Origin of the sequence: Euzebyella saccharophila (assembly GCF_014855495.1) — a bacterium.
GTDB classification, from domain to species: Bacteria; Bacteroidota; Bacteroidia; order Flavobacteriales; family Flavobacteriaceae; genus Euzebyella; species Euzebyella saccharophila.
Genome location: NZ_JACYFJ010000003.1, coordinates 57,672 through 173,014 on the forward strand (window position 1 = coordinate 57,672; position 115,343 = coordinate 173,014).

Genomic DNA, 115,343 nt, shown 5'->3' on the forward strand with positions numbered 1-115,343 from the left:
TGAAGAAGTACTACCGTTCAGATGGTGCCAAGGATAACTTAGATCCGCTATTTCTTCATATGCTATTAATCTAGAACTATCTTTAGGTTTAACCCTATGCCCATAAATATGTGACCATCCATAGTAAATTCCTCTTTTCTTTAGCTTGTATTGAAAATAATCCATTTTCAAAAATTTCAAGCTATCGGGAATTGTGGAATGCCCCGGATGCGTAGCCTGCCAGGTAAATTTGTGAAAACGGACGCCATTTACACCCATAAACGCCAACATATCAACAAATTTATCGGCCTTGTCGTTATCAACGAACGGTTTATTGCTACAAATATTGACGCCCCAGAACTTAACCGGAACACCATTTTCAAAAGCCAGGTTCTCGCCATTCATTTGAACAAAACCATATTTGCCGGCGGGGGCATCCAACCATTTTTCCATATTGATCAAAGAGGGCTTGGAAAAATCGTTATCAGGAGAAAATACAAACCAATCTAGCGACTTTTTACCTCCGGAACAAGAAGAAATAAAACCTACGGCCAGAATAAAAAATAGATGAACTAGATTGTTTTTCATAGCTTTTTAAGCTCCGTTATATATAGAACTAGTTTTGGTCTTCTCCATTGAACTTTTTATAGAGATTGAACCGTTCTCCATTCAATACCCTTTTGATAAAATTGGAAACCGGTTTTTGATTTTGATAGAAATAGACCCCTGCGTAGGAGTGTTTTCCGCCCTCAAACGTTATTAGCTCGGTGGTTTCGTTTAAACTTTCAAGATGTTTCGCTATCGTATGGGATCCAAATAGCATTAGCCACCCTTTCGTGTTGGGAGCACAGTAATGATGGGAGGCGGTTTTGTAAGGGACTAGCGGATCCGCATCTCCATGAAATCCCATGAAGGGAATTGCACTGGATTTCGTTATCAGATTAAGGTCCATTAGGGCACCAGCTCCAGAAATCACTCCGGCATATTTAAATTCGGTTGGTAATCTGTTTTCATACAATTGCATCTGATTTCTGTTCCAATACGCAGCATGCATGACCGTTTCCGCACCGGCACTGCTACCTGCTATAAAAATTTTTGTTGAATCTAAATTAAGTTCGCTACTTTTCTCTCTTAAAAAAGCGGTAGCTTGCCATAACTGACTGGATGCTATTTGTATCGCCTTGACTTTTTCAGACAAATTTTCGTTACAACCAAAACCTCTTCCCTTCATATAAAGCGAATAACTTATAGTTGCACATGCTATATTATTTTCAACGAGATGTTTAGCCAAATTATGTCCATTTTCACGCTTGCCTGTTACGAAACCTCCGCCATGAACATAAATTACCAAAGGTACTTTTATTGAATCACTGGTTTTGGGCACAAATAAATCCAGCTTCAAGCTAATGGTGTCATTTTTAAAATAGGTCAGTGTTTCAAAATCTTGAGATGCACCGGATACCACAATTGTTAAGCCAGCTATTATGGATAAAATATACTTTTTACTCATGTAGTTCAATTTCTAGTTCAGTCTAGTTCTTTCATGTTTAAATAAAAGGGGCGGCAGAATTACTTTTGCGGCCCCCTTTTTGAAAACTAACTCAAAAAAATATTAATATCCGGGATTATTTTCTAGAATACCTTCATTACGATCAATTTCGGTTTGTGGTAATGGAAACAATAAATGCTTGTTTACATCAAATTGTGAACTAGAAGCTAAATTGGTACTGAAATGTTCATCACTGCCCGTCCAACCCGTTAAATCGAGGTCTCCAGCTTCATGCCATCTTTTCAAATCCCACCATCTTTGACCTTCACCGGCCAATTCAATATATCTTTCGTCCATAATCCATTGCATAATTGTTGCGTTGTTAGTCTCTCCGGTATTATAGTTTGCAGGCGATATGCCGTCTCCGGCGCCAGAAGTAAGTCCCCAATCTCTAGCTCTGGTTCTTATTTGATTAACATGTGCTATAGCGGCAGACGGATTTCCGGATTTTAATTCTGCTTCTGCAATCATGAGAACCAGGTCGCCATATCTAAGAACCCGTTCATTGTTTATAGAACTTTGAAACGGAGGCAGACGCTCATCCAGTTCGTCCGCCGTATATTTTTGAAATATCCGCCCTTCTTCATTGTCATCCGGCCTAAGGAAATAACTAATTCTTGGATCACTGCCAAAGGCGTTCAATAACTTATTGGTAATCAAAAATCTGGTGTTAGCAAGATTACTGACCTGCCCTTTACCGGTTGGGGTCATCATTCCCCTGAACACACTCATATCCTCAACTCCTCTCCAAGCTCCATCGTTATATAAGAATATATTGTTTATAGCTGTGGGAGCAGCCGCTTGTACTTCAAATAGCGACTCTTGATTGTTCTCAAACTGTGCATCAAAATTATCTAAATATCTTGTGTTCAATGTGGCTGTAATGGTATTGAATACAGAAATGGCCTGTGTATAGTCAGCCGTATTGTCGGTATAATTACCCCGAAAAACCAATGCCTTCGCCAACAGGCCCCGTGCCGAATTCTTAGTGGCCCTACCCCTATTACCAGAGTCCCAACTTTCGGGCAATATGCCTATCGCAGTTTGGGCGTCCATTATTACCTGATCCAAAACCTCCAACTTATCACTTTTGGGAGTGTTTGTATTGTTAGCTCCCAGACGTTCGGTAACCAGGGGAACATTCCCGAAAATATTAAACAAATTGTAGTAGCTATATGCCCTTAAAAAAAATGCTTCTCCCTCCATGAAAGCTATTTCATCGGACCCTTCATAATTGGAAAAATCAACGGTATTGACCTTATCCAAAATCACACTGGTCTTTTGAATCATTTCATAGATATTATCGAACATCCATTCCAATCTTGTATTGGAAGAGTTCATTGAGCCATCAAACAATTCTTCAGCTGTGCGGGTCGCATTGGTTTCGGTGATATCGTCACCCGGTAAAAGCCATAGACTATTGGGCCAATTTGTTCCTGGAACATTATAAAAGTAATAGTCATAAAGCTTGGCATAAGCACCTATCATTACATTTCTAAATTCTATTACATTAGAAAAATAGGATGCTTCCGTCGCCCCCAAAGGTGGGGAATCAACTCTATCGGTATCACAACTGAAACCTACCAACAAGAGAAGACAAACAAATATTTTATATCGATTTTTCATTATATATTTTTTTAAATTAAAAAGTTGCCTTTAAACCGATTACATAGGTTTTTGGGAGTGGAAATTCATCATTGGTCGGATCCAATCCTTTCCAACTATTAATATATATGTTATTCTGGCCTCCTATATATAAGCGAAATGAACCTACAGGATTATTGATTTTATCAAGAAAGGCACTTGGTACAGAATATCCGAATTGCCAGTTGTTCAAACGAAAAAAGGCCGCACTTTCTACAAAACGATCGGAAAACCTATTATTTCCGGCTGGGTCACCAACAACTGCTCTCGGTATGTCGGTATCTCGATTAGAAGGAGTCCACCGATCACTCACAGAAGCGCCAAAATTAACACCCGCACCACTCATATTTTCCAGTGACGCCCGTGCGTAATTATACTTATCTACATCTCCTTCACCATAAAAGTTCGCTGATATGTCGAACCCTTTATATCCTAAATTTAGGTTTATGCCATATGTATACCCGGGAACTGTATTGCCTATCTCGGTCTGATCATTAGTATTTATCTGTCCATCAGGCGTTTCTGTATAAAACCGATCTTCTTCAGTTGGATCACCGTGAACATCTTGAAAATAAATATCGCCAGGTGCTACAAAACTTACATCTTGTACATTGGCATCGGGTGTGGCGGCGTAGAAAGCATCAATCTCATCTTGCGATTGAAAAATGCCCCCTACCTTATATCCCCAGATATGACCCAAAGACCTTCCTTCTTCTACCCTATAGGTTCTTTGAAATTGATTGGTGGCTGAAAGTGGTTGATCATTATACAACTCGGTCACTTCATTTTCCAGAAAACTAATATTAGTAGATATTCCATAGCTGAAATCACCTTTACGATCATTAAACCCTACCTGCAGATCTACGCCTCTATTCTCCAATTTTCCAACATTGAACAAAGGGTCGGAGGTTCCCACGCTTAAGGGGAGATTGACGGTTTGTTGAATACCGTCCTGTTCCCTTTTATAAACCTCCAATGTCATATTCAACTTATAATCGAAAAGTGTGGCATCCAATCCCACATACGACGTTTTTGCCACTTCCCAAACCAAAGATTCATTGGGCAATGAACTTAAGCTCGCAGCTATATAGTAATCGCCAAGCGCATTGCCATCACCAGAGCCCAATCTATAGGACCCAGAACCACCGGCCCTTGACAAATAGGCAAATTGGCCTACTGCCGCCTCATCGTTCCCGGCCTCTCCATAACCACCTCTTAATTTAAGGTCGTTGATAAAACCTAAATTTTCCATGAATTTCTCGCTGCCGATTCTCCAGGCACCCGATACCGAGTAAAAATTTCCCCATCGATAGTCTTCAGCAAAACCCGAGCTAGCATCCCTTCTATAAGAGCCGTCTAGATAATACTTATCGGAATAACTATAACTTAATCTACCTACATAGCCCAGCCAAAAACGTTCGTTCCAACCTAAAAAAGAGTTATTGTTCGCTAAATCATTAGAATACCCTATCCTTTTTAGGTTGTCAATATTAATTAAATTACCACCGTTCAAATTTTTAACTTGAGTGCGTTGAAATTGGTCTTGAACAGCTCCCGTTAGAACAAATTTGTGATCTTCAAAAATCTTTTCATAGGTTGCACTAAAATCAAACTGATAATTATAGATATAATTATTTCTAGTTTCATGATCTCCCAAACTATTGGGTGCAGCAGGGGAGTCGGTAGCAGGATCTTGACCGTCAGGCCTGAAAATGTTGGATCTGTATGTTGTCGTTCTTATTCTGTCTTGTGACGTATAGTCCAAATTTACGCTGCTTCTAAGCGTCAATCCTTTGAAAGGTCGCAATTCAACGTAAGCTTGCCCAAGATGTCTAGTATTTTCAAACAGACTTCTGTTCAGGTCTATACGGGCCAAGTAATTAGACCTAGTTCCTTGTCCGTATATTTTTGCTTGTTGCCAGTCGGCCAACGAAGTGGCCAATACTTCGGCATATCCAAATTGATTCGAAGAATCATAAAGGGGCTGCCAAGGAGGTGCCTGTGCAATATTGGTCAACGATGCTAAGTCTTCGGTATCTTGGGTTTGATAGGCAAATTTGTAATTTACCCCTATTTTCAACCAATTGTTAATTCGAGAATTAATATTAATAGCACTTCGGTAAGTTTCCAATTCGTTACCTACCAAGTTGCTCTCTATATCGTCATAACCGGCAGATACATAATAATCTGTATTTTCCGTCCCTCCCGAAACCTTGAAATCATAGGACAGGGTGATAGCATTTTTTTTGACTAATTCGTCTTGCCAATCGTACGTTCTTGGAGAGCTGATATAAAAAGGGCTTTCGGGATCGAACTGTGGGGAAAACGAAATTCTTCTGGTAACATCATCAGCTGCATCCCTACCGTAAAGTTGATTTTCAATAGTTATGTCGGGGTTTAAATTGTTTGCGTACATCTCTTGTGCCAATGCCCTAAATTCGTTGGTATTCAGCACGTCAAAAGTATCTATGTTCTGAAACCCGGTTCTGCTAGTAAACTCGACCGTAGGTGCTCCTTTTTTTCCTTTTTTAGTGGTGATCAATACTACTCCATTAGCTCCCCTGCTTCCATATATGGCTGCGGAAGAGGCGTCTTTTAGTACCGTTATTGACTCAATATCGTCTGGATTGATCATGGTAAACAGATTAGGTGGCGGGGTATTGCCATTTCTACTTATCAAGTCTAAATTACCGCTGGCCGATGGTGGGGTTATTATTTGTCCATCTATAACGTATAAAGGCTGAGCATTACCCTGCCAGCTTCCAATTCCCCTAACATAAATTTCTGGAGGTGCGTTCGGATCGCCGCTGGAATTGATAACCCTAACTCCTGTCGTATTTCCCTGTAATGCGAATTGGGGCGAAGCAAACGAAGATTTTTCAATATCTGCAGTACCGACCACACTTACCGAGCCTGTCAAATCCTTTTTGCGTTTCTCTCCAAAACCGATAACGACTACTTCGTCTAGATTTGAAGCATTTTCCTTAAGAACAACGGTAATTTCAGATCTTCCGTCTAGGGCAACTTCTTGGCTTTCAAAACCAATGTAACTTATAATTACTTCCGAAGATGGGTCTTCTAATAAAAGTACGAACCTGCCGTCAAAATCGGTTTGTGTTCCATTAGTAGTTCCCTTTTCAAGGATATTGGCACCAGGCAAGGGCTGACCGCTTTCGTCTGTTATTTTACCCGAAAGCTGAAATTGAACCGTTGAACGAATTCTTGTGTCTTGCACCTTTATTTGACCAAGTTGCTTTCTTTTAATATGTATAGTTCTATCGTCGCTAAACTCGTAGGAGAGCCCAATGGGATCTAAAGCATTTATCAATAAATGACTGGTTTTAAGAGTGCCCTTTACCAAATTGACCGCAGGGGCTTCCCTGATGAGGTCGTTTTTATATATAAACTTATATTTCGATTGTTTATGAATAAGGTGCAACATGCCTTTAATGGAAATCGTTTGGTCTTCATCTATAACAATGTAAGCATCTTGCGAAAAACTGGTTTTAGGACTCAGACCTAGGGCAACGGTACAAAATAAAAAAATAAAGACTTTCATAATTATTTTGAGAAATATGCGTTGAAAAGGTTCTAAGGAGTACCTTAAGGAATTATTTTTCATAAATTTAATTTTGATTTAATTGGACATGTGGTTTAATTAATCATTAGTGGGGAAAATGGCAACTCATTTGGACGTGCGGAGCCTTTTCCCTTTTTTTATTATTTGATATTTTCTTGTATTAAAATGGTTCTATCGTCTATAACAAATTTTAATTTCCCTTCGCCTGAGGCTTCTATATGGTTAAGTATATCCTCAATAGAACTGGACCTTTCCAAAATTCCAGTAAAAATAAATTCCTTTAAGTTCGCTGATTCAAATATTACATCTACATTGTACCATCTCGCCAAGGTTTTCATTATAGTTTGCAGTGATTCCGTATCAAAAGCGAAGAGACCTTTTATCCATGAAATTTCTTGAGACACATCAATTTTCTGAACTTCAATCTCTTTAGATTCTGTATTATAGACCGACTGCTGATGCGGGTTTAAAACTGTAGCGTAATCATCGATTTGAATTGAAATACTTCCTTCGAGAAGGGTAGTCTTTACTAAATCTTCATCGGAATAAGACTTAAGGTTAAATTCGGTTCCGAGAACCTGAATAGATTGACCGGAGGATATTAAATTAAATTCTGCCCCGTTATGTTCATAACTAGGTGAAACCTGTAAGAATACCTCACCATAGAGCAATTCAATCTCCCTTGGCCCATTCTTCTTAAAATTTACCGGGTATTTTAATTTAGAATCAGAATTTAGCCAGATTTTCGTGCCATCTGGCAAGGTCAACTGAAATTGGCCACCTCTAGGAACAGTCAAAAAGTTGTACGAGATTTTGTCGACCGTGTCATTCTGATAATATTTTAGAGATTTACCATTACCCCTCACTCTGTCCGATTCGTATTCCCTTCCCTCTTCTAAAACAATACGATTTCCATTTTCCAATGTTAAGATGGCCCTATCCGTACCTGCCTGAATATTCTTTTTAGCCCCGTTAATTGTCGAAGTTTGAGTGTTCTTATGAGAAATAAAAATCGTGAGAGCTACAAGTAGTACTATTGAGGCTGCTATGCCTATTTTTTTTATACGTCTGAAAAAATGTTTCCTACCATTCTTTTTCACGCTTTCCTTAAAGGATTTTTTAGCGTTATCCACATCATATTTTTTCATGCTGAAAGAAAGTAAATAATGAATTTTAACGAAATGGTCGAATAATTTCTTGGTCTTATGTTCTTCGATAATTTCCCCTAGCCGCTCTAATTCAAATAAATTAGCCTCTTTACCGAGAAATTTGATTATCAATTTAGTGTTTTCCTTCATTGCATTTTAAGGATATTCGTATATAATACACATGAAATTTTCGAACCCCTAGGTTTTTGACCATTTATTTTTTTTTTTTCATAAAAATTTCCTTTTAATCCAATTATAGCATGGAAGATGATCCTATGGCTCTAACCAGAAAATTAAAATCTGGTAGAATAGAAGCCTACGAATTTTTGATGGATACTTACTATCAAAGACTATGCGCCTATGCTTTTACCTTGTGCCATGACCATTGCGAGTCGGAAGATATTGTTCAAAATGTATTTACACGGCTTTGGATAAAAAGAAAAAACATAAAACATGACTTATCCATAAAGAGTCTTCTGTACAAGTCAGTATATAACGAGTTTGTTAACGTATATCGAAAAGGGAAGCACGTCACTAGGTTAGAATTAAAATATCTTGAGACTTTGGATACCTACGTGGATATTGAGCCTGAAAATTTAGAGAAATTAGTAAAGAAAGTGTATTTGGTAATAGATAAATTACCCCCAAGGTGTAAAGAGGTATTTTTGCTGAATAAAAAAGAAGGATTAACCCATGTTGAAATATCCGATTACCTCGGCATCTCGATAAAGACCGTTGAATGGCACATCTCTAAAGCATTTAAGCAACTGCAAGAAAAATTTAACTCCAAAACCGAAACCTTGCTGTTTCTTTTATTTGGCCGGTCACGTCAATGTTAAGTTTGCCATAGGCTGTGGTTTTCTTATAGAGGCAAAATCATAATGGGAAATCTTTCCAAAATGTACCAAGTATTATTTACTTGAATTTCAAATTAATTTCAGTTTAGTAACCCGCCCTTTGTAGCCCTACCCTTTTTGTAGCCTTCCCTAAAAATTGACCTCCTCCCAAGATTAGGTACCGGTCATAACTAGACAATCGGGCCGTCCTATGAAAAATGAGGAAATTCTACATTAAGAAATATTAGAAATGTAATAAACCTAGGGATTCCCAATTAAATATTTATAATTAAAAATGTTCGAATCCGAGTTCCCCGAGGACCTAAACTTTAAAACTCTTTGTTTAAGGACCTTCCCAAGTTTATGGTTATAAAAAGGACACTTAATAGGACACGTCGGATGTGAAATTTGTACTGATTTGGACAGTTTTGTAGGGGCTTTTGAAAATTTAAAACCCTGATAATCAATTGATTATAAGGGTTTTAAATTATATTCGTCGGGGTGGCAGGATTACAACCTTACCACATAATCAATTATATATCAATTAGTTACGAATTCAAAAACTTAACTGTTGACCGATTTGTTGACGGTATTTTAAATGAACTTAGAGTAAGATGACTTACTTTCTGATTCAATAAAGATATTATTTATCATTTTCAAAATAATGGGGTTCAAGTTAAATTTTATTAAACTCATATTTTTTTAGGAAATAAAAGTGCTTTTATGGTTTGTTTGTGTATGGTTTAGATTGATTATTTTTCAATGTTAGTTTTATAGGATTAATTGGATGGTGTTAGTTTATCTCAATTTTCATTAAGTTTACATTTAGGAGAATATACTCATGAAATCGTTTTATCTAGCATTATGTTTTTTGCTTGCTTTGTTTTTTCTTTCTTGCACAGGGGAAAAAGACGAAGGTAAAATCCGCATCGGTTTTTCACAGGCCATGTCCAACGATAATTGGAGACGTTCCATGAATAACTCAATGAGGTTACAAGCCTCTTTGAATCCTAAAATCGATTTGATCATTAAAGACGCCAATTACGTCGTAGCAACTCAAATTGAGCAGATAGAAAGCCTTATTGCCGACAGCCTTGATGTGTTGATCGTTTCCCCGATCCAATCAAAGCCCGTTACTTCGGTAGTACAAAAGGCACTATATGCCGGTATACCAGTTTTGGTAGTCGACAGAAAAACAGAAAGCCAGCAATATACTGCCTATTTGGGTGCAGATAATATTGAGGTGGGAAGAAATGCTGCAAAGGAAATCATAGCATCCAATATTAAAGACTCCATAAGGATTATTGAAATAAAAGGTCTGGTCGGATCTTCTCCTGCCGAGGAAAGAAGCATGGGCTTTAATCAAATAATAGATCAGTTTAAGAAGGCACAGATCACAGCAACGATTGAAGGGAACTGGGAAAAAGAGTCTATTCAAAACAAGTTTAGACAACTATTAAATGATGATATTAAAGTGGATTATGTGTTTGCCCACAACGACAGAATGGCGGTAGGCGCATGGGAGGTCGCTCGCGAGTTGGGAATAGAAAATGAAATCAGTTTTATTGGAGTTGATGGTCTTGCCGGAACCAATGGGGGAATTCAGGCTGTAAAAGATGGAGTTTTGAAGGCAACGGTTCTCTACCCTACCGGGGGTGATGAAGCTATTAAATTGGCTTTGAAAATCTTTAACAAAGAAGCTATACCAAAGAATAACATCCTCTCAACGACTATTATCAATGAGTTGAACGCGGATATTATGAACAACCAATTTGAAAAGATAAATGAACAGCAAGATCAAATGGAAGAACAATTGGCAGCAATAAAAAAACAAGAAGAACTCTATTATTCGCAAAATAACCTTCTTAAAATTACAATGGCGTTGTTGGCAATTATCTTAAGCCTTGCTGTATATAGTGTATATTCCATTTTTGCAATTCGAAAGAAAAATAAGCAATTGGTATTGACGAACGATAAGGTTACCGTACAGCGGAATCAAATCGAGAAAATCGCGAAGGAAGTAAAAATAAGTAATGAGGCGAAACTTAATTTCTTTACAGGTCTTTCCCATGAATTTAAAACTCCCATTACTTTGATTTTAAGTTCTGTTGAATCCATGAGCGACTTTGTCAAGGAGAAAGGCTCAAAAATGCGTAACGAATTGGAGCTGATACACAACAACTCTAATCGACTGTTGAGATTGATCAATCAATTACTTGATTTTAGGAAAATTGAAGACCGTAAGTTCAATCTAAAAGCATCCAAAACCAATTTATACAGTTTTTCAAAAATCATTTTTAAAGATTTTGAACGAGAAGCGAAGAAAAGTAATATAGATTTCAAATTGACTTCCAATAATGAAGCGTTGGATGTTTTCATAGATAGGAATTTAATGGACAAAGTATATTTTAACCTACTTTCCAATGCCTTTAAGTTCACTCCTGATAATGGAAAGATTGGAATTCATATTGAGGACGATGATAAAAAAAACATGGTTGTCATCCGATTTAGAGATTCAGGCATTGGAATCCCTCCGAACGAAATTGATGGAGTATTTCAAGCATTTTTCAAAGGTTCGAACAACAGAAAGAACAGTTCTGGAATAGGTCTTCATTTAAGCAAGGAATTTGTGGAGATGCACAAAGGTACCATTCAAGTGAATTCCCTTCATGGCACAGAGTTCATTATATCCCTATACAAAGGTCAGGCACACTTTGATGAAACGGAGATTATTTCAGAACAAGATTTGGTCGATTCCAATATTATCGATTTTTCTTCGGACCATTTGATTGATGATAATTACTTAATACAAGATCCGGGCAAAAACCAAGAAAAATATTCTGTATTAATTATAGAGGATAACAAGGATTTATCAAAGTTTCTAAAAAACAAATTACAATTGGAGTATGATATCCATCTATCCGATGGCACGGATGCCCTTGAGAAAGCCTTTGAAACTGTCCCTGATATTATACTCTGCGATATCAATCTGCCGGATAAAGATGGTTTCGAAATCTGTGAAATTCTAAAAAGGGACTTACGAACCTCCCACATACCAACAATAATACTTACCGCTTTGGGCAATAAGGAATCTTACATCAAAGGACTTCAATCAGGAGCAGATTTGTATCTGACCAAACCCTTCAGCTATTCTATTTTGGTTCAGTCAATTAAGTCTTTACTTTATAATAGAGAGAAACTTCGGTATTACTATACCAGTAACATACATAAAATTGAAGAACTAAATTCCTTTGGTAATATAGAACAAAAATTTATCCATCAATTGAACTCCCTTATTAATGAAAATTTAGGGAATTCTGACTATTCGGTTGAAAACCTAGCTGAAAATCTTACTATTTCAAGGGTTCAGTTGTACAGAAAAGTAAAGGCGATGATGGGAATTAGTATAAGTGATTATATTGGTAACATCAGATTGGAAAAAGCCAAAGTGATGCTCGAGACTGGCTCATTAACGGTAGCCGAAATTGCATATACCAACGGATTTTCTTCTCCAAATTACTTCTCAACCGCCTTCAAAAACAAATACGGCACCTCTCCCATAGCGTTTCGGAAATCTATCTAGTTTACATTTCATACTATCCTTAGCTCGTAGTCCCTTTTGAATGTATCAATTTTAAACTTCATGTAACATGAGTGTAGTTAGTGCGTTTAAGCCCATGTTAAAATTCTATTTTTAAGTGCTGTTTATCAAGCACTTATCATTTTAAACATGCACCTTAACAAAAACATAACATATTGATACATCATCAAAATACCCTCTTGTTTTTTACGAATACTTTAGTAACCATACTAGAGAATTACGATTATGAAAAAAATATGGGTTTGGTCTATTACCGCAGCATTGGCAGGTTTCCTGTTCGGATTTGATACGGTAGTTATCTCTGGAGTAGATAAAAAGTTGCAGGCCTTGTGGGGTTCATCAGATGTTTTTCATGGTACTATAGTTATGGCGATGGCATTATGGGGTACTGTAGTAGGTGCAATTTTAGGCGGAATTCCCACGAACAAGATAGGCAGGAAGAAAACATTATTATGGATAGGTATACTTTATACTATATCCGCTCTTGGTTCTGCATTTGCCAATGATCCGATCACATTCGCCATTTTTAGATTTATAGGTGGGCTGGGGGTTGGTGCATCTACCATTGCTGCTCCTGCCTATATATCTGAAATAGCACCTGCCAAGGACAGGGGAAAATTAGTGGCCCTTTATCAATTTAATATCGTGTTCGGAATTTTGATTGCCTTCTTTTCCAATTATCTATTAAATGGTATAGGTGAAAACGCGTGGCGATGGATGGTGGGTGTTGAAGCCATACCTGCAATTATTTATACAGTCTTCGTATTGAGCGTTCCAAAAAGCCCTAGGTGGTTGTTGACCAAAATGAGAAACGAAGAGGCAAAAAAAGTGTTGCAATTAATCAATCCTGATCAGGATCCTGAGGTATTGATGTTAGAATTAAAGACTGAAAGTGAGAATACGGTTTCGGGAGAGAATATTTTTATTAAGAAATACCGGTTCCCTTTGTTATTGGCTTTTTTCATTGCCTTTTTCAATCAATTGTCAGGCATAAATGCCTTTTTGTACTATGCGCCAAGAATTTTCGTAGAAGCTGGCCTTGGTGAGAGCACTGCTCTTTTAAGCAGTATAGGAATAGGGGTGACCAATATGATTTTTACTCTTTTAGGGGTATTCCTCATTGACAGGCTAGGAAGAAAACAATTGATGTACGCAGGTTCTATTGGCTATATCATCTCTTTGACTTTGGTGGCCTGTGCATTCTTCCTGAATTGGGAAGGTATGGCCGTGCCCATTTTTCTTTTCCTTTTTATTGCTGCACATGCAATAGGCCAAGGCACCGTGATTTGGGTATTTATTTCAGAGATTTTCCCGAATCATTTAAGAGGGTCCGGTCAATCGTTCGGTAGTTCGGTGCATTGGATTTTAGCCGCTATCATACCCTCGTTAGTTCCCGTGTTGTTTACCTCGATCGGAGCGGGTACCGTATTTGCTTTTTTTGCCTTTATGATGTTCCTACAATTGCTCTTTGTGATTTTCGTAATGCCAGAAACCAAAGGTATCTCGCTAGAGGAACTTAGTAAAACACTAACAAAAGGAAGAAAGAATACAACCGATGATCTTATAGGTCTTGATGAACAAAAATTAAACTGAAGTATTGTAAAGAACCAACAAATATGAAAAATAAGATATACAAGTTCGTGATGACAATAGGAATTTTCGCAATGGTCTTTTCTTGCAAAAATACAACCGACAAGAAAGCTGATCAGGTTCAAAATGGACAAGATACTGTTGCCATTTCCAATGAAGACCTCTACCGCCCAAACTTTCATTTTTCGCCCGAGAAAGGATGGATGAACGACCCCAATGGTATGTTCTATTATAATGGATATTACCATCTCTATTTTCAACACTATCCAGATGGTACCACTTGGGGACCAATGCATTGGGGGCATGCCATTAGTACGGATTTGTTTAATTGGAAAGAGCAACCTATCGCTTTGTTCCCAGATGAACTAGGCTATATATTTTCTGGTAGTGCTGTGGTAGATATTGAAAATACGTCAAGTTTTGGTGTCGATGGCAAAACGCCTATAGTGGCAATCTATACCAGTCATGATCCCAAAAAGGAAAAGACGGGTGACATAGATGTGGAAAATCAAAGTATTGCCTATTCGTTGGACGAAGGTCTTACATGGACAAAATATGAGGGTAATCCGGTTTTGAAAAATCCAGGCGTTAGAGATTTTAGGGATCCAAAAGTTAGTTGGGATGATGAGAGGAAAAGATGGAACATGGTTGTAGCTGCGGGCCAAGAAATTCAATTCTACATTTCCAAAGACCTAAAATCTTGGGAGAAACTTACAAGTTTTGGGGAAGGAATAGGAAATCATAGCGGCGTTTGGGAATGTCCAGATCTATTTCAATTACCGGTTATTGGCAGTTCAGAAAAAAAATGGGTCTTGTTGGTAAGTATAAATCCTGGCGGCCCTAATACAGGCTCTGCAACCCAATATTTTGTGGGTGATTTTAATGGTTCAAATTTTATTGTTGATGAATCATTTAAAGAAGAAATGAAAAGGGAACATAGTTTTTGGGTAGACCATGGCCGAGATAATTACGCAGGCGTTACTTTTTCAAATATTGAGAACAAAGATGGCGGCAAGCTGTTTATGGGATGGATGTCTAATTGGCTATATGCCAATGAGGTGCCCACTGAAAAATGGCGTAGTGCCACAACTACGGCAAGAACATTAGAATTAGTTAAAGGTAAAAATACATACCGTCTTATAGCGAATCCTGTACCTGAATTACATGAGTTTAAAAGCAAAAAGCTTGAAAGTTTAGATGTTGTATTGGAAGGAAATACCCTGCTGACCACTTCTAAGGCAATCGATTTTACAAGTGCCCAAATTAATTTTAAGGTTGAAGATTTAGTTGATGGCGTTTATACTTTTGAACTTTCCAACAGTGAAGGGGATAGTTTACGTTTCGGTTATGATGCCACAAAGGGTAATTATTTTGTGGATAGAAATAAGGCAGGAATTACTGATTTTTCGAACAAATTTAGTGACAGAATAGCCTTGGCCCCAAGGATTTCTAATCACAAAAATTGGACAGGAACAATTATTCTGGATAAAACTTCTATTGAATTGTTTTTTGACAACGGTCAAACGGTTATGACGGAAATATTCTTTCCAAAAGCTCCATTTGATAGTTTCTATTTTAAAGCTCCTTCAGATGAATACAACCTTGAATACATTGATATACAGCAACTTAAATTTAACTTAAACTAGACAATTATGAAATTAAAACTCTTACTATTATTCATAGTATTTGTTCCAATAGGCCTGTCGGCCCAAGGACAAATTACAGGTACTGTCACTTCTTCTAATGATGGCAGTCCTTTACCAGGAACATCGGTAATTATTAAAGGAACAACAACTGGAACAACAACTGACTTTGATGGTAATTATTCATTGAACAATGTGGATAGTGATGCAACACTTGTATTTAGTTATATAGGATTCACCACCATGGAAATTAATGTGAATGGCCAATCACTAATAAATATTGCTTTACAAGAGGATGCCCAACAACTGGAAGAAGTAGTATTGACAGGCTATTCCACGGAGCGAAAGGTAGATTTAACCGGTGCAGTAACAGTTGTGGATATTGCTCCTATTGAAGGTCAAAGTTTGAGTTCAGGTAATGCTATGCAAGCCTTACAAGGACGAGTGGGAGGTCTATTTATAGAAAAATCCGGTGACCCTACAGGGCTTAGCAGCAGAATACTGATTAGAGGTCTTACAACATTAGGAAACAATGATCCGCTTTATATCATAGATGGTGTGCCAACAAAGAGGCAAGAGGTGTTCGCAAGTTTAAATCCAGCAACTATCGAATCCATTCAGGTTTTGAAAGATGCTTCGGCCTCTTCAATATATGGATCAAGAGCCGCAAATGGAGTTATTGTTGTAAGTACAAAAGGAGGTCTTAAAGGAGAACGTATTTCGGTAAGTATCAATTCTAACCTATCTGTACAATCTGAGCGAAAACAACGGTATGATATGCTAAGTTCCCAACAACGAGGAGAAGCTTTGTGGAGAGCATCCGTAAATGACGGCGCAGATCCTAATGCAGGCTATGGTGAAATATACAATTTTGATTGGAACAATGACTTCAACAATCCAATGCTCAACAGTATTGCTATACAGCCTTTTGTAGGTGGAGATACAAATGTTCCTTCAGGAAATACAGATTGGCAAGACGAGCTTTATGAAACGGGCTATGTTTTTAACAATGAGGTTACCGTTTCGGTGGGTACGGAAAAATCTTCTTTGCTTATAAACTTGGGATATTTAGAAAATACTGGTATGCTTAAATATACAGGTTATGACAGATACACAGGTAAAATTAACGGTAACACAAGTTTGTTTAATGATAGATTAAAATTTGGTGTGAATACCCAAATATCAACTTCTAATGAAACATTGGTAGCAAGTGACGTAGGTGGTGCGCCTACAACTGGCCTGTCAATAACCCTTGCACCTACCATTCCTGTTTATGATGCTAACGGAGAGTTTGCAGGTCCATTGGGAGCTGGTTATTCAGATAGAAATAATCCACTTTTGATGCAATATTTGAATAGATGGGATAATGCTATTAAAAACAATTTCTTTGGTAATGTTTATGCGGAATTGACCATTCTTGAAAATCTAAAATTTCGTTCCAGTTTAGGTATAGATTTTAGTGATTTTAAGCGTAAAAATATAGAACCAAAGGTTTTCAACGGTTTTATTACAAGAAGCAACAATAGATTGATTTTAGATACTAATAAGTTAAGGACTTTGACCTTTTCAAATACTTTGAACTATAATGTAACATTTGGAAAGCACAAGATAGGAGCTCTGTTAGGTATAGAGTCCATAAGAGAAGATTTTGACACTATATTAGCGCAAGCGGATGATTTTGCAGTAGAGCAAGAATCATATTTTGTTCTTTCTGCTGCAACTGGTGCGAGAACGAATAATGGAATATCAACCCAATATAGCTTATCTTCCCAATTCGGAAAATTAAATTATTCGTTTGCTGACAAATACCTCGCATCAGTTACGATACGTAGAGATGGTTCCTCGAGATTTGGGGCCAATAATAGATACGGTATATTTCCAGCAGCTACATTAGGTTGGAGAATAAGTCAGGAAGAATTTCTTAAAGACAGTGAGATACTGTCAAATTTAAAACTTAGGGCCGGTTATGGAGAAGTAGGTAACCAAGAAATTGGTAATACGGCTCGGTTTGGTTTATATGAATCTCGTTATGGGCAAAATCAAGCACAATTGACGGGAGGATTTTTTGAAATATACTACAATGTAGGTACGGCATACGATATAAATGGGAACAATACGGGGACCCTGCCTTCGGGATTTGTTTCTACACAGGCACCTAACCCCGACTTAAAATGGGAAACGACCAAAGAATGGAATTATGGTATAGATTTTGGAATTTTAAACAACAAAATTAGCGGATCATTTGATTATTTTACAAGGGAGACTACAGATATCTTGACTACCCCACCTATTGCGTCTGTAATAGGAGAGGGTCAACAAAGAGTACTGAATGGTGCTGCAACCTCGGCAACAGGGTGGGAATTTAACCTTGGTTATTCCAATTTATGGGAAAGCGGTTTCTCTTTAGGAGTTTCTACAAATTTTGGAGCGTTTAAGGATGAAATTACATTTCTGCCAGAGGAGGTTAGGGCAGCTTTTCCCGGAACTGCACAAAATTCAATTCTTGGACAATCACAAACGGCAATTTTTGGCTATCGCACCGACGGTCTTTTTCAAAGTCAGGCAGATGTTGATTCCCATCCCACTGGAGGCGTGCAAACAGGCAACGCTAGACCTGGGGGTATAAAAATTGTAGACATTGACAATAATGGAGTGATTGATAGCAACGACCGTGATTTTATTGGTAATACCTTACCTGATTTAGAATACGGTATACGTCTGGATTTGGGGTATAAAAATTTCGATTTCTCCGTTTTTGGGTCAGGAGTTGCAGGTCGGATTGGTGTTGACTCCTATATATTTTGGAACAACTTTGTACAGGGTAGAGATAATGCAGGTCTTGGCGTTTTAAATGCTTGGACACCTCAAAATACAGATTCTTCGATACCTTCACTTTCCTTGGTAAATAACTTTACGGATACTTCGGACTATATTTTTAGAAACAACTCCTACTTCAAAATTAGGAATATGCAAGTGGGATACTCATTACCAACTGATGTTATCGGTAAAATGGCAGGAATGACAGGTCTAAGAATTTACCTTCAAGGGGAGAATTTATTTTGGTTTACTCCTGATGGTTATATAGGAGCAGACCCAGAGAGAATAGATGTAAACAGAATACCTGTACCTACCACCTACTCTGTAGGGATGAACATAAACTTTTAACAAATAGAGATATCATGAAATATAATAAAATAATAGCAACGGTGATATGCGCAACCCTTGTGCTCACTGCCTGTTCAGATAATTATTTAGAGTACGAACCAGAAGGGGTGTTGTCCAGTGAAAATGTGGCAACCTCCGAGAATGCGGAATCTTTGGTCATTGCTGCATATGCAGGAATTGCCAATGATGAAATGATTGGACCGTTAACTCATCAATGGGTTTATGGTAGTGTACGTTCGGATGATGCTTATAAGGGCGGCGGAGGCCGTGGTGATGTTGATGTTGTTGATAAATACGAGCAATACAATCTTACTATTGCAGATATGGGAGACTGGATGGCGCCGAGAACGTGGACCGATTATTACAAAGCGATTTCTAGGGCAAACTTTGCACTATCTGTCATTAATGATATACCGGACAGTGAGTATGCACAAAAGACAACTAGACTAGCAGAGTTACGCTTTTTAAGAGCTCATTCACATTTTATGTTGAAGTTGATTTTTAAAAAAATACCATATATCACCGAAAATTTAACCCAAGAAGAAATTGCACAGACCTCAAATGACGTGGATAATGATGCATTATGGAATACAATCGCTGAGGATTTTCTTTATGCGTATGATAATCTACCCCAAGCTCAAGAGCAGGTAGGTAGGGCAGATCGAAATGCTGCTGCTGCATATTTGGCCAAATTGAGGTTGTTTCAAGCTTATGAGCAAAACGATCAACATCAAGTTACCGGCATAAATACATCACGTTTGCAAGAAGTAATTGATTATGCAGATCAAGTTACCGGTAGTCTTCAACCGGATTTTGGGGAAAATTTCTTGGATGGATTTGACAATGGACCGGAATCTATCTGGGCGGCCCAGTTTTCTATCAATGACGGTACAACCGTTGGTAGAGTTAGTTTCGTAACTGGTTTAAATTCGCCACACGGCACAGGCCTTTATGGGTGCTGTGGATTTCATTTGGCCAGTCAGAATATGGTGAATTCATTTAAGACTGATGCTGCGGGATTACCACTGCTAGATACCTTCAACGATACTGACATTTTCACCAATGTAGACGCCAATGGCACAACACCTCCCGACAGTGGTTTGAGTGTTGACCCAAGGATTGACCATACTGTGGGAATACCGGGAAGACCGTTTAAATACAGAAATACGGTAAGTGAATCAGGAGATATGGTTTATAATTTCAGTTGGGCCAGAGATCCTGGTGTTTATGGTTATTTTGGAAATATGAAAGAGCAACAAGCTCCTGATTGCTCGTGCTATGTAAAAGAAGGGCCATTTGTAGGTACATCAAAGAATGTGGATTTTATCAGGTATGCCGATGTTCTTCTTTGGAAGGCTGAAGCCTTGATTCAATTAGATCGATGGGACGAAGCTTTGCCCATCATAAATCAAGTCAGGAGTCGTGCTGCAGCAAGTACACAAAGACCAATAGATGCAGGAGCAACGGATATTTATGCAATTGCACCTTATGCTTCCTTCCCATCAAAAGATTATGCATGGAAAGCCTTAATGTTCGAAAGAAGGTTGGAGTTTGCCATGGAAGGGCATAGATGGTATGACCTTGTAAGATGGGGAATTGCGGAGGAAACACTAAATACATATTTGGCAGAAGAAAAGACTAAAAGAGATTTTCTTTCCAATGCCCAATTTACATCTGGGCGAGATGAATATTATCCAATACCGCAAAGAGAAATTGATTTTACTGGTGGGTTATATGTTCAAAATCCCGGATATTAAATTTTCAAAAAACTGAATAGTAAGTTGAGTTAGTTTGTTAGTTTGTAAAAGCACGGGGTTGTTTCCCGTGCTTTTTTTATTTTTAATAATACTATGGAAATATTAGGTTTGGATATCGGTGGTTCAGGAATTAAAGGGGCCATCGTTGAAACAGAAAATGGAAGATTAGTTTCAGAAAGGCTTCGACTTGCGACTCCGCAGCCCGCACATCCCGGGGCAGTGGCAAAAACCGTTGAAGAATTGGTTCGTCGGTTGAATTGGCAAGGTGTTATTGGTTGCAGTTTTCCGATGGTAGTTGTAGATGGTAAATGTAAGACATCCGGAAATATGACCGATGAATGGGTTGATGTACAAGTTAATAAACTCTTTGAGACAGAATGTCCGAACACCAAATTCTATCTAGGAAATGATGCCGATTTAGCGGGTTTAGCAGAAATGCAATTAGGTGTCGGTAACGGTCTAAAAGGTAAAGTGATTATGGTAACTATTGGCACCGGTTTGGGTACAGGGGTTTTCTACAATGGTGTTTTAATTCCAAATATCGAAATGGGTCGTGTTTTTTATAAAAATGGAGAACCAATTGAATTTTTTGCTTCTGGCCTGGCAAGAAAAAGAGAGAATTTGAAATTGAAAGAATGGGCAGGGCGATTTGATTACTTTCTTACACACCTAAAGAGGGTAATGTCGCCAGACCATTTTATCATTGGAGGGGGATTAAGTAATAAATATGAAAAGTTTAGTAGGTACTTATCAGTAGATGTTCCTTTACAAGTGGCACATTTTGAGAATGATGCCGGTATAATTGGTGCAGCACTTTATGCAGAATCTCAATTAAACTCTAGTGACTAAATCAAAGAATTCTAAAATTGTGTTTATGAGTTCATAACATGGACACCATCTGTTCTTTTAAACGGCCGTTAAAAAGAACACATCCGGGAAATCGGTAAAATCCTGTAAAAGGTTAAATTCTTAAGACCATTTTTTTAAATATGAATCCGCAAATAAATGAACGCCTTACAATCGCCGTTTTTAAAGGGTCACCCTCTTCTACATGTGATATAATCCCATTATCCTACTACTTCCTTTTTTGTTATAAATGGCTGACTATAATGCCGTTGCCCCGTGGCTTTATATAAGGCATTGGCTACCGCACCGAAAACAGGGGGAAACGGAGGTTCTCCCATACCCGTTGGGTCGATTTCATTCTGCACAAAATGTACGTCGATTTCTTTCGGCGCGTCGTTCATGCGAATCATTTGATATTGGTGGAAATTGTTTTTCTGTGGCACCCCATCCTGAAAGGTCAATTCCCCATAAAAGGCATTGCCTACACCATCGGTAATGGCTCCCTCGGCCATGTTTGTTGCTGCATCAGGATTTACCACTACTCCACAATCAATGGCACAAACTACTTTTTCAACTACGGGTTTACCGTTCTCCATCTTTAAATCCAGTACATGCGCCGCATAGGAGTTATGGCAAAAATAGGCCGACACTCCTCGATGTTTTGTTGCATCATTTTCTTTCCAAGCCGATTTTTCACGAACCAATTCCAGGACTCCGGCGTACCTATCAGCATCATAATCATTCCGTTCGCCTACAGGATTTTCCTTGGCGCGTTTTAGCAGGTCCAAGCGAAATTGAATGGCGTCCTTGCCCATGGTTTCAGCAACTTCATCCAAGAACGCTTGTTCGGCACCGGCCATAAAATTAGATCGTGGAGCTCTAAAGGCACCTATGGAAATGTTGGAATCAATGGTCCACTCTTCTGCCATATAATTATCAATGGCCCCTGCCGGAAAACGATTGGCGAACAATGGACTCTCCGGCACTCCTCCAGCCTTTACATGTAATGCCGTTAAATTATTGTTTTCATCAAAAGCCGCGCGATAGGTTGCGTGATACGTTGGGCGATAAATACCATTGGTCATATCGTCTTCACGGCTATATACTAACTTGATAGGTGCATTGACTTTTTGTGAAATCAGGGCCGCTTCCACCACAAAGTGAGCATAGGCCTTGCGGCCAAAACCACCGCCCATTCTTGGAAGGTCCATCTCAATATTCTCTTTCGGTATTCCCAGACTACTAGCAATTGTAGGGATGATCAAAGACGGAATCTGTATTGGTGCTGCAATTTTCACCTTATCGCCTGCTACATGGGCAAAAGCATTCAAGGGCTCCATGTTATTATGAGCAAGAAAAGGCGCCGAGTAACTTCTTTCCAAAATTGTTGTTGCATTTTTGAAGGCTACTTCTGGATTTCCATCTTTTCGGACAACTTTTCCCGGTTTTGCAGCAAGTGCTTCCATTTGTGATTTATGGGTCGTGGTAGATTCCAGTCCTGCGGGTATGTTGATTGTTTCTTTTCCACCAAACCCAGCGATTGTTTCTGAATAGGCGGTAATGGGTTGCCATTCCACTTTTAATTTCTTTTTAGCCTGCATCACCTCCCAAGTAGAGTTGCCCACTATCGCTACCAATTCAGGAAAAGCGTTGGTGTCGAAACCGCCTTTTTCATATCCGTCCTTAAAACTCTTGATCGTAACCACATCCTTGATTCCAGGCATGGCTTTGGCCGCTTCACCATCCACTGATTTTAAGGTCAAACCAAAAGCTGGTGGATGTTCGATCATGGCGATCAACATTCCTTCCTCTTGAATATCCATGCCAAATAAAGGCCTACCGGTTACAATGCTTTTTGCATCTACATTTTTTTGCGAACGGCTGACCAGTTTAAAATCCTTTACCTCTTTTAGTTGTACTTCTTCGGGTACGGTAAGTGTTGCTGCAACTGAAGCCATTTCTCCGTAACCGGCCGATTTTTTAGTGGCTGCATGTTGCAAAACTCCTGCTTCTGCGGTAACCTCTTCCTTGGGTACCTGCCAGGTTTCTGCCGCCGCCGCTATCAACATCTGCCTTGCGGTTGCTCCGGCCATTCTAAGCGGTTCCCATCTGGCACTTATTCCCCTACTGCCCCCCGTAAATTGAAATCCATATTTGTCTGCATGATAGGGCGCCTGTTCAACCAGTACATTTTTCCAATCTACATCTAACTCTTCTGCCACCAACATGGGCATAGATGTCCTGATATTCTGACCGAATTCCGGATTGGGCGTATAAATGGTTACAACCCCGTTATCACCAATTTTCAGATACGAATTCATCTCGAACCATTCTTTGGGCATTTCCCTGACGGCCATCTCTTTTGCCTGCTCAGGTTTGCAGGAGTTTAAAATACTAAAGCCAAGTACCAAACCGCCACTTGCCAAACTTGTATTCTTGATAAAGGCCCTACGTCCCATATGCGTCTTTAGCTTTGTCATCTCCTAATTTTTTTGATTAAACGTTTTCCGAACTAGCGGCTGTTTTTATTGCTTTTTTGATTCGCGTGTATGTACCACACCTACAGATATTCCCGTTCATGGCGCTTTCAATTTCTTCGTCCGACGGATTGGGATTCCTTTTTAACAAGGCCGAGGCCGACATTATCTGCCCTGCCTGGCAATATCCGCATTGGGGTACATCGATTTCCAGCCAAGCTTTTTGTATAGGGTGATCACCATTCTCAGAAAGTCCTTCAATAGTCGTGATTTTTTGCTCACCGACTGCTGAAACCGGTAATTGGCATGAACGTACCGCGTTGTCACCTAAATGCACCGTGCAGGCACCACATTGGGCGATACCACAACCATATTTGGTACCCACTAATTTAACATGGTCTCTTAGTACCCAAAGCATAGGTGTTGCCGGGTCAACGTCGACTTCTTTCGTTTCTCCGTTGATGTTTAAGTTGAATATTGCCATTTTTAAAAAATTTACTTAAAAATAAAGATTATATATTGGGTGTTGCTTACGAAATTCAAACAGTTTTAACCTACTTTGTCAAAATCCTAATTGTTTTTAGTTTTTGACAGTCAAGGGTTTAAGCTTTTCAAGCCATTTCACAAGTAATTCCTTCACTTCTACTTTACGGTTCCCTTTTATGGCCAAGTAAATTCCATCTCTCTCAATACCCCCGGTTACAGAAAAACCTTCTAAAATGTTGCAATCGGTGCAAAGGCTTTCCACCGTTCGAAAGGTACTGCCAATACCGTACCCAGCATTGGTGTTAAAAGGAATGACCGTTTTATCCTTAAGGTCGTGCCGGGTCAAAAAGCTTTTAATTGGTGGAGGCAGTTGCATTCCCCATGTGGGGAAGCCTAAAAAAACGGTATCATACTTGTCCATATTTATCTGTGTTTTTAGGAGCGGAAGAAACCCGGTACGATTTTCTTCGGCCACTTGTGCCACAATCGACTTGTAGTTTTGCGGATAAGGATTTTTTAATTCCAGTGCCATCAGATCACCGCCCACATTTTCTTGGATCATTTCAGCCACAACCTTAGTATTGTTTGTTCTTGATAAATAGACAATCAATATGTTGTCCGCTTCGTTCACGGTCCCTTGGGCACTACACCATCCGGATACCAAGAAAATAATAAATAGTAAACGAGATATTATCATTTTTTAATTTTCAATTTTCTGTAATCCGTTGGCGTATGTCCTACATGTTTTTTAAAAAAAGTGCTAAAATGATTTACTTCCCTAAATCCTAAGACTGTAGCTATGGTAGTAATTGACCAGTCATTTCTTTTGAGCAATGCCCTTGCTTCCTGAATAAAACGTTCATTTATATTTTGGGTAGTCGTTTTTCCAGTATACAACTTGACGGACCTATTCAAGTGATTTACATGAATATTTAAATTATCCGCAAAATCTGAGGCTTTGCGCAACTTTATGGGTTGTGTGTCCTCTGTAATGGGGAATTGTCCGCTCAGTTGCATCAAAAAATTTTGGGCTATTTGAATATAGGTCTTTTGATTTGTTGTGAGGGACGAATCCATATTTTCAATATCGATAACTACAGTTTTTTTTGACGTATTCTTCTATTGATCTACCAAGGCAGTTTCCGGCCCACGGACACCTACCAGTTGTATCTTCTCCAAAGCATTCCTGAATTCCTTTAATTCCGCATCGGAAAAAGTAACGTTAAGTGCTCCTTGGTTCTGTTTCACATGATGCAGTTTCGTAGTTCCGGGAATTGGAACAATAAAAGGTTTTTGTGCCATGACCCACGCCAATGCTATTTGGGCCGGAGTGGCATCCTTTTTTCGACCCCATTCGCGTACTAGCCTGAGTACCTCCATATGTGCTTCAATAGCTTCCGGTGTAAAATAGGGTACTTGAGATAAGCGGGAGTCACTAGAAAAACGGCTATGCTCGTTGAACTTATCGCCTAAAAATCCACGACAGACCGGTCCCCATGGCACGAACCCTATGCCCAATTCTCCACAGGTATCTATTACTTCATTTTCAAGGGCACGCTGAATAATGGAGTATTCGCTCTGAAGGGCAGCAACGGGCTGCTCTGCATGGGCCTTTCGTATGGTCGTTGGTGAAACTTCGGAAAGTCCAAAATGGAGCGCCTTCCCTTCCTTGATCAAATCCTTAACCGTTCCGGCAACGTCCTCAATCGGAACGTTTGGATCCAAACGATGCAGATACAATAAATCGATACGATCGGTACGAAGGCGTTTCAACATGCCTTCTACAGCACTTTTTATATGCTCTGGTTTACTGTTTCGACCTGCCCTATTTCCATTTGAAAAGTCAAACCCGAATTTACTGGCAATGACCACGTTGTCTCTAATAGGTTGCAGTGCCTCACCTACTAATTCCTCATCAGTAAATGGGCCGTACACTTCGGCAGTATCAAAAAAGGTAACGCCCAAATCATAAGCCCCACGAATTACGGGAATCATATCCTTGGTATCTCTTGGTGGATTGTAGCTGCCACTTTTCATGCTCATACAACCCAACCCAATTGGCGATACTTCCAATGCGCCCAACATCCGCTTTTCAGGGTTGGAAGCTGCTTTTAAACCCTCAATTGTACCAGGTGAATTTTTCCCATTGGCAAAGGCCATTGGGCCTGCCACCATACCCGCTCCCAGAAGGGCAGATTTCGATATAAAATTTCTTCTATCCAAATTATTTTCCTTCGCTTTCATACACATTTACTTTACTAATTAGTACTCAATTCTATAGATGTCTTTGCAAAAAAGCAATAACCTTTGTCCGTATATGTTCCACATCGAACATTTCTCCAAAATGTGGGGCATTCTTAACCACGATCAATTCGTTTTCAACACCATTCACCGTCAACCATGAACTCAAAAGTTGGGATTGCCTGGGCGAAACCAAATCATCCTTTTCCCCATGAACAATCAGAAAAGGAGGATCGTTTTCATCCACATAGGTTACCGGACTTGCCTTCTTGGCTAAGTCTGGTCTATCAAGTGGAGGAGCACCAATCAATAAAGCTTCAGGCGATTTGGCATCATTGGCCCCTGGGAATAAAATCAGTTCGGCGGGTCCGTAGAAATCCACCACGGCCTTAAAATCAAACGCTTTAGTGGTTTTCGGCACAAAGAAATCGGGAATATCGTTATTTTTTGAAAGTCCCATCAAGGAGGCCAAATGCCCGCCTGCTGAAAATCCCATTACGGCGATTCGGTCTTTATCGAAACCATACGTATCGGCATTATCGACCAAGAAGGAAACCGCACGGTTACAATCCTGTATTTGGGCAGGAAAAACACCTTGGGTTGCAAAACGGTAATCTATGGAAGCCAAAGCAAAACCTTTAGAAACAGTTTCAGCCACGGTTTCTTTCATATAACCGATATCGGCGTATTTGTCGTTGACCAACCAACCGCCGCCATGCACAAAAACAACCAAGGGTATTTTACCGGATACTTTTTGGGGCAAATAGATATCCAACAAATGTTTTTGCACTGCGTCGTTGGCATAATTGATATTGCTATGTAAAACCGTTCCCTCAGGGAATAGGTCAATTACCCGATTGGTTTGAGAAAATCCCTGCTGAACTATGATAATCCCAAAAACTAAGAAAAGTAAAGGTTTATTAAGTTTCAAAATATATTATTTTTTTAAGTAACTAAAACATTTTACAATCGCTATGGCAGCGCAAAAGCCATAATAGATCCCGAAGGGTTTTCCTTAGTGCCGCCAACAGAAAGCGCAACATATTGTTTACCATCCAATACATACGAGCATACGTTCGCATTATTGGCAGCGGGCAATTCTGTTTCCCAAACTACCTGCCCTGATTTTTTGTCAATCGCCCATAATTTCTTATCGGCTGCACCACTTATGAATATAAGTCCTCCTGCCGTTACCATCGGTCCAGAGCGCGCCAACAAACCTGTGTCCGGTCCGCCTTCCTCCTGTAATTTTTTGTCATTGCCCAAGGGTATTTGCCAATCGTATTCCCCGGTATTAAGGTTTAAAGCGTTCAGGGTGTTCCATGGGGCTTTCATTGCCGGGTTGCCACTAGGGTCGCTCCATGTTCTATACGGTGTGATGTTCATAAACCTGTTCGATTTTTCTTCCCCATCCGTTATTTTTGGGGCATCTATTGTTGCATCTTTCATGTCGAATAGAAAAGCAATAATCCCGTTTTCTTCCCGCGCAGTAATCACTCCTTTGTAACCTGGCATTTTACCACCACCTTGCTGAATTTTCAATAGGGTTTCGTTTTCTGACAATCGTTTTTTTAAATCGACCAAGGAGGGCACATCTTCCATTGCTCCTTTCTTATCAGCACCATGACAGGCCACACAATGTTTCTCATAGGTAACCCGGCCCAGCTCAAAACGGGTGTTGTTCTGGGCCTTGAAATGTTCGTCGGCATCCACGATAGTCTGAATTTCAGGCAGATTGTTTCCGCGGATATACAGATAATCGGTATCCGGGTCATACGCAGATCCTCCCCAATTGGCTCCCCCTCTGGTGGCCGGTAATGATATCGTTCCCTTTAAATCGGGAGGTGTGAACAAACCTTCATAACGCACCGATCGAAATGTTTTTAAAATGGAATCGTGGTCAGCATCGGAATAATGGTTTAAATCATCTTCGGTCATAAACTGTTTTACGAAGGGTTCTGGTTTTATAGGGAAGGGCTGCGTCTCATAAGCTACTTCGCCTGGAAGATTCGAGGCTGGAACTTTACGTTCTTCCACGGGGTAAAGTGATTCGCCAGTTTCGCGATCCAGTATGAAAACAAAGCCATGTTTGGTGGTCTGGGCTACGGCTTCGATTTCCTTTCCGTCTTTTTGGAGGGTTACTAAAGTAGGTGGAGCGGGCAAATCATAATCCCAAATATCATGGTGTACGGTCTGAAAATGCCATTTATACGCTCCTGTGGCGGCATCCAAGGCTAGAACGCAATTTCCATACAGATTGGCACCTATTCGGTCCGCTCCATAAAAATCATAGGATGGGGAACCCAATGCCAAAAAAACCACTCCTTTTTCCGTATCAATGGCCATCCCTGCCCAACAATTGACTCCACCGGCATATTTATAGGCGTCGGGAGGCCAAGTTTCATAGCCCGGTTCGCCCGGATGTGGTATCGTATGGAACGTCCAGACCAGTTCCCCGGTCTTTGAATTATAGGCACGAACGTAGCCTGGGGGCGCTCCATAAAAATCAGGCAGTCTTGAACCGATGATAACGAGGTCTTTGAAGATACTGCCGGGAGTCGTCAAGGTCACCGAAATTTCTTCGGGGTTGTCGCGGACTCCGACATTCAGGTTCACTCTTCCATTTTCGCCAAATGTAGGAACTAGTTCACCTGTTTCCGCATTGATGGCCATCAAGTAATTGCCAGCGGAATATAGAATCCGTTTATCGTCCCCATCTTCCCAATAGGTCACACCTCTGCTTGCAGCACTAGGTTCGCCTTCTTCCAACGCCACGTATCGCCAGACTTGCTCACCTGTTGCGGCATTGATGGCATAGACTGTTTGATTTCTTGAATTGGCATACATGACCCCGTCAATAATAATAGGATTTGCTTGGCTTGAAGCCGCAGGTTCTTCGCCATTAGGGACATCGTTGGCATGAAATGTCCAAACGTTCTTCAATTGGCCTACATTGGAAACATTGATTTGATCTAATGGGGAATAGCTTGATGCTTTGGCATCCGCTTTATAAGATGTCCAAGTATTTGAGATTTCTTTGGATTCCTCGGTGCAACTGTTTAAAAGCAGGATTAATAGTACTCCTATGTATAGTGGAAATTGAATGCGCATCAGTGTAATTATTATCGTTATTATTCTGAATTATTTCTGTCAAATACCCCGTGATTGTAGTTTATTTCTGAGTTTGACACCCTTTTCAATGACATCCAATCTCGCTTTTCTTGGATCTGGTTTTCCAACGGCTTCACCATCTAACTGTATATCCATAATTTCACCTTCATTTTTAGTATAGACTGGCCAGTTTGGTAATCCATCCCCATTCGGGTTTCCGTTCTTGGCGAAATTTACCCAGTACCCATTCATGATTTCCGCCACTTTTTTATCTTCAGGAGTGGTCTCGGGATTGCCCCAACGTGCATCAAGATTATTAAACACATAGCCAACTTCGGAACCATGGCCGGCACCATATTTCATTCTTTCCTTCATAGGTTCGGGTACAAAACCAAAATGATAAATAAACGTGGGTTCACCTTGTTCCGCGAAAGCTCTTGCGGCAAAACGTCCTGGTTCTCCCCACACCCAATCGGTATTGAACTTGGTAATCACCTCTTCGAATGCTTTACTTCCATCAGGATCATAGGCAGCTTGTGCTTCCTCCTTAAACTCGCCAAAAAGTGAAAATAGTTCTTCTTTTGTTTTACTGTTGTTGACAAAACTACCTCCGATTTCGGCGCTGTTAGAACCGATCATCAACGGTATTTGCATTTGTCTACCAGCGTTGTAGGCACTTTCGGCAGTTTCCGTTACCAATTTGCCGTCCAAAATCGGCCCGGAATAGATTCTAGGGCCTCCTTCACCATCCGTTTCTTGACCGCTATCCACAATTTCTTCTACAGGCAATGCACGCAGCTTGGCCAAGGCATCGGCATCCGTACCTTCTATTCCGTGTTTTTTGGCAAAGTTAATTCCAGTGGTCTCCGCGGAAACGGGATAAAAAGGGGAAGCATTTTCCTCTCTAATCGGTCTTCCGGTAAGTACTCCGTCACGGGCGCCTCCAGATTCGCTAATGGCTTTATGAAAAAGTCCTTTTGCATCTGGAATGGTCATCAAAGAATGTACGGAAACCCCTCCGGCAGAAAAACCAAAAATTGTCACATTATCTGGATTTCCGCCAAAGGCAGCAATGTTCTTTTGTACCCACTGAAGTGCCGCAATCTGATCCATATAAGCATAGCTACCCTTGTGTTCTTCAGGATGTTCTGCACTTAAAGCAGGAAATGCAAAATGGCCCAAACGCCCCAAACGGTAATTAATGGTGATTAAAACCACTCCCTTCTTCGCAAATTCATCACCCGCGATTCCAGCTCCGGAACCACTTCCTCCAACAAAGCCTCCACCATGAATCCAAACCATGACCGGCAGGTTCGCACCCGAATTTACATCAGCGGGTTTCCACACATTTAGGTACAGGCAATCTTCGGATGAACCTTCACTAATGGTTCCCGGGGCACCGCCCCATCCGGACTGTGCGCAGTTTGCACCGTACTCCGTAGCATCCAATTCACCTTCCCAGTGGGATAATGGTTGAGGGGCTCTCCAACGAAACTCACCAACTGGAGGAGCCGCAAAGGGTATTCCTTTAAAACTAGCTACACCATCTTCATAGACGCCTCGAATTACCCCTAATTCGGTCTTTACTTTGGGTGTACTTTCTTGCGCGGAAATAGTAACTCCAAGGAGTACCAACAATCCTAATATGTATTTTTTCATTTGAGTGTTTATTAAGTTGCGTTGTTCAAGTTATTCCCTTGTCATTGTTTTGCTAAAGGTCAGATCGGCCAATTTCCAAGTGTTATCCTCCTTTACATAAACCTCCGTTACCATAAAGGGATTGGTCACTTCATTACTGCCTACTACGGCCAAGAGTGTAATTTGGTTCCAAAGTATAACGGTATTATCATTCAAGACTTCGACCATGACTTCATGGACATCAGCTTTTTTATAGTGGATGAACCCACCTCTAATGATTTCTACTTCGCGGTCCTTTCCCCATGTGCCGCCCATGTGGACGAACTTGGCTTTATCATGAAAAAGGCCTTCCAATTTATCGGCATCCTTATCGGCCATCCATTGCCATTTATGGATGGACAGCTCTCTGATTTCCTTTTCTAAATCAGTCGATTGGGCAAGGGCGACTTTTCCTGTGATGAGCATAACTAATAGACTTAGTATTATTTTCCTGTTCATTTTTATAAATTATTTGTTCTGAAGTATTAATGCGCAATTTCATGGGTATCACGAACGCTGCTAAAGGTAAGGTCCAATAATTTCCAATCGTCGCCTTCTTTTTTATAGAATTCGGTCACGGTAAATTCATTGGATACATCGTTACCACGAACATGGGCCGTAAGTGTTATTCTGTTCCAAAGTACCACGGTATTGTCATCAAAAGTTTCCACGACCACATCGTGTACATCGGCATTTTTATACCAAATGCTTCCCGTCTCGATGATTTCCAATTCCCTGTCTTTTTTCCAGGAGCCGCTCATGTGTACAAACCTTGATTTGTCATGAAACAGATTGGCCAACTTGTTCACATCCTTTTCGGCCATCCATTTCCATTTGGCTTTGGAAAGTTCCTTGATCTCATTTTCAAGACTTGAATTGTTAATTTCAGGAAGCGGTATGTTGTTATAATCCTCAACACTAAGTTCATCTGTCCATTGGGTAGGTGTAGGCCCGCCTATCGCCAAATAGGTTACTGCACTTTTAGGAGTGGCACCATGCCAATGTTCTACATTGGGAAGGCATTTGATTACATCACCAGCGCGCACTACTTGTACTTCCTTTCCTTTTTCCTGATAAAAACCAACGCCGTTAGTGATCAACAATTGTTGGCCGTCTGGATGTAAATGCCAGTTAAGAAATGCTCCAGGTGCTGAAACCGCTTGGGCTACGTTATGTTTAAAAGTTTCATCAGCATCTACAACATGCGTAAGCCAAATATCACCGGTATGGTGTACGTTTTTCGCTTTTGCCCCCATGGGAAAAATAGCTTCTTGCGCAAAGGAAGATATGCTTAGCATACCTATAAACAAGCCTATCAATAATACTCTCATTTTGTTTTATTTAATTGATTTAGATTATAAATTACCTTTTCCAAAGCTATGGTATAATTCATAGGATAGGCTTACCACAATTACGGATTCACCTACCATTATTACGGATTACAGGGGTATAAACCCTTTGTTCACAAAGTATTAACTAAATTCGAACAATAGTTTTCTTCTCTGTCCAACACAAAAGATTAGATATGGGTCGATGATTATTGTTCCGAATTTAAATTTAGGTACAGGGTACCCACTGAATGGTGAACTTGATTTAACTGAAAGAAATTAGATGAAAGAAAAACATTCAGTGCAACCTTATTCATGTAGCGAAACAAAAAATATCCGACCCCTGATAAATCGTTAAATAAAATTGCATGCGACCTTGGTTTTAAATATCCACAGCATTTCAAAAGACTTTTTAAGAAAATGGTGGGGTATATCCCTCAGGAGTATCGCATGTTGAACTAATAGTTTCCAGCATCCAAAGTTATTCGCCCATTTCGAACTAGAACTTGTATTTTTTAAAAACCATCGACATCGATTCAGGATCAATAGCTTCCATATCAATCAGTTTTAAATCTTTTACCATTTCTGCTGTGGTTGTTTTATACTTTTGAAAATGAGGTGTTTTCAAATGCAATTCGTAAGCCTCCTTATTGGCATAAATTTCCAAAAGTCGTATCTGTGTAAGATTTTGCTTTTGAAACATGGGGTAAATGCAGATTACCCCGGGCTCCAGCCTAAGTGATGCTTCCGATTCCTCTTTGAGTATCTCCAAATATTCATCCAGATAGTCCGTCCCAATTTCAAGTTCCGCAATGCGAACCATCATTTTCCCTCGATCAGAATCCGTTTTTAGGGCATCATCGCTTTGCCCGAAACCAAGTAAAGACAGATGTAGTAATACCAATAAGAGCCCCAATTTTTTAGTCAGCATAGTGCAATTTTAATCCAACCCTTTTTCTTTTAGCCATTCCGCTAACAGTACGGCTACCTTTTCATTGTTCAGGTCGGACATCGGAAAGTGCGTATTTCCCTTAAGACCCTTTTCTGGAAGGTGTACCAAGGTGGCATCACCCCCATGCTTGTTCACCGTTGCCGTCCATAGTTTTGCCATTTGTAAGGCGGCACGCCATTGTTCCTGTCCAGGGTGCGCTACAGGTTCGTTGGGTATATAATCCCCATAATAAATAACAATGGGTATTTCCGTCAATCGTTTAAACGCTGCCATGGGTACGCTTCTCGCACTTAAAGCCCCTCCCACATAGGGTATGGTCTCAGGAACTTCGCCTTCTGGAAAGACAAAATTACTACCGGGTTCATAGGATGCAATGCCTTTGATGTTCCCATTTTTTAAGGCCGTCAACCAACCTTGGCCGCCACTATGGGAATGGGTAACCAAAACACCTGGTCCAATCTTATCGAACAGCTTGGAAACCGCCTCTATGTTAAGGTTAATGTTCAATGGTCCCGTATCCGGGGTAATTTGCCTAAAGAACTGGTTCAGCGCTTCTGGATCATCAGAAAACTGAACATCTGGATAAAATGTGCTTCCCGTTCCCAATCTAAATATCCCAAACCACAACTGATCATCCGTGGCTGCTGAAATCGTAGTAGGTTCCGTGCTCCTTCCTGATAATCCTCTACGGGGCTGGTCAATAAGGTATATGGGAAAATTACGCCTTAAAAATAGCGTTTGAAATCCCTCCCTGCCATCTGGGGTCGTTTGCCAGGTACGCATGCTCTGTCCATACCCATGCCAAAAAACCAAGGGTAATTTTTTTGCACTATCAGGAATTTGATAAAAAACAGTGGCATGGTCTCCATGCAAGGTTTGTCCTTCGGTAGCCTGATTGGAAGGATTAAATGCGCCATGGGCAACTGGGTCAAAAGTACCAGGGCTGGTTTTAACGCTACCACCCACGGTAAAACTGCCTTGCTCTACAAGGGTTATGGGCTGCTTTTGAGCGTAAGCATCATTTACCAATAATTGAACAATTAAAAGCAATAACAATGTTGTCTTGATATTTTTCATCACTAAGGTTTTATTAATTTAAAAGTATAGAGGTACTTCTTAATTTCCATTTAAATATTGTTCTTCGGTCACAGGATCTAGCCATTCCGTTGGACCGTCAACTCTGCTTGTTATAGCTATTTGTATGAACTGTTTTTCTGCGCTTGCACCGTGCCAATGCGGGGTGTTTGCAGGGCATTTGACCACATCGCCTTTTCGTAGTATTCTTTTCTCACTACCTTTTTCCTGATAATAGCCTTCGCCATCTAAAGACATAATAATCTGTCCGTTGGGATGTGAATGCCAGTTGGACCTAGCCCCGGGATCAAAGGTTACCGTTCCAACTGAATTTTGGTTCACACTATCCGCCATCACTTGCATATGTACCCATACATCCCCAATGAAATTATTGTTCGTGACCTTTTCCCCTTTAGGGAAAATCAATTCTTGTTGGGAATTCAAATCGACGGTTTGATTTTTCTCGGCTGCTTGCTTGCAGGAAAATATAAATGTTCCCATCAATATAATCGCTAAAAGATTTTTTCTGTTCATAGGTCTGTAGTTGAAAGATGGTTTTGGTAAAAGTCCACTAATTTATTTACTGCTTGATTCACATATTCTGGCTTCCAATAGGTTTCTATATGCGTTGCACCTTCGATAAGGAACAATTCCTTGCTTTTCGCATTGGTCGCCTTTGGAAAAGCATCCAAGGTCAAATATAATGTTTGGGCATTGCTGCCAGCAATCATTAATAAAGGTTGGTCTATGAGCTCAATATCGTCGGTAGCATTCCAGGCCATTAAATCCATTAAACTGCTTGTAGTGTAAAGAAACGTCGAATTGGGGTGGGCGTGGGTCCTAAAATAATATTCATAGCCTTGACGATAAAAAAGCGTTGAAACTTTTGCTAGTTCTTCGTCGGTAATACCGTCTACTCCGGAATAAACAATTTCGCCGCCTCCAGCCTCCTGTTCTCTTGCCTTTGAAGCTTGCTTTAGCCTTTCTTGAATGGTCGAAATCTGCGAATTCAAAAAGCCATTTTTTCGTACAATTCCTGTATTGAACATACTCAGGGTTGCCACTGCTTTAAACCGTTTATCGGATTGAACCGCTTTCAACGTATAGCCTCCGCCGCCACAAATGCCCAAAGCACCTAAATGTTCTCTATCGACCCCAGGATACTGTGAAATAAAATCGGCCATTCCTCGGATATCTTCTGTACGAAATTGGGGTTTGTCCATATGGCGTGGCTGGCCCCCACTTGCACCCTGATAGGCAGCATCTGCCGTAATGGTAATATAACCGGCCTCTGCCAAATGCTGTGCATATAGGCCTGCTGTCTGTTCTTTTATCCCTCCGTTAGGATGTGCAATTGTTATTGCCGGATATTTCTTTGTTCGGTCATAATTGGCTGGTGTATAAACATTTGCCGCAATATCGATTCCGTTCAGTTTATACCTAACGGGAAGTATGTTGACTTTTCCATCCACATTCTCCGTAATTGCTCCCTCATATACCAATCCAAAAGGATTTTTCTCGCTTTGTGCCCTAATCGTCTGATGTATTGATAGCATACTCATTAAAATAAATAATCCTAAATATTTCATTTCCTTACTGCTTTTTAGATTCCAATAATTCGTTCAATACTTTTTTGGCCGAATCGATTTTTTCTTGATCTACATTTTTCCCCACCACATCCATCAATTCCTTTAATTGAATTGGCGCAATTCCTTGAATCAAACAGATGTTCATGTGCGAATGCAGCATAGGCTCCACACCGCCGATGGTTGCCAGAACGGAAACCGTGACCAGTTCCCTTTGCCGATAATCCAAAATGTCTCTGTCGAAAATATCCGCAAACAGATGCTCCTTCAAAAAGACTTCGATAATCGGGGCGAATTGGGCATAATCGGCTGGTGGGCCGTCCAATTTTGCCTTTACCAACGCTTCCAGATTCGCTTTTCCCCGTTCATATTTTGTACGGTTATCTTCTATTGGGGTAGCTTCCGCTCCTAGCTGATCTTCAACTCCTTCGGTCTTGCGTTCGTCCAAAACTTTGATAAATGTCCGTAAACCACGTAAGCTCCTTGGAAAACCACAATAGGCATATAGATGCACCATAACTTCCTTGATTTCTCTTACGGTCAATCCTGCATCCAGACCTTCCGTTAAAGCGGATTCCAAAGTTTGCAGGTCGCCTTTTGCGGTGAGTGAGGCAATGGCAATTATGGATTGTTGCTTCGCATCCAAATTCACGGTTGTATTATCCTTGGATTGGGCATTCACTTGATTTGTGACGCCAAGAAACGCAGTAATCACTATGGCAATACCAATTGTTATAAGCTGTTTCATCCTTTTGCTATTATTTTTAATTTTTCGCTACTTACTAGCGGTTTATCATTTTCTGGTTCGCTTCGGAATAGCGTTCACCCACCAAATCAATCTTTGAGGTGGTCTCTGTAATTTGTTGCAGTTCCCCATCTGTAAAAGTAATACCGGTCGCCCCTAAATTTTCTTCCAGCCTTGAAGACTTTGTAGTACCGGGAATGGGTACGATCCATGGTTTTTGGTAAAGGATCCAAGCCAAAGCAACTTGTGCCGGAGTGGCCTCTTTTTCCTTGGCAAAAGCCGTAACCAAATCTACCAAAGCAAAATTATCCCTCAGGTTCTCTTTGGAAAATCGAGGCACGGTACTTCTAAAATCATTATCGGAAAAACTGGCGTTCCTATCTATTTTGCCTGTCAAAAATCCTTTCCCCAAGGGACTAAAAGGTACAAAACCGATACCCAATGCTTCCAATACGGGCATGATTTCTTCTTCCGGCTCCCGCCAAAACAATGAATATTCGCTTTGCAAGGAAGTAACCGGTTGCTCCGAATGTGCTCTTTTGATTACTTCGACACCTGCTTCGGAAAGTCCAAAATGTTGCACTTTTCCCTCAGCTATCAAATCCTTAACCGTACCCGCAACTTCCTCAATGGGAACCTTTGGATCAACCCGATGCTGATACAATAAATCTATAGTATCTACCTGTAAACGCTGTAAGGAAGCATCCACCATATTTCGAATGGTTCCAGGACTACTATCCAAGCCCGTCACTTTTCCATCTTGATAACCAAAACCAAATTTTGTCGCTATTTGTACTTGGTTCTTAAAAGGATTCAAAGCCTTTCCTACCAATTCTTCATTAAAGTAGGGTCCGTACACTTCGGCGGTATCAAAAAAGGTTACCCCCATTTCAACTGCTTTTCGGACGACTTGAATCATTTCCTTTTCGTCCTTCGCAGGGCCATATCCAAAACTCATCCCCATACAACCGAGACCGATTTCCGATACTTTCAGATTCTTTCCTAGTGTTCGTGTTTTCATTTTTTATATTTTTTTACAGGACAGTGAATGAAATATATTGGCACTAAATTTTCTGGACGCTCTTTTTAGGGACTTTTTTATTTCCGCCAAAACTATAGTTCAAGGATATGTTCCAAATAAAATCATCCTCTGGAACTATTTGCGTGTCTATAGCTTTGTTCAAAATCGATGAAATGGAAAGTGGAAAATCCTTTTTTGCCAATGTTATAAAAGCAACAACATAATATCCCGTTTTGTCGTCAAGACGCAAGTAATAGGCCTGGGGAGATACATTGAAATATAACTTTTCTGATATGGACAAATTTGTGAAAGATGCGTTAACTGTTAAAAAATCTGAACTTCTAAGTCCTTCATCAAAGCCTCTTGCTGTAAGGTAGTACATTCCTACACTTACTTTATCAGAAATTTTATAATTGGGTACAATTTCGGATGCCAAAAAGCGTCGAGATTCTATCAATTCCTCGTTGGCCCCATTCCGAATGATATTGACCGTTCTAAAATTCAATGCAGGATGCGCCCCAATCCGCAACGAAAAACGTTGCTTTTGAATTGCCTTGTACCGAAACCAAAATAAAAAGGACCATGGCTTACCTTCCAATGCAAATCGCATATCGGGTTCAAAACTGAATTTTCCCTTGGTCATTTTTACATCAAAAATGGCTGCGGGTTCGCCTAAAGAGAAGGAGGGTACCAATGAAATACCATTATGGGTAACACTTGCTGTACCTTTAAAATCATCCAGAAACGGTTTATATTCCAATTGCCCCCATACCAACACGGGTAACATACAAAATATATAAAGAGTAATCAATTGTAAATGGTGAAACTGTTTTTTCATTAAAGTTCATTTGTTGTTCAAGTGACTCAAGGTATTGGTAAAGAATTTTATTCAAAAGTATAGGTTGTTCACATGCTTGAACTTACCCAAATTACGGTTATACCTACCACTATTACAGATTTTACGCCAACCGCTTGAATAACTGGTAATCAATGGCCTATCTTTAACTAAAAGTTAGAAGTCAATGAAAAATGTATTGCACATAAATACCGTTGGAGATTATCTTAATTTGAGAAAACAAGAGGTGTTGCACCCTTTGGTGGGTATTGTTGATTTTGAGAACGTAAACAAAGAAGGCTACGAAAACAAAGACTATGATGCCTTTCATTATAATTGCTATGCTGTTTTCTTGAAGGATGCCAAGGGATGCAAAATGCAATACGGGGGTAAACCCTATGATTATGATGAGGGAACCCTTGTCTTTATGGCTCCCGGCCAAACTATTGAATTAAGTGGTTTTGACCCTAATTATGTGCCCAAGGGGTATGCAATACTATTCCACCCTGATTTATTGATAGGTACGGAATTGGGCAAAAAATTACATAGCTATAGTTTTTTCTCCTATTCAAGCAATGAAGCGCTGCACCTTTCGGCCAAAGAACGAAAGGTAATTCTAAGTCTACTTGAAAAAATACAGTTTGAGTTGGAACAAAACTTGGACAAGCACAGTAAAAAGTTGATCGTAGCCAACATTGAACTCTTTTTGGATTATTGCACTCGTTTTTATGATAGACAATTCATTACACGAGAGATAGAAAATATAGGTTCTTTGGAGAGATTCGATGTTTTGCTGAGCCAGTACTTTTCATCAGATAAACCACAAAAGCATGGTACTCCAACTGTGGGTTACTTTGCAGATCGCTTGCACCTTTCGCCCAACTATTTTGGAGATTTGGTGAAAAAGGAAACTGGAAAATCTGCCCAAGAGTACATCCAGAACAAGCTGATAGAAGTTGCTAAGGAACGCGTATTTGACCCATCAAAATCTTTAAGTGAGATAGCATATGAATTAGGGTTTAAATATCCACAACATTTCACAAGGCTCTTTAAACAAAGGGTAGGACATTCGCCTAGTGAATTTCGGAATTTGAACTAGAACCGAAACTGCCACTAAAATAAATTTGTCTTTCAAACTCCACAATTTCCTCTGGTGTAGTAGCCTTTTCGTAAACGGATACAATCTATTAATCCCTGATTTTTATATATCATTACCTAAGGCATAATGGAAACAAAGTTTTTGAAAACTGTACTATTCAATCCATTGGCATCCCCTACGTTGTCAGTTTCAGTAAATAAATTATAGCCTTCACTTAATATTTTATAAATTTTCACAAAATATCTTTTACCATTAATCACTTAATTTTTCCCATTGAGTAATTGGTTGATATAGTGGTTTATTTGTTCAATTTGTTTGGCCTCTGTTTTTTTTGAAGTAATATCATTTATAATTTCATCTTGATCATCTTTACTTAATGATTTGAAAGAGTCCAGTAGGCCTGCATCTTCAAAACATTTAAGAATTTCCGAATTCTTATTAATTTTATCATTTGTATGTAGATATAGCGTAACTGTAACTTTATCACCACCAGTCTTACCTATTTCATTTCTGATTTTTTGGTTTATTGAAATCATTTTGTCCTCTTCTTTCCTTGGTGCCAAATTCATTTCCTTCAACTCGTAATCATCAATCAATCCAGATACTTTTAGCGAACCCCAAGCTCCATCTATATCGGCTGTATTAGGAATGACAAGATGGTATGTCCAAGCACCGTTTCCACTTTTATAAATTAATTCAAGCTCTTGATTATTGACAATTTTCTTCATTTTTTGTTTCTACGTTTAAGTATTACGAGTAACAATTGATTATACTTTCCAATTTACAGTATTTTATTTTGTTTATAATTTAATTTATAGATACTCTCGTTTTAAATGACAAAGTATTATTTCATTAGTATTATGATCATGTTCAATATGATATAATAATTCTTATAGTCTCCTCTAGTTAAACCATTCCTCAGCATATTCCCCACTCCATTCCGTTACTCTCCATTACGGGAAATAAGCTTCGTCCCAATTCGTCTTGGACACAATCCCCGCTTTTAACTTTCCATTACGCTAACTCTTCCCGTCCCGATCGCTATCGGGACTGGGAAGGAACTCTTCATTGCAAGTCAAAATCAAGAATAAAGTCCATCTCTTCGCAACTTCATTTATATTTTTTAATCTATTTTCTACTATTTAAAATTTCAAAAATCTGGTTCTTAGCTACTTTATAAACCAAAATTAAACTATCCCCTGCCCCTCATTGATAAAAAATAAACTTTAGGTAGTATAAACTGGTTGTAGCAAAGTGATAATTAAAAAAATAGTTCGAATCCTTGTTTCCCGATAAACCTATTTCTAGAGCCCTCTGTTTATAGAAGGTTAATAAAATTGAAAGTATTTGTTGACGGATTTGTTAACGCCTTAAGATGATTTTAGAGTGAAAAAGTACATTTTATAAAAAGTTCGTATAAAACAAAACCCTGATAATCAATTGATTATCAGGGTTTAAATGTTAACAAAATGTTAAAGTCGGGGTGGCAGAGTTAGAACCAACAGCCACACTCATTTGTAAATCAGCTTATTACAATATTTTTTCTAAAAACGGACACGTCTAAGGACATGTGCCTTGGCGTTTTGACGGTTTCGCATCTTAAAAATACAAAATGAATTCAAAACGACTCAAAACGATTTCTATTTAATTATATATAATTTTTTAAGAATTTTTATGGGGCCATCAGCTAATGTTTAAATATTAAAAAATGAAAATAACCCGGTATTTAGTAATAATCGGCACACAAGTATGGAAAGAAATAAAAAGGTAAGGCTACAGATAAAATGTATTTGTAATTCTCTACGGATGAAATCAAATTTGAATTTTAGCCAGAATAGATTTTTATTATAATTCGAGAAGCATTAAGCGGGCATTATTTCTAGCGATTAACAATGCCTCTTTCTTTTCACTTCCTAATGATATAAAAGCAGCACCACGCACATCGCCTCTCACATATAATCCTGATTTTTGAGCGGCCAGAGTCTGGTATTTTCCATTGCCCATATTTTTCAAATAATGACCGTAACTGGCATCGTTTCGTGGCGTTTCTACCTCAGAACCGTACATATTGCCAAGAAGTATAAGATCAGATTTCTGTCCCTCTTTTCTAGTTCTAGTAATAATTTTGTTTATTGATGATATTTGCACCGGGTTTGGTAAGGGCTTGAATTCAAATCCTTTATTTCCTGTATTTTCAAGAATGGAACTCGCAAAATTGGTGGCCGCCCTATGGATTGAATTGTCAAGGGCTTCACCAAAAACATCTTGCAAACTGGCCTTCCCAAATTCTTCGTAGGTCTTGAATTTTTTCTTGACGAAAGGCATTTGATTTGATGTGCATTCCCTTCCTCGCAATGGATAAAGTGTGTTATCTTGCTCATAACCCAAGACGATATCGTTAGTATTATTGCCGTCAAAATCGTTTAAGTATAAATGGAAGGGCTCGTCTTGAGTGGCTTTGTATTTGTAGTTCAGGCCAAGGTTACCCGCAATAAGGTCGATGTCTCCATCATTATCAATATCATCTGCGGCAAGGCTATTCCACCAACCTACATTATCGTTCAAACTGAATTTTTCCGAAACACTTACAAACTTTCCGTTTTGCATTGAAAAGGCTTGTATATTTCCCCACTCTTGGGAAAGTATCAACTCTTCTCCGCCTTTGCCGTCCAAATCAACCCATAACACATCGGTTACCATCCCGAAATCCAACAATTCAGGAAGCAGTGAGGTAGTGACATCCTCAAATCGTATTTTTTCGGCTGTTGAAGTATTTTCCAATAAATAGCTTTTACCAGAATATCCGTAATTTCTCGGTTTCACCCGAGACCCGACAAAGAGGTCTAAATCTCCATCCTTATCAAAATCCAGTGCGGTTATGGCTTGTCCACTGGTAACTATATCGGGAATTGCCTTAGAAACTCTAGTAAAATTGCCTTGTCCATCATTTTTATAAAAGCGGTCTTGGTAGTATGCACTTTCCGTTTTCATTTCATTACCCCCACTTACTACATACAAGTCTTGGTCACCGTCGCCATCGGCATCCAGAAATAAACTACCCGTATCTTCATGTTGCCTATCACGGTTAAATGCGGGAACTGATATTTTCTTGAAACCTTCGTTAGTTGTTTGTAGAAAAAGGGCGGCAGCCTGACCCATCGCCCCGCCGATATAGAAATCTTCAAGTCCGTCATTATTTACATCGCTTACTGAAAGACACGGGCCAAACTGTGACATCTTGTGAGGCAATAAAGATTCAAGGTCAAAATCGTTATAATCGTTTTCCTCATGTTTGAAATCGATTCCGTTGACCTCAGTGACATCCTTAAAATTGTAATTGTTTTCGTCATTTTCAATTTTTTTTGCACGGCTTGGATCATAGGCTATAGTTACTATGGTATTTGATTCCACATCGCTCAACATTTGATATTTCCCATCGGGCCATATCACTTTTATACTATCAACTTTGCTATCACCCAGACCAAAATGTAGGGGTACGGCCATAGCAGATTGAAAGCCTCTTGTGAAGTAGTTTTCTGCCGTCAATGTGCTCTCGTCAATAACCACTTCGATTCGTGCCCCAATACCATCAATATTCTTCGCAGGTCCCTTTAGATTTACTTGAAGAAAATTGTTGTTACTTTGGTTGTTTCGATAGAGGTGGACAAAGTCGTCCGTATTGTTTACTACGATGTCAAGATCGCCATCATTATCAAAATCAGCATAGGCGGCTCCATTGGAATATGTAGTAGGCTGTTTTAAATCAATCTTTCTGAAGCTTAAATCACCCTTATTCAGGTAGAGATAATTTTTTTTCCCTCTTTCAGGAAGTCTTTCCAGCAAATCATTAACATGTTTTGCCAAGTCTACCTTTTTCTTTCTTACACCTTCCTGATATTTCTTTTCCAAGTAAATGAGAAAATCGTTATTCCTAAAATCTCTTTTTATACCGTTGGATACAAACAAATCTCGGTATCCATCATTATCCATATCGAACAATAAAGGCGCCCAGCTCCAATCGGTACTTGATATTCCGGCCATTTGGGCCACATCAGAAAAGGCGGGAATATCGGTTTTCGGAAAAGTTCCATTATTAACTTGTAGTGCATTGTACATATATTGTCGGTGAAGACCCAAATTCTCTATCATATAGAAATCGGCGACATTCATCCCGCTCATACTCGTTTTTTGTGTATAGTTGTCTTCTGCCATCATGTCTAGAGAAACCAAATCCATTAGCCCGTCATTATTAATATCGGCAATGTCGCTACCCATGGAAAAGGTGGACATGTGGTTAAATGACACCAATGAAGTCTCGGTAAACGTACCATCCTGATTATTGAGATAGAGATGGTCTTTTTGATAATAATCGTTACTAGTATACACATCAGGCCAACCATCATTATTGACATCTCCTATGGCTACTCCAAGGCCAAAACCCAAATTGTTACTTATTATACCTGCTTTCTCAGTGACGTTTACAAATTGCCCATTATCGTTTCGATATAATTTCTCTCCGATTTTCGCGGACTGTCCTTTTCGGATTTCTTCAATGTCGTCGATTTCATAGATTTCGATGTTGTGATTAACAAGAAACATGTCCAAATCGCCATCGCGATCATAGTCGAAAAATGAGGCTTGGGTAGAATAATGCGGAAGATCCAATCCAAAGTCTTGGGCACTTTCCTCGAAAATTGGAATATTATTTTCATCAGGCCCTTTATTTATTAGCAGTTCGTTCCGTAATGGTTCATCAGTTTCAAATCGGCCCGATTTTAGGATGTAGATATCTTTGAGACCATCGTTATTGATATCCACAACGGTCACGCCAGTTGGGAAACCTCCACTGCCTTGGGCATTGGCCTTAACACTTACATTCTTAAATTTCAGGCCGCCTTTATTAAGGTATAGTTTGTTGGTTCGAAGGTTGCTGACGAAATAGATATCTTGTAGCCCGTCGTTGTTAAAATCAGCAACCGCAACCCCGCCACCATTATAGAAGTATTCATAGTAAAATCCGTTCATAGTGGTGGATTCTTCAAGCTTATTATTAAAGTTGAGGCCTGTCTCTTCCATACTCAACACGGTGAATAGAGGGCTTGTATCATTGACTTTCTCGACCTGTTCTTTTTCAGAGCATGAAAAGTTCAAAATAATTGATACCACAATGAAAAATTTTAAGATTAATATAGTCCTATTTGAGTTCATATTTCTAAAATAACTTTTTTCTTTTGTGTGGAATGGTACCAAAAAAGGATACTGATGCTTAAGGTAATCAAAGCCCCGCCGATGTATGATATATTGGTCGGCAATTGAAAGCCTTCAGGTGCAACAAGAATATAGGTGCAACAGACCATTGTCATGAACAGCGCCGGAATTAAGGTTATCCAGTATGCTTTGTTCTCATAAATTAAATAGGCGGTTATCGTCCAAAGTACAACAGTGGCCAAAGTCTGATTACTCCATGCAAAATAGCGCCAAATGATTCCGAAATCGATTTGCGTGAGGGCAAAGGCAACTATAAATAGGGGTATGCTGATTACAAGTCGATTTCGTATTTTTTTCTGATCAAACTTAAAAACATCGGACAAGATTAAACGTGCCGAGCGGAAGGCGGTATCGCCGGAAGTTATCGGTGCGGCCACTATGCCCAACAAGGCGAGAATACCTCCTATTCCTCCCAACATGTTCAAGGAAATCTCGTTTGCTGCCCATGCAGCGTTGTTGTTATTGGCCAGCATTGCATCGTTCAAATCGGCCACATTGCCAAAAAAGGTCATTGCAGTAGCGGCCCAAATTAGGGCGACCACGCCTTCCGTAATCATGGTACCGAAGAATATTTTTCTTCCCAGGCGTTCATTTTTCATACAACGCGCCATTAATGGTGACTGAGTCGCGTGAAATCCTGAAATGGCACCACAAGCAATGGTTACGAACAATATCGGAAACAAAGGCGTTGCTTCGGGATTTGTGGTCATATTGCGGATATTGGAAGGTAAAAGTTCAGGTATATGGTAGTCTCCAAAAAATAGGGCTATCAATAGGCCGATGGCCATTAGCAACATCGCTATTCCAAAAATAGGATACAACTTGCCAATGAGCTTGTCAATGGGGAGTAGTGTGGATAGAACATAATACACCAAAATAATTCCGACCCAAACCCAGACGCCCCATACGTTTTCGGTCATACCATCGACAATCTTAGCCGGACCCATTAAAAACACGGTGCCTACAAAAATCAATAGCACAATGGTAAAGAACCGCATCAATTGCTTCATGTTGTTCCCTAAATAGATACCTACAATTTCGCTGATGCTCAATCCGTCGTGGCGCACGGAAAGCATTCCAGAAAGGTAATCGTGTACCGCACCTGCAAAGATGCTCCCAAAGACTATCCATAAAAAAGCGGACGGCCCGAACATGGCACCCGCAATAGCACCGAAAATTGGACCTAGGCCTGCAATGTTTAAAAATTGGATAAGAAAAATCCGCCAAGTGGGCAAAGGCATGAAGTCGACATCATCCCTCAAACGTATCGCGGGAGTTTCCTTTTCGGGTTGTACTCCGAATATTTTCTCTATAAACTTGCCATAGACAAAATATCCTAAAATTAAAACAGCTATTGAAAATACGAATGAAATCATGTTCCCTTTTGAATTCAAATTTATTGATAGATAAAGTATGCCGTTACTTTAGCGGACATATTCGAGGTCAACCTTACCCAGTGAGCATTAAATCCTTCAGGGAATTCATGGTGGCCATATCCTTTTTCATCTACCTTAAACTCATCATAAATGCTCCAAGTACCATCCCCAACAAAATCTACCTCAATTTTAAAAGTTATTTCCTTTTCTTCTTCATGCTTTAGGTGGAGCACCTTTTGGTCAAACCCGTACATAAGATACGGGTCGGATATCTCCCCGGCCTTAACCTGGGTTTCATACCAAGGGCCACCCATACCAGTAGGCTTTCCAAATGACCAGAGGTCGTCTGTTTTTCCAAACCACAAATTTGCTTGAGGTTGACCCGCAAGCGGATTACGGTCCAAGGTATTGGAAAATCTCATGGGCGTCGCCTGATTCCCCCCAAAAACCAACATGCCCCTCCACGAGCAAAAATCGGGCACCACCCTCAAATGCTTGGCAATTGGCCGTATTCCCCAAGGCATACTTGAATATGTATGATACGAAATTTCATAAAAAAGGCCGTGACAATCCATCATGGCCCGTTCCGTTTCCACCTCACGAATACGCATCCATTCGGTACATGAGGTTTCATCGAAGGCATAACTCGATTTTGGTAGTCTGTACCTACTCCATTTATTATCTATCAAAACTTTCAGTATTGCTGAACTTCTATCCCAGCCATTGGCCATCATAGGGCTTCCAAATGCCCTAGCACTCCAAACTTCGGTAAAAGGTTTAGTTTCCAGAATTGTCCACTTTCTTCCGTCCCATTCCGCTAACCGTCCTGCTTCCCATTCACGGTTAAAATCCTTTTTAGAATAACTGTTATTGGCTACAACTACTCTACCATGATTAGTGAATCCACTTTTAAAGTGAGGTTTGGCACCTTTGGGTTCATTAAGTTCTTTTTTTAGGTCGAAAAGATAATTCACTTTTAATGTGCGTAGGTCGACTTCAAGAAAATCTCCTTCCATAGCCAGGAAATAAACTTTATTCTCAGGATCCTCCAGATGGTCCATGGTAGCGGCCAACCGATATCCTTTTATATCTTCAATCGTTCTCACGTTCCCCAAAGTATCTATCAGATGGGGGCCCATAATGAGCTGTTGGGTGGGAGCATGAATAAGCCTGTTCGCATAGGTTCCTACTACAGATTCCGGATGCTTTTTGAGATTGAAGTCCTCATCGATTTCATATAATCCGGTACCCGAACCAGTACCTTCCATGTGGGCGACATATGTGATACACCAAAGGCGATTAGCCCAAGGCATCAAGGCTCCTGTTCCCGCCTCGGTTCTTGGGCTGTGATCTGCGACCATGGCAGTACTGGAAAATATACCACTTACGCTTTGTTTACTAGGATCGGTTAGCTTTTGGGCAGAACAACAGGGTATAATGATTATCAAAAATAGAATAAAATAATAATCCTTCATTGCCATATCTTATGTTAATTAGAGTTTGTAATCCTTTAAGAAATCAGTTGCCAGGTAGGCATATGTTTCGCTCGGGGAATTAGCAAAGATTTCAATATTGGTCAAAATGCTCGGTTTTATTTGTTTCAATTCCGCCAAGTGCATCAAGTAAAGATTTAATTGATTTTTGGTCATAACACTTAATTCTTGGGAAAGATTTTCCAAGACGGATACCGGTGAATTTTTTAAATTATCGAGTAAGAGACTACGGCTATTGATGTCTACTTCGGAAAAATTATCCCAAAACGGTATTTGTAGCCTTTCAGAATTCCAGAACCGGTCAGGAAGATTCTTAACGATAAAAGTTCGTATCAAAGGAACGCCATCTTCGAATATTTGTGCGATACGAAGGTAGTTTGCCGCATACTGTTCTTCAGTCATTCTTTTCAGGGCGAACATTTGATAATCGGTATTGTTTGAACCTAGCATCCGTAATACCATATCGTTATCTACCAACGATAGTGTCCGTTTTTGAATCGCATCTTTGATCGGGCCATGAACGAGATGCCATGCCGTATAGCAAGAATATAAAGCTCCACCGACGACTGATTCTTTTACTTCTTTAATTGTTGCCCCGGCCACCGCATCAACACCTTCCATTTCTGGTTGTTCAGGTTTTTTGACCAATTCATCAATTTTTCTGCGCTTTAATATGGAGTTGTCGTCCATTAGCAGTTGATGTAGTTTCCTGTAGTCTGCAGAAAGAAATTCGTCATGATCGTGCTTGGTCAACGGTGAATTTGGGTATCGATCAAACCCTGCGTATTCTCCCAAAAGTGTCCAATACAACCGGATGTCCATTAAACGGCAATCGCCATCGGCACATACAGGTGTTGAAATATCAGAAGTATAAAGCACGGGGCGGTCTTTTAAATCGACCAGTACATTTATTTCTTGTGCACCCATGGAATCGATTTCTATCGATAAATCGGTCGGTTTTGCTTTCAGCTGCATCCCTCCGTTCCACTCCAAACTATAGAATTCCGGCGGTAGATTCATACTATTCTGGCCGAATCTATCGGAAAATGGTGTTTGTGGGCCGAATTGTGCAAACCCTATGGCGGCAAAAAAAATTAAAAGTATTCCGAGCTGGATTTTCATTGTTTGGATTTCGGTATCTTGATATATTTCTGTGATTCGATTAAATCCAAGTATTCTTTCAAGTAACCTGTATAGACTTGTCTAGGGTTGACATCATACTTTTTACAAAGTGAAGCCGCCAAGCCTACTGCCGCTCCCATTTGTCCGGTAGTACGCATTACCCTGGGGCCACCCAAGCCAACATGTGAGGTACTGAAGTTTCGTCCGGCCATAAAAAGGTTGTCTATATTTTTCGAATACAGGCTACGGTATGGTATATAATAACGAGGAGTCTTGTAGAAAAGCGCCTCGGAGATAAAATCAGGGTTTTTTTCATCTTCTAGTACCGTCTGGTAATGGACATCGACCTCACGGGTCTCTTGAACCACCGCATCAGGGAATTTTGTCCCCGCTTTGGCATCGTTAAACGTAAAAATATGGTCTCCGACCAATCTACGCGATTCCCTTTTACCCACTAGGTAAGAAACCCATTCCAATCTGCGGGTGGCATTTTCAGGATGTTCCTTGGCATTTGAGAAAGATCCGTAGATGGCCCTTAGCATATGGTCCCGTATTTCTTCGGCATCATCGATTTGGTTCAGGTCATTGCGGCTGAATTCCCATTGCCACTCTCCATTGACTTCTTCGTATGCTTTGGCAACCGGCATGGCCCACGGTACTTCAGGAAACTTTTGCTCGGTATCCATCACCTTGGACCCCCACAGGACCGAAGAACCCATAACGGCATTGTCTTCTTCATTCGGACTCCATAATTCGCCCCATTCCTCCCATTCCTCGCCATAGGTATCTACACTTTCACGGCCATATGAAAAGTCAGCGCCAGCCCAAAAGCCTACCCAACCATCGCCAGTAGAATCTACAAAATAGGGCGCTTCAAACCGCTTTCTTTCACCAGAACTAGTATGCCTCGCATCTACATATTGTATGGTATTGTTTTCGGCGACGGCATCATAGGCACGCCAATTTAGATATAGATCAATATTTTCATAGCTTTTAACATTGTCATCCCTTTTTTTCTGGTCCAATTTTGCCTCTGCCGATCCATTGGGGTAATGTTCAGTATCCAATTTTTTCAAGATACGTTCAAAATGTCCGTAGATACCAAGGGTATGTACACGTATCTCGGCACTGGCATTGCCACCCAACATTGGCCTGTCATGAATCAAGGCTACTTTCAATCCCTGTTCGGCCGCTGCGATCGACGCTGCACATCCGGCTATGCCCCCACCTACCACAACCAAATCATAGGCTTGGTGCTGCTTGGGCGCATTGGGCTCTTGCGCGATGGTCATGCGCCAGCTGGCCAGCTTTTTAGGGGACGAGGGAGGTTCCTCGTTTTTAGCAGAAAAATAAATCGCATCGCATCGCCCATTAAAACCGGTCAAATCAATCAATTCGACTTTTTCGAACTTGGTACTGATTTCGGTCGCACCTACGTATTCCCAGCCCCAACCAGAGCGTTTTCCTAAGACTTTTTCAAAATCGGTATCGCCCACTTTCAATTGAAACCTACCCGGGGCTTCCCACTCACCAGGAACCCAGTTCATTGTACGAACCCAGATGTGGTAGGTACTCGTTTCGGGAAAATTAACAACAGTAGTGGCATTTTTAACTGGATTGCCCATACCATGTGCCATTAGATACGGGGATCCCATTTGTTGTACAAATTGGGGGTCGATGACCCAACCTCCAGGACTATCGAAACTCTCCGCTTCAATTAATAGATCTTGACCATAAAGGCCTAAGCTTATGAGATAAAAACAAAGGATTAACAGTATTGATTTCATATTATATTCTTTAGTTGCGTTCTATTCGTAAATAAATTGGGCTGTGGCCGTGCAATCAACATTCGATTTCAACTGTACCCAATGGGCGCTAAAGCCTTCCGGAAATTCAAAGTGCTGTTCTTCCCCAGACTTTAGGTAGAAGATTTTATACTCCATCGGTTCTTCCAAATAATGATTGACATAGACCAAAAGGGTAACCTGGGCATCTTTATCAGCTTTTAAAGTAAGGCTTTTTTTATCGTATCCGGTCATTAAATACCTATCGGAAGGCTCATTGGCCTTGACCGATGTATCTTTCCATGGTCCCCCGATACCGACTGGTTTACCAAACTTCCAGAGATCGTCGATTCCTCCGAACCAAAGGCTTGTTGAACCATCGGGAGATGAGTAGACATGTTCCGAATCGGTGGCATCCTTCTTTACACCGGTCAAGACCAAGAGTCCGTTCCAGGTATTGAAGTCGGATATCTGTTTATTATGGGTGGATACAGGCCGCATCATTTTGTAAAGGGGTTCTTGGCCTACCTTGAACAAGGGCAGTTCATAAAAAGTGCCTGCTATATTGGCCAATTCACGCTCGGATTCTACTTCTCGAACTACACGGGTCGTACCTGAAGGAAAATTGGATGCATAATTTTCATGTCCCTTGGGAAGCCGCAAACGATAATTTTTGGCCGTTAAAATAACCGAAGCATCATCTTCAGACCAGATATCCTTCATTTTTAAGGTTTCCTGAGCGGTCGAATCCGATATCCCCTTTTTATAGTCGAAGTCGAATTTGGTGAATTCAAATTCATCTTCTTTTGTGAATTTTCCATTTTCGATGGTTCCAGCATACACACTTAGGTTGAAATTCGTCTTGTTGCTGTAAAGCTTGGCATGGCTTACCGGGCCTTTATCATCGATATCCGCCAACGATGTGAACAAGGCCTCTTTTTGGGTGCGATCATTGGGGTTGGCATCGGTAAAATGAAAAGCGGCCGTCAGTAAGGAAGGACTGTTCGCGGTCAGCCGTATCCATTCCGCTTGTAAACTCCCGTCAAAAACATAGGGGACGTATCCATTCTTTTCCAAGGTTATGGACTCCAATGTCGTCCAGTCGTTGTCGCCATTGACATCGATTTCCATTTTTACGGTTACCGTTCGGTCACCATGGTTCTTTAGATGGAGCATGCGCTTGTCAAAACCTGCCATCAGGTAGGGGTCGGAAGGACCACCGGCCGTTACGTTCTCATTTAGCCAAACAGCACCGTACCCAGTTGCGGGGCCCCACTTCGATAGTTCATCATAACTGCCGAACCAAAGGTTGGACTGCGGTTGCCCTGCGAGCGGGTTCCCTTGTATGCTGGTCTCATCGGTAGCCAGAACAAGTTGCCCGTTCCAGTTGATAAAATCGGGAATGTACCGCAAATGCGATCCGATTGGGCGTATCCCCGCAGTATTCGTGGCCGAAAATGTTTCGGGAAAGTCAAAGAACATCCCGTGCATGTCCATCATCATCTTTTTTTCACCTATGGCACGAATACGGGGCCATTCGGTAAACCAGCCGTGCGGTGGGTCATTGTTATAGGTGGCCTTGGGGAGCAGATAGGTATACCATTCCCCATTGTCCATCACTTTCAGGCGCACCGATTTTGCGTCCCAACCGATAGCCCAAAGCGGTGAATCGTCATTGGGTATGGCGTAGATTCCGTTCTTTGTAGTAATATCGGTGAACTGAGACCTTTCGACGACCTTGAAATTATCACCGTCGAATTCAGCCAAGATACCCAGTTTATCCGCCCCAAAAATATCTTTTTTGTCAATCTTCCAACTCTCCTCCCATTTATATTCATTGTTATCCCAATCTTGGGTATCATGGGTTGTTCTTCCTTCGCTGGCATGCTCGCCATTATTGGATACTACCAATTTGCCTTGACTGGTGTAACCTCCTTTTCCATGCCAGCCCGGTAGGGGGTCGTGAAAAAGCTTGTTGACCTCTAAATTATTGACATTTACCTCATAGAGCATTCCCTCCATATCGTACATGTAGACCCAATTTTTAGGGTCTTTTAGATGTCTGGCATAGGCATTAAGGCGGCCTTCCATTCTACTGTATGGAATAACCCGTATCTGACCCACGCTGTCTATCACGTAGGGGCCGATCAAGAGCTGGTTAGATTCTTGATGTACCATGCGAGCGGTCGGGGTACCCCCAATACTGCCCTCGAAGATTTCCATGTTCAAATCTTCATCAATAATGTAAAGTTTGTGTTCACTACCCTTGGGCTGGTGGGCAGCATAGTTTATCATATAAAGTTTATCGTTCCATTCGGCAAGCGCACCAATGCCACACTCACTGCCAAAGCCATATTCACCATTGATTCGCCCATGGGCATAGGTGGTGAGATGGGGATATATACCACTGATTTTTCGTTTACCGCTGAGAGCGACCATCTGCCCATTCTCTACCTTTACATCCGTTTTCGGATTGAGGGAGTCAACGTTCTTGGACTGACATGCGGACAGTACAAAAATAACAGGCAACCACAGTATTATTATTTTGATCATTCTAAATAGTTTTTTGATTTGGATATCCAACACATTTTGAACTCTTGAACTGAAGGAAACCCCGAAAATAACTTCTCGGGGATTTCTCAACCAACTAACTCAAAATCTTAATATCCTTCGTTTTGGGTAAGGTTCGGATTCAAAAGTCTTTCTTCTGCAGGAATGGGCCAGAGATACTGACGTTCTGGAAAGCTTATAGTGTTCAGTGAACGACAAAGCCCAGCATTTAATAATGCCGAAAAGTCTGGAAGACCGTCTTCGTCAATCTCCGGAGTCATGCCCCAAAACCATAAGCCCGGGGTTACGACATTATCCATAAGTGGCCCGGTAGGTGCGACAGTAACGTCACCATCGGTTGCTACATTAATCATACCCAAAAGACTTCCCGAAATTGCTTTGTCGGCCAAGCGCCATCGAATAATATCCATATACCTCCGGCCTTCGAACGCAAATTCTGATCGCCGTTCTTGGCGCACCTTCAGACGTAACGCAGCTTGATCGGTGGTGACTATAGCCGGATTTGGAACTGAGGAATTTGCATAGGCCCTATCCCTGACCTGATTCATGGCATCAAGTACACTTTGGTCGATTTGATTCAACTCTATTTTCGATTCGGCATACATCAATAAAACATCTGCATACCGTATAATTATCTTGTCAGGATCCGTTCGATAATCTTTCCAATCTTCGGTAATGCCCTTTTTCCAAGCCAAACCATTGAAAGAGGCAAAGGTTGCCACCGAACGAGTGTCATTATTGGTAATAAGACTATTGGTGCCAAAATCCATCACCTGTTTTTTCTCGGGATGGGGCGTGTACTCTATGTTCATAAAATTGGATCCGTCGGCGGGTGTCTTTTCATCACCGTCTTCCAAAGAACCAAAGGGCACAATAGTCATGTTGCATCTAGGATCCCTATTCTTGAACGGGTTCTGGGGGTCGAACAGGGGAGATTCATCTATTGGAAGTCCGTCGGTACATTCAAATGAGGCCAAAAGTTCCCAAGTAGGTTGTCTCGCACCCCAACCACCATGGTTTCTTGGGAGGTAATCGCGAACGTTATCGCCACGGGTAACATCTAAGGCATCACTACGCGGGATATGAAAAATGGTTTCCTGCGAGTTCTTGGTGGACGGGTCGAAAAGTTCAGCAAAATCAGGATGCAAGTCATACGTCCCCAAATCCATACAATCTTGCGCCGCTTCGGCCGCTACCGCATGATCGCCCATATACAAAGCAATTCGGGCTTTCATAGCATATGCGGCACCTTTGGTAGCATACTTTAGTCCATCACGTGTAGTCGGAAGATTTAAGGATGCGTTATCGTAATAGTCATAAATTTTTCGGAGGACTTCATTTTTATCAGTACGCGGCAACTCGAAAGATTCGTCAACGGTCAACTCTTGCTCGTAAAAAGGAACATCACCATAATGGGAAATTAGGTACGACCAATATGAAGCCCGTAAGAAATTTGCTTCTGCCGTAAATAAACTTACCTCATCCTCCGACAAGATACCGCTCTGTTTATCAATCTGATCCAAAACTACCAGCATTCGGGTTATGGCCTTGTACATATTGGCCCAATTTGTACTTGCCGGACCGTATTCGGAAGAAACGGTGCCTGCCTTGATATCATCCAATCCGTCGCGACGCTGCCAATCGTCTGTCCAGCCACTTCCATTAGCACCGGATTCGCTGCCCGTATCTAAAGGCCAAAAGACTTCACGGTAGCCCTCGTTCAATGATTGCCTAAATTGATCATTCGTCTGGTACCAGGTTGCGGAACTTGCCGCGTCTTCTTGAACCAAGTCCAATTCAGTACAAGAGAAGGTCGTTAACACCAACCCTAGAAATAGCATACTACTATATATTTTGTTTTGCATGTTTTCTTTTTTAAAAGTTAGCTTTAACCCCAAGTAAAAAAGACTTGGTTATCAAATATCCGGTACCCTGTTCCGGGTCTATACCCTCTATAAGGTTATCAAATGTGAAAAGGTCATTACCCGCCAAATATACCCTTAGCTTTGAAAAGCCAGTGTCCCCAAAAATATCTGAAGGTAAGGTGTAGCCAAACGTCAGGTTTTTGATTCTCAAATACGCCCCACTGGTCAACCAGAAATCAGAAAAAGCATAATTGTTTCCTGAAGCATTTTCGGTCAATCTTGGGTAGTTTGCATTCTGGTTCTGCTGTGAGGTGTTGTAGGTACTCCAATAACTATTGGCATATACCGTTGAAGGTGACAACCAACTCTCTAGATACGGGCGTATGAAACTTTGTGATATATAAAAATTCTGTTTTCCGACCCCCTGAAAGGTAAGGCCAAAATCAAATTTTTTATATTCGAGGTTAATATTGCCCCCATACTGGTATCTGGGCAATGAACCACCTAAAATTGTTCTATCCAACTCGTTAATTATACCATCGGGAACGCCGTCGGGCCCACTCAGGTCTTTGTATTTGATATCTCCGGGGCCTACAGCATCACTGGTGACGGCAGCCGCATCGACCTCAGCCTGCGTTTGGAAAATACCATCGGATTGATAGCCATACCAAGATTGGAACTCACTACCTTCTTCTGAAAGTATTCGATCACCGTTAGCAAAAAGACGTTTCCCCCTGATATCGCCGATAATGGACTGTGAATCAAAAAAATTCACGGAAGTTGAGTATCTAAAATCGTCTATTTGATCTCTCCATGAAAGGGCAAATTCCCATCCATCGGTATCCATGTTTCCCACATTTACCGTGGGGTCGTCATAACCGCTCAAGGATGGTATACTTAAATCTAAAAGCATATCAACCGTCTCCTTTTTAAAGTAATCGGCAGTCAGCGATAAACGGCTATTGAACATATTCAAATCTACACCCAGGTTCATGGATGTCGTTGTTTCCCAAGTTACATTTTCGATAGCCAGAAAGCGCTGTGCTGCCGCACGTGCGGCCTGCACGTCAGTCCCGTTAGCGATCAAGGCATTACTGAACTGTAAAACGGATAAATAGAGATAATTACCTAAACGGTCGTTGCCCAGACTACCATACGACGCCCTTAGCTTTAAAAACGATATGACCGGGTCAAGACTTTCCATTAAACTTTCGTTAGAAACTACCCAACCTGCAGAAACCGATGGAAAGGTACCCCATCGATACTCTTGACCAAATCGTGAAGAACCATCCCGTCGAACTGTGGCTTGTAAATAATACTTGTTATCGAAGTTATAGGCCAACCTGCCAAAATAAGAAGAATACGCGTTCTCTGAAAAACTAGTCTCACTGTCGAAAACTTTGTCGATCGGTGCCTGATTCAGAAAGGGGAAATCGTTGCTTACAAATTCATTTCCACGAACCCCTAGGGTCTCAAATTTAGCCTGAAATTCTTCGTAGCCGACTACTGCACTTATATTATGACCGCCATATGATTGGTCATAATTTATAAGAGCCTGGGTAGTAAGAGTATTATCATTGGTTCGCCGTTCTACGAGATTTGTTTCGCTAATATTGTGCCCAGATATATAATTAGGTTCGGCTAACTGATTTGGGTCGTTCGCTGCCCAATACGGTACTGATCTATTAAATCTTTTGTATTTGTTGAATTCAAAATTAGGCGCTACGTTCAGTGAAATTTTAAGCGTTTTCACTGGTTTATAATAAATACTCGCCATACCGTAAAATAAGTAGGTGTCGCTGTTCTGAAAGCCTCCTTCTTGTAAACGGGCGTATGCATTATCGCCCGATTTACTTTCTGCAATCCTCCCATTTTCCCATAGGGCTGCATAAACCGGTCCTGACTGTATTGCCCTAGCGGTAGGGTCGAGTACCGGTTGGTCATCTTTGGTCACTTTTAGGGAAAAATCTACATTACCCCCAAATTTTTCGGAGATTTTTATATCGTTGTTAACCCTTACGTTATAGCGTTTCCAATCACGGTGATCGTATAAGGCATCTTGATATTCATAGCCCAAATTGACATTAGTCTTTACTTTTTCGGAACCTCCACTCAAGGTGATGCTATGACGATATCCTGAAGAAGATTTTCTTAGGATGAGGTCGCGCCAATTTGTGTCGGGAAACTGATCAGGGTTTTCGGCATTTAATGTCGAATAATTTGTAACCAAGTCTTCAGACCATATGGGAAATTGATTGTCATCGTTTCCGTTATCATTCCATGACTTTTCATTGTCCATCTGCATATAGCGAACGGCACTTACCGTGCCTCGAAGTTCGGTAGGCGTATTAATCATATACTCCCCGCTATACCCTAGACTAAATACTCCAGTCTTGGCCCTTTTGGTGGTGATAATCACTACTCCGGCAGCCGCTCTTGATCCATAAATGGAGGCAGCAGCACCATCTTTAAGGACCGAAATACTCTCGACTTGATCCGGATTGACATCATCGATGCTGCCTACGGGTACGTTATCAACCAAGATTAAAGGCGAGCTGGCGCCCTGAAGTGTCGTTACACCTCTAATACGGATATCGTTGCTAGATCCCGGCGCAGAACTACTTCTATTGATGCTTACCCCAGCTACGGAACCTTGGAGTGCGTTCGACACATTGGTCGTACTGCGTGAGGCTATTTCATCTCCGTTGACCACACTCACCGAACCGGTCAAGTCCTTCTTAGATTGCGTACCATACCCCACTACAATTACTTCGTCAAGCCCTGCAGCACTTTCTTCTAGAACAATCGAAATACTATTCTGATTGTTGACCGGAATATCCTTTGTACCGAAACCAATATAAGAAACTGTAAGTGTGGCTTTTCCGTCTGATAAAGACAGGGTATAATTTCCGTCAAAATCGGACTGGGTACCATTTGTTGTTCCCTTTTCTAAAACACTAGCACCCGGCAAGGGAACTCCCTGATTATCGGTTACTGTTCCGGAAACTGTAAAATCTTGTGGAAGAATACGTACTAATGGGTCCGCCTGTATCCTTAACTCTCGCTTCTTTATGACCACCTGACGATCATCGATACTATAGTCTAAATCTGTGTTTCGAAATACAAGGTCGAGTATAGTTGCTAGTTCTGCTTTCTTTAGCTGTAGGTACACTCTTCTTTTTGTATTCAGCACGTCGTCTTTATAAAAAAAGATGAAATCACTTTTACCTTGGATCTGATTAAATAGCTCTTCATAGGTGATGCCGTTGGCGTCTATACTTATTTTGACCTGAGCATACGAAGGATTCGCGTATACAGCACCAAGACCGATACCAATAAACAAAAGAAAAACTCTCATAAGGATTAAGCTGGCAATCTTTAAGGTCATTTTACCCTGAATATGGGTAAGACCGACAATTTTATTCATAATTTTGTGATTAGGTTAGTTAATGTTGCCTTTTGGCAACGTTGCTATTTTGGCCAGAGGATGTTGCATCATCTTCTGGCTTTTTTATTTCGATTGTTTATTGATACGCCATATAGTAATTCAGTTTAGTTAGTAGTTATCGTAATCTTTCGTATTTCTGTTCGATTATATTTCAAATCGGTTGTTTTTTTGATAGTTTCAATTACTTCTTCAACATCATCCTTTAAATCTAAATAACCGGAAAAGGTTTCATTGGCTAACTTCTCACTATCAATCGTAATGTCAATATTATAATAGCGAGACAACCTTCGCATTATGGTTTTCAAATTGTCATTTTTAAAGATTAATACTCCTTCTCTCCATGAAAAATATCGCTCTACATCAACCTTTTTCGATGATATAGAATTGGTTTTCTTGTTATAACCGGCGTAGCTTCCTGGTTCGATTTTAAAGTTTTCAGTATAAGTTTCAGACGCATTCCTGGCATAACTAATTTGTACACTACCGCTTTTTAGCACAGTAAATGCCAATCCTTCGTCGGCGTAATTATTTACATTGAAAACCGTCCCCAGCACTTCTATCTTTTGATTTTCAGAGTTTACGATAAAAGGTCGGTTTTCGTTGTGAGCAACCTCGAAAATTGCTTCTCCCTCAATATAGACCTCTCGTTTTTCTTTCGTGAAAACTGCAGGGTAAACAAATCTTGACCCCGAATTGATCCAAACCGTACTGCCATCCGACAACTGAATTATTGAACGCTTACCATAAGGAACCACCAGCGTATTGTATACCACAATATCCTTATCTACGCTTACCTGAGTCAAAGATCTCGAGTTACCGATATTTACTTTTTTACCGGAATTAGAGTAGGTTATTGTCGGGTTATCTTCATCTAGATTTACATTTTCTCCCATGTTGAGCATGAGGGTTACCTTATCCAAGTTTTTATTTTCTAGACTCTTGGACGATTTAACAAAATCCTTTATCGAAGCTTCCTTCTTTTGATTAAAAAATAGGCCTGAAGCCAATAGAATGGCAATTGATGCCGCAATTGATATGGCATTCCTTAATTTTATCTTTTTCTCTTTATGATTTTCAACAGAAGATAAAATTCTAGCTTTCAGTTTCTTTTTTTCAGCTACTGAAATCGATTTGATATCTATGTCTTCTGGGTTATGATTTTTCATAAATTATCTCAAGGCCTTCAAAATTACTTCTATAAATGTGATTATAACGCACAGGCTATTAGGCCCTCTATACATATTAAGGAGCTATTCTAATGTTTATAGACAAAAAAAATCGTCTTTTATGAAAAAAAAGAAGGATAAAGTAAAAGGTATAATAGAAATGGCTGTCTTCGAAGAATCTTCAGCGCTCTATATATAGTGGTTCTTGCAGTTGGAATAGAGGTTTTCATGATATCGGCAATTTCTTCATAAGTTTTATCTTGAGTAAAACGAAGAAACAGACCCTTTTTCTGTTTATTTGTTAACGTTTCAAGGGCGATTTTTAATTTTGAATTTATCTCATCAACCGTTTCGGACCTGATAATATCATCTTCAAACGATGCAACGTGATTTTTTTGCAAATCGTACATCTTCAATTGATTTTCCGCTTGTACGGGGATAATTTTTCTCGTATACTTCTTATTGATTTTTCGCCTTAAAGATCGGAACAAATATGATTTAACGTTATCTGTCTCTGCTAATTTGGATTTGTACTTATACAGGTCAAAAAAGAGATCATGAATACAGTCCATAACGAATGCCCTATCCTTAGAATATTGTATTCCAAATGAAAATAGTTCATCAATATAAAGTTCATACAAACAGCCCAAGGCGGAACTGCTACCTTTCTTAAGCTCGTCCCAGAGTAGTAAATCATCCTTTGAGAGGTATAATTTTTTAGACTTGATGGCTTGCATTGGTTTAGAGAGTTGCTACTTTATCTATATGACGCACTACTTAATGACTAGAAGTTGTACGGCATTCAAAATCGAAAGACTTCAATTATCATCAATTTTTTTTTGATAATTAAAATTAATCTTCTTCATTTTATCAAATAAAGAGTTAATTTAATAAATATTTACGAATATCAAAATTATCTCTTTCCCGAACATCGGGTGGTTTTGTAGGTGATTACTACGCTCAACATTGGCAGCGGTGGTTGAATTCCTAAAGGAACGGGCAAAAATTCGATGTGTTGGAATTAGAGGAAGTATGGATACAGTCTGATTGGTAAAGCCGAAAAGGATCTTTAGATAATTCTTTAAATGAGATAAAAAAAATTCTTTCTTTGTGTTAGGATCACCCGAAGACTTCCCTGTTTTTGAAGGCTTCAAAGGGGTGATTAAACCTTTATCGAGCCGCCCTATGAAGATGAAGAAAATTTTACCGTAAGGAATATTAGAATTGTAATAAATCTAGGGATTCGCAGTAAATATTATATACCAACATTCGAATCCTAGTTCCCCGAGGACCTAAATGTTAAAACTCTTTGGTTAAGAACCTTCCCAAGTTTATGGTTATAAATTGGACACGCAATAGGACACGTCGGATGTGAAATTTGTACTGATTTGGACAGTTTTGCAGGAGTTTTTAAAAACAAAAAGCCCTTATAATTAATTGACTATCATGGTTTTGACTATACTTCATCGAGGTGGGAAAGTTAGAACACTCTACCCTATTCCTTTAAAAATCAATTTATTACAATATTTTTTTTAAAAAAATAGGACACCTGTAAGGACATGTGCCCCAGCGTTTTGACGCTTTCGTACCTTAAAAATACTAAATGAATTCCAAAACGATTTAAAAAGATTCATATATGATTCATCATTATAATTTAATAATCTGTCCACAGCGTGACATTGAACGAAAACAATAGCAACGTTAATTTATCTCCAGTTCTGAAAAGGCTACATAATAATCCTTTACTACTAAGTCAACTTCCTCAAGATTGTGACTAAAAACAATTAGATTATCATTCTTGACCAACCAAATTTCATATCTGTCTTTATTCTCCTTCCCAAATTCAAATTCTTCACGAGATATTATGAAGGAATTATTAGAGAAGGTTTTAACCTCGACATATATATATTTTAGTCCCTTATCTGGGCTATATCTAATATCATAGTGCAGGCCTTCATCTTCTTTTGCTTTATAGTGGACGAACTCCTTTCCATATTTCGAACATAAATGATCGTAAACCTTATTTTCTGAATTTTTACCAATTTGAGTGTTATCATTGCCAGATTTCACGTTCGGTACGAACAGATTTTTACGGTTTTTATATCCTGACCAATTCTTTGTTTTGAAAGAGTCAACTCTTTTTTCCGAATAAGAGCCGTTCTCCTTAGACTTTCGTTTGTTTGTAAGAGATTTGAGCCTAATCTTGGGTTTTGCAACAAAAAATTTGCTGATTTCTTCTAAGCTGATTTCAAAATATAATAGGCTCTTTAAACTATGGTCATTTTCAATAACATCTAATTGTGAAGGAGATAAGAGTTTTTTATTTTTATTAAAAATGGCATCCAAATCTTTATATTTATCGGTCTCAATAAGCGAAATATCTTCAAACTGTGACGTCATAAAAAGGTCAAAATGTTCTTGGTTAGCTAAAGCAAATTCGAATCTTTTTTCCAATGCTATTCTCTTTACAAAGGCCTCTGACCGAATTTCATATTCATGTAAATTTTGAAGAAATTTTTTACGTATAGGAATCGTCTCTGAATAATAATGTAAGGACTGTCTAAATGAAAGGAAATTATTGATAAAAAAAGAAGACAGTCTATGTAAATGGGTGTTATAATAATCAATATGATTTACGCTGTAAGAATTAAACTCATTTATTGAAATCTGTAATCTTGAAAATAAGTCTTGAAAATAAGTTATATTGTCTTTATCGTTTAAATCATTATAATTGGGTAAATGAGAAGTCAAAGATAAATTAAGGTCTTTGTTGACTGAATCTAAATCTATATCATTGTCATCGCTGAAGTTTAGCTCAAGGCCTTTAAGTCTATAAACGGTTGACCAAAACGAAATTTTAGAATTGGTAAAACCTAAAATAGCTAATGTTTCATCCAACAAATCTTCTCCAAAATTTATTTTTGTAATATGTTTTACATCGTTTAGGTCGGTTGACAATATAGCTCTGAAGTCACCTTTATGGCCGGATACATCAAATAAGTTGGATAAAACTCCGGCAATCGCGTCTTTAAAATTAGAATTATTCTTAACACCTTCTATCTTATCTGTTTTTGGCAGTTTTAAGAAATATCCCTGGTCTTTCAAAAAGATAAATTCGTAATCATCTAAAATGAATTGTTCTTCGTCAACCTCAGTTATTACATCACTGCAGACATTTATATGCAGTTTTTGTAATTTGCTGCCTTCCGTACGTTTAGTCTTTTCATTATCTAAAGCGCTAATCCTATGAATCAGAATGTAGGGGTATAATTCAGTTAGATAATCATGTAGTAATTTAGTCAGCAGATCATCTTTTTTATGACTAAATAGATTTATTTCTATTTGTGATAAATCATTAATACTAAAAAATTCAATCGCTTTTTTTCCTCCAGATCTTCTTGGAAAATTAAATACTGGAAATCTCGAACGTAACTTATTCGGTAACTTAATCTTATCGCTAAAATAAATTTTCTCTTGATTATAAAGCTTTAATCCATTTTCACCTTTGGCAAAAAGGTTTAAAGGTCTGGTTAAATTCTCTTGATTTTCTTCAAAATGTAGATATGCCCTTCTATAGTATGTTGACGTATTTCTTCCGTTTGGATATTTATTGTTGACTTTTTCGAGTATATCTTGTACCCGTTCAATTGATAACTCATTGAAGTCTGAGCGAGCACCCAATAGTCTTAAAGTGAAATCTAAATCCTTACGTTTAATTCTATACTTTTTGAAAAGACTGTTGGCATAGTTAATCTCGACATCGTTAATCGTTTTAAACGCATTATCAAGTAAGTGATTATGAAAATTGTAATAGTCTTTCTCAATCAATTCAGCCAAATAGCTTTTTCTAGAAACCCGGCTTTGATTAGTATGATATTTAAAGTGGACAGTTTCCCCATGTTTTTTCTCAAGTTGATTTAAATTATCAGATAATTTAGTATCATTAATGACCCATAGTAAGAATTGTTCAGGCTTTATATTTTTCAAGATTTCCTCTCTATTTTCAAAATCCAACACTTGTACTGTTGCAGTCGTGGGCGTATATCGAACTACTCTTCGAACATATCTATTATTAGGACTGTTTATATTGATTAGTTTATACTTGACATGCTTATTTACACCTAGCCAACCCAGAAATACTTGGATACTATGCAGATCGTCATCTTTAAACCCTAATTGAATTGGGCTGGCCACCTGGTTTCTATTTTGATGGATTTCACCAAATATGTCCTCGCAAAGTTGTCCTAAGTAATAATTGTTTGAAAAAAATAGATTTGTTGCTTTTACAATTTCACCTTCCGAATCAAATATTGGAACATCCTGAATCCCGATTGAAGTATGGTTTATTTCAGGGTCAAAATTATGGTATAATGCAGATAACATTTCAATCACTAGACCTTTACTTTTGTCAGGTCTTTGGACTGTTATTTCGTTCGTATATTTAACTATTTTTCTTGATAGCGGAAGGAACTCATAAGTGTGAACATTACCAATGTTTTTTAAAAGACTTTGTAAAGTCCTAGCTGTATCCTTTTTAGAATCCTCTTTAATTTTAAAGACAGTAACCAATTCCTCAAATAACTGAGGGTGCATTACCTCAATTGAACAAAAAACTGGAATTTGTAAGTCTGAATTTATATGTGTAAAAATTTCACTTTTTTTATCAATGATTTTGGAATTACCATTGATTAAAATATTGAATGTCTCTGAAGAGCTATTTGAATTATTTCTATTTACTAAATATTGAATTAATTGTGCTCGTATTTTAATATCAGAAATTGATAAACTCCATTTGTCAATATAATCTGAAAAACTCTTATACCCGCTGAATCTTGGTTTTCGAGTTTCGAAGCTGATACCTGAGGAAAGTGGTTTGATATGTTTTGTAAATATCCCTCCCCCCTTTCCAGAAACTAATAATTTTGAGAATATGTCGTCTATATAAACAGTATCGTTTAGACTATGAAATGTGTTGCTTACACATGGGACAATCGCTTCTTTTTGGATTATTTCATCTAATCTTTCATAAAAGTTAAGTTCTTCCAAGTTTTCATGCTTATTAGAATATTGAACCAATTTATAGGCAGACCAATCTACTTCACCTTTAGTTTTTAAAAGCGCCATTTTACACATCAGCTGCGTTAGCTTTTCGACGACAAATTCATTCTTTTTTGAGTTTTCCAAATGCTTCCTGTTTTGGTCCAAGTCAAACGTAGCATGAATTATATAGGGAAAATCCAAGGTTATATTTGTTGAAAAGAATGAAAACAGTTTATATCTGTTTTTGGGTTTTTTTCTAGGTATTGCTATACGTATTTGATAATTTTCCAGCTCACTATTCGCATTTTGAAATCTATCGGGCATTTGATCTTCATCCTGATAGATATCCCAAATTTCTGATTCGCTGACGATTCTTTGAATGCTACCCTCCATTAAATCATCCATATTTCTTTGGATAAGAATATCTTCCTTTTCACTAAAACCTTCAAAAACAATACTTTTAATATGATGTAGGAATAAAATAGTCTCTGCATCAATAGCTTGAATTTGTTTGATAATATCTGTAAGATATTCAGGTTTGAATTGCAGCTCGATTACTGTAGCAAATTCATTAAAATGTTCGGTTTCAATTATATCAGGAACTGTCAAGATAGGTAATGGAAAAATGGAGTCCGACATCCGAAATTTATCTCTTATCTCCTTGATTATAGATTCCTCAAAAATTGATTTGAATGTTTTTTCTCGAAGCTCATTGGAATAAGTGACCTTTATGCCATTGCTATAAATTGCAACACTTTCGGACCAATTCAGAATAGAACGAAATCCTAAACCTTTGTTTCCAATGTATTGGGTAAGATTAATCTTAGAAGACAGATTACTAGTAATTAAAGATCTATAACCATCTTGAGAAAATGGAATTCCTTCATTCGCAATCGATAATCTATTGTTCTCCCTATCAATTTTAATAACAATCTTCTTGGATTTCTGGTCATCGCAGTTTTGTAAGAGTTCTAATATCTGTCTGCCATTATAACCTCTTGTTGTGCTAACTTCTCTATTATAGGCAGCTACCATTTCGTGGTATTCTTTTTTGAACAGGTCTATTTTATCTTTTTTTAGTTTTGAAATAAAATGCTTCATTTGTGCCCAAGAATTCATTCCGTAATCAAATGGGATTTTATTTTTGCCCAACTTTCTTTCCTCTATATCTTAACTCATTTTTGGCAAGCCTCAAGATTTGTTCAACATAATCGTAGCTTCCTTTTGGAAACCAGATTGGTGTGATTCCGAAACTAAGTAAGTAAGAATTTCGCTTTACCAATTCATTTTCATCCTCTGGCATGGATTCTAACGAGAAGTGTGGAGGCCTATCGGTATCGCCCATAGTTTCTTTTACTGCATGAAAAACGCGCATTGTTCTGTCTTGGTAGAGACTGCAACCTAGAAACAATAGACTACTGGTTTTATAGTGGTAGGAGAGGAGTTTTGGAATGGGATTTTTTAAGTCCAAAGTGTCTTTACCATATGCTTCATCGTATTGGTCTTTGCCTAGAATACATTGTGCCGGTTTGTCAATATCGCCATGTAATTTGAAAATGGTCGTCTTTTCGGGTTCAGGTCGTTCAGCAATATTAGAGATGCCAATCAGTTGTACAACGTCTTTTCTTCCTGTTTCGAATGCTTGCTCAATGAGTTGGTCATAATTTGTGGTTATTATCGTGTCATTGAAAAGTTCACTGAGGCGTAATATGTTATCGGTAAGTACACCGGTTTTTGAAAAGACATCCTTTAATTCTTGAATAAAAGTGTCACGATAACCTTTCTTTTCAATTTCTTCGATGACCTGCTCGTATTGTCCCTTACCTAACATTTCGTCAATTTCCGTGGTAGGAATACCCGATGTTCTCCCCTGTTGCCTTAGATGAGCCCCCCAGGCGGGAAAACCGCCATCCACCGATAGCCCTGCACCTACAAATGGAACTACAGAACGATTGATCAAGGCCTTAAGTAATTGCTCAAATCGAGATTCATTCTTTTCGAACCAATGTTCGTCACCAAAAGTATCAATGATGTAATCTTTAGCTAAAACCTGCCCTTTTTGTTCTTCACGAAATACCTTGAAAACCTGATTATAAGCTTCAGAATCACTTGCATAAAGAGCCTTGCTGGGTTGGGCCAAGCCATCAATCTTGTTTTCAATTCGTATATCTAATGCCTCTTCGCTATCCAACCACTCATTAAAATCAGTAAAAAATTCAAACAGTTCATGTTTGTCTTCATCACACCAAATCTTACGTTCTTCGTGAACAATTTTACCGCTATCTTGGTATGTGTTGTCCAAAACGCTCATAAAACTGCTTTTTCAACTAGAGTCTTCGCCAGTAGGTTCTGTAATTTTTGTGATTCTATAAGATGGTTGGCCATTGAGTCACAAAGACCCAACAATTCATCAATCTTGGCCACTATTCTTTTTTGTTCCTTGAGAGGAGGAATAGGAATCTCGAATAACTCCAAAACCTTTTTACTAAGGCCTTCTCGATTAGCGCCAACTTGTCTGCCCCAAATTAAATTTTGACCGAGAGGTGACAAAATAAATATGTGCAGATACCTTCTAAAATTTTCATCTACTGGCCTGATTATGGAAACATGCTGACTAACATTAGCCTCTTCATATTCTTCAGGAAAGATGCAGCATCTGCCGAGAGAGCCACCAGTTATATTAAGTAAAATGTCTTTTGGGTAAACTTTGGTATTGGACATTTTTTCGTGAGTCGCTTTCGAAATGAAAGCAGCATCAGTAATCTTGATGCCGTCATTCCATATATTTTGTGATCTAAGAAATAAGGTTCCCTTTTTCAGATATGCTGATTTCCCTCCCCTGGGGGTGCTTCCCGAACCAATTCTAGTCGTAATATCGCCAAGTCTTGCCCACTTCCAGTTATTTGGTATGCCAAATGGGGTTTCATAAATAGAAATTTCTGGTAAGGTTTTAGATGGTTTAATTTCCCCCTTTTCAATCAACTCCTTTTTTTTAGCATCTATTTTTTTCAATAAAACGCCAGCCGGTTCATCTTTGGGGTCTTGTTTTATCAGTTTACCCATAATACCCAATTGCAGAATGGTTTGCTTTAGTTGCTCAATACTGTCTTCGGTACAGAAAAGTGTGTCAAAATAGTTGGCCATTCGCTCCCAATGGGCTTGCAATGCTTCTGCATTTGCCGCTTGAGTTAAGGTTTCCAAAAGGGTTTTGACAAGTAGTTGATGGGTTTTTAGATTGGTAGTACGCTCATGCTCGAATTGGTCACATAAGGCCATCAATTTACCAACTTTGGCGACAATTCGATTTTGTTCTTTTAAGGGAGGAAGCGGAAAAGGAATAGTTAATAAATCATCTCTTTTAATACCCGGTATTAAACTTTTCGCCTTAGATATTAATTCGTTTATATAGTAATCCAGAAATAGTTTGATATAAGATAAATTTATATCATATGTATTTCTTATTGCCATAATTTGACGGGCAATATGTAAATCACCAACATTATTAAAGGCCATTTCTCCAATTGTGCCTTTACATGTAATTAGTAAATCACCTTTAGAAGAAAACGCTCTTGGATATTCTGTCCATCTGGTTATGTCAAGACGTCCATTATTGAAATGACTTGCCCCAGTAATATAGGGCACACCTTTTTTTTTATTGTTGTATTTTGAAGATGGTAAATCTTGACCTGAGATTAAGGTCATTAATCCCGCCAATCTAAACCAAACCCAATTCTTTGGAAGGTCATAGGGATGTTCTCTTTTGGAGACTTCAAAGTCCAGTTTCTCCTTTCTAATAATGCCTTTAGAAATCAAATTCCCTCTTTCTTTATCAATCTTTTTTAATAAGATCTTAGCCGGTTCTTCTGTTGAAATTTGTTTTACTAGAGTGCCGTTTACTGCTAAAATCAAAATTAGCTCCCGTAGTCTATCAATACCTTCGAGGCTAATATTATCTACACTTTTGACACGCCCTTTTGACTTTATCCCTTGGGCATCCGTCCATGCATTAAAACTATCCAACAAGGTTTCAATCACTTCCAAATCCGTTTAGTTTTTTAAAGATTGCGCCAAAATCGCTTTTAGTTTTTCGCGTAATGAAGTAATCGTTTCTTGCTCTTTTTGAAACTGTTGCAGCAATTCTTCTGGGTCATAATCAATAACTTCCCCAATGTGCGGGTTGTCAATGTCAAAGTTGTAATTATTGTCAATAACCTCCTGTATGGATACTTTCCAAGCTTGTTCAGTGGTTTTTCGAGATTTAAAACCATCTTCTTCTTTGCCCCACCAATCCATCTCCGCTTGAAATTCTTCAAATCGCATGGGTTTGGTCTTGTTGTAGTTTTTAATCCCTTCAGGATAGGGATGTTCGTAATACCAAATGTTTTCAGTAGGTTTTCCTTTGGTAAAAAAGAGAATATTGGTGTTGATACTGGTATAGGGGTTAAAGACACCTTTGGGCAATCGTACAATGGTATGTAGATTGCATTCGGTCAACAACTTTTCTTTGATTCGGTTTTTGATACCATCGCCAAAAAGAAATCCATCTGGTAAAACTACTGCCGCTCGACCCTCGCTTTTTAGTAAGTGGATGATTAATGTCAAAAACAAATCGGCTGTCTCACGGGTTCTAAAGCTGGATGGAAAATTGTTTTCAATACCATCTTCTTCCATACCCCCAAAAGGAGGGTTGGTTACAATAACATTGACCCTATCTTTCGGTTTATAGTCGCGCAGAGGTCTACTCAACGTATTGTCATGTTTTATATTAATGGGCACATCAATACCGTGCAATATCATGTTGGTGGTACAGAGCATGTGGGGCAGCGCTTTCTTTTCAACTCCGAAGATGGTCTTTTGCAGAAGTTGTTGGTCACTTGGCCCTTTTACATAGTTCTCTTTTTTGTGGTCAATGACGTTGGTCAAAAAACCACCGGTCCCACAGGCAGGGTCTAGCACGGTTTCATGAAGTTTGGGATCAATCCTATTCACTATAAATTCGGTAACTGCCCGAGGCGTATAAAATTCACCAGCATTACCAGCACTTTGAAGATCTTTAAGTATTTGTTCATAGATACTGCCAAAAGTGTCCCGGTCTTTACTTGCATTAAAATCTATCTCACATATTTTATTGACCACTTGGCGCAACAAAGTGCCAGATTTCATGTAGTTATAGGTGTCTTCAAAAACATTTTTAATTACTAAAGCCCTTTTGCCATCTTCACCCTCAATATTGAGTCTTTCCTTTAAAGTCGGAAAAAGCACATTGTTCACAAAATCCAAAAGCTCATCGCCCGTGATACCCTCTTTATTCTTGGCCCAGCTTCGCCATCTAATGTTTTCTGGTAACGGTGAAACATAGTCTTCTTCAATCAACTCTATCTCCACCTCTCTATCGTCAATAATTTTCAAGAAAAAGAGCCAGACCAGCTGGCTAATTCGTTGCGCATCGCCATCAACCCCAACGTCCTTGCGCATAATGTCCTGTATGGACTTAATTACTCCTGATACGTTGCTCATGCAATAGTCTTGTCATTAAAAAGTTCATTTTCCAATTCTTTTATAGCTGTGTCATAGCCTTCCTTCCCGCCAAAAACGCCATTGATAATCTCTACGGGCGTTCCTATTTTACTAAACTGGCTCAATTTTAAAACTTTGGTGTTTTCTATACCTTTCACCCCCTTATCAGCATACAATTCGAGTAGCTTCAATAAAACTGCTCTGGCCTGTTCGCCATATTTCGTAAAATAATTACGCTTTTTTACATTATTCGCTCGTTCTTTTCGGGTCAAAGGTGGTTGGCCATAGGCTACATGGCAAATAAGGTCAAAATCTCCATATTCCATGCCCACCAACTCCGCTAAATTCTCAAGTATAACTCCATGCTCTTCTAGCAGGTCTATGATGATTTTCTTTTTGTCAGCATTCGACCACTTGATTAAAAAATCATCTAGGGAAGCATATTCTTCGGTTACTTTCTTTTTGGTAAAATCTTTATAGGATTCGGTCACCATTGCGCCATCAGCGCCCAAATATTCGATTAATTCATTTTTGATTTTCGCCGATACGCCACTTATATAGATTTTACGTGTTCCGGTTCCTGCGTCATCATTATCGCCATTTGGAAAATCATCATCTGTTTCTGGTGGGTCTGGAGGAGTAGGTGGGTCACCATCATCTGGTTTATAAATGACAACAGGTTCACCATCAAACTCTGGGTCTTTAAAAAGTTCTGTCGCCTTTTTAAAATCCATGATAGTGAAAAAATACTTGTTAAAGTCCTCATCGATTCGGCTACCACGACCAATTATCTGCTTAAAAATTGTCATTGACTTTATGGTCTTGTCCAAAACAATCAACTTGCAGGTCTTGGCATCGACCCCGGTAGTCATTAGCTCTGAGGTAGTCGCAATTACTGGAAATTTACTTTCCGGGTCAATAAAGTTGTCGAGTTCAGCTTTACCTTCGACACTGTCACCAGTTATGCGCATAACATACCTTGGATTTTCAATCGCTAATTTACCAGCAGCATTCACAATCGCTTGGCGCATACGCTCCGCATGGTCAATATCTTCACAAAAAATGATGGTCTTTGCAAATGGATCAGTAGCTTTTAGTAGCTGCATGACCCGATTAGCAACAAGTTTTGTACGCTGATTAAGAACCAAAATACGGTCCATGTCAATTTGATTGTATTCCCTATCCAGAATTTCACTTCCTAAATCATCAACCATTCCCTTAGTAGGTCGCCAGCCATCAATATCCCTATCAATATCAATTTTGATGACTTTGTAAGGTGCTAGAAACCCATCTTCAATACCTTGTTTCAAACTGTAGGTATATACAGGATCATTGAAGTAGGTGATACTTGAAACGTATTTCGTTTCCTTAGGTGTGGCTGTAAGACCTAAATGAATGGCATTTTTAAAGTAATCCAAAATTTCACGCCATGAAGAATCTTCGGCGGCACTTCCTCTATGACATTCATCAATAATGACCAAATCAAAGAAATCAGGTGAAACGTTTTTAAAAATCTTGTCCTCTTCATCCGGGCCGGTCAAGGCTTGATAAAGACCTAAATGTATTTCATAAGCAGGGTCAATCTTTCTATTCTTAATCTTGGTCATTGCAGGACCAAAAGGTTTAAAGTCGTTGACCAAGGTCTGATCGGCTAGAATGTTTCTATCCACCAAAAAAAGAATTCTCTTGGCCTTTTTTGACTTCCATAATTTCCAAATAATTTGAAATGTGGTATAGGTTTTACCTGTACCTGTAGCCATAACCAAAAGGATACGTCTCTGTCCCTTTGCGACGGCTTCAATGGTTCTATTGATTGCTTCAAGTTGATAGTAACGCGGTTCTTTACCTGAACCATCTAAATAATAAGATTGTAGTATTAAATCCTCGTGAGAGTCTTCAATTTCATGATATTCCTTATACCTCTCCCATAACTCAACGGGGCCAGGAAATTCTTGTAAAGGAAATTCTATTTCAATATCCTCGCCTTCTTTCGGCACTTTGTTATGTGATGCAAAGGCATCTCCGTTAGAGCTAAAAGCACTTGGCAGTCCTAAAATTTGAGCATATCCGAGAGCTTGCTGCATTCCATGACTCACGGTGTGGTTATTGTCTTTTGCTTCTATGACAGCAATTCTAGTTCCCGGTTTCCAAGAAAGAATATAATCAGCGAATTTCTTTTTCTTTTTATTCCTAGCTGACATTTGTCCTCTCACTATTACAGGGCCAGGTGTTAAAGTAACCTCTCTCCGAACCTGTTTATGTTGCTCCCAACCTGCATGTTTTATAGCAGGAGTAATGAACAAATCACAGATGTCGCTTTCGCTTAGTTGTTTTTTTTCTTTTTGGTCCATTCCTTGATTTTGGTAAAATCAATTTACATTACCATTAAAACACAATTATAGGTTTGAATCACACAGATACTATGAAGGGTATATAATATAAAATACCAAAATATAAAAGCTTTTTTGAATAACCTATTAAAAAGAAAAATCTTACAGGATAATTCCCACAATACTTGATATTGAGGAAGAAGTAATAAAACCAATTCTTCTCTTTTTCGAAAATAACAATCATTTTAAGCTAAGGCCTTCATAAACATGAAATACTGTAAACTAATACTTATATAGATTTGTTTAGGATAATCTTTAAAAAGCATAACAATTAAACTTTAAGCTACTTTACAAATACTGAAAAGGTCAAACAAACTAATATTTTTCAAATTAAACGAATTTAGAAGACCTCAATTATTAAATTTATATTCATATAGGAACTAGAATGCGAAATGCCCATGGAATTAGTTTTTAATGAGAGGTTATTCAATCAGATTTCAGAAAAATCGAATAACGAAATTCTTGGAGATATTGGACGAGAATTAATGAGCAATGAATTGAATATCAAATGGAAGAATTATGATCACATCTTAAAAAAGACAAAGGCGTATTACGAGAGGTTATTTGAGACAATGAAAGCATCGATTTGTATGGATAAAAGGGTCATTAAATATTTAAGGAAAAAGGAGAATTATAGCAAAGTTGATATAGCAACAATCCTATTCGACGTGATTAGTGTTTACTTTGATAGTCCAATCCCTGTAATGCAATTTACAGTTCTGGTGATGAGAGAACGTCTAGATAAAATATGTCTATGAAAACTAATCCCGAGAATGATTTTTTTAAAAACTTTATAAATACATCTAATTGGCACAAGATTAAATATCCACATAAAATCAGGTTTGAGCGGATTTTTTTTCTCAAATCCATTTATTCAGAACTAAAGCTTATGACACCCCATGAGGAGGATCGATCATGGTTTAGCGTAGGTCAAAGACATTGGAGCTATTCATAGAAATTGGATGAATTAGGTATTGCAGATACCAAAGGTCTTTTCCATATTCTAACAGATTGGTTCAACAGAACAGAGTATGGAGATAAGAATAAAGATGTAAACTTTGAAGTTGATAACGACAGTCTATTTGATGCTGGTTGTCAGAAAATAAAAGATAAGTATATAATCACAATGTCCAGAGGTACAATATCGTGTCTGGATGACTTTTTCTTGACTTCCTTCACCAATCCTTTATATTTTCTAGGTTCAAAAAAGGCTTATGCAATTAATCCTGATTTTCCATTTGATTTCTTTATTAGAAATGAGCACGCACATGTTTCTCCCCACTTAAGATATTTTGATTATCGCAGACAACTTTTTCTAAAAAGGACTGACAAAGCCGAACGCCTTTGGCCGTTTCATTTTCAAGGTTTTCCATACGGAGATGAAAATAGGGTGAATTTTGCCTTTCTTTTTTCAAATATAGCTCTGAGTTGGGTGTTTTTTCACGAGTTAGCACACATTCAGCTTGGTCATCTTGATTATCTTAAAGCAAAATCGAAGATGGGTGAAAATTTGAAAATTAAAGAATTAAAGACCATAGAAAGCGCCAATGAACATTCAGAATCTTTAGCTTTTGATAGAATACTACTAGAATGGGAGGCCGATGCAATGGCAACAAGACTAACTCTGAAATTTTGGGAAACCATCGACATAACTTCTTTTATAGATTTAGAAGATTCGATATTGGAGTACGCATTGCTTTGGCGAGGTGTCATAGACGCGATTGGAGGGGTAATTTTAGTTTTCGAAAAATCACGTTTAATTTATGGAGAAAGCAATATTTATCCTTCGCCCCGAGGTAGGTTGTATCAGGTAATTGATACTTTGATATCATATTTACAACAAAAAGAAAAAAAAGAAGTATTAGGAGGTTTGGTTGCTGTACATTCAGGTTTAAATGATATTGGGTCTTCTGGTCAAATATTAATATCCGACGATGACGCTCCAGATATTTTGTCTTGCCTTAAATCTACAGATAGAATCTTTTACAATGGATACGGAATAACATCGGTTCTAAAAAGAAACATAGATATAGTTAATTCGGAAATTGATTTGCTATGGCCTAGTCTACTTGTCCATAACTTCGTTCTCAATAAGGAAACCCAACTTATCATGAATAAGCGATGGTTTGATGAACCAAAAAATATAAAGCAGCTACATTTTCAAAAGATCACAGAAATACAAAATTTTAGACCTCCATTATTGAATAATCTATTTAGCAATAAATAGTCCAGTTATATTTAGTCCGAAAATTAGCTGTGCACCAATCTATTATCAAAAATTATTCGAAATACTGACGTTAGAATCCCTGTCCATGATTAATAAGTTTCATACCACCTAATTAGCCTAGTCTCATAGGGATAGGGAATTGCCATATCCAAAAGGATGATATCGAAATAAATTTACAATCAGCACATTCCCACTTCATTCCGTTACCCTCCATTCCGGGGAATAAGCTTCGTACTCATTTATCTTGAACACAAGCCCAAATTTTAGGGTATCCATTCCGTTTCTCCTGCCACTTGGCAGGAACACGCCACTCCTATCCTAAAATTTAGTCTAGAGTTCGTTTGAACTGCAATTGATATGTAGCGTTTTCTTCCGCATCAAGAGGAGTTTGAAACTTCACAAGTTTAGGTTTTGCCAACTGCCAGAACCGGCACTATTTCCCTTTTTTGACGGCGAAAAAACAACATTCATTCTTGCACGACGGCATAAACCAGGGGGCCCCTGCCCCACTTATTTATACGTCTTACCGAGCCTGAATATTGTAAAACATTAAGTAACAAAAAAGGTAACAGCGACGGCTCTGTGGGAAGTAAATCAAAACCGGAAACCATGAAATCATATCAAATCCTCAAAAATGAAGCGGAACAAAAGTTAAAAAACAACAAAAAGGAAAACGCTCTAGGTGTAATAAGTAAATCGATTTCAAAAGCTGTTCGAAAGGTTCGGACAGTCATTTTAATTAATTCTAAATTTTTCAATTATGAGTAGTATCAAAAATTATGTACATCTGTTAGGGAACATCGGGGATGACCCTAAAGTAACCGACCTCGATGGTGGTAAAAAAGTAGCTCGGTTTTCATTGGCCACCAATGAAACCTACAAGGACAAAAAAGGAGAAAAGCAACAGCTAACGGACTGGCATACGGTCGTAGCTTGGGGCAAGACCGCTGAAATCATAGAAAAATATGCTCACAAGGGCAAGCAAGTGGCGGTAGTAGGTAAACTCAAAAGCAGAACCTATACAGAACCCAATGAAGGCAACGAAAGAAGGGTTACGGAAGTAGTTGCTGACGAAATTCTTTTATTGGGTAGCAAGTCCGATAACTAAAAGGTAAAAACAAAGAGGGCGACACCGTGGAAAGTTACGCCCTCTTTTTCATCGTCTAATCTTAATAATAAAACAATGAGAAACGAAGTTAATGAAATTCAAATAAGCTATTGCGAAAAATTAGGGGTACTCAATTCAGAACCTGCGAACTCCTCCGATAGGGTCGCCGAATTATTATACCAAACATGGGATAAAAACACCATCGGACTACATGAAACCTTTAAAGTGTTATTGCTGAACAATGCCAATAAGGTCAAAGGCACCTTTCAGGCATCCACGGGTGGATTGACTGGCACATTGGTAGATTTGAGAATACTCTTTGCGGTTGTACTCAAAACCCTCTCCACATCCATTATTTTGGCGCACAATCATCCATCGGGAACGAACAAAGCCAGTGGTGCCGATATAGCATTGACCAAGAAAATAGAAAAGGCTGCCGAACTTTTTGATATTCGGGTTTTGGACCATTTGATCATACTTCCTGATGGCAACTATTTTAGTTTTCGAGATAATGGGTTAATGAAAAATTAGAAAGTCATGGATATACATATTGATATTCCTTTTCGTCTAAATTTCAATAATCTAGACCTTGAAACGCAAGAAAAGCTCATGCAACAATCCAAGCACGAGGTAGAGCACAAATTTGGCAAGGACTTGAAAAAGTATGCCGATGAAAACTACTTGGACTATGATTCGCTATTGGAAGAAGAAGCCATTAAAAACCTCTATAAACACAAATTCAAGTTTACCATCTAAATCAAAACTAGATGGATTGATACAAGGTAGCCTTTTCGGTTGCCTTTTTCATTTTAGTATTCCCATCATTTATATCCCGAACCTGAAAATTCCTTAAAAGTCATCATCACAAACTCTTAAAATTTTGGATATGAAATCCGCTAAAAAAATGACATTCTAATTTAGGATGAAGGCTGGATTTTTCTCCTGCGGAGTAAAAAGGAAGAGCAAGAGGGTAACGCGCTGGCGCGGCGTTACAAGATTTCAAATAATTACAATATACTGTAAATCAATATTTTAAAATGATCTCGTGGTGAATTACAAGGATTTGAGATCTTACTTTTTGCGGCAAATCGCCCTGAAACCCCAATAAACAGGGGAAAATTTGCGGCAAACTGGATTTAAAAAAGTTATGTGCGTTAAAACATTCAGTAACATCAGGTTCAAAAAGGCAACGGCTAAAAAGTTTCAGGAGTTTTCCAGAAAGTTCTTTAAAACCCATACCGAAACACTACAAGCCATGCTTGATTTTTTCCATTACAATGAAATTTCACCCTTGGAACGCTTTGGACCCACTGCCAGAACCTTGGAGACACTGATTAAAAAAAGATTCAACGCCATGGCAGCAATCATGAAGGAAATGGACAAGAGAGGAATAACGCCAACCAAGACCATGATGCAACTGCTATTCGTGCATGCACCTCAACAGAACAAGCAGCAAAAATCTCCATCTTCCAACAAAGGAGATGCGCCCGTTAAGGATGATGTTTTCTTTAAGTCGGCTTTTGAAACCATTGAACTGCAGAAAGAGAATACCGTAATGAAGCAAAATCTCGAACAGCTGCAGCATCAGTTTATGGAAACCTTAGAGAAGGTAGAAATAACTAAATCAAGTTTCGTCAAATCAAAATTGTATTTGAATATGACCTTGGAAGAATATACTCAATTAAAAGAATCACTTAAAACAATCTGAGCCATGTACATAAGCATTACAAAACAACATTTGAACAATAATTTCTCACAGAGTTCTTCCGATTTCGTGGATTATTTGGAAAAGGAAAATGAGGGTGTCTTACCTGAAATGCAAGAACCTTTTTTTAATCAGACGACAGACGAAATTCCACCAGAACAGGTCATCAAAGAAATCGATGGGAATACCGCCAAGCTTAAGAAGGTCGAACCCAAATTTTATTCCCTGACCATCAATCCGAGTCAAAGTGAACTCAAGGCCATAAATAATGACCCTGAACTACTTAAAAAATATGTTCGGGAAGTCATGAAAGACTATGCGGCTTCCTTTCACAGGGACCAACCTGTTACCGTAGACGACATTAAATACTTCGCAAAAATTGAATACGAGCGAACGTTTAAAGGTTTTGACCGCGAAATCCGGGAAAATCAGCCCTACCGTGTACAAATCGTTAGACTTGAAAATGACATTCGGAAAGTGGAGCGAGGGGAACTGACGGGCAATGTAGTGGCCATGCATAAAAAAATAGCAGAACTGAAATCTGAAATTCCCCATAAACTGGAAGGAAAGCCCATTGAACAGGGCATGAAAAAGCCTGGTTTCCAAACCCACGTTCATATTATCGTAAGTCGAAAGGATGCCAGCAACCGGTATAGCCTATCCCCGGGAAGCAAATACATGGGGTCGGTAAGCAAGTTGAATGGTAAGATGGTCAAGCGCGGTTTTAACCGTGACCTTTTTTACAAAAGGGCTGAAAAGACCTTTGATACACTATTCAATTACAAACGTAATTTTGTGGAAACCTACGAGGCCAGAAAATCCTATCTCAAAGATCCCCATCACTATTTCGCTCACCTACTCGGGCTTCCCACGAACGAGCGCAGCGCAGCATTTAAAATTTTGGGCAAAGCCGGGGTACGGGTTCCCCAGGTGAACATTCCTACGAATAAAGTCCAAATGGCGCTTAAGACCATCAAACAGTTCAAGAAGGCTATGGACTTGGCCCGGTCATCCAGTTCCATTGGAATCTAACAACATATGCAAATGCTTTCGACTATTCTTCTATATTATGTTTCCGCTTCCGGATTGATTCTCCTTGTTCATCGCTATTACCGTCATGCCTTTATCAGTCTTGCCATGCTTTTTTTGTACTTGGGTATTCTGGGTTGTTTTGGAAACAGTTTCCGATACTGCTTATTCTTTTGTTTCCAATGGATTCTACCCTTGTTCGTCATCAGTTTGGTTTGTCATGCGGCCTTAATTGAAAGCGAAATGACTAACATGCCTAAAAAATACCAGGCCAGATTTCAACTTAGAAACGGGGTGCTGAATATGAAAAACATCCGTAGGGGTGTTTCGATAATTGGATCAGCAGGCAGTGGCAAGACGGAATCCGTTGTCTTCAATTTTCTCAAACACTTCAACAATCATTCATTCTGTGGGGTCATTCACGATTATAAACATTTTGAGATTACTGAAATGGCCCATCCCCTATTCCAAGATTCAAAAGTTCCTTTATACATCGTTTCCTTTGATGATATCTTTAAACGGGTCAATCCCATCGCCCCACGTTATATGGAAGATGAGGAAAGTGTAAATGAAATATCCCGCGTACTCTTGGAGAACCTATTGGAACAAAAAGAATCGGTCGCCTCAGGATCTTCCAAGTTCTTCAATGATGCGGTGGAAGGACTTTTAGGCGGATTGATATGGAAGCTTAAAACGTCACATCCCGATTATTGCACCTTGCCCCATCTGATCGCGACCTACCAATATTTGGATACCGAGCAGCTAGTTTCCTTTCTTAGTTCTGACTTTACTTCAAAAGCCATGGCGGATGCCTTTATTTCCGGTATCGATTCCGAACGGCAAACGGCCGGGGTCATGAGTACCCTTGCGAATGCCCTCAAAAAAATCAGTACTCCACGTATCTTTATGACCCTTTCGGCTGATGAAATTCCTTTGGATATTAATAATCCGAAACACCCCTCGGTAATCTCCGTTGTAAACAATCCAAAGTTCGATACGGCCTACTCCCCTGTTATCGCCACTATTATTCACACTATTACCAAACAAATGAGCGTTCGCAATAGGCTATCTTCCTTCTTCCTTGCAGAGGAAGCATCCACTTTTCGATTGTTGAACATGCAACGGATCCCGGCTACCTTACGGAGCTATGATATTGCAACCGTTTATGTACTCCAGGATAAAATTCAAAATGATTTGATGTACGGCGACAAGGCCAGTAAAGCTATTTTGAGCAATCTCACCTATCAGTTCTTCGGGAAGGCTAACGACCCCGACACAGCAAAGTACTATGAGCGTTTCTTTGAAATCATCAAACAGCCAACACGTAGTATCAGCAAGAGCAGCAATTGGAATTTCGATGCACGGATTACCAAAGGTGAAAAGGATGTCAGCAAAATTCGCGCAGATGTTTTCTTCAGATTGAAACGCGGGGAATTTATAGCTTTTGCCGATGGTAAGGACAAGCGGGTCAAATTTGAAAGGCCTGAGATAAAACGAGAACTCCCAAAGCCCATCTATGCTCAAAACCATCCCGAGATTAGGGCGAATTTTCAACGAATACATCTTGAGGTTCGTAGGCTATTCTCCTGATGGGAATTGGACCTAAAGACATCCAATCAAGAGGAAATTTGCTTCATTTTGATGCTGAAACTTCGTATATTTAATGGTTATCCCAATCCCTAAATCGTGTGGTTCAATCAGGCAAAATGTGATATTTATATGGGTACCGGAGCCGGTACCAAGTTGCTAAAGGAAATCGGAAATGCCCAGCGTTCCGTGAAAATTTCCTCGCCCTACCTATCCCCTAAAATGGTAGATGAATTGGTTTGGTTACATAAAAAAGGCATAAAGGTCACCTTGATAACCTCCGATAAATTTGACATTAGAAGCTATCGCCAGGAAAGGAGTATTCAACCGTTGGTGGTTCAGAACCGGCATTTAGATGAGAGTGCTAACAGAATCAGAAATCGATGGCTGTTCACCCAAAAAGTATTGATTGTTGGCAGTATTGTCTTAACTCTATTTCTAGTTGTATTAAGCATATTTTCGTACGATTCAGCGTATATCTACGGACTAGGCATTGCTCTCCTTCTTTTTTTGTGCTCCAGATATGCGAGGAGAAAAACTAAGCATATCAAAATTTACTTGTATACCTATTCATCGCTTTTTCCATTTAAAGTTTTCGTTGCTCCGGATTCTTATCAAATCAATGATATGTTTATCCATGGTAAAATCTATATCATCGATGGACATACGGCCTATTTGGGTTCGTTGAACTTTACGGAGAGCGGTACCAAGTACAACTATGAAACTAGAATTCGAGTAACGGATACGGAAGCTGTCAGAAAAATTGAAGAAGAATTTGATGCCTTATATGACCATCCCGATTTGGCTTTTTTTGGTCTTGAACAATTGGGAAAATCGATTTTTAAGGAATCATTTAATCAAAGTTCTTCAGAGTTAAGAGTAACTTTTAGTTGATTTAATATTTCCCAAAAAGGGATATTCTGAAACAGAATTCAAAATAGATGCTCATAAATAATTTTTAGTATTTGGCTTAGAATGTGAGTTAATCAATATTAATAAGTTTGGATTTTTTCATCAATTTAAATTTTGTACGAAAAATACTTTTTACTACTTTAGAAATTCACATTCCCCCAAAAAACTTAATATATGTTGTATGGGGCGTAATATTCTTTTCATTGTAATTCTTCTGTCGTCAATAACCTCTTGTAAGGAAGAAGTTCCGAACAAATATGAATATGACTATCCAGAACCTATCTTTAACGATTCCTTAGTAATTGTACCCTCCAGTAGCATTTTTATTCCGATAAAAATTGAAAAAGATAGAATTGCTGATATAATTGTTCAATCCACTCCGGAAAAAATTGAAGCAAAAGAGGCCAGTCAAAGACGTAAAACAAAAAGATTTAGTATTAAAGCTAATATAATTGATGGTAATACAACGTTTAAAAATAATAAGATTATACATGAATTGAAAATTCGGGATGGGCATGGAAGTGCTGGAGTGAGAACATATAATGATTTGGGCCCTTTGGGACCAGCTTATAGTGCATGGGTTAGCTGCCATCTCTCTGATATACGTGCTGATGCCGAAGCAGAAGTAAGTTTTAGTCTAACAGAAAATTATGATTTGATACCGACAACATCTGGAAAAGCCAGAATAAGTAATGCAAAAGCTGAAGGCGTCAATGTCACTGGACTTCTAAGGTTTTTTGGGGAACATGTTATAAAGGAGGATATAAATGATCCAATCAAAAATGCCATTGCATCTCTTGATTTACCGAAAAAAATAGAAATATTCTGGAAAAATATTCAAAGTCCAATTAAAATCGGTGAAGACTTTCATGCTTTTATAGAACCCGATAGTTTAAAATACATGAAATACAGAGTCGGTCCAGAAGCATTGGAAACAGGATTGGGGTTAAACTTCAAAATGACTACAGGAAATGATAATGACTCTCAAGTTTGGAACTCTGAAAAACCGCTACCCAGGTTAAAAGTTGTTGATAGCATCAATGAAAAAAATATAAACTTTGGTACTATCGCGAAAGTACCATATTCCTATATTAATGATTTACTTAGCAAAAAAATTGAGGATGAATGGATTATAGCTGATGATTCTAAAGGAGAAAAGAAAGAGTATTTCGAAATAACTGAATTGGAATTATTGGGAGGAAATAAAGCTCCTATGAATTTATTGCTTAGAGCCAAAGCTACAGTTTTAACAAGTTTACTTAAAAATCGTGTAATTTATTTATACTTTAATTGTAACCTGCAGTATAATGAGAAAGAAAAGAAAATTTTCATAAAAGAATATGAATTGAATACAAAAACCAAGGGATTCTTGTTAGATAATTTCATTGATGCCTTGGCAAATAAATTGCTGTATCAAAGAATTCTAAATAAGCTTGAGTTTAATTTACAATCTGAATTGAACAAAGTCGTTGGTGAGTTCAATAATGAACTTATGTCTGGTAAAGAAATTAGTGACGGTGTATCAGTTAAAGGTAAAATGGATTTTGTTTCAATAAATCAATTTCAGCCAGTAAAAGACGGGATAATTTTAACCGTTAATGCGAAAGCCGACTTGCTTTTGCATGTTAAATAAAGATTAGGATGGAAAAATTTATTATAAAAACTGGTAAAACAAAAACGATTTATAGCCACATAAATGCAAGTGGTAATTTATACTATAGTATTAAAAATAAATCAGGCGATAATACAGCCAAGTTCTGGTGGATAAAAGGACCTTTCGGAAATATTGAGAAAATCGGACATTTGACAGAATCTGGTAAAATTAAAATAAGGGGGACGGTTTGGGGTAAGCTACGCGTAGGTCAAATTACTTCCGAAACAATTATTAGAATTCATGATAATCCCCGCGTAAATACAAATTTTCCTCCCATCGAATTCTGAACACTAGAATGGAAAAGTAATGTCAATTTCACGATTACTTTGTAACTGTAATATTAACTTTATTTTTATTAGATATTGACAGGGCTTTTAACTTAACCCGTTCAAAACATATTTTTAAATTACCTAATACTATATCCAAAAGCCATTATTGTTACCATAAATGATAGTAATAGAAGAATTTAAAACTCGAGATTTTAATAGTAAAACAATTGTAGTATTCGATTCCCCCTATGTTCTTTGAGTTCCAGCAATAGTTTTTCTTGATCACCGAAGGTAAATTTGGGTACAGTTAACACAAAGCTTTGTCTCTCACCACCTTTTATAAGCTTTGGAAGGTTATGCTCGTAAATTGGCCCGATTTCAATTTTTTGGTAGGATGATTTTTTCCGCTTGTTACCATTTACCTTAAAAACTTTCAGGTAATCCATCTCAAAGTCTATTCCAGATCTGTTTTTAATCTCGATAAAGACATAGACCTCCGTTCGGTCGTAAATTAGGTCCCTCAGATGTAGGACTACACCCTTTTTTACTTTGCGTTTTAGACTGTTTCGATTGTGCTTCAAATGAAATTCGCTGAATTTTTTAAAGTATTCTAAACGATTAGGGAAATCATTTCGGGGGGTCTTCATCTTCACAGAATCCTTTAATACGGATACCGGACTTTTGATAGTTGGTGTAAACAAAGAGCTTTCAAAACCAATACGTTCATTTCTAAAAATAAAATAATTCAGCGTATCCAGATTATTCAAAAACTTCAGTTTGTAAGAGTAAACTTCATCGGTGGCCGTTATTACCAATAGGTTGCTTTCGCTTCCCTTTACGCCCTGCAACAAGCCTACGTGCTGAGGATGTTCTTTATTATAACTAAACGTAAATTCGGGTGAACCAACTATCGCCTGACGAATTTCATCCGGAAAGAAAAGTGCAACCACCTCCCGTTCATTGGTAGGTATAGTCCTTAACTTTTGTGCATTAGTTTGGTTTAAAATCAGTGTCGAAAATAGAAAAAGAATTTCTTTCATAATGAAGGTTTTAAAATAAGCTGATATTGATTATAAACGGTCACCTTCACATTACGGTTGTTTCTTCGAAAGACTTGCTTAATACCGCCTACCTGTGGCACACCGGGAATATTTATATCCTCTACCACATCCCCGATAACTTCCGTAGCGACCTCGCCCGTAAAGCTGTTTCGTATGTAAACACCCTCATTGCCATCCAGTAAATCGAAGGCTTTCATATCGACCGGTTTGTTGTTGATGGTCGTAATAGTGATAAAAACCCGGTTAGCATTAAACCGCACAAAACCATAAACCAACGAGTTTCTGGGAATGGAATCCCCGTTGATCAGCGCATCTACGGCCAGTCGTAATTCCAATCGTTCGTCGCTTTTCACCGTTTGTTCTCCGTTGACTTCCACTAGGATAAAGTCATCTGTCCTTCCTCTTATTGTTTCCAAATCAACCATTGAAACCGGTTTGGGTTCGTAGGAAAAAAACTCATGATGGGTCTTTGCAAAATCAATGACCGTTTCTTCGATTTGATTTTTAGGCGTACTGGCCATTGATTTTGATGAACTCATGTTCACTGTATTATTATATTCTCCAGATTCGTAATTTATCCTTCCTGTGGCATAGATACTGTCCACGATACGTTGACGCTCTTTCTCCTGATACATAGGATCATAAAGTCCTGTTGAATCCAATAGTGATTCGTCATAAATACTTGGTGCATTGGACTCCCGTACTTCTTTTAAGTCATTGATGGCATCCAATTTCGAGGAATACTCTTTTTGTTCCTCCTTCAATTCCGGAACCACAGGTTGGGTCAATTCTGACTTCTCTTCGTCTCCCTCTCCCATTACGAGAAATGCATAGCTAACAATAAATAGGACTACCAAAGTGACGACGGTGATGAATATCATTTTGTTTCGATCTAATTTCATTTGAAGCTATTTATGAATGTTGAGTTTTTTAAGGGAGTTTTCAAAGAAGTTGGTAATCAATAGACCATGGGTATTATTCGGGAAATTTCTATCTACCTGAAGCAGATTCCCTGTAGTTAGTAACTGGTACCTATCGATAATGGATCCCCGATTGATCTCAAAAATGGTTTCCGTCTGAAAGGATATGCGTTCCCCATTTAGAATAAGTTCCGTATTTACCGAGATAACCTCTTGCACCAGGGAGTACTGCAGTAACCTGTTATAAACCCCATCCGCCTTTTTCTGCCGGTAGACATTATCGACAGTACTATCTCCCAACCACAAGGCCTTTTCAAGATTTTTCTCATAGTTACTTTCATCAATTCCATAGAAATAATTGTGGAACAAATCGAGATGGGATAGCGCCTCGACTTCCATATTTTCCTTTTGCGAAATCAATTTCAAGGGAATGATGGAACCATCGGTGTTTACGGCAAAGGTGCTGTTCAGCATACGTTGGTTGAAACGATAGACCGTTACGAGTGCAAAAATGCTAGTCAATAAACAGGCGAAAACGACTGCCAATACAATGTACCGGTTAAGTTTTAATACGCTATAGATGTTTTTGTAAGGTGTTAGTTTATTTTTCATGGTGTTTAGATTACTCGACAAATAGCCTTAAAGTGAAACTGGTTGCACGCTTATAAAGCTTGAACTTCAATAGAATAATAAAACCCACTCCCGCCAATTCAATGACCGGGGCAAAGAGTTCACTGCCGAAATCGGTACCAAACAGGTTGGGCCAAAAGTTTTCCGTGATTTCTTGATAAAGCTCATTTACAAAAACATTGACCAAAAAGAATGCGGGTACGATCATATAAACAGCTGCGTACAGCTTAAAAAAGCGATAGCCCATTGGCCTGAACTTTTCAAAAACGGCCATACTAATGACCAATGGAAAAAAAGCCTGCATGATTCCCAATAGAAAGTAGCGTTCCGCCAAGAAAAGCGGATAAATAAATAGATCCAAGACCCAGAGAAACAGCCCTAAGGCTAGGGCAAACATACGTATTCCCAAGAAAGGGGTGGTTAGCCAGTCATACAGAATGCCCATCGCTTTTGTGGTCGCATCTAGAAGGCCCAAATCCTCTTCCACCTCAATATCCTGTAGTTCCAAGGGTAGCAGTACCGGGGCCGTTCCTCGATACTGACCTTCTATAGCCACTAAAATGGAGTCAAAGGCGTCCAATACTTCCGTAGAGAAAATAACCACCAGTACAACCGCAAAATTTTTGATCAATTCTGTGGGGGTCAATCCCCATGTAGCCCCTTGGATGGTCGCACCTCCTTCATAGTACTTTTTCAGAATATTGATTAGAAAAAACAGAACGGCCAGCACTTTCATTCCACCGATTACATAGGATGCAAAATCACTATCCTTAATGGTCTGAAAAACAGAATCCACATATTCCAACCCGATGGACAAAAACATGCTATAGCCTTTTAATAGTTGGTTTCCCGATTATTGATTTTGTCCTGCATCTCTCGAAAGGAAATAATGAGTTTATACCGCTTATTCTTTAAGGTGATGTCCGCTATCATTTTTTGGGAATCGTCCCTATGTGCTTCCAATATTTCCAATCGCTCCGCATCGTTGAGTTTTAGAAAGTCATTGGAGAGTACCTGGTTCATAAATTCCAGATTACGAAGTGAGCCGTCAATAATGGTAGTGAAAGCGTTGGAAACGGCATCTATTTCGTCAGGGTGGATGTAAGGAGAATTTAGGATACCCCTCAAATCGTTTCGGACCATATTGACCAAAGCTTCATTGTTTTCGTTGATTTCCTTGACGGCCTCATATTGCGCCACCGCACTGTTTACTTTTTCAATGGTCTCTTTGGCCTGTTTGAGAAACTTGACTGTTTTGATCATTTCACTGGTCTGTTTGGCGGATTCAAACAACTGCTTGATCAGCGATAAAAAATTGGTGTTGTCGTAGACCGGAATGCCCTGTGCTTTCGTTTGACCAGTAATCGCTATAACCAAGAATACCGATAGTATGATGGTTTTAATTGTAATTTTCATAATGTTATTTTTTTAAGTGTGTGAATATGATTTTTGAAATTTCTGTTTAACAAATTCCATGATGGCCGTTTCCATATTATTCGTTTTACCATAAATGGCCATTATGGTTTCGTTCTCTGAGCCGTCAGTGAGATAGGCCGCATACACCTCGGGTGGCACCTCCAAACGAAAGATGTTGCTCTCCTTCCCTATCTTCATAAAGATTTCGGTGTACCTCCGCTGGCCTTTCAAGTCGTTCTTGATGGATTTCAGCTGATTGAGGTCATGGCTGGAAAGGCTTAGTCTTTTGACCAATTCGTCGTACCCCTTTTCATTTCGAAGGCTATAGATCACCTGGGTATTTTCCAGGATACTTGCCGAAGTGGAATTACTTGGTAATTGGTTAATGGACTGAAGAATAATTCCAATCGCCCCATTTTGTTTTCGTATGGCCTGATAATAGAATTCGACACTTTCCAGTACGTTTTCAAACTTCAACTGCTTGGCGAACTCATCGAATAGGACAATACCCTTTTCGGCACGGTTTCGCCAGATGGTCCGCTGAATGGCAGATTTGATAAGCTTCAACATTACGGAAAGGACCTCCTTGTTATCCTTCACCTCATCCAATTCAAAAACAATCAGTCGTTTGTCCTCGATTTTATAGGACTGGTCTTCACTTACCTCGAATAAAAAACTATAGAGTCCGTCCCCTACATACTCCGACATGATGTGAAGGAAGTTTGTAGTATTAAAATAGGCCTTATCGATACCCAAATCATCCAATAGGGTTTCTTTGTTCTGCTGGACAAAAGCGTAAAAGTCCTCCAATGAATGGGTTTCGCTTACATTGCGTTTATAGTAATGCTGAAGAATCTTCTTCAATGCTACTTCTTGTGCTTTGGCGACCTTTAGACCCGAAGCAAAGAGCTCCAAAAGGAAGACGGTAAGGTCTTCCAACCGCTCCGGGCTTAGGTCATGTAGACTGTTTATGTAAAAAGGATTAATGCCCAGGTTCTTTCCCTGCTCGTAGCGTAAGGTGATGTATTGATCGGGATAGAGCTTTGCAAACTTGGTATAACTCCCTCCCAAATCAATGATGACCAATCGGACCCCATTTTCAAAATATTGCCGAAGGATGTTGTTCGCCAAAAACGACTTGCCCTCCCCCGTAGGAGCAAAAATCGCAAAGTTCCGAGCCTTGATGCGCCGCTTATTTTCGTCCCATACATCCTTAATGACCGGTATGTTGTGTTGCCGGTCGTTAAAAATGATGCCCGTAGCATCCGATTTATAGTTGGTATTGTTGATCAGCAGACATAGCGTATGTTTCAGATCGGTGACGTACAGATCGTTATCGGAAAAGTTGGATGAGAAGCAACAATAACTATTTAATAAATAGTGCTTCCGCTCCTCCCCTTTTGGATAATAGGGTATAATATCAAGTTCCTTGAACTCCGTTTTGACCCGAGAAGCAATCTTACTTAAGTCAGCCAGGCGGTCGCTCCAAAAAACCACATTGAGATGACCTCGAACGATGCGGGCATTATCGTCCTGGTTGATTTGGTCCAGAATGGTACTGATTTTTCCATGTACGACCTTATTCTGCGTACCGAAGTTGGAACTCTTGCTCAGTTCTTCTAAACGCTTTTCCAACAGTTTTCGCCATTTATGCTTATCGTCTAAGTAGATAATTTGGTTTACAATATGGTTTTCGTTTAGATTTAGCCCTAATCCGTCTATAAACCCCTGATGGAAAACAAAATCGTCGGAAGTAAATGCATCATTGGTCTTGCTGCTACTAACCGTATCACCAAAACATAATTCGTTGTTAACGGCCAGTACATCAAAATAATGATTGCCTATTTGGGCAAGGTTTTTATTAAGGACAATGTCGGTATCGAAGCCTTGATTGAACCCGTTGAAATAGGTGTCGGTCATCAAAAGGATTTCACTTTCTTTCAGCGGTGTAAAATCAAGTTTATAACTGTTATTGAGAAAACCGATTGCATCTTGAACGGCTGCCGTAAAACTTTCTACAGCCTCGGTCATTTTACCAGGAATGGCTTTTGGAATTCCTTTAAAGGGATTCAGATATTTTGACTTGTTGAGCCCTTTGTTCTTGGGCCATACGAAGAACAGATGCGATTGATGTGAAATGTATTCCCTACCCTTAAAATGTTGATGGGTCGCCTTTTCCAAAAAAGTCGTATTCGGTAAACGTTCGGCCGAATAGTGCAGCTTTTGATAAATGTCCTGTTTATGAATAACCGTTCCGGCCGGTAACGATTTTAGGGCTTGAAACCAACTGCCGTGCAAGTCCTCAAAATCAGTTTCCGATAATGAATAGACTTCCGGCAATTCGGCTTTATAACACAATACCAGATTTCCATTATTGGCAAAAACCAGATTGTCCTGAATATCCACAATCGGATAATTTTGGTTGAGATTAATCCTCATAACACAGGGTAGTTGTTTTTTTATTGGAAAGGGCACTCGGAAAAACCCTTTGGAAATGCAGCATTTGCGGTTGATGCGTTAATTTCAAAAGCACCACATATAACATCATATTGACACCTAGACCACCCACCACCAAGAGTAAGCTGAAAGAGAAAATTATCACCAGAAGCGAACCGATAACTGCCGCCATTTGTAATGCGAACAGGGAAACCGGAAGCCCGAATATCAGCGCACGTTTACGAATGTTTCGGTATATTGGGTAACACTTCATTATACGACCAGTGTTATCAAGTAGGTAAAGATGCCGACCACGGCACCGGCTATAAGTACAAATACCAAAACACGGGTAATCCCTTTTTTAAGGTCGGCGTTCTCACCAAAGAAATGTCCGGCGTTGAACAGGAAACCCACAAGGAAAATGACCCCTAGAATAATGGGGAAAATGGTACGTATGGTATCCGAGATGTCGTTGACCGAATCTTCGATACCACCAATTTGGGCATAAGTAGGGGCCGTTGCCAACAGCAACAACCAGAGTACTTTGTTTATTCTTTTCATCACTATTCGTTTTAGTGCCCAAAGAGGGCGGTTGATATTTTGTTGTTGACGAATTTGAAATGAAAAGGAAGGAATGCAGAGAATCGGCTAAAAATTAACAGTCGGGAACGTTAAAATTTCTTGGATTTTAAATCAATCACTCAAATCGATAAAAATTGTGCAACACGCATTAAAAATTTTTACCAAGTGAAGCACTTTTGTTTACATGTATTGGTTTGGATATTGTCAGTCGGTTTACATTCCTCCTTTAGACAGAAAAAATATCAGAAACCGATGATAATTATAGATCCCGGACATGGAGGCTTTGATTCCGGAGCAATCGGCATTAATGGCCTAAAGGAAAAAGACGTGGTATTTGATATTGCCAAGGAAGTCGTTCGGCTTAATCGGGAACTTTTCAATGATTCATTGGAAATATATCTTACCCGATACTCGGACACATTTATTTCCTTGGGAGATAGAACCAAACTTGCAAAGGCCTTAAAAGCCGACGTGTTTGTTTCCATCCATTGCAATCAGACTGTTCGGAAAGCTGCCCAGGGGATTGAAGTGTATGTTAAACAAAGGGAATCACGGTCCGAATACTTGGCCGAGCAATTCGCAATTGGACTCCATGAAAAACTAGGCTTTAAAAATAGAGGAGTTAAATATGCCAATTTTCAGGTGCTCCGGGAAACTACCCAATGCCCAAGTGTGCTTTTGGAATTGGGTTTTTTGTCTAATTGGGAGGAGGCAAGTTACATGTTAAAAGCGAGTACAATATCTGGTTATGCCATATTGATATTAGAAACACTAATGAATTTTTTGGGTTATGATTGAAGTTGCAAAAATCTTAGCCATAGTGTTGAAAAAGGTATTTCATGAGGTCATCCTAACCTTTAAGGAGTGCTGCAAAAAATGGTAAAGCTAGCTTTACCATATCTAAAAATGACTAAAGTGTACAAACAGAACCGTAGCTAATTAATAACTACTTTAAAAGTCCAACTAATGCATTTTAAAAAAAGAAGAAATCTATTATCAAGCCTAAGTAATAGCCAAAAGAGTATTTGCTCAAACCTATCTGAGGACTGATGGGTTGGACCCAAATTGAGTAAGAATAATTAAATGCTCTTTAGCCCTTGTGCAAGCTACAAAGAGAAGCTTTCTTATTTTAAAGAGATCTTGAGAATCCCCTCGTAGTTCAAATGAGCAAGTATACGGATGCTCAAATAGTATTACCGCATCAAATTCCTTCCCTTTTGACTGGTGCATGTTCATCAAACTAATTCCGCTTTGTTTTGGGGTCGTATTCGATATTTGAGTTTCTACAAGGGCATTTTGCAAAATACCTCGTGCATCAATGTATAGTCCATTAGCATCCCAAGATTTGGTCAAACCAGCCATTATATTTTTTCCTCGGTTAAATGCCACCAAATTTTCAGAATGTTTTGCGATTTCGGCCAGTCCCTTATTTCCACAATTTTTAAAAGTAGATTGTACAAAACGCCAATCTTTGCCGGGGCTACCAGAAAATTTTTGATTTTTTACCGTATCTATGACTTTTTTTATTGCAGGAACAAAAGTACCAGCCACCTTCTTATCTTCTTTTATTGAATCAATCCATTTCTCAAATTTGGCAACCTCTTTTAAATTACCTTTTGAACTGAAAAATTCTTTGACTATAAATAAACAAAATAAGAGATGTTGAGTATCATCTAGAACAGGTTCAAGCAAGCAAGCTATTAGCCTGCTTGAGATATTTGTGGCAACTTGGTCAAATTGATACTTATGTGGAATATTGACATCCCTAAGTAATCTAGAAACACTTTTAACACCCACATTAGTAGTACACAAAATAGCGATGCTTTCAGGTTTTTTGCTCGTTTCCTTTAAAGATTCCCTATAAATGATGCCAATTGCGCGCCTTAATACGACCAAAGCATCATTGTTTCTGGGCGAATATTTAAAGCTTTGAACTCCTTTGTAAGACCCATCAAGTTTTTTTTTATTAAACATGTCCTGCGCAAATAGAAGGATTTCTTTATTGGGACTCCTATAATTATCTGTTTCCAAATTAAATTCAATAGGATTCAATTTTTCTTTTATTTCATTTAACCTTTCAGTATTAACAACAGCCCGATAATCATAGATTTGTTGTTGTAAGTCGGCTAGTATTAGTAATTGAGTTCTTTGAACAAAACATTGGATAATTCCCCATTGAAGAGCATCTGTATCCTGTGCTTCATCTACAATAATTAACGGAAATTTTTTAGCGTACAACTCTAAAATTCTGGTACTCCTGGTTAATATCTCTAGAGCCTTAGGAGCAAAATCATCAAAGATTAATTCCCCTTCTTTAATGAAGTTGATTTGTAGTTCATCCAACCAATCTGGATCATCTTCATTTCTTCCAATTCTTCGTACAGCCTCATCATGTGGAGGAACGATGGATATCTTTTTTTTTGCTCCTAATAAATATCCATGGCTCTTTACAATCTCTAAGAAGAATCCATGAAAAGTTTGCACATTCAAACGCAAACGAAGATTTTTATATTTATCAAATTTCTCGGCGGATTCTATAATTCTAGCTTTAGCATTTCGTGAAAAACTTAAAAAAAGAACTTGCTGGCCTCTATTAATGGAATGTTTTTCTATGTAGGTAAAGGCCTTTAAAAGTGAAATGGTAGTTTTTCCACTTCCTGGACCCCCAATTATTAAAATATCCTTTTCTTCCTTTAAGATGGATTTGCGCTTATCATCTAATTTAAAGCTCATATCATTCTTCTTCAGAAGTCTCTAGTTCTTGATTGAAATTGAAAGGCTCGATATCACTAGGCTTAGGGTGTAGATGATATATTGTACTAAGAAAATCCGTAATCGAACTTGGTAATTCATCTTTGGAACACATGGATATGAGCTGTGCGGCAAAACGTTCACCTTTATTGCCTTTTAAGAGATTATATACGATGTCTTGTATTTCCTTTTTGGTTTGCGGTCTGTTATCAGGCTCAACTCTAACATTATGGGGAAGGTCATTGGATGAATCAAGCTCTTGTAAAAATGCCCATTGAATTTCTTCAGGTATTTCACTAATTAATAACTTCTCTAAGCCTTTATAATCGATTTGCTTATAAAATATAAATGTTTCATTAAGCTCCTTTATTTTTTCAGGCGCTCTTTCCATAAAGTCGAAGAATGCATAGACTTTTAGGCCTATCGATTTAAAAAAATTACCAAACTTTATGATTTCTCCATCACCTCCGGCATCAAAAATTGTTACACCCGATAAATCCAAAGGATAACATTTATCGTCTTTCTCCATTATTTGAGAAGCAATTGACAAAACCTCCAATTCACACAAACCCTCACCTATTATCACGGCATTACCTAAAATAGCCTCGGCAATTGAATGCCTAATTTTACTTCTATATGTTTTTGATTTAATACCATTGTTATCTAGTATTTTATTGCCAGAAAGCTCATTTCTTTCATTTTTACTTAGAATGTTAATGTTTTCGGGCTGGAACCTTTCAATGACATATGGAGAATGCGATGTTATAAAGGACTGATTTGTTGAGTCCAACAAATAACTAACTATTCTTCTTTGTGTATGAGGTGGTATTGCAATCTCTGGTTCTTCCATTGCAAAAATTACATTTTCTTTTTTCATCTCTGCAATGGCCGATAGCATTGAGAATACTAAAGTACTTAGAGTTCCTGTTCCTAATTTTTGAAAAGGCACGGGAGTTTGAGTACTCGATGCTCTTACGAAAAAGGATAATGTTTGTCTCAGATGTTCCCGTGTCAATTGAGAAACATGAAGCGATGTCGCTGAATCTTCTGGTAATGGTATATATAATCCTATTCGCGCCTCTATTCCATCTAGAACAGTTCTTAAAGACCCTATATCGTCCTCAAGAGGGGGATTCAGATTTTTTAACTTATTTCTTGTGTCCTCCCAAAATTTAGGTCTTAACTTCCCAACCCTCATCAAAATATCAAGAAGGGTTCCTCGTTCTAAGCTCAGAGCTCGACGACCAGTACGCAAGGCTCTTAAATAAAGAAATCCGATGAGTCTTTTTTTGGATTTGTAAATTTCAATCAAGCCGTCTTCTTCAACATTGCCTATTGTAACTGCATAGTAGGTCTTAGCAATAAACTCATCTTCTTCTATATCATAGTTGCCAATAAACTTTAAATGAAGGCATTCTTCGACTTCTAAATCATCCACCATATCTATTTCACCAACGGCTAACAATCGTTCTTCTTTTTTATGCCAGAAAGATAAATGCGGGCCAAAAGTGGATTTTAATTCTTCCGACATTTCAATTAAATAGGCATCAATCAAAATTTTCGGATTTTCACCAGATTCGGCAAGATATTCGCCATTATAAAAGTCATATTCGTCTATAGGATTCACTCGACTCAATCTATCAGGACCCAAGACTAAGTCCAGGGCTTCGCAAATTGTTGACTTTCCGATGTTGTTTTTCCCAACCAAAAGGTTGTGACTATTGAAATATAAAACTCCTTTTTTTACACCTCTGAAATTATTTATTTCTAGCTTACAGATTTTCATATATTACACTAAATGGTTAGTTTTTGGAATATGCAATTTATAGGATTTTTCTGTAATCTATTTAAAGTGATTTTTAATTAATTGATATGTCCTATTTATCTAAAGACAGCGCAAATATCAAAATGCCGTTCGATATGCTCTATTCAGTGTCCTCGTTTAAGTAAAAATTATCCTATAGGATATTACAGATGAAGTTCTTACTTTATGATAATTAATGGCACTAATCTTATCGTAGTAATTCAAATAGGCACTTTTTACAAATCGAACCGTTTGCAAAGAGTTTATGAACGATAAACACAATATCATATTAATGAATCATGGGTATTTACGAATTCAACATATTATCAGCTCACGATAAATTTGATAAAGTATTTACGCAGGGTCAATTTGTCGATACAGTGACTAAAGGAAACACTAAATTCGCACTCTATTCTTTATCGTACTTTTGGGTCGAAGTCAAATACCATGCCCCCAGTAATAAGATAACTGGAATTTGCAGCTTTGTTGAGGGAGAAACATTGAATCGATATAGCAACATACCTGATAAAATATAGCTAGATTATGGCCCAAAAGAAACTTCCAAGATGGTTCAGAATTATTAGGTATAATTTTAATTGTATTTGGTATCATGTTCTATTCCCGGTTGGAATGCCAGAAGATGAATTCTCAAAACAAATAAAATCCAAAAAATAAGCGACCCAAATTTTAAAGGGCCCTGTTTGGAATTGTTTTGATTTTCTTATCAGATTAGGCATTAGCAAGAGCCCTTCGTTACTTCAACCGGGTATAATACTCAATATGCTTCCACTTTTTTGGAAAGCCAAAGCAATGCCCTTTTTTTGCATCTTGGCAAAATGTAAAAAGAAGTAGCCCATTAGATCGAATGGGTTGATGCTCGTACATTACTGAAACATACTTACCATGGGTTATGACCATGGTGCATTTGGCAATTACATCATCTTCCCATTTCATATTTTGATCTGCCAAGGCCATGTGAACATTGCTCATTATATCCTCCGGTATGTATTTTTTAATCGTTAGTCCTTCAATGAGATGTAAGGTACGCATGCCTATATGGATTGTGCGTATGTCTTGATTCTGTTTCATTGTAAATGAACTCTTACCCAAACAGTATCCGGCAAATCATATCGGTCAATCACCATTAGCCACCAAACGCCTTTTTAAGGGTATTTATACTTCAACATCGTATTGCTGTCCACTGCCTCTATGTAAAACAAAGCCAATCTTTTTGGAAAGCCTAAGTGTTTATTTTCACATTCTGTGCGCAGTCGGTGCTCTCCCATTTCCTTCAACAAATGCTTAATTGCGTACCTGTCATAATTTCTAAAAACGACATCCCTCATTAAATTTAAATTATTGGTCTATTTCCTTATTTACGGAATATTTCCAAATATTGAAAATGATTTTTTGTATATTTCAACTTTAACAAACTTCCGTTAATTTAGGCTTAGTAAAGTATCTATTATGTGTTACGACCTCAAAACACAACTGGAAACACAACTTAGAAGGGCGAAGCGTGACGGGAACCTTCATACCATCGAAGAAATAATGGAAAAACTTGTGCCATTGACGGATTTACTCATTCATCATACCTATGGTTTTAAACATCCCGCGGTCGTTATCTATACCAATGAAGATCTTCATTATCCGGTGGTATCAACTTGGGGACTTATCCCTTTTTGGGTAAAGGATGAGAAGTAAAAAAAATGGAATCTGGAACAAAACCTTAAACGCTAGAGGAGAAACTATTTTTGAACTTCCTTCATTTAGGGATTCCGCTAAGAAAAGAAGATGCTTGATTCATATCGACGGTTTTTACGAGCACCATCATTTTGATGATAATACCTATCCATTTTTTATTTCAAGAAAAGATGAGAAGCCCCTGACCTTAGCAAGTCTCTGGAGCGAATGGACGAATAAGGAAGATGGTTCACATTGGAATACCTTTTCCGTAGTAACCACTGAAGGGAACCCCTTGATGTCCAACATCCATAACAATCCCAAACTGAAAGGTCCTAGAATGCCCTTAATCCTGCCAGAGGAATTAGAGAATGATTGGATTGAACCTTATGACGAAAATCTTTGGGATAAGGGTCAAAAGAAAGCCCTTGAAGAATTGATTCAGTCCTATCCCGAGGAAGAACTTAAGGCGCATACCGTGGCTCGCTTACGAGGAAAGGAATATGCCCCAAATATCTCAGATATATCGGAACATATTATATACAAGGAGCTAATATTTTAATGTCCTATTTTATCACTATTACCATTTTTCAGAGCATTCATAATTCCTCTTTCATTATCCCAATATTTCCCATTCCGACTTTTCATATCTTGGTTTACGGCTTCAATATCCAACTCATTTGAATCAACTAATATATAATCATCTCCTACTATGGATAACCCCATCTCAATTAAGTCTTCAAAATAAGCACAATATTCCATAGCTTTCTCGTCACCTGTTATAAGCTTATTTAAATTATCATCCCAATATCCAATAACTTTCTGATTTTCAACATCCCACTCTTCTTTTTTTATAACTGTCTCATAATAAGGACCAATTTCGTTGGGTGTATTAAATATGGATAGTGGGATACTTCTAATTTCATTTGCTAATTCACACTGTATAATAAGTTCGCCATTAGTATTTGAGTCACGACGCATATTTAAGACCATCTTTATAATTGCCTTTTCTTTTCTCATTGGTGTATAGTTTGTCCTAATTTAAATTTCATTTGTAATTTACAACATAATTTACATGCAAATGAATTATATCAACAATAGACCCAATAAACAAATTTCTAAGGGCACGCCTTCCATTTGTATCAAACGGTCAATTCAATATTAGTTGATTATCTTAAAAATTTATTGATGACCAGAGTAACGGATGTTCACTTGCTGCATGTTCCTTGCTGGTAATTGATGAGTACAACCTCCATTTCGGTTTGCTTTCGGGCCAGGTTCCCATTCTATTCATCCCCGAATTTGCAACCATCTCAAACAACTTGGGAGATAACATGAGGTAATCTTTTTGTTTGATATTGACCCCCGTTCGATAGGCGCCCAAACTGAAATAATTACCACTACTCCCATTATCCCTGTCAGTTGCAAATCGTTTGTGTTTCGAGACATCAATTAAATCCGTTTCCCGAAGCAATGGGGCTAAACAATGGCTGTAAGATACGTCATTCAATGTACCGCTGACTATAACCAAATCCTTTCCATTCCTTAGTTTTTGTTTATAGATTTCAGAAACTTTTTGAGCTTGCTTTTGGCGTTGGCCCTCGTCTGCCGAAAAGTAGTTGTTCAAAACCCAAATAGAATCTCCGTTAGGCGTACTAATCTCGTATTCTTGACAATCGATATCGAATAACGAATACCCTTCTTCATCCAAATCATGTAGATGATTTTTAAATCCGTTCAAGTGATAGCCGTTTTTGAGGAGTATGCCCATACCCAAATCCCTATTATCATTGGTTTCAAAGACCATAACCTCCTGGTATGGCGTAATTTTTAGCAATGGCAGGAATTCGGAATTGAACTCTATCAAAGAAGCACGATCTTCCACTTCCTGTAAAACAAGAATATCCGGATTGGTTTCCGCGATCATGTACGCCTTACTGAATATAGCCTTTTCGTGGATGGGTCGGTTCCCTAATTTTGTCCAACCCTGCCAGTCCGTAAGAAAGGAAGCTTTGGTTGTATTTTCCAATATCCTACCTTTAAAACACAATTCCCCAGCGCGTCTTTTCAGTATGGCATAGGAATTATCCCCGGTCTTTTCAAAACCAAGAAGAAATGACAGATTATTGATTCTCTCACTATCATTAGCGCTTTTGTTTGGTTTGCGCAAAAGACAATCTAACTCCGATATCCAATCGGTGGCATTTTTGGTTCTACTCTTTGAAACCAAATCCCGATGCCTATGGAACAGATTCTGAATGTTGAAGGTGGCTATTTTCATATTTTAATTCTTAAGTTCTTTTGTCCTTGGTATTCTTATCAAAAGCTATCAGGTTGAACATTTGGCGCATCCGGCTTCGTACCCTTTTTCCATACCGTTTTTCCAGTTCTTCCGCATTTAAATTGGTGGTAGCATGGGTGGGTATTTTAGATGATAAAAACAGTTCATATCGAGAAAGGATAATTTCACCCATCACATTGCAATCCTTTCCAAAATGACGACCCATAGGCTCCACCCCTAAGTCATCAAAACAGTAAAATCTTCCATTGCCGTAGTCTTCGATAATCTTAAAACCGATGTGATTAAATCCGAAAGCAACATTTCGAGCCGGAATTAGCTCATAAGGCCTTCTGTGAGGTACGATATGCCGTATCAGACGCATTAGACTGGTTTTACCGCAGCCGACCGGTCCCGTCAACAGAATACCCTTGTCAGGATCGATTCCATACTTCGAACAGTTGTCATAATCTTTGACCATATAATTGCAAAGTCTCAAGAGAACACTCTTGTCTTCTTCATAGATTTTGAAATGTTTTCCAAAAAGCATTCTGCCTTTTGCCTCCAAGTAAATAAGCACTTTGGCAAAATCGTATTCTACTTTTTTACCGTCCAACTCACCCAAGGAGTAGACCACACTGCCTTCCTTTATCTTAGAGGGGTTCGCCATAGTTCTTTTGTTCATTGGTAATTAAGTAATCCTTGTTTTTCGCTACGATTTGAAGTGTGGGTTTTTCTTTTATTTCCTCTGCCCTTAGCATCCAATTGGCTGCAATGGCCTTCCAGTCCTCAATTTTTGTCTTACCTCCAATTTTCCAGCCCACTCCCTGGTAATGGTTAAAGAACTTAACAGCATTCAGGGAAGACCATTTTTTCGATTTAAAATATTCAATAACCTCCAATTCATTTTTTGGCTTTCTCTCTTCAGATAGTTTATATTGTTTTGAATGTTTTATATATAAGGTAAGTGGTACATTTTTGGGACAGTAGCGTTCCATTAGTGTACCAGCTTGTCCCGTTTCTGTAACAGTACTGGTACAGATTTGACACATGACCACCATTGTATTTTTACTTGGATTTTGGCTAGGTAGGTATTGGATATATTCCCATTCGGAAAGGTCCTTTATCAATCTATGATATGTAGACCGTGAACCGATTTTTGCCAATTTCATGAGTTCGGTACGATTAGCATAAAATTCTATGGGGAAGCGATGCAAATTCCAATAGTAAAAGAGCGCGAAGTATAAACTAAGGTGGGCGTAATTGAGGCGGTCATCCCCATAGAACTTATGAAATGCAGCGTTCAAATGTTTGATATAGTTCATTATGCTCCTTATTGAGAGGTGGACTGACCTTCGGTTAGCACTCTGTCAATTTCCGCTGCGTCATAAAAATAGAGGCCCTCAATTTTATGTGTAGTCAGTATGTTCTTGTTACGTAAGTTTTGTAAGGTACTATGGCTGATTTTGAGCATTTTCTTGACATCGGAAGACCTTAACCATTTTTTGGGGGTGTCTTTCCTCAAATAGCTCGATAATAATTCCTCAAACTCTTCTAAAAGTTCCAATTTAAATTCCCGTAAATCGTCGGTAGTGATAATACTTGTTGGCATCTGATACAGTTTTTAAAATCCCACCGCTGGTTAAACTTTTTTAGTGCGGTGGGATTGTAGCAATTTGACTTTTCGAGAACAAATTTGAACAGGTTTGCCCGGTTTTGTTCACCAGTTCAACCAGAGTAGGGTGAAAATTTAACATTTGGGTTTATTGAGGTAATAAAGGCTCTATTCTAGCTTTTCCTGCCAACTTTTACGTTCAAAAAAGACCACTTAGCACCCTAACGGCCATTCATAGGCACTTACCGGAGGTTGACCGGAGTACGGTAATTAAAATCAAGGTTTACGGGGCTTTAATGACCGTTATAAGTCAGTGCTATCCATGTGGGATTGCAATCCGGAAGCTAAATCTTCAAGAAATTTGGTGCGGCTTATTTTTCTAGATTTGATTTCTGAAAATGTTTTGTAGAAATCCCCCAAATCAAAATGTAGTACTTGCTGAAACGCGGACGCAATTTCCTTTATGTCCGCATTACCATTATTGATGACCCGATTATAATGTAGGGCGTATATCAATTCGGTCATTGCGGATTTATTTGCCGTCCACTGGAGGTTTAATTGATTGTTCAGCTCTTTAGCCTTTACCCTGCGTAATTTTGATTTATCTATCATACGATTTTGGAGATAAACCAACATGGAATCATACGCCTTGAATTCCGACAATAGCATATCCTTTGGGGTGCTGAAATCCAAATCATGAAAATAAATATGTGATAAACTAAGTGGAAATGAACTAAGGTATTTCCTAGTAAAATACTGTTCATCAAAATGGGTTCGCCCTGAAGTGATATATTCACTGAAACCTGTGTGGTTGCGATAAAAACGATTGATTCGGTTCAATCGTTTTTTAATGAATTTACGTTGTGCATTTTCGTCTCCCTTGGGGAATTCTAGTTCAAATGAACCTATCTGAGAATGATAAATTAATTGTGAAGCAGGGATAGTTTTGTAGCTCTTAAAGAATTCTATTTCCTTCTCAATCGATTCAAAACCATCGTTAATAACCCCTTGTTTAAATATAGATAGTAAGGAATGACACAGGCGAATTGAATGATTGGCCCTTTTAATAACATTGGGAATATTTACCTGGGCCTCTTTCAAATCTTTTTGAAGGCCATCTATTAAGGGCTTAAAATCCATAGCACCTCTTTTACAATTATAAAATTGTATAGAGGTCAATTTTTGGTAAGGTTGTATAGTGGTTTGGGGGTTGACCCTCTATACCCAGACAGTTGCTATCTAATATATCAACTTAGTAATCAAGACCCAATGAAATTTAGCGTATTTATCTACGTTTCAGTCCGTATTTTAGTACGGTATGAGTTAAAAATTTCTATTTGTCTAGTTTCTAAACAACAGAACAAAATTTGGTCGATCTTCAACTCCTGCTTTTCTAAAAATGTTTGAAGCATGTTTAGAAACAGTACCCTCCGCGATGAAAAGGCTTTTACTAATCTCCTTATATGACTTACCCTCTAATATGTAATTGGCAATTTCAATTTCTCTCTTAGAAAGATTAAGCGTATTGAAATGTTCAATAATTGAAAGGTTTGCCTCATCGGTTTTCTCATCACTATAACCAATCTTTAAGAGGAATTGCATCCGTTTCTGTGCCAAGTAAATGTTATTTCGAATCAAAGCGATTGCAAGAAGAAAATACCCAAAATTAACGACTAATTGTTCCATAACCTGATAATCACCTAAGGCTACTACAACTGGCATTAGCACAATGGAAAGTAAAGCCAAATAGCCGGTTATAATTCGATTCCGATAAAATTTTTGGCTCTTGCCCCTACGCTCCCTATAAAGTTTAATCAGCGGAAAACTTATACGATACAAAAAGGCAAAAGCGACAAACACAGGTATGTAAATGAAAGTGCTTTTGGCTATACTTATGTCCTTCCAAATTAAGAGCGGTACGATAAAGAAAAAAAGAAAAGCTGAGCCAAGAATAACTATCAAATGGTTAACTGTAAAGTACTTTAGCTTTTTTATATCAAATTCAGAATAAACATAATAAACGTAGTACAAAGCCACGAATACTCCGATGCCATAAGCAAGAATATATTGGACTATCAGCGAAATCGGAATTTCTCGGTCTGGGAACAGTCCGGAAAAAACATTATAGAGAATCATGGTCAAAGTGAACCATATGAATCTCTTCGTTGATTTAATGGCTCTTTCTTTAAAGGATGTTATAGCAAAATTGACAATTATTATCAGCTCCACAACGATAATTAGGAACGTAATTAAATGCATTTCCGATCCAAATACCTTCATAAAGCAGCCAAAATTTTTCGCTTGAACAACATCAAATCATAAGGTAGACCCTTCTTTATCGTGTCGTAATGGTCAAAACCATTTTGAATATAAAAATTAATATTCCGTTCAGTGGAAGTCTCAAGGTAGATATCCTTCTCCTTTTCAAAACAAAATTCGATGACTTCCCTCAATAGGTTACTACCTACACCTTTTCCCGACTCCTCTGGATAAACACCTATGTACCAAAGGTGTATAAATTTATTTTTAGGTTGTCTTTCCTTAAGAAGCGACTCCCTTTTCATAACTGATAGGACCCTTTCTATGCCAATTACATTGAGGGCAAGTTTTAAATCCCTCATAACTGATTTAATGGTGGTCTTCTTCTTTTCAGGAAAAAGTAGGATGGTGGCGGCATTTGAGTTATCCGAAAGGAAGACCGCTCCTTGCTCCATTCCTAAATCAAAACAGTATCCCATAAGCTTGGGAATTCTGGCGGCCTTACCACCCACAACAAAATTAACCGACCTATTCTTCTCAAACGATTTTGAGAGAATGTCAACGACCAATTGTTTATGTTCATGACTAGCGCGTAACAAAACCCTGAAACTCTATTATGGATGGACATTGCCTTCCAGAAGGAAACATTAAATTAACGCACAATAAATTACAAAATTATCTTACAAAATACCACACGATAATTCACAACCTCTTGTTGTATTAGTGGCAATTGACGAACTGCTTCCAATCTTAAGCTACAGGCTTATCCAGTTTTTGTTTCAATTTGTTCATATCCGCACTTATTTTTTGTTCCATCACTCTCGCATAAATTTGAGTTGTTGAAAGTCGTCGATGACCCAAAAGTTTAGATACGGTTTCCAAAGGAACTCCGTTTGCCAAGGTAACTGTGGTCGCAAAGGTGTGCCTGGCTGCATGAAAGGAAATATGTTTATTTATTCCGCATTTGGTGATAATTTTCTTCAAATAGGAATTACACTTTTGATTGCTATAGACGGGTAATAAAAGATTATTATTTTTCCCAAATCTGTCATTAGCATATTTACATAGAATTTCTTTAGCCTTGCTCAATAGTGGGATTTTTACAGATGTTTTGCTCTTTTCCCTTTTAGTATATATCCATTCCCCTCCATCAATTCCATCCACTATCTGTTCAGGTTTTAGCTTTTTTAAGTCAATATAAGAGAGGCCTGTGTAACAGGCAAATATGAAACAATCACGTACTCTTTTTAATCCGAAATCAGTCAACTCAAGTTCTTGAACTAAGCTAAGCTCCTCAATAGTTAAATATTGACGGTCATAGGATGTGAACTTAGAATTAAAAAAAGCAAATGGATTTTGCTTGATACAGTCAAGTTTACACGCAATCGTAGTCATCTTTTTAAAACGCTCTAGATGTTTCATAATCCCGTTATTTCCTAATGGCTGGGATTTCATCAAAGGCGTGCAATTGCGGAGGTAGTTTTCAAAATTGAGAACAAAAGAATAATTAATTTGATTTAAAGGCATATCGGAGGTTCGATACTTCTTGGACAAAAAAGAGAGAAGATATTTTTCTGTGGCACCATAATTCTTTGCAGTACCTTTTTTTAGTTTTGGGATTTCATTCTCTTTATGATACTTAAGAAGTTCCCTTATTGTTGTCAAGGGGTTATCCTCTTCTAAATATCTAAGCTTTATGTTTTGAACGGTAATGAATCTTCCTTCTTGAAGTAAACTACGGTATGAAGCCTTCAATTCTGAGGATATATCGTCTAAAGAATCATTTATAAAGGATGCATCCTTATGTTTTAGATTAACTCTTTCCGAGACTGGACACCAATGTCTTTCAAATACCGACTTCTTGGTGCTGATATCGGCTGGTTTACCATCCAATCTAATTCGGGCATAAATAGGGGTTGTACCATCTTTTCTGATTGATTTCTTTTTCAACCAAAAATGAATAATAAAAGTGTGTGTAGTTTTCATCACTTTCGTTTTTAAAAGATTATTGAATCCGTTAAACGAAAGCCAAATCGCCGTGAAAAGTCTATTGCGATGAGTTGAACGTACTAAAGTCGTTAAAAATCGATTCCCATAAACAGGACACGTAATAGGACACGTTCAATTATAATTTCAAAACTATTCAAATGAAACCAAGAATTATTTAAATTCTTGGTTTTCATAAGATTAGTACAATTTCGGTGTCTTTTGACACCCTTTTTGTCGGGGTGGCAGGATTCGAACCTGCGACCTCCTGCTCCCAAAGCAGGCGCGATAACCGGGCTACGCTACACCCCGAATAAAGTTATCTAGAATTTAAAAGAAAATTGCGGAGAGAATGGGACTCGAACCCATGCGACACTTGCGCGTCGACAGATTAGCAATCTGCTCCGTTACCACTCCGGCACCTCTCCATTAATTTTTCTTAAGAACGTCACCCAATTTCCAGTGGGTCAAAATGCGGATGCAAATGTAAATTTTACCATGCAAGCACGCAACTATTTTACAAAGTTTTTTAGAAAAAAGACTTCACCTTCTTTTAACTTTCATATTGTCAAATAGATAGGCATTAACTATATTCAAAAACTAATGGATGACCTTTAAATTGCCAAAGTTTCCTTTTTCTGTTACTGCAATAGCTTCAAGTTTTAAAGATGAAACCTTTTCATTAGGCGACTCGAACTCTACTAAAACCTCTCCTTTTTTATTGGTTCTTAAATTAGGGTTCCAGTAAAGTGTTCTTAAATTATTTTCTGATTTCCTTGATTTTTTTTTCAAATCATCGAGGTAATTGTCAAAATTTAGGGAATCATGATAGCCCTGAACCTTAATATTGGCATCCTTTCTGTTATATGAATCCAAAAGAGAACCTGATCGTGTATAAACAACAATGGCCCCGCCCGACGCTCGCGAACCATAAATCGATGCCTGTGAGGCATATAAAATCTCTATTTTATCAATATCAATATAACTTACCAAGGACATAATATCTGCAAGGTTTGTTGGCTGCACTAATGGCATACCATCCAATACCCATAGAATGGGACCTGACCCCGCTGCTTTTGGTAAAACTATTTGAGGCTCAAAGGTGGTAATTCCAATCACTTGAACACCAGGTATTCCTAAAAATAATTGGGGTATGGTTTGGGGTCTTTCGAAATCTTGGTATCTAACTCTTGACGGCGTAATCCCATAAACAGATGGTGCTGTTTTTCTTTTCTTTTCTTTTTTATCAGCAATAACAACCTCTTTCAATTCTATCAAACGGTCACGATCTACGGCTTCCCACAAAGACGACTGCACCAAGCCACTTTTTTTAGAAGAATAATCTTCCTTTATATTTTTTTCCGCTTTCAAGTCTGAATCACTGGGGGTCTCTTTCATAGGCTCGAATCTTACCAATCTAGATTTTGTATTATCACCTGTTGTTCTAAAGACCTATTCTGTCTCTCCCTCAAATTGCAAATCCTCCAACCTTAACATACCTGATCCATCAGTTTTAATCTCCTTGGTAAAGACTCCATTTCCAGAAATACCAAAAATCTGGATATTGGTATTTGTGAGCAACTCATCATCCATATTATATGCGTACCCATAGAAGTTTAAACCTTTTTGAAACGGATGCTTTATAGTTTCTGCTAGTTCTTTTACATGACTTCTTTCCATGACATCATATGAGGTCATAATATCCAAATCTTTTTTAAAAAGTATCTTTCTCTCTTTATGGACGCTTGTCAAGGTATTTGCCTCATTTGCCCACCTATCAGATAATGCGCTTTGTGAAAATGTGATATCCCTTCCATGAACATTTGAAATACTTAAGCTTAGGTCTGTTTCAACTGGCCGCCCCTCCAAATCTTTTATAATTATTAGATAGGTATTCTTATCTGTTCTATTGGTAGTTGAGATGCTAATACTTAACTTCTCTAAACCTATCTCAACGGGTCTTGTTGCAAGCAAGGTTTTATCTTGATTCACCAACTCTATCTCAAGTACTCCAGCAGGTATACCTTCCTTGGGGATATCTATCGTTAAATCAGGTTCCTTCAAATCAAGCTCTTTTTTGAAGTAGAGAACATTGTTCATTACCCCCCGCAAAAAAACGCTGGTACCCATCAGTTCCTGTGAAGTCTGAATTTTGACCGCAAGATTTTTGGAATGTAATGTGCCAACGCTTAAAACGTATCCATTTTCTTTTGCATGTGGTAAAGGAAATGATTGTCCGTTACGCGTTTTGAAAATATATTTTTTATTTGCCTTAGGCACATATCTTACCGATGATACTCCGTCTCCAAAGTATTTAACAGGTATGCGTATCGAACCTGTATCATCCATTATATCTCCTTCTATATTTACACCTTCCCCTTCCGAGTCAGTTGTTTTAAGAAGTATGCGATTGTCTAAATTTTCAATGAGTCTTCCCCCTTCTGGATAAAAGGCAACCTTTAGTGATTCTTTAGTTACTGAATCTTCATTTCTGTATCGGTTTATGTTTTGGTAAACAAGTTCCGCTTCATAATATCCACCCTCACCATAGTTCTTCATCCACTGCGTATATGTCCTTAACTTATAGTTCCCTTCTGTCATTTTTTTTGGTGCAGAAATAGCCCCTTGTGCCATCCCGTCCGAGATACGATGATACTGCGTGGCGACTATCCTCCCGTCTTCATCCAATACATCTAATCTTAATACCTTACTAAGCGTGACCCTTACCCTTTCGGTACCTGTAAGAATATAAGCCTTGAAAAACAACGGCTCGTTCTTAGAAAATTCGTACTTATCAGCATGCAGCACGATATGTTCCTGCCAAGTTCTTAAGAAGTTCTCATCACTGTTCTGGTCTAGATATAAATTCTCACTTTTAAATATGCGTTCTAAATCGTTTGAAAACGGTCCACTTTGTGGCATTAATGAAAAGGGCAGAATCATGAAGAATATAGTAATGGACAAGGCATAGGTTTTTCTAGACATATCCTGTTATTTTTAAAGGATTTGAAACTGTCGAAGAATCCCTTTAAATATAATTAATAGATGGTCTAACAAGAACATCAATAACTAAATTTTAACAGATAAACAACTATAAATAAATTAGTTACTCAGGATATTCCACCCTCAAATGGTAAATATTGGTTAACTTTTGCTTAAATATTTTCTTAATGGCCTCAATTTCTTTAAAAGTAATATTGGCATTTAAAAATTGCCCTGCATTCATCTGACCCGTGATAATTTTATCCACAAAATCATTGATAATAGTAAAAGTGGGATTTTTTAAACTCTTGGAAGCCGCTTCAACCGAATCTGCCATCATTAAAATAGCTGTTTCCTTTGAGAATGGAGTTGGACCTGGATACCTGAACAACTCTTCGTCCGTATTAGAATCAAGGTCCAATTGTTTCTTGTAGAAATAATAGACCAATGTGGTACCATGATGAGATCTTATAAAATCGATAACACGGTCTGGTATGTTATTCTTTTTGGCCAGTTCAATGCCATTTATAACATGATCTAAAATAATTTTTCCACTATCCTTAGGGGAAAGTTCATCGTGGGGGTTTACGTTGGTAATTTGATTTTCAGTGAAGTAAGTAGGGTTCAACATTTTTCCGATATCATGATACAGGGCCCCAACCCGCACCAACATGGCGTTGGCTCCAATCTCATTGGCTGCAGCTTCCGCTAGGTTTGCTACCTGTAAGGAGTGATGGAACGTTCCGGGTGCCTTGTTGGACAATTCCTTTAAAAGTTTAGAATTGGTATCTGACAATTCCAAGAGGGAAACATCTGAAACCAACCCAAAGAGCTTTTCATAAACATATATCAATGGCTGAACGAACAATGTAATCATTCCATTTAAAAAAAACAGCCCTAGGGTAATCCAGGCAATATTGTCTAAATTACCTTCATGAATGATATGAAATGCCAAATAGCCCACAACATAAATCAAGGTAATCTGACCAACGGATATAAAAAGGTTCGCTCTTTTATAAAGTTCGGAAACCGTAAGAATAGTGACTATCCCTGCAACAATCTGAAGAAAAATATACTCGAAGCTATTAGGCACCACAAAGCCCAAAATTAAAATGGTCAATACATGGACAAATAGGCCTAAACGAGCATCAAAAAAGGTTTTTAAAATAAGTGGCAAAATGCACAAAGGAACCACAAATACATAACTTTCATCATATTTTACCACCATAGTCGTAATAATGACCATAAATAAAATATTGAAGAAAATAAAAGTTACCTTGGTATTGTGCTCAAATATTTCTGGTCTATACTTTTTGAGGAAAAGTAACAACATGACCAAAACCAATGCCACCAGAACCGTATAACCAAAGAGTATATAGTAGTGATTATTGTCTGTCCATAATTCTGATTCATATTCGGTCTTAAGGGATTCAAGAATTTCCAAGTTTTCAGCCTCAACAACCTCTCCCTTAGCTATAATTAGCTTTCCTTCATCCACCGTACCCCGCGTATGGGAAATCTTGGAAAGTTCGTCTTCTAGCGCCCTGTCCGTGAGATTTTCGTCAAAAAAAATATTAGGCCGTACCAAGTCAAAAAAAAGTTCTTGAAATTCTTGGTTGTAATCTTCTAGACCCTGCCCTTTCAACACTTTTAAGATAACATCGTCTACGTTGGGCAAACGCAATAATTGCTTATTCTTGATTCTTTTGGCCTCATTGTTTCTAATCAAATAAGTTTGACCAGAATTGGGCCTATTATTGGATTTCATAACAATACCCCTACTATAGAGACTATCCAGTATATCTTTACCTACGGACTTAAGGACGGCCAATTCATCCAAGTCATATTGACCGGCCACAAATGCTTGGGGAAACTTATTTTCAAACTCAGAAACGACCTCCCCCTTTATGGAATCGTCATACCTAAAATAACTATCTTGCTGATTGCGGACTTCATTCTGTTCCTGTGCTATAACCTCAGCACCTTTTTTAATAGAAAAATCAAAAGGAGCATATAGATTTTCATACTGCCAAGGTTTCCCTTTTTGGAACTCATATTTAAACTTGCCTCCTTTCGGAAAAAAGAAAACAATACATGCTACCGTAACTATGTACAGAATGTACTTGTAAATAAGCGATTGATTCTTAAAAACGTTATCCAAAAGTTTACGCATATGAATACTATCAGTTTCAAAAATAGAAAATAATAGCTTGAATATAACTTATCGCAGGTAGGTCCTCTTCAATAACCTATTAAATTTCTTAAATTCGCACGAATAAATTTTCTCCAATGAAAGAAGTTGTCATAGTTTCTGCTGTTAGAACGCCCATAGGAAGTTTTATGGGGGCATTATCAACGGTGCCCGCACCAAAGTTAGGTGCCATTGCCATCAAAGGCGCGTTGGATAAAATAAAATTAGCTCCGGAGCTGGTTGAAGAAGTTCTTATGGGCAATGTAGTACAAGCGGGAACAGGGCAAGCTCCCGCAAGGCAAGCGGCAATTTATGCAGAAATTCCCAATACCGTTCCCTGCACCACCGTTAATAAAGTTTGTGCTTCCGGAATGAAGGCGGTAATGCAAGCTGCCCAGGCTATCGCTCTTGGGGATATTTCCATTGCCGTAGCCGGAGGAATGGAAAACATGAGTCTTATACCGCACTATGTCCATATGAGAAATGGTCAAAAATTTGGCCCTACTACCCTTGTGGACGGAATGCAAAAAGATGGATTGGTAGATGCCTATGACCAGAATGCCATGGGTGTTTGTGCAGATGCCTGTGCGGAAAAATACGAGTTTACAAGGGAGGACCAGGATGCATTTGCCATACAATCTTATAATCGCTCCGCAGATGCTTGGAAAAACGGCAAATTCAATGATGAAATTGTTCCTGTAGAGGTACTACAAAGAAGAGGGGAACCTTTGGTAGTATCGGAGGACGAGGAATACACAAACGTAAAAATGGAAAAGATTCCATCTTTGCGGCCGGCCTTTAGCAAAGATGGTACCGTTACCGCAGCCAACGCTTCAACTATCAATGATGGCGCTGCTGCCTTGGTATTAATGAGTGCGGATAAGGCGAGAGAATTGAATTTAACCCCTCTAGCAACCATAAAAAGTTATGCTGATGCGGCACAAGAACCAGAATGGTTTACTACTGCCCCCGCCAAAGCACTTCCAAAAGCTATTGACAAAGCCGGAGTAACCTTGAATGATATTGACTTTTTTGAATTCAACGAGGCTTTTTCCGTAGTAGGATTGGCCAATCTTAAATTACTGGGACTAACGGATAAAAACACCAATGTAAATGGAGGAGCCGTTTCTTTGGGGCACCCCCTCGGATGCTCAGGTGCTCGAATCTTAGTAACCCTTTTGCATGTATTAAAACAAAATAATGCTAGACTAGGCGCCGCAGCTATTTGTAATGGAGGCGGTGGTGCCTCGGCAATCATAGTAGAAAAACATTAAACTCGCCAGACACCCCTTCCTAGATTCATGCAATACGGTATTTGTCACCTTAGTATAGTTTCCGTAAGAAATCAAGCAAACGATTCTTCTGAAATGGTCACCCAATTACTTTATGGAGATCATTTTAAGGTCTTGGAAGAACGCAAGTACTATAGCAGGATACGAGTGGCCCATGACAATTGCGAAGGTTGGGTACAAAAACAACAATTTACCTATATTGAAGAGGAAACCTACAGCAAAATTGAAAACGAAGAGGAGTTAAAGCATTCGTGTGAACTGGTTTCCTTTATTGAAACACAAGATTCCATTCTACTTCCCATTTTGCTAGGTTCTGCCATAGCGCAATCCCCCATGTTATCCCATACTTTTGATGGCGGTTATTTTAATGGAAGGCGGAAAAAACAAAGCTTGGTACAAACTGCACTACTGTATTTAAATGCTCCCTTTCTATATGGCGGCAAGAGTCCCTTTGGCATAGATGCCTCAGCTTTTTCTCAAATGGTGTACAAAATAAACGGACACCAATTGCTGCGATCCGCGGCGGAACAAGCCACCCAAGGTCAAGCCTTAAGTTTTATCGAAGAAAGTGAAGCTGGTGATCTAGCATTTTTTGATAATTCCGACGGGGAAATAGTCCATGTGGGGATTATCATGGACAATAACTACATCATCCATGTAGATGGTAAAGTAAGAATTGATAGGCTGGACCACACAGGGATATTCAATACCGAAACATCAAGATACTCCTATCAATTGAGAGTCATAAAACAGATTATTTAAGTTTCACTTCAATCATAAAAAAATCCCTCTAGAAATTCTAGAGGGATTTTTTTGTAGTGTAGAACGAAATTATTCGCCTATCATTTTCTTAATTCTCATGAAGTTTTCATTGTCGCCCATAGCGCCATAAATATTCTTGAGCTGAGTCAAGATACTTTGGTTATCAGGGTTATTTTTTAGTGCTTCTTCCAAAACACCCGCACCTTCCAAGAATAAACTATCTTTCTTCTCCTTTAACTCATCATAACGGGCTATATCCGCTTTGGAGTTACCAAGGCCGTTCATCTCATCAATAAGGGAGTTACCTTCGTTAACGTAAGTAGTAGAAAGGTTCAACTGGGCATTGGTATAATTTGGATTTATTTCCAAGGCCTTTTTGTAAGCAGCTCTTGCTTCTTCAAGATTACCTTGCTCCATATTGATAACTCCAATGTTGTAATGCAAATCTGCATTATCAGGGGCCATTTCGGCAGCTTGTGCCATCAATTCCTTAAACTTCTCCTTATCACCTAATTTGTAATGAAGATTGGCTTCGTTAAGTACCAGGTTTACATCATCAGGATTACTTTCCCTAGCAGCAGAATACGCTTCCAAAGCTTTGTCATCTTTACCCAATTGGGTATAGATAAGAGCCATATTTTTTACAATTTCAGCCTTTTTAGAAGGCGTTTTCTCATCAACTGGATCTTTGTAAGTCCCGGATTTTACCATCAAATCCCTTTGGGATTTATCCATTTCCTCTACTTGACCGGACTCAACGTTAGTAGCCTTATAAACCATTCCGCTTCCATCATAACCTACTTCCTGTAACTCCTCGTAGAAGGTAAGGGCTTGCTCATAATGTCCTCCGTTTACTGCGCTACTTGCTGCATAATATAGGTAGGAAGTATCCTGTGGACTAATTTTATAGCTGGTATAAAGCTTTTCGGCCGCTTCCTTAAACTTTTTGTTACCGTTATCCTCAACAGCAGAATTAACTAAGTCTGCACTTAGTGCTCTCATGTGCTGACGCGTATCTTCGGAATATTTTTCCTTTCCACTCTTTTCCTCAACATCTAAAACTTGTTGAAAAGACTTTGCCGCCTCTTCAAAAGCGCTATTGTCTCCTTTTTTTGCTAATTCAGCATACGCTTTACCTTTTGTAAAGTAATATTGCGCTTGCAATTTTTCGTCAGCTCCCGAAATTGAACCGGAAACAGCTTCCAAGGCTGTTTTAGCAGAAGCCGCATCGCCACTTTTAAGGGCTTTTTCAGCGGTCTTGATTTCGCTCTTTTGTGCAAAGCCTACCATTGTAAAACATAAGCTTGCAAGTATTAAAAATCTAGTTTTCATTTTCGAATCTATTAATTTAAAATGTTAGTGTTTACTAATTAATTTAGGGTTATTCATTTGTTTCTTCGGTTCCATCTTTATCAAGAGCCGTGCCATCCTCTTCAGGGTTGACCTCAATGTCCAAAATATCGTTCTCCGTTAAATCGTCTTCTTCCTTCATTACCTTGGCTACTGCAGCAATAGAATCGTTACCTTTTAGGTTGATAAGTCGCACACCCTGTGTTGCCCTACCCATTACGCGTAGATCCTCTACGCTCATTCTAATGGCAATACCGGATTTATTAATAATCATTAAATCGTCTGAATCCGAAACATTCTTAATGGCTACCAAACCTCCTGTCTTATCGGTAATGGAAATGGTCTTGACCCCTTTTCCACCCCTATTGGTTATGCGATAATCCTCAATGCTCGAGCGCTTTCCGTACCCATTTTCGGAGACAACCAAAATGTTGTCCTCAAAGTCATGTACAGAAACCATTCCTATCACCTCATCATTATCATCGGCCAAGGTAATTCCACGAACCCCGGAAGCATTACGACCCATTGGGCGGGTCTTGCTTTCTTCAAATCGTATGGCCTTACCCGATTTCAATCCCAAGAAAATCTGGCTGGTTCCAGTGGTCAATTTAGCTTCTAACAATTCATCGCCTTCTCTAATACCAATAGCGTTGATACCGTTTTGTCTTGGACGTGAATATTGCTCTAGGGATGTCTTTTTGACAGTCCCCTTTTTGGTGGCCATAATTACGAAATGACTGTTTACATAATCCTCGTCCTTAAGATCCTGTGTACAGATAAAGGCCTTCACATTGTCATCCTGCTCAATATTGATCAGATTTTGTATGGCCCTACCCTTTGATGTTCTACTGCCTTCTGGAATTTCATAAACACGCATCCAGAAACATTTCCCTTTTTGGGTAAAGAACAACATGTATTGGTGGTTGGTACCCACAAAGAGGTATTCCAAGAAGTCCTCATTCCTAGTGGAAGAAGCTTTTTGACCTACTCCTCCCCTATTTTGGGTTTTATATTCGGATAAAGGAGTTCTTTTAATGTAACCGGCGTGAGAAATGGTAATGACCACTTGCTCATCAGGAATCATGTCCTCAATACTTAAGTCACCTCCGGCCAGATTAATTTCGGAACGGCGCTCATCACCATACTTCTCTTTAACTTCTAGCAATTCCTCCTTTATAATGTCCATTCTACGCTCCTTTCGCGCAAGAATATCTTTTAAATCGGCAATGGTCTTGATGATTTCGTCATACTCAGAACGTAATTTATCTTGCTCCAGACCTGTTAGCTGACGCAAACGCATCTCCACGATGGCCTTGGCCTGAACCTCGGTAAGCTTAAACCGCTCCATCAATTTCTCACGTGCCTCCTCGGCATTAGAAGAAGCCCTTATGATAGCTATTACTTCATCAATATTGTCCGAAGCAATGATAAGACCTTCCAGGATATGGGCACGATCTTCGGCTTTCTTCAACTCATATTGAGTTCTTCTTACTACCACTTCATGACGATGCTCCACAAAGTGATGGATCATATCCTTAATGTTCAACAATTCTGGCCTTCCATTAACCAAGGCAATATTGTTAACACTAAATGAAGATTGTAATGCAGTGTATTTATATAAGGTATTCAGTACAATATTGGGTATGGCATCACGCTTTAGGATATACACTATGCGCATACCATTACGGTCAGATTCATCCCTTATACTGGAAATCCCCTCAATTTTCTTTTCATTGATCAAATCGGCCGTCTTCTTGATCATATCGGCCTTGTTTACTTGGTAAGGAATTTCAGTAACAATGATACATTCCCTCCCTTGAACTTCCTCTATGATAGCCTTTCCA

Annotated in this window: 87 protein-coding genes and 2 tRNA genes (2 of these 89 cut by a window edge); 24 read left to right on the forward strand and 65 right to left on the reverse strand. The window is 38.8% G+C overall.

The annotated features are described in order from the left end of the window. From IL355_RS10930 to IL355_RS10950, 5 genes are all read right to left on the reverse strand, one after another. Positions 1-567, reverse strand: the 5' portion of a protein-coding gene (locus IL355_RS10930; RefSeq protein WP_192462168.1) for a beta-galactosidase. The gene continues 1,635 nt to the left of window position 1, outside the view; 567 of the gene's 2,202 nt are visible here — the first part of the coding sequence; the start codon lies at positions 565-567; the stop codon falls past the left edge of the window. A 28-nt stretch (positions 568-595) separates the two neighbouring features. Next, a complete protein-coding gene (locus IL355_RS10935) occupies positions 596-1,489 on the reverse strand; it encodes an alpha/beta hydrolase (RefSeq protein ID WP_192462169.1) in 894 nt (297 codons plus the stop codon). Between the two features lie 102 nt (positions 1,490-1,591). Then, entirely contained in the window at positions 1,592-3,154 is a 1,563-nt protein-coding gene (locus tag IL355_RS10940; protein WP_192462170.1) for a RagB/SusD family nutrient uptake outer membrane protein, read from the reverse strand. 16 nt (positions 3,155-3,170) lie between these two features. Further along, positions 3,171-6,731: a SusC/RagA family TonB-linked outer membrane protein gene (locus tag IL355_RS10945; protein WP_192462171.1), complete on the reverse strand. Its 3,561-nt coding sequence runs from the start codon at positions 6,729-6,731 to the stop codon at positions 3,171-3,173. A gap of 161 nt (positions 6,732-6,892) precedes the next feature. Then, a complete protein-coding gene (locus tag IL355_RS10950) occupies positions 6,893-8,050 on the reverse strand; it encodes a FecR family protein (RefSeq protein WP_192462172.1) in 1,158 nt (385 codons plus the stop codon). Positions 8,051-8,160: 110 nt separating this feature from the next. Here IL355_RS10950 and IL355_RS10955 point away from each other — a divergent pair, with 110 nt between their 5' ends. The 7 genes from IL355_RS10955 to ppgK all read left to right on the forward strand — a co-directional run bounded on the left by IL355_RS10955 (position 8,161) and on the right by ppgK (position 21,341). Further along, positions 8,161-8,739, forward strand: coding sequence for an RNA polymerase sigma factor (locus IL355_RS10955; RefSeq protein WP_192462173.1), 579 nt, complete (start codon positions 8,161-8,163; stop codon positions 8,737-8,739). Between the two features lie 868 nt (positions 8,740-9,607). Then, positions 9,608-12,319 (forward strand): hybrid sensor histidine kinase/response regulator transcription factor, encoded by a 2,712-nt coding sequence (locus IL355_RS10960; protein ID WP_225621207.1) that lies wholly within the window; start codon positions 9,608-9,610, stop codon positions 12,317-12,319. Between the two features lie 243 nt (positions 12,320-12,562). Beyond that, positions 12,563-13,930: a sugar porter family MFS transporter gene (locus IL355_RS10965; RefSeq protein WP_192462175.1), complete on the forward strand. Its 1,368-nt coding sequence runs from the start codon at positions 12,563-12,565 to the stop codon at positions 13,928-13,930. A 23-nt stretch (positions 13,931-13,953) separates the two neighbouring features. After that, complete coding sequence (locus tag IL355_RS10970; protein ID WP_192462176.1) at positions 13,954-15,573, forward strand: glycoside hydrolase family 32 protein; 1,620 nt, start codon at positions 13,954-13,956, stop codon at positions 15,571-15,573. Between the two features lie 6 nt (positions 15,574-15,579). Further along, entirely contained in the window at positions 15,580-18,735 is a 3,156-nt protein-coding gene (locus tag IL355_RS10975; protein WP_192462177.1) for a SusC/RagA family TonB-linked outer membrane protein, read from the forward strand. A 14-nt stretch (positions 18,736-18,749) separates the two neighbouring features. Then, positions 18,750-20,492 (forward strand): RagB/SusD family nutrient uptake outer membrane protein, encoded by a 1,743-nt coding sequence (locus IL355_RS10980; RefSeq protein ID WP_192462178.1) that lies wholly within the window; start codon positions 18,750-18,752, stop codon positions 20,490-20,492. A 93-nt stretch (positions 20,493-20,585) separates the two neighbouring features. Further along, positions 20,586-21,341, forward strand: a complete 756-nt coding sequence (gene ppgK / locus IL355_RS10985) for a polyphosphate--glucose phosphotransferase (RefSeq protein ID WP_192462179.1) — start codon at positions 20,586-20,588, stop codon at positions 21,339-21,341. A 218-nt stretch (positions 21,342-21,559) separates the two neighbouring features. On the opposite strand, the gene IL355_RS10990 is transcribed toward ppgK, so the two are convergent. The 10 genes from IL355_RS10990 to IL355_RS11035 form a co-directional block, all read right to left on the reverse strand. Then, complete coding sequence (locus IL355_RS10990; protein ID WP_192462180.1) at positions 21,560-23,818, reverse strand: xanthine dehydrogenase family protein molybdopterin-binding subunit; 2,259 nt, start codon at positions 23,816-23,818, stop codon at positions 21,560-21,562. Between the two features lie 16 nt (positions 23,819-23,834). Continuing rightward, the gene (locus IL355_RS10995) at positions 23,835-24,299 is read right to left on the reverse strand and encodes a (2Fe-2S)-binding protein (RefSeq protein ID WP_192462181.1); all 465 of its coding nucleotides are present in this window, start codon (positions 24,297-24,299) and stop codon (positions 23,835-23,837) included. A 96-nt stretch (positions 24,300-24,395) separates the two neighbouring features. Then, positions 24,396-24,998, reverse strand: a complete 603-nt coding sequence (locus tag IL355_RS11000; protein WP_192462182.1) for a flavodoxin — start codon at positions 24,996-24,998, stop codon at positions 24,396-24,398. Continuing rightward, positions 24,995-25,378: a helix-turn-helix domain-containing protein gene (locus IL355_RS11005; protein ID WP_192462183.1), complete on the reverse strand. Its 384-nt coding sequence runs from the start codon at positions 25,376-25,378 to the stop codon at positions 24,995-24,997. The genes IL355_RS11000 and IL355_RS11005 overlap by 4 nt, the downstream gene beginning before the upstream one ends. A 42-nt stretch (positions 25,379-25,420) precedes the next feature. Beyond that, on the reverse strand, positions 25,421-26,545 hold the full coding sequence (locus IL355_RS11010; RefSeq protein WP_192462184.1) for an aldo/keto reductase: 1,125 nt from the start codon (positions 26,543-26,545) through the stop codon (positions 25,421-25,423). Positions 26,546-26,576: 31 nt separating this feature from the next. Beyond that, entirely contained in the window at positions 26,577-27,473 is an 897-nt protein-coding gene (locus IL355_RS11015; RefSeq protein WP_225621208.1) for an alpha/beta hydrolase, read from the reverse strand. 41 nt (positions 27,474-27,514) lie between these two features. Then, positions 27,515-29,653 (reverse strand): outer membrane protein assembly factor BamB family protein, encoded by a 2,139-nt coding sequence (locus IL355_RS11020; RefSeq protein WP_192462185.1) that lies wholly within the window; start codon positions 29,651-29,653, stop codon positions 27,515-27,517. A 39-nt stretch (positions 29,654-29,692) separates the two neighbouring features. After that, positions 29,693-31,312: a carboxylesterase/lipase family protein gene (locus IL355_RS11025; RefSeq protein WP_192462186.1), complete on the reverse strand. Its 1,620-nt coding sequence runs from the start codon at positions 31,310-31,312 to the stop codon at positions 29,693-29,695. A 30-nt stretch (positions 31,313-31,342) separates the two neighbouring features. Then, entirely contained in the window at positions 31,343-31,789 is a 447-nt protein-coding gene (locus IL355_RS11030; RefSeq protein WP_026810978.1) for a nuclear transport factor 2 family protein, read from the reverse strand. 26 nt (positions 31,790-31,815) lie between these two features. Beyond that, positions 31,816-32,661, reverse strand: a complete 846-nt coding sequence (locus tag IL355_RS11035; RefSeq protein ID WP_192462187.1) for a DUF4440 domain-containing protein — start codon at positions 32,659-32,661, stop codon at positions 31,816-31,818. 360 nt (positions 32,662-33,021) lie between these two features. Between IL355_RS11035 and IL355_RS19320 the strand changes: the two genes are divergently transcribed. After that, on the forward strand, positions 33,022-33,120 hold the full coding sequence (locus IL355_RS19320) for a hypothetical protein (protein ID WP_158657220.1): 99 nt from the start codon (positions 33,022-33,024) through the stop codon (positions 33,118-33,120). 37 nt (positions 33,121-33,157) lie between these two features. On the opposite strand, the gene IL355_RS11045 is transcribed toward IL355_RS19320, so the two are convergent. From IL355_RS11045 to IL355_RS11075, 7 genes are read right to left on the reverse strand one after another with little or no spacing between them, the layout of a single operon-like run. Further along, a complete protein-coding gene (locus tag IL355_RS11045; RefSeq protein WP_192462188.1) occupies positions 33,158-33,589 on the reverse strand; it encodes a putative quinol monooxygenase in 432 nt (143 codons plus the stop codon). Positions 33,590-33,598: 9 nt separating this feature from the next. Beyond that, positions 33,599-34,687 (reverse strand): alpha/beta hydrolase, encoded by a 1,089-nt coding sequence (locus IL355_RS11050; RefSeq protein ID WP_192462189.1) that lies wholly within the window; start codon positions 34,685-34,687, stop codon positions 33,599-33,601. A gap of 39 nt (positions 34,688-34,726) precedes the next feature. Beyond that, positions 34,727-35,218, reverse strand: a complete 492-nt coding sequence (locus tag IL355_RS11055) for a cupin domain-containing protein (protein WP_192462190.1) — start codon at positions 35,216-35,218, stop codon at positions 34,727-34,729. Beyond that, positions 35,215-36,273: an alpha/beta hydrolase gene (locus IL355_RS11060; RefSeq protein WP_192462191.1), complete on the reverse strand. Its 1,059-nt coding sequence runs from the start codon at positions 36,271-36,273 to the stop codon at positions 35,215-35,217. The genes IL355_RS11055 and IL355_RS11060 overlap by 4 nt, the downstream gene beginning before the upstream one ends. Positions 36,274-36,277: 4 nt before the next feature. After that, positions 36,278-37,018: a carboxymuconolactone decarboxylase family protein gene (locus IL355_RS11065; RefSeq protein WP_192462192.1), complete on the reverse strand. Its 741-nt coding sequence runs from the start codon at positions 37,016-37,018 to the stop codon at positions 36,278-36,280. Positions 37,019-37,052: 34 nt separating this feature from the next. Beyond that, positions 37,053-38,036, reverse strand: coding sequence for an aldo/keto reductase (locus IL355_RS11070; RefSeq protein WP_192462193.1), 984 nt, complete (start codon positions 38,034-38,036; stop codon positions 37,053-37,055). 43 nt (positions 38,037-38,079) lie between these two features. Continuing rightward, positions 38,080-38,874, reverse strand: coding sequence for a hypothetical protein (locus IL355_RS11075; protein ID WP_192462194.1), 795 nt, complete (start codon positions 38,872-38,874; stop codon positions 38,080-38,082). A 184-nt stretch (positions 38,875-39,058) separates the two neighbouring features. Here IL355_RS11075 and IL355_RS11080 point away from each other — a divergent pair, with 184 nt between their 5' ends. Then, complete coding sequence (locus IL355_RS11080; protein WP_192462195.1) at positions 39,059-39,970, forward strand: helix-turn-helix domain-containing protein; 912 nt, start codon at positions 39,059-39,061, stop codon at positions 39,968-39,970. Between the two features lie 260 nt (positions 39,971-40,230). Here the strand turns inward: IL355_RS11080 and IL355_RS11085 are convergent, their stop codons facing one another. The 16 genes from IL355_RS11085 to hsdR all read right to left on the reverse strand — a co-directional run bounded on the left by IL355_RS11085 (position 40,231) and on the right by hsdR (position 72,971). Then, a complete protein-coding gene (locus IL355_RS11085; protein ID WP_192462196.1) occupies positions 40,231-40,698 on the reverse strand; it encodes a DUF1905 domain-containing protein in 468 nt (155 codons plus the stop codon). A 1,117-nt stretch (positions 40,699-41,815) separates the two neighbouring features. Further along, positions 41,816-45,136: a VCBS repeat-containing protein gene (locus IL355_RS11090; RefSeq protein ID WP_192462197.1), complete on the reverse strand. Its 3,321-nt coding sequence runs from the start codon at positions 45,134-45,136 to the stop codon at positions 41,816-41,818. Positions 45,137-45,174: 38 nt separating this feature from the next. Then, entirely contained in the window at positions 45,175-46,614 is a 1,440-nt protein-coding gene (locus tag IL355_RS11095; protein ID WP_192462198.1) for a carbon starvation CstA family protein, read from the reverse strand. Between the two features lie 20 nt (positions 46,615-46,634). Next, a complete protein-coding gene (locus IL355_RS11100; protein ID WP_225621209.1) occupies positions 46,635-48,095 on the reverse strand; it encodes a hypothetical protein in 1,461 nt (486 codons plus the stop codon). Positions 48,096-48,107: 12 nt separating this feature from the next. After that, positions 48,108-49,229, reverse strand: coding sequence for a hypothetical protein (locus IL355_RS11105; RefSeq protein WP_192462199.1), 1,122 nt, complete (start codon positions 49,227-49,229; stop codon positions 48,108-48,110). Further along, the gene (locus IL355_RS11110) at positions 49,226-51,016 is read right to left on the reverse strand and encodes an FAD-dependent oxidoreductase (protein ID WP_192462200.1); all 1,791 of its coding nucleotides are present in this window, start codon (positions 51,014-51,016) and stop codon (positions 49,226-49,228) included. Before IL355_RS11110 ends, IL355_RS11105 begins: the two co-directional genes overlap by 4 nt. Positions 51,017-51,037: 21 nt before the next feature. After that, entirely contained in the window at positions 51,038-53,566 is a 2,529-nt protein-coding gene (locus tag IL355_RS11115; RefSeq protein ID WP_192462201.1) for a hypothetical protein, read from the reverse strand. A gap of 107 nt (positions 53,567-53,673) precedes the next feature. Next, positions 53,674-55,449 carry a RagB/SusD family nutrient uptake outer membrane protein gene (locus IL355_RS11120; RefSeq protein ID WP_192462202.1) on the reverse strand — a complete coding sequence of 592 codons (1,776 nt, stop codon included), beginning with the start codon at positions 55,447-55,449 and terminating at the stop codon, positions 53,674-53,676. Positions 55,450-55,459: 10 nt separating this feature from the next. Next, complete coding sequence (locus IL355_RS11125; RefSeq protein ID WP_192462203.1) at positions 55,460-58,876, reverse strand: TonB-dependent receptor; 3,417 nt, start codon at positions 58,874-58,876, stop codon at positions 55,460-55,462. Positions 58,877-59,001: 125 nt separating this feature from the next. After that, a complete protein-coding gene (locus IL355_RS11130) occupies positions 59,002-60,063 on the reverse strand; it encodes a FecR family protein (protein WP_192462204.1) in 1,062 nt (353 codons plus the stop codon). A gap of 119 nt (positions 60,064-60,182) precedes the next feature. Beyond that, positions 60,183-60,800 (reverse strand): RNA polymerase sigma factor, encoded by a 618-nt coding sequence (locus tag IL355_RS11135; RefSeq protein WP_192462205.1) that lies wholly within the window; start codon positions 60,798-60,800, stop codon positions 60,183-60,185. Positions 60,801-61,764: 964 nt separating this feature from the next. Then, positions 61,765-66,255, reverse strand: a complete 4,491-nt coding sequence (locus IL355_RS11140) for a DUF3883 domain-containing protein (RefSeq protein WP_192462206.1) — start codon at positions 66,253-66,255, stop codon at positions 61,765-61,767. Beyond that, a complete protein-coding gene (locus IL355_RS11145; protein ID WP_192462207.1) occupies positions 66,242-67,414 on the reverse strand; it encodes an SIR2 family NAD-dependent protein deacylase in 1,173 nt (390 codons plus the stop codon). The genes IL355_RS11140 and IL355_RS11145 overlap by 14 nt, the downstream gene beginning before the upstream one ends. Continuing rightward, on the reverse strand, positions 67,411-69,138 hold the full coding sequence (locus tag IL355_RS11150) for a restriction endonuclease subunit S (protein WP_317175495.1): 1,728 nt from the start codon (positions 69,136-69,138) through the stop codon (positions 67,411-67,413). The genes IL355_RS11145 and IL355_RS11150 overlap by 4 nt, the downstream gene beginning before the upstream one ends. A gap of 12 nt (positions 69,139-69,150) precedes the next feature. Further along, complete coding sequence (locus tag IL355_RS11155; RefSeq protein WP_192462209.1) at positions 69,151-70,620, reverse strand: type I restriction-modification system subunit M; 1,470 nt, start codon at positions 70,618-70,620, stop codon at positions 69,151-69,153. After that, positions 70,617-72,971, reverse strand: a complete 2,355-nt coding sequence (gene hsdR, locus IL355_RS11160) for an EcoAI/FtnUII family type I restriction enzme subunit R (RefSeq protein WP_192462210.1) — start codon at positions 72,969-72,971, stop codon at positions 70,617-70,619. The genes IL355_RS11155 and hsdR overlap by 4 nt, the downstream gene beginning before the upstream one ends. Positions 72,972-73,968: 997 nt before the next feature. On the opposite strand from hsdR, the gene IL355_RS11165 reads away from it, so the two are divergent. From IL355_RS11165 to IL355_RS11210, 10 genes are all read left to right on the forward strand, one after another. After that, a complete protein-coding gene (locus IL355_RS11165; protein ID WP_192462211.1) occupies positions 73,969-75,237 on the forward strand; it encodes a hypothetical protein in 1,269 nt (422 codons plus the stop codon). 760 nt (positions 75,238-75,997) lie between these two features. Then, entirely contained in the window at positions 75,998-76,345 is a 348-nt protein-coding gene (locus tag IL355_RS11170; protein ID WP_192462212.1) for a single-stranded DNA-binding protein, read from the forward strand. A gap of 75 nt (positions 76,346-76,420) precedes the next feature. Continuing rightward, positions 76,421-76,876, forward strand: coding sequence for a JAB domain-containing protein (locus tag IL355_RS11175; protein ID WP_192462213.1), 456 nt, complete (start codon positions 76,421-76,423; stop codon positions 76,874-76,876). A 6-nt stretch (positions 76,877-76,882) separates the two neighbouring features. Continuing rightward, entirely contained in the window at positions 76,883-77,101 is a 219-nt protein-coding gene (locus tag IL355_RS11180) for a hypothetical protein (protein WP_192462214.1), read from the forward strand. A 391-nt stretch (positions 77,102-77,492) separates the two neighbouring features. Continuing rightward, positions 77,493-78,053, forward strand: coding sequence for a BfmA/BtgA family mobilization protein (locus tag IL355_RS11185; protein ID WP_192462215.1), 561 nt, complete (start codon positions 77,493-77,495; stop codon positions 78,051-78,053). Positions 78,054-78,056: 3 nt separating this feature from the next. Then, a complete protein-coding gene (mobB, locus tag IL355_RS11190; protein ID WP_192462216.1) occupies positions 78,057-79,082 on the forward strand; it encodes a MobB family relaxase in 1,026 nt (341 codons plus the stop codon). Between the two features lie 6 nt (positions 79,083-79,088). After that, positions 79,089-80,669 carry a type IV secretory system conjugative DNA transfer family protein gene (locus IL355_RS11195; protein ID WP_192462217.1) on the forward strand — a complete coding sequence of 527 codons (1,581 nt, stop codon included), beginning with the start codon at positions 79,089-79,091 and terminating at the stop codon, positions 80,667-80,669. A 129-nt stretch (positions 80,670-80,798) separates the two neighbouring features. Further along, entirely contained in the window at positions 80,799-81,560 is a 762-nt protein-coding gene (locus IL355_RS11200; protein ID WP_192462218.1) for a phospholipase D family protein, read from the forward strand. Positions 81,561-81,759: 199 nt separating this feature from the next. Beyond that, positions 81,760-83,211, forward strand: coding sequence for a DUF4403 family protein (locus tag IL355_RS11205; protein WP_192462219.1), 1,452 nt, complete (start codon positions 81,760-81,762; stop codon positions 83,209-83,211). A gap of 8 nt (positions 83,212-83,219) precedes the next feature. Beyond that, on the forward strand, positions 83,220-83,519 hold the full coding sequence (locus tag IL355_RS11210) for a hypothetical protein (RefSeq protein ID WP_192462220.1): 300 nt from the start codon (positions 83,220-83,222) through the stop codon (positions 83,517-83,519). A gap of 194 nt (positions 83,520-83,713) precedes the next feature. Here the strand turns inward: IL355_RS11210 and IL355_RS11215 are convergent, their stop codons facing one another. Genes IL355_RS11215 through IL355_RS11250 form a run of 8 tightly spaced genes read right to left on the reverse strand, consistent with a single transcriptional unit; the run spans position 83,714 to position 90,525 of the window. After that, positions 83,714-84,541 carry a DUF4138 domain-containing protein gene (locus IL355_RS11215; protein ID WP_192462221.1) on the reverse strand — a complete coding sequence of 276 codons (828 nt, stop codon included), beginning with the start codon at positions 84,539-84,541 and terminating at the stop codon, positions 83,714-83,716. Continuing rightward, positions 84,538-85,464, reverse strand: a complete 927-nt coding sequence (traM, locus tag IL355_RS11220) for a conjugative transposon protein TraM (protein ID WP_192462222.1) — start codon at positions 85,462-85,464, stop codon at positions 84,538-84,540. Before traM ends, IL355_RS11215 begins: the two co-directional genes overlap by 4 nt. A gap of 6 nt (positions 85,465-85,470) precedes the next feature. Next, entirely contained in the window at positions 85,471-86,094 is a 624-nt protein-coding gene (locus IL355_RS11225) for a conjugal transfer protein TraK (protein WP_192462223.1), read from the reverse strand. A 10-nt stretch (positions 86,095-86,104) separates the two neighbouring features. Beyond that, a complete protein-coding gene (locus IL355_RS11230) occupies positions 86,105-86,935 on the reverse strand; it encodes a hypothetical protein (RefSeq protein WP_192462224.1) in 831 nt (276 codons plus the stop codon). 11 nt (positions 86,936-86,946) lie between these two features. Next, positions 86,947-87,528 (reverse strand): conjugal transfer protein, encoded by a 582-nt coding sequence (locus IL355_RS11235; RefSeq protein ID WP_192462225.1) that lies wholly within the window; start codon positions 87,526-87,528, stop codon positions 86,947-86,949. 12 nt (positions 87,529-87,540) lie between these two features. Then, complete coding sequence (locus IL355_RS11240) at positions 87,541-89,967, reverse strand: TraG family conjugative transposon ATPase (protein ID WP_192462226.1); 2,427 nt, start codon at positions 89,965-89,967, stop codon at positions 87,541-87,543. Continuing rightward, on the reverse strand, positions 89,957-90,238 hold the full coding sequence (locus IL355_RS11245; protein WP_192462227.1) for a hypothetical protein: 282 nt from the start codon (positions 90,236-90,238) through the stop codon (positions 89,957-89,959). The genes IL355_RS11240 and IL355_RS11245 overlap by 11 nt, the downstream gene beginning before the upstream one ends. Then, positions 90,238-90,525, reverse strand: coding sequence for a hypothetical protein (locus IL355_RS11250; RefSeq protein WP_100871509.1), 288 nt, complete (start codon positions 90,523-90,525; stop codon positions 90,238-90,240). The genes IL355_RS11245 and IL355_RS11250 overlap by 1 nt, the downstream gene beginning before the upstream one ends. Before the next feature lie 273 nt (positions 90,526-90,798). Between IL355_RS11250 and IL355_RS11255 the strand changes: the two genes are divergently transcribed. Further along, positions 90,799-91,344 carry an N-acetylmuramoyl-L-alanine amidase family protein gene (locus IL355_RS11255; RefSeq protein WP_192462228.1) on the forward strand — a complete coding sequence of 182 codons (546 nt, stop codon included), beginning with the start codon at positions 90,799-90,801 and terminating at the stop codon, positions 91,342-91,344. Between the two features lie 237 nt (positions 91,345-91,581). Here IL355_RS11255 and IL355_RS11260 read toward each other — a convergent pair whose 3' ends face one another. From IL355_RS11260 to IL355_RS11270, 3 genes are all read right to left on the reverse strand, one after another. Then, positions 91,582-93,279 carry a UvrD-helicase domain-containing protein gene (locus tag IL355_RS11260; RefSeq protein WP_192462229.1) on the reverse strand — a complete coding sequence of 566 codons (1,698 nt, stop codon included), beginning with the start codon at positions 93,277-93,279 and terminating at the stop codon, positions 91,582-91,584. A gap of 1 nt (position 93,280) precedes the next feature. After that, a complete protein-coding gene (locus tag IL355_RS11265) occupies positions 93,281-95,083 on the reverse strand; it encodes an ATP-dependent nuclease (protein WP_192462230.1) in 1,803 nt (600 codons plus the stop codon). A gap of 771 nt (positions 95,084-95,854) precedes the next feature. After that, the gene (locus IL355_RS11270; RefSeq protein ID WP_192462231.1) at positions 95,855-96,190 is read right to left on the reverse strand and encodes a hypothetical protein; all 336 of its coding nucleotides are present in this window, start codon (positions 96,188-96,190) and stop codon (positions 95,855-95,857) included. A gap of 378 nt (positions 96,191-96,568) precedes the next feature. On the opposite strand from IL355_RS11270, the gene IL355_RS19210 reads away from it, so the two are divergent. Both IL355_RS19210 and IL355_RS11275 read left to right on the forward strand, forming a co-directional pair. Further along, positions 96,569-96,805, forward strand: a complete 237-nt coding sequence (locus IL355_RS19210) for a hypothetical protein (RefSeq protein ID WP_225621211.1) — start codon at positions 96,569-96,571, stop codon at positions 96,803-96,805. Further along, on the forward strand, positions 96,795-97,346 hold the full coding sequence (locus IL355_RS11275; protein ID WP_225621212.1) for an SOS response-associated peptidase: 552 nt from the start codon (positions 96,795-96,797) through the stop codon (positions 97,344-97,346). Before IL355_RS19210 ends, IL355_RS11275 begins: the two co-directional genes overlap by 11 nt. Here the strand turns inward: IL355_RS11275 and IL355_RS11280 are convergent. From IL355_RS11280 to IL355_RS11345, 14 genes are all read right to left on the reverse strand, one after another. Further along, positions 97,343-97,804 (reverse strand): hypothetical protein, encoded by a 462-nt coding sequence (locus IL355_RS11280; RefSeq protein WP_192462232.1) that lies wholly within the window; start codon positions 97,802-97,804, stop codon positions 97,343-97,345. The genes IL355_RS11275 and IL355_RS11280 overlap by 4 nt on opposite strands. A gap of 154 nt (positions 97,805-97,958) precedes the next feature. Beyond that, on the reverse strand, positions 97,959-99,065 hold the full coding sequence (locus tag IL355_RS11285; protein ID WP_192462233.1) for an alpha-amylase family protein: 1,107 nt from the start codon (positions 99,063-99,065) through the stop codon (positions 97,959-97,961). A 10-nt stretch (positions 99,066-99,075) separates the two neighbouring features. Beyond that, entirely contained in the window at positions 99,076-99,732 is a 657-nt protein-coding gene (locus tag IL355_RS11290) for a P-loop NTPase family protein (protein WP_192462477.1), read from the reverse strand. After that, positions 99,716-100,387, reverse strand: a complete 672-nt coding sequence (locus tag IL355_RS11295) for a hypothetical protein (RefSeq protein WP_192462234.1) — start codon at positions 100,385-100,387, stop codon at positions 99,716-99,718. Before IL355_RS11295 ends, IL355_RS11290 begins: the two co-directional genes overlap by 17 nt. 8 nt (positions 100,388-100,395) lie before the next feature. Beyond that, entirely contained in the window at positions 100,396-100,674 is a 279-nt protein-coding gene (locus IL355_RS11300) for a helix-turn-helix domain-containing protein (RefSeq protein ID WP_192462235.1), read from the reverse strand. A 306-nt stretch (positions 100,675-100,980) separates the two neighbouring features. Then, the gene (locus tag IL355_RS11305) at positions 100,981-101,817 is read right to left on the reverse strand and encodes an RteC domain-containing protein (protein WP_192462236.1); all 837 of its coding nucleotides are present in this window, start codon (positions 101,815-101,817) and stop codon (positions 100,981-100,983) included. A 201-nt stretch (positions 101,818-102,018) separates the two neighbouring features. Beyond that, positions 102,019-102,423: a LuxR C-terminal-related transcriptional regulator gene (locus tag IL355_RS11310; protein ID WP_192462237.1), complete on the reverse strand. Its 405-nt coding sequence runs from the start codon at positions 102,421-102,423 to the stop codon at positions 102,019-102,021. A 530-nt stretch (positions 102,424-102,953) separates the two neighbouring features. Next, positions 102,954-103,535 carry a GNAT family N-acetyltransferase gene (locus tag IL355_RS11315; protein ID WP_192462238.1) on the reverse strand — a complete coding sequence of 194 codons (582 nt, stop codon included), beginning with the start codon at positions 103,533-103,535 and terminating at the stop codon, positions 102,954-102,956. Between the two features lie 151 nt (positions 103,536-103,686). Beyond that, complete coding sequence (locus tag IL355_RS11320; RefSeq protein WP_192462239.1) at positions 103,687-104,922, reverse strand: site-specific integrase; 1,236 nt, start codon at positions 104,920-104,922, stop codon at positions 103,687-103,689. A gap of 237 nt (positions 104,923-105,159) precedes the next feature. Next, positions 105,160-105,234: transfer RNA gene (locus tag IL355_RS11325), tRNA-Pro, on the reverse strand. A 32-nt stretch (positions 105,235-105,266) separates the two neighbouring features. Beyond that, positions 105,267-105,350, reverse strand: a tRNA-Ser gene (locus IL355_RS11330). A gap of 172 nt (positions 105,351-105,522) precedes the next feature. Continuing rightward, entirely contained in the window at positions 105,523-106,320 is a 798-nt protein-coding gene (locus IL355_RS11335) for a TonB-dependent receptor (protein ID WP_192462240.1), read from the reverse strand. A 54-nt stretch (positions 106,321-106,374) separates the two neighbouring features. Beyond that, entirely contained in the window at positions 106,375-107,907 is a 1,533-nt protein-coding gene (locus tag IL355_RS11340; protein WP_192462241.1) for a hypothetical protein, read from the reverse strand. 121 nt (positions 107,908-108,028) lie between these two features. After that, the gene (locus IL355_RS11345) at positions 108,029-110,077 is read right to left on the reverse strand and encodes an HD family phosphohydrolase (RefSeq protein ID WP_192462242.1); all 2,049 of its coding nucleotides are present in this window, start codon (positions 110,075-110,077) and stop codon (positions 108,029-108,031) included. Between the two features lie 116 nt (positions 110,078-110,193). Here IL355_RS11345 and IL355_RS11350 point away from each other — a divergent pair, with 116 nt between their 5' ends. Together IL355_RS11350 and IL355_RS11355 are read left to right on the forward strand one after the other, a co-directional pair. After that, entirely contained in the window at positions 110,194-111,369 is a 1,176-nt protein-coding gene (locus tag IL355_RS11350; protein ID WP_192462243.1) for an acetyl-CoA C-acyltransferase, read from the forward strand. 27 nt (positions 111,370-111,396) lie between these two features. Beyond that, a complete protein-coding gene (locus tag IL355_RS11355) occupies positions 111,397-112,149 on the forward strand; it encodes a C40 family peptidase (protein WP_192462244.1) in 753 nt (250 codons plus the stop codon). A gap of 69 nt (positions 112,150-112,218) precedes the next feature. On the opposite strand, the gene IL355_RS11360 is transcribed toward IL355_RS11355, so the two are convergent. Then, positions 112,219-113,481 carry a tetratricopeptide repeat protein gene (locus IL355_RS11360; RefSeq protein ID WP_192462245.1) on the reverse strand — a complete coding sequence of 421 codons (1,263 nt, stop codon included), beginning with the start codon at positions 113,479-113,481 and terminating at the stop codon, positions 112,219-112,221. Between the two features lie 49 nt (positions 113,482-113,530). After that, positions 113,531-115,343, reverse strand: partial view of a DNA gyrase subunit A gene (gyrA, locus tag IL355_RS11365; RefSeq protein ID WP_192462246.1) — the 3' portion only. It continues 725 nt past the right edge of the window; 1,813 of the gene's 2,538 nt are visible here — the last part of the coding sequence; its start codon lies off the right edge, out of view; its stop codon occupies positions 113,531-113,533.

Bases quoted from the DNA above. Each gene is read 5' to 3' on its own strand.
- IL355_RS11320 (WP_192462239.1), bottom strand. From the start codon at position 104,922: ATGAAAACTACACACACTTTTATTATTCATTTTTGGTTGAAAAAGAAA.
- IL355_RS11360 (WP_192462245.1), bottom strand. From the start codon at position 113,481: ATGAAAACTAGATTTTTAATACTTGCAAGCTTATGTTTTACAATGGTA.
- IL355_RS10970 (WP_192462176.1), top strand. From the start codon at position 13,954: ATGAAAAATAAGATATACAAGTTCGTGATGACAATAGGAATTTTCGCA.
- IL355_RS11170 (WP_192462212.1), top strand. From the start codon at position 75,998: ATGAGTAGTATCAAAAATTATGTACATCTGTTAGGGAACATCGGGGAT.
- IL355_RS11145 (WP_192462207.1), bottom strand. From the start codon at position 67,414: ATGAGCGTTTTGGACAACACATACCAAGATAGCGGTAAAATTGTTCAC.
- IL355_RS11060 (WP_192462191.1), bottom strand. From the start codon at position 36,273: ATGAAATATTTAGGATTATTTATTTTAATGAGTATGCTATCAATACAT.
- IL355_RS11185 (WP_192462215.1), top strand. From the start codon at position 77,493: ATGTGCGTTAAAACATTCAGTAACATCAGGTTCAAAAAGGCAACGGCT.
- IL355_RS11030 (WP_026810978.1), bottom strand. From the start codon at position 31,789: ATGAACAGGAAAATAATACTAAGTCTATTAGTTATGCTCATCACAGGA.
- IL355_RS11000 (WP_192462182.1), bottom strand. From the start codon at position 24,998: ATGATAATATCTCGTTTACTATTTATTATTTTCTTGGTATCCGGATGG.
- IL355_RS11280 (WP_192462232.1), bottom strand. From the start codon at position 97,804: ATGAGAAAAGAAAAGGCAATTATAAAGATGGTCTTAAATATGCGTCGT.
- IL355_RS11270 (WP_192462231.1), bottom strand. From the start codon at position 96,190: ATGAAACAGAATCAAGACATACGCACAATCCATATAGGCATGCGTACC.
- IL355_RS11195 (WP_192462217.1), top strand. From the start codon at position 79,089: ATGCAAATGCTTTCGACTATTCTTCTATATTATGTTTCCGCTTCCGGA.
- IL355_RS11020 (WP_192462185.1), bottom strand. From the start codon at position 29,653: ATGCGCATTCAATTTCCACTATACATAGGAGTACTATTAATCCTGCTT.
- IL355_RS11200 (WP_192462218.1), top strand. From the start codon at position 80,799: ATGGGTACCGGAGCCGGTACCAAGTTGCTAAAGGAAATCGGAAATGCC.
- IL355_RS11305 (WP_192462236.1), bottom strand. From the start codon at position 101,817: ATGGATTTTAAGCCCTTAATAGATGGCCTTCAAAAAGATTTGAAAGAG.
- IL355_RS11055 (WP_192462190.1), bottom strand. From the start codon at position 35,218: ATGAACAGAAAAAATCTTTTAGCGATTATATTGATGGGAACATTTATA.
- IL355_RS10935 (WP_192462169.1), bottom strand. From the start codon at position 1,489: ATGAGTAAAAAGTATATTTTATCCATAATAGCTGGCTTAACAATTGTG.
- IL355_RS11080 (WP_192462195.1), top strand. From the start codon at position 39,059: ATGAAAAATGTATTGCACATAAATACCGTTGGAGATTATCTTAATTTG.
- IL355_RS11240 (WP_192462226.1), bottom strand. From the start codon at position 89,967: ATGAGGATTAATCTCAACCAAAATTATCCGATTGTGGATATTCAGGAC.
- hsdR (WP_192462210.1), bottom strand. From the start codon at position 72,971: ATGGACCAAAAAGAAAAAAAACAACTAAGCGAAAGCGACATCTGTGAT.
- IL355_RS11105 (WP_192462199.1), bottom strand. From the start codon at position 49,229: ATGAAAATCCAGCTCGGAATACTTTTAATTTTTTTTGCCGCCATAGGG.
- IL355_RS11255 (WP_192462228.1), top strand. From the start codon at position 90,799: ATGATAATTATAGATCCCGGACATGGAGGCTTTGATTCCGGAGCAATC.
- IL355_RS11300 (WP_192462235.1), bottom strand. From the start codon at position 100,674: ATGCCAACAAGTATTATCACTACCGACGATTTACGGGAATTTAAATTG.
- IL355_RS11210 (WP_192462220.1), top strand. From the start codon at position 83,220: ATGGAAAAATTTATTATAAAAACTGGTAAAACAAAAACGATTTATAGC.
- IL355_RS11010 (WP_192462184.1), bottom strand. From the start codon at position 26,545: ATGAAAGCGAAGGAAAATAATTTGGATAGAAGAAATTTTATATCGAAA.
- IL355_RS11225 (WP_192462223.1), bottom strand. From the start codon at position 86,094: ATGAAAAATAAACTAACACCTTACAAAAACATCTATAGCGTATTAAAA.
- IL355_RS11065 (WP_192462192.1), bottom strand. From the start codon at position 37,018: ATGAAACAGCTTATAACAATTGGTATTGCCATAGTGATTACTGCGTTT.
- IL355_RS11005 (WP_192462183.1), bottom strand. From the start codon at position 25,378: ATGGATTCGTCCCTCACAACAAATCAAAAGACCTATATTCAAATAGCC.
- ppgK (WP_192462179.1), top strand. From the start codon at position 20,586: ATGGAAATATTAGGTTTGGATATCGGTGGTTCAGGAATTAAAGGGGCC.
- IL355_RS11285 (WP_192462233.1), bottom strand. From the start codon at position 99,065: ATGAAAATAGCCACCTTCAACATTCAGAATCTGTTCCATAGGCATCGG.
- IL355_RS10980 (WP_192462178.1), top strand. From the start codon at position 18,750: ATGAAATATAATAAAATAATAGCAACGGTGATATGCGCAACCCTTGTG.
- IL355_RS10940 (WP_192462170.1), bottom strand. From the start codon at position 3,154: ATGAAAAATCGATATAAAATATTTGTTTGTCTTCTCTTGTTGGTAGGT.
- IL355_RS11135 (WP_192462205.1), bottom strand. From the start codon at position 60,800: ATGCAAGCCATCAAGTCTAAAAAATTATACCTCTCAAAGGATGATTTA.
- IL355_RS11340 (WP_192462241.1), bottom strand. From the start codon at position 107,907: ATGTCTAGAAAAACCTATGCCTTGTCCATTACTATATTCTTCATGATT.
- IL355_RS10950 (WP_192462172.1), bottom strand. From the start codon at position 8,050: ATGAAGGAAAACACTAAATTGATAATCAAATTTCTCGGTAAAGAGGCT.
- IL355_RS11050 (WP_192462189.1), bottom strand. From the start codon at position 34,687: ATGAAAAATATCAAGACAACATTGTTATTGCTTTTAATTGTTCAATTA.
- mobB (WP_192462216.1), top strand. From the start codon at position 78,057: ATGTACATAAGCATTACAAAACAACATTTGAACAATAATTTCTCACAG.
- IL355_RS11245 (WP_192462227.1), bottom strand. From the start codon at position 90,238: ATGAAGTGTTACCCAATATACCGAAACATTCGTAAACGTGCGCTGATA.
- IL355_RS11345 (WP_192462242.1), bottom strand. From the start codon at position 110,077: ATGCGTAAACTTTTGGATAACGTTTTTAAGAATCAATCGCTTATTTAC.
- IL355_RS11275 (WP_225621212.1), top strand. From the start codon at position 96,795: ATGAGAAGTAAAAAAAATGGAATCTGGAACAAAACCTTAAACGCTAGA.
- IL355_RS11125 (WP_192462203.1), bottom strand. From the start codon at position 58,876: ATGAATAAAATTGTCGGTCTTACCCATATTCAGGGTAAAATGACCTTA.
- traM (WP_192462222.1), bottom strand. From the start codon at position 85,464: ATGAAATTAGATCGAAACAAAATGATATTCATCACCGTCGTCACTTTG.
- IL355_RS11035 (WP_192462187.1), bottom strand. From the start codon at position 32,661: ATGAGAGTATTATTGATAGGCTTGTTTATAGGTATGCTAAGCATATCT.
- IL355_RS10945 (WP_192462171.1), bottom strand. From the start codon at position 6,731: ATGAAAGTCTTTATTTTTTTATTTTGTACCGTTGCCCTAGGTCTGAGT.
- IL355_RS11260 (WP_192462229.1), bottom strand. From the start codon at position 93,279: ATGAGCTTTAAATTAGATGATAAGCGCAAATCCATCTTAAAGGAAGAA.
- IL355_RS11115 (WP_192462201.1), bottom strand. From the start codon at position 53,566: ATGATCAAAATAATAATACTGTGGTTGCCTGTTATTTTTGTACTGTCC.
- IL355_RS10965 (WP_192462175.1), top strand. From the start codon at position 12,563: ATGAAAAAAATATGGGTTTGGTCTATTACCGCAGCATTGGCAGGTTTC.
- IL355_RS11335 (WP_192462240.1), bottom strand. From the start codon at position 106,320: ATGAAAGAGACCCCCAGTGATTCAGACTTGAAAGCGGAAAAAAATATA.
- IL355_RS11045 (WP_192462188.1), bottom strand. From the start codon at position 33,589: ATGCTGACTAAAAAATTGGGGCTCTTATTGGTATTACTACATCTGTCT.
- IL355_RS19210 (WP_225621211.1), top strand. From the start codon at position 96,569: ATGTGTTACGACCTCAAAACACAACTGGAAACACAACTTAGAAGGGCG.
- IL355_RS11175 (WP_192462213.1), top strand. From the start codon at position 76,421: ATGAGAAACGAAGTTAATGAAATTCAAATAAGCTATTGCGAAAAATTA.
- IL355_RS11025 (WP_192462186.1), bottom strand. From the start codon at position 31,312: ATGAAAAAATACATATTAGGATTGTTGGTACTCCTTGGAGTTACTATT.
- IL355_RS11350 (WP_192462243.1), top strand. From the start codon at position 110,194: ATGAAAGAAGTTGTCATAGTTTCTGCTGTTAGAACGCCCATAGGAAGT.
- IL355_RS11230 (WP_192462224.1), bottom strand. From the start codon at position 86,935: ATGTTTTTGTCCATCGGGTTGGAATATGTGGATTCTGTTTTTCAGACC.
- IL355_RS11290 (WP_192462477.1), bottom strand. From the start codon at position 99,732: ATGGCGAACCCCTCTAAGATAAAGGAAGGCAGTGTGGTCTACTCCTTG.
- IL355_RS11205 (WP_192462219.1), top strand. From the start codon at position 81,760: ATGGGGCGTAATATTCTTTTCATTGTAATTCTTCTGTCGTCAATAACC.
- IL355_RS11130 (WP_192462204.1), bottom strand. From the start codon at position 60,063: ATGAAAAATCATAACCCAGAAGACATAGATATCAAATCGATTTCAGTA.
- IL355_RS11265 (WP_192462230.1), bottom strand. From the start codon at position 95,083: ATGAAAATCTGTAAGCTAGAAATAAATAATTTCAGAGGTGTAAAAAAA.
- IL355_RS11235 (WP_192462225.1), bottom strand. From the start codon at position 87,528: ATGAAAATTACAATTAAAACCATCATACTATCGGTATTCTTGGTTATA.
- IL355_RS11155 (WP_192462209.1), bottom strand. From the start codon at position 70,620: ATGAGCAACGTATCAGGAGTAATTAAGTCCATACAGGACATTATGCGC.
- IL355_RS11295 (WP_192462234.1), bottom strand. From the start codon at position 100,387: ATGAACTATATCAAACATTTGAACGCTGCATTTCATAAGTTCTATGGG.
- IL355_RS11215 (WP_192462221.1), bottom strand. From the start codon at position 84,541: ATGAAAGAAATTCTTTTTCTATTTTCGACACTGATTTTAAACCAAACT.
- IL355_RS11180 (WP_192462214.1), top strand. From the start codon at position 76,883: ATGGATATACATATTGATATTCCTTTTCGTCTAAATTTCAATAATCTA.
- IL355_RS11070 (WP_192462193.1), bottom strand. From the start codon at position 38,036: ATGAAAACACGAACACTAGGAAAGAATCTGAAAGTATCGGAAATCGGT.
- IL355_RS10955 (WP_192462173.1), top strand. From the start codon at position 8,161: ATGGAAGATGATCCTATGGCTCTAACCAGAAAATTAAAATCTGGTAGA.
- IL355_RS10995 (WP_192462181.1), bottom strand. From the start codon at position 24,299: ATGGCAATATTCAACTTAAACATCAACGGAGAAACGAAAGAAGTCGAC.
- IL355_RS11110 (WP_192462200.1), bottom strand. From the start codon at position 51,016: ATGAAATCAATACTGTTAATCCTTTGTTTTTATCTCATAAGCTTAGGC.
- IL355_RS11095 (WP_192462198.1), bottom strand. From the start codon at position 46,614: ATGATTTCATTCGTATTTTCAATAGCTGTTTTAATTTTAGGATATTTT.
- IL355_RS11085 (WP_192462196.1), bottom strand. From the start codon at position 40,698: ATGAAGAAAATTGTCAATAATCAAGAGCTTGAATTAATTTATAAAAGT.
- IL355_RS10990 (WP_192462180.1), bottom strand. From the start codon at position 23,818: ATGACAAAGCTAAAGACGCATATGGGACGTAGGGCCTTTATCAAGAAT.
- IL355_RS11120 (WP_192462202.1), bottom strand. From the start codon at position 55,449: ATGCAAAACAAAATATATAGTAGTATGCTATTTCTAGGGTTGGTGTTA.
- IL355_RS10975 (WP_192462177.1), top strand. From the start codon at position 15,580: ATGAAATTAAAACTCTTACTATTATTCATAGTATTTGTTCCAATAGGC.
- IL355_RS11355 (WP_192462244.1), top strand. From the start codon at position 111,397: ATGCAATACGGTATTTGTCACCTTAGTATAGTTTCCGTAAGAAATCAA.
- IL355_RS11250 (WP_100871509.1), bottom strand. From the start codon at position 90,525: ATGAAAAGAATAAACAAAGTACTCTGGTTGTTGCTGTTGGCAACGGCC.
- IL355_RS11075 (WP_192462194.1), bottom strand. From the start codon at position 38,874: ATGAAAAAACAGTTTCACCATTTACAATTGATTACTCTTTATATATTT.
- IL355_RS11100 (WP_225621209.1), bottom strand. From the start codon at position 48,095: ATGGCAATGAAGGATTATTATTTTATTCTATTTTTGATAATCATTATA.